Source organism: Arthrobacter sp. MYb214 (genome assembly GCF_002979865.1).
Classification (GTDB): Bacteria; Actinomycetota; Actinomycetes; order Actinomycetales; family Micrococcaceae; genus Glutamicibacter.
The window spans coordinates 972,423-1,085,225 of sequence record NZ_PCPZ01000001.1; the positions used below are offsets into that span (position 1 = coordinate 972,423).

The 112,803-nt window shown below is 60.5% G+C and carries 111 protein-coding genes, 4 tRNA genes and 1 riboswitch (1 of these 116 cut by a window edge); of the genes, 52 read left to right on the plus strand and 63 right to left on the minus strand.

What is annotated here, in order from left to right; all coding sequences use genetic code 11:
- On the minus strand, positions 1-391 hold the 5' portion of the coding sequence (locus CQ012_RS04475) for a hypothetical protein (RefSeq protein WP_105656833.1). Its footprint begins 419 nt before the window's first position; only the first 391 of its 810 coding nucleotides appear in the window; its start codon is at positions 389-391; the stop codon falls past the left edge of the window.
- A gap of 112 nt (positions 392-503) precedes the next feature.
- Between CQ012_RS04475 and folP the strand changes: the two genes are divergently transcribed.
- Both folP and CQ012_RS04485 read left to right on the plus strand, forming a co-directional pair.
- Entirely contained in the window at positions 504-1,430 is a 927-nt protein-coding gene (gene folP, locus CQ012_RS04480; RefSeq protein WP_105656834.1) for a dihydropteroate synthase, read from the plus strand.
- A gap of 12 nt (positions 1,431-1,442) precedes the next feature.
- The gene (locus CQ012_RS04485; protein WP_105661497.1) at positions 1,443-2,201 is read left to right on the plus strand and encodes a pyrimidine reductase family protein; all 759 of its coding nucleotides are present in this window, start codon (positions 1,443-1,445) and stop codon (positions 2,199-2,201) included.
- Here CQ012_RS04485 and CQ012_RS04490 read toward each other — a convergent pair.
- Positions 2,170-3,069 (minus strand): diacylglycerol/lipid kinase family protein, encoded by a 900-nt coding sequence (locus CQ012_RS04490; protein ID WP_166650798.1) that lies wholly within the window; start codon positions 3,067-3,069, stop codon positions 2,170-2,172. The genes CQ012_RS04485 and CQ012_RS04490 overlap by 32 nt on opposite strands.
- A 51-nt stretch (positions 3,070-3,120) precedes the next feature.
- Here CQ012_RS04490 and CQ012_RS04495 point away from each other — a divergent pair, with 51 nt between their 5' ends.
- The 3 genes from CQ012_RS04495 (at position 3,121) to CQ012_RS04505 (ending at position 5,273) form a co-directional block, all read left to right on the plus strand.
- Positions 3,121-4,086, plus strand: coding sequence for a J domain-containing protein (locus CQ012_RS04495; RefSeq protein WP_146112240.1), 966 nt, complete (start codon positions 3,121-3,123; stop codon positions 4,084-4,086).
- Positions 4,087-4,130: 44 nt separating this feature from the next.
- A complete protein-coding gene (locus tag CQ012_RS04500; protein ID WP_105656838.1) occupies positions 4,131-4,592 on the plus strand; it encodes a tRNA (cytidine(34)-2'-O)-methyltransferase in 462 nt (153 codons plus the stop codon).
- A 123-nt stretch (positions 4,593-4,715) separates the two neighbouring features.
- Positions 4,716-5,273 carry an anti-sigma factor domain-containing protein gene (locus tag CQ012_RS04505; RefSeq protein ID WP_105656839.1) on the plus strand — a complete coding sequence of 186 codons (558 nt, stop codon included), beginning with the start codon at positions 4,716-4,718 and terminating at the stop codon, positions 5,271-5,273.
- 91 nt (positions 5,274-5,364) lie between these two features.
- On the opposite strand, the gene CQ012_RS04510 is transcribed toward CQ012_RS04505, so the two are convergent.
- The 4 genes from CQ012_RS04510 to CQ012_RS04525 form a co-directional block, all read right to left on the minus strand.
- A complete protein-coding gene (locus CQ012_RS04510; protein WP_105661499.1) occupies positions 5,365-6,126 on the minus strand; it encodes a PIG-L deacetylase family protein in 762 nt (253 codons plus the stop codon).
- A complete protein-coding gene (locus CQ012_RS04515; RefSeq protein ID WP_105661500.1) occupies positions 6,123-7,067 on the minus strand; it encodes an electron transfer flavoprotein subunit alpha/FixB family protein in 945 nt (314 codons plus the stop codon). The genes CQ012_RS04510 and CQ012_RS04515 overlap by 4 nt, the downstream gene beginning before the upstream one ends.
- 12 nt (positions 7,068-7,079) lie before the next feature.
- Positions 7,080-7,901: an electron transfer flavoprotein subunit beta/FixA family protein gene (locus CQ012_RS04520; protein ID WP_181149011.1), complete on the minus strand. Its 822-nt coding sequence runs from the start codon at positions 7,899-7,901 to the stop codon at positions 7,080-7,082.
- Between the two features lie 190 nt (positions 7,902-8,091).
- Positions 8,092-9,615 (minus strand): S1C family serine protease, encoded by a 1,524-nt coding sequence (locus CQ012_RS04525; RefSeq protein ID WP_105661501.1) that lies wholly within the window; start codon positions 9,613-9,615, stop codon positions 8,092-8,094.
- A gap of 319 nt (positions 9,616-9,934) precedes the next feature.
- Between CQ012_RS04525 and CQ012_RS04530 the strand changes: the two genes are divergently transcribed.
- On the plus strand, positions 9,935-11,920 hold the full coding sequence (locus CQ012_RS04530) for a TPM domain-containing protein (protein ID WP_181148806.1): 1,986 nt from the start codon (positions 9,935-9,937) through the stop codon (positions 11,918-11,920).
- 70 nt (positions 11,921-11,990) lie between these two features.
- Positions 11,991-12,722, plus strand: a complete 732-nt coding sequence (locus CQ012_RS04535; protein WP_105656844.1) for a PspA/IM30 family protein — start codon at positions 11,991-11,993, stop codon at positions 12,720-12,722.
- A 116-nt stretch (positions 12,723-12,838) separates the two neighbouring features.
- Here CQ012_RS04535 and CQ012_RS04540 read toward each other — a convergent pair.
- Positions 12,839-12,912, minus strand: a tRNA-Met gene (locus CQ012_RS04540).
- Between the two features lie 358 nt (positions 12,913-13,270).
- Positions 13,271-13,344 (minus strand) — tRNA-Met (locus tag CQ012_RS04545).
- Positions 13,345-13,594: 250 nt separating this feature from the next.
- Between CQ012_RS04545 and CQ012_RS04550 the strand changes: the two genes are divergently transcribed.
- On the plus strand, positions 13,595-14,794 hold the full coding sequence (locus tag CQ012_RS04550; protein ID WP_105661502.1) for an IS1249 family transposase: 1,200 nt from the start codon (positions 13,595-13,597) through the stop codon (positions 14,792-14,794).
- 161 nt (positions 14,795-14,955) lie between these two features.
- Here CQ012_RS04550 and CQ012_RS04555 read toward each other — a convergent pair.
- From CQ012_RS04555 to CQ012_RS04570, 4 genes are all read right to left on the minus strand, one after another.
- Positions 14,956-15,029: transfer RNA gene (locus tag CQ012_RS04555), tRNA-Met, on the minus strand.
- 465 nt (positions 15,030-15,494) lie between these two features.
- Positions 15,495-15,568: transfer RNA gene (locus CQ012_RS04560), tRNA-Met, on the minus strand.
- A 62-nt stretch (positions 15,569-15,630) separates the two neighbouring features.
- Positions 15,631-18,666 (minus strand): UPF0182 family membrane protein, encoded by a 3,036-nt coding sequence (locus tag CQ012_RS04565; RefSeq protein ID WP_105657496.1) that lies wholly within the window; start codon positions 18,664-18,666, stop codon positions 15,631-15,633.
- Between the two features lie 130 nt (positions 18,667-18,796).
- Entirely contained in the window at positions 18,797-19,744 is a 948-nt protein-coding gene (locus CQ012_RS04570) for a YlbL family protein (protein WP_181149012.1), read from the minus strand.
- Positions 19,745-20,093: 349 nt separating this feature from the next.
- Here CQ012_RS04570 and CQ012_RS04575 point away from each other — a divergent pair, with 349 nt between their 5' ends.
- Positions 20,094-21,521 carry a zinc-dependent metalloprotease gene (locus CQ012_RS04575; protein ID WP_105661504.1) on the plus strand — a complete coding sequence of 476 codons (1,428 nt, stop codon included), beginning with the start codon at positions 20,094-20,096 and terminating at the stop codon, positions 21,519-21,521.
- Positions 21,522-21,582: 61 nt separating this feature from the next.
- Here the strand turns inward: CQ012_RS04575 and CQ012_RS04580 are convergent, their stop codons facing one another.
- The 3 genes from CQ012_RS04580 to nudC form a co-directional block, all read right to left on the minus strand.
- Positions 21,583-22,194: a M48 family metallopeptidase gene (locus CQ012_RS04580; protein WP_105661505.1), complete on the minus strand. Its 612-nt coding sequence runs from the start codon at positions 22,192-22,194 to the stop codon at positions 21,583-21,585.
- A gap of 125 nt (positions 22,195-22,319) precedes the next feature.
- Positions 22,320-24,443 carry an ATP-dependent DNA helicase UvrD2 gene (locus tag CQ012_RS04585; protein ID WP_105661506.1) on the minus strand — a complete coding sequence of 708 codons (2,124 nt, stop codon included), beginning with the start codon at positions 24,441-24,443 and terminating at the stop codon, positions 22,320-22,322.
- Positions 24,440-25,276 (minus strand): NAD(+) diphosphatase, encoded by an 837-nt coding sequence (gene nudC / locus CQ012_RS04590; RefSeq protein WP_286134575.1) that lies wholly within the window; start codon positions 25,274-25,276, stop codon positions 24,440-24,442. Before nudC ends, CQ012_RS04585 begins: the two co-directional genes overlap by 4 nt.
- A 259-nt stretch (positions 25,277-25,535) precedes the next feature.
- On the opposite strand from nudC, the gene CQ012_RS04595 reads away from it, so the two are divergent.
- A complete protein-coding gene (locus CQ012_RS04595) occupies positions 25,536-26,846 on the plus strand; it encodes a phosphotransferase (RefSeq protein WP_105657502.1) in 1,311 nt (436 codons plus the stop codon).
- A gap of 23 nt (positions 26,847-26,869) precedes the next feature.
- Here CQ012_RS04595 and CQ012_RS04600 read toward each other — a convergent pair whose 3' ends face one another.
- From CQ012_RS04600 to CQ012_RS04610, 3 genes are read right to left on the minus strand one after another with little or no spacing between them, the layout of a single operon-like run.
- The gene (locus tag CQ012_RS04600; RefSeq protein ID WP_105661508.1) at positions 26,870-30,187 is read right to left on the minus strand and encodes an ATP-dependent helicase; all 3,318 of its coding nucleotides are present in this window, start codon (positions 30,185-30,187) and stop codon (positions 26,870-26,872) included.
- The gene (locus CQ012_RS04605) at positions 30,184-33,396 is read right to left on the minus strand and encodes an ATP-dependent helicase (protein ID WP_105661509.1); all 3,213 of its coding nucleotides are present in this window, start codon (positions 33,394-33,396) and stop codon (positions 30,184-30,186) included. Before CQ012_RS04605 ends, CQ012_RS04600 begins: the two co-directional genes overlap by 4 nt.
- Positions 33,393-33,782, minus strand: coding sequence for an MGMT family protein (locus CQ012_RS04610; RefSeq protein WP_166650728.1), 390 nt, complete (start codon positions 33,780-33,782; stop codon positions 33,393-33,395). The genes CQ012_RS04605 and CQ012_RS04610 overlap by 4 nt, the downstream gene beginning before the upstream one ends.
- An 88-nt stretch (positions 33,783-33,870) precedes the next feature.
- Between CQ012_RS04610 and CQ012_RS04615 the strand changes: the two genes are divergently transcribed.
- The 4 genes from CQ012_RS04615 (at position 33,871) to CQ012_RS04630 (ending at position 37,414) form a co-directional block, all read left to right on the plus strand.
- The gene (locus tag CQ012_RS04615; RefSeq protein ID WP_105657505.1) at positions 33,871-34,554 is read left to right on the plus strand and encodes a 3'-5' exonuclease; all 684 of its coding nucleotides are present in this window, start codon (positions 33,871-33,873) and stop codon (positions 34,552-34,554) included.
- Between the two features lie 246 nt (positions 34,555-34,800).
- Positions 34,801-35,793: a methionine ABC transporter ATP-binding protein gene (locus CQ012_RS04620; protein WP_105657506.1), complete on the plus strand. Its 993-nt coding sequence runs from the start codon at positions 34,801-34,803 to the stop codon at positions 35,791-35,793.
- 3 nt (positions 35,794-35,796) lie between these two features.
- Positions 35,797-36,462, plus strand: a complete 666-nt coding sequence (locus CQ012_RS04625) for a methionine ABC transporter permease (protein WP_105657507.1) — start codon at positions 35,797-35,799, stop codon at positions 36,460-36,462.
- Between the two features lie 103 nt (positions 36,463-36,565).
- Positions 36,566-37,414, plus strand: a complete 849-nt coding sequence (locus CQ012_RS04630) for a MetQ/NlpA family ABC transporter substrate-binding protein (RefSeq protein ID WP_105657508.1) — start codon at positions 36,566-36,568, stop codon at positions 37,412-37,414.
- Between the two features lie 176 nt (positions 37,415-37,590).
- On the opposite strand, the gene hemL is transcribed toward CQ012_RS04630, so the two are convergent.
- The 8 genes from hemL to hemE form a co-directional block, all read right to left on the minus strand.
- The gene (gene hemL, locus CQ012_RS04635) at positions 37,591-38,898 is read right to left on the minus strand and encodes a glutamate-1-semialdehyde 2,1-aminomutase (protein ID WP_400288341.1); all 1,308 of its coding nucleotides are present in this window, start codon (positions 38,896-38,898) and stop codon (positions 37,591-37,593) included.
- 4 nt (positions 38,899-38,902) lie between these two features.
- Complete coding sequence (hemB, locus tag CQ012_RS04640) at positions 38,903-39,886, minus strand: porphobilinogen synthase (protein ID WP_105657510.1); 984 nt, start codon at positions 39,884-39,886, stop codon at positions 38,903-38,905.
- A gap of 62 nt (positions 39,887-39,948) precedes the next feature.
- A complete protein-coding gene (locus CQ012_RS04645; protein WP_105657511.1) occupies positions 39,949-40,740 on the minus strand; it encodes a uroporphyrinogen-III synthase in 792 nt (263 codons plus the stop codon).
- Between the two features lie 9 nt (positions 40,741-40,749).
- Positions 40,750-41,724 (minus strand): hydroxymethylbilane synthase, encoded by a 975-nt coding sequence (hemC, locus tag CQ012_RS04650; RefSeq protein WP_105657512.1) that lies wholly within the window; start codon positions 41,722-41,724, stop codon positions 40,750-40,752.
- Positions 41,721-42,926 (minus strand): ferrochelatase, encoded by a 1,206-nt coding sequence (locus CQ012_RS04655; RefSeq protein WP_105657513.1) that lies wholly within the window; start codon positions 42,924-42,926, stop codon positions 41,721-41,723. Before CQ012_RS04655 ends, hemC begins: the two co-directional genes overlap by 4 nt.
- A complete protein-coding gene (gene hemQ / locus CQ012_RS04660) occupies positions 42,923-43,609 on the minus strand; it encodes a hydrogen peroxide-dependent heme synthase (RefSeq protein ID WP_105657676.1) in 687 nt (228 codons plus the stop codon). The genes CQ012_RS04655 and hemQ overlap by 4 nt, the downstream gene beginning before the upstream one ends.
- A 92-nt stretch (positions 43,610-43,701) precedes the next feature.
- Positions 43,702-45,294 carry a protoporphyrinogen oxidase gene (hemG, locus tag CQ012_RS04665; protein WP_181149013.1) on the minus strand — a complete coding sequence of 531 codons (1,593 nt, stop codon included), beginning with the start codon at positions 45,292-45,294 and terminating at the stop codon, positions 43,702-43,704.
- A gap of 106 nt (positions 45,295-45,400) precedes the next feature.
- Positions 45,401-46,456: a uroporphyrinogen decarboxylase gene (hemE, locus tag CQ012_RS04670; protein WP_105657515.1), complete on the minus strand. Its 1,056-nt coding sequence runs from the start codon at positions 46,454-46,456 to the stop codon at positions 45,401-45,403.
- Positions 46,457-46,604: 148 nt separating this feature from the next.
- Between hemE and CQ012_RS04675 the strand changes: the two genes are divergently transcribed.
- The 6 genes from CQ012_RS04675 (at position 46,605) to CQ012_RS04700 (ending at position 53,392) form a co-directional block, all read left to right on the plus strand.
- Positions 46,605-47,924 (plus strand): glutamyl-tRNA reductase, encoded by a 1,320-nt coding sequence (locus tag CQ012_RS04675; protein ID WP_105657516.1) that lies wholly within the window; start codon positions 46,605-46,607, stop codon positions 47,922-47,924.
- A 138-nt stretch (positions 47,925-48,062) separates the two neighbouring features.
- Entirely contained in the window at positions 48,063-48,686 is a 624-nt protein-coding gene (locus tag CQ012_RS04680; RefSeq protein WP_105657677.1) for a TetR/AcrR family transcriptional regulator, read from the plus strand.
- 64 nt (positions 48,687-48,750) lie between these two features.
- Positions 48,751-48,972, plus strand: a complete 222-nt coding sequence (locus tag CQ012_RS04685; RefSeq protein WP_105657517.1) for a DUF3107 domain-containing protein — start codon at positions 48,751-48,753, stop codon at positions 48,970-48,972.
- Positions 48,973-49,093: 121 nt separating this feature from the next.
- The gene (locus CQ012_RS04690) at positions 49,094-50,539 is read left to right on the plus strand and encodes an RNB domain-containing ribonuclease (protein ID WP_105661511.1); all 1,446 of its coding nucleotides are present in this window, start codon (positions 49,094-49,096) and stop codon (positions 50,537-50,539) included.
- A gap of 264 nt (positions 50,540-50,803) precedes the next feature.
- Positions 50,804-52,429: a DEAD/DEAH box helicase gene (locus CQ012_RS04695; RefSeq protein ID WP_105657519.1), complete on the plus strand. Its 1,626-nt coding sequence runs from the start codon at positions 50,804-50,806 to the stop codon at positions 52,427-52,429.
- Between the two features lie 78 nt (positions 52,430-52,507).
- Entirely contained in the window at positions 52,508-53,392 is an 885-nt protein-coding gene (locus tag CQ012_RS04700) for a DNA-methyltransferase (RefSeq protein WP_105657678.1), read from the plus strand.
- Here the strand turns inward: CQ012_RS04700 and CQ012_RS04705 are convergent.
- On the minus strand, positions 53,377-54,222 hold the full coding sequence (locus tag CQ012_RS04705; RefSeq protein WP_105661512.1) for a PHP domain-containing protein: 846 nt from the start codon (positions 54,220-54,222) through the stop codon (positions 53,377-53,379). The two genes, CQ012_RS04700 and CQ012_RS04705, sit on opposite strands and share 16 nt — an antisense overlap.
- 65 nt (positions 54,223-54,287) lie before the next feature.
- On the opposite strand from CQ012_RS04705, the gene CQ012_RS04710 reads away from it, so the two are divergent.
- Positions 54,288-55,835: an aminopeptidase P family protein gene (locus CQ012_RS04710; protein ID WP_105661513.1), complete on the plus strand. Its 1,548-nt coding sequence runs from the start codon at positions 54,288-54,290 to the stop codon at positions 55,833-55,835.
- A gap of 86 nt (positions 55,836-55,921) precedes the next feature.
- Here the strand turns inward: CQ012_RS04710 and CQ012_RS04715 are convergent, their stop codons facing one another.
- Positions 55,922-56,779, minus strand: coding sequence for a YflT domain-containing protein (locus tag CQ012_RS04715; RefSeq protein ID WP_181148842.1), 858 nt, complete (start codon positions 56,777-56,779; stop codon positions 55,922-55,924).
- A gap of 132 nt (positions 56,780-56,911) precedes the next feature.
- Here CQ012_RS04715 and CQ012_RS04720 point away from each other — a divergent pair, with 132 nt between their 5' ends.
- The 3 genes from CQ012_RS04720 to CQ012_RS04730 are packed head-to-tail and all read left to right on the plus strand — an operon-like array spanning position 56,912 to position 59,920.
- A complete protein-coding gene (locus CQ012_RS04720; protein WP_105657522.1) occupies positions 56,912-58,162 on the plus strand; it encodes a magnesium transporter MgtE N-terminal domain-containing protein in 1,251 nt (416 codons plus the stop codon).
- A gap of 42 nt (positions 58,163-58,204) precedes the next feature.
- Positions 58,205-58,813: a DUF1003 domain-containing protein gene (locus tag CQ012_RS04725; RefSeq protein WP_105657523.1), complete on the plus strand. Its 609-nt coding sequence runs from the start codon at positions 58,205-58,207 to the stop codon at positions 58,811-58,813.
- A 3-nt stretch (positions 58,814-58,816) separates the two neighbouring features.
- Entirely contained in the window at positions 58,817-59,920 is a 1,104-nt protein-coding gene (locus tag CQ012_RS04730) for an Mrp/NBP35 family ATP-binding protein (RefSeq protein ID WP_105661514.1), read from the plus strand.
- 12 nt (positions 59,921-59,932) lie between these two features.
- Here CQ012_RS04730 and CQ012_RS04735 read toward each other — a convergent pair whose 3' ends face one another.
- Positions 59,933-60,337: a sec-independent translocase gene (locus CQ012_RS04735; protein WP_105661515.1), complete on the minus strand. Its 405-nt coding sequence runs from the start codon at positions 60,335-60,337 to the stop codon at positions 59,933-59,935.
- Positions 60,338-60,414: 77 nt separating this feature from the next.
- Positions 60,415-61,032 carry an RNA polymerase sigma factor SigE gene (sigE, locus tag CQ012_RS04740; RefSeq protein ID WP_105657526.1) on the minus strand — a complete coding sequence of 206 codons (618 nt, stop codon included), beginning with the start codon at positions 61,030-61,032 and terminating at the stop codon, positions 60,415-60,417.
- Between the two features lie 138 nt (positions 61,033-61,170).
- On the opposite strand from sigE, the gene CQ012_RS04745 reads away from it, so the two are divergent.
- Positions 61,171-61,836 carry an O-methyltransferase gene (locus CQ012_RS04745; protein WP_105657527.1) on the plus strand — a complete coding sequence of 222 codons (666 nt, stop codon included), beginning with the start codon at positions 61,171-61,173 and terminating at the stop codon, positions 61,834-61,836.
- A gap of 96 nt (positions 61,837-61,932) precedes the next feature.
- Here CQ012_RS04745 and CQ012_RS04750 read toward each other — a convergent pair whose 3' ends face one another.
- From CQ012_RS04750 to CQ012_RS04760, 3 genes are all read right to left on the minus strand, one after another.
- Positions 61,933-62,100: a DUF3117 domain-containing protein gene (locus tag CQ012_RS04750; RefSeq protein WP_013349509.1), complete on the minus strand. Its 168-nt coding sequence runs from the start codon at positions 62,098-62,100 to the stop codon at positions 61,933-61,935.
- 123 nt (positions 62,101-62,223) lie between these two features.
- Complete coding sequence (locus CQ012_RS04755) at positions 62,224-62,568, minus strand: DivIVA domain-containing protein (protein WP_105657528.1); 345 nt, start codon at positions 62,566-62,568, stop codon at positions 62,224-62,226.
- A gap of 3 nt (positions 62,569-62,571) precedes the next feature.
- A complete protein-coding gene (locus CQ012_RS04760; protein WP_105661516.1) occupies positions 62,572-63,357 on the minus strand; it encodes an LOG family protein in 786 nt (261 codons plus the stop codon).
- A 177-nt stretch (positions 63,358-63,534) separates the two neighbouring features.
- On the opposite strand from CQ012_RS04760, the gene CQ012_RS04765 reads away from it, so the two are divergent.
- From CQ012_RS04765 to CQ012_RS04780, 4 genes are all read left to right on the plus strand, one after another.
- The gene (locus CQ012_RS04765; protein WP_181148852.1) at positions 63,535-64,266 is read left to right on the plus strand and encodes an amino acid ABC transporter ATP-binding protein; all 732 of its coding nucleotides are present in this window, start codon (positions 63,535-63,537) and stop codon (positions 64,264-64,266) included.
- A 31-nt stretch (positions 64,267-64,297) separates the two neighbouring features.
- A complete protein-coding gene (locus tag CQ012_RS04770; RefSeq protein WP_105657531.1) occupies positions 64,298-65,128 on the plus strand; it encodes a glutamate ABC transporter substrate-binding protein in 831 nt (276 codons plus the stop codon).
- A gap of 139 nt (positions 65,129-65,267) precedes the next feature.
- A complete protein-coding gene (locus CQ012_RS04775) occupies positions 65,268-65,945 on the plus strand; it encodes an amino acid ABC transporter permease (protein WP_105657532.1) in 678 nt (225 codons plus the stop codon).
- The gene (locus tag CQ012_RS04780) at positions 65,942-66,853 is read left to right on the plus strand and encodes an amino acid ABC transporter permease (protein WP_105661517.1); all 912 of its coding nucleotides are present in this window, start codon (positions 65,942-65,944) and stop codon (positions 66,851-66,853) included. The genes CQ012_RS04775 and CQ012_RS04780 overlap by 4 nt, the downstream gene beginning before the upstream one ends.
- 87 nt (positions 66,854-66,940) lie before the next feature.
- Here the strand turns inward: CQ012_RS04780 and dapE are convergent, their stop codons facing one another.
- A complete protein-coding gene (gene dapE, locus CQ012_RS04785) occupies positions 66,941-68,017 on the minus strand; it encodes a succinyl-diaminopimelate desuccinylase (protein ID WP_105661518.1) in 1,077 nt (358 codons plus the stop codon).
- Between the two features lie 82 nt (positions 68,018-68,099).
- Between dapE and dapD the strand changes: the two genes are divergently transcribed.
- On the plus strand, positions 68,100-69,053 hold the full coding sequence (gene dapD, locus CQ012_RS04790) for a 2,3,4,5-tetrahydropyridine-2,6-dicarboxylate N-succinyltransferase (protein WP_105657535.1): 954 nt from the start codon (positions 68,100-68,102) through the stop codon (positions 69,051-69,053).
- 62 nt (positions 69,054-69,115) lie between these two features.
- Here the strand turns inward: dapD and CQ012_RS04795 are convergent, their stop codons facing one another.
- The 4 genes from CQ012_RS04795 to fdxA form a co-directional block, all read right to left on the minus strand.
- On the minus strand, positions 69,116-69,664 hold the full coding sequence (locus CQ012_RS04795; RefSeq protein WP_133833694.1) for a hypothetical protein: 549 nt from the start codon (positions 69,662-69,664) through the stop codon (positions 69,116-69,118).
- Positions 69,665-69,866: 202 nt separating this feature from the next.
- On the minus strand, positions 69,867-71,153 hold the full coding sequence (locus CQ012_RS04800) for a citrate synthase (protein WP_105657537.1): 1,287 nt from the start codon (positions 71,151-71,153) through the stop codon (positions 69,867-69,869).
- A gap of 98 nt (positions 71,154-71,251) precedes the next feature.
- Complete coding sequence (gene dapC / locus CQ012_RS04805) at positions 71,252-72,367, minus strand: succinyldiaminopimelate transaminase (RefSeq protein WP_105661519.1); 1,116 nt, start codon at positions 72,365-72,367, stop codon at positions 71,252-71,254.
- A 12-nt stretch (positions 72,368-72,379) separates the two neighbouring features.
- Positions 72,380-72,703, minus strand: a complete 324-nt coding sequence (gene fdxA / locus CQ012_RS04810) for a ferredoxin (RefSeq protein ID WP_013349521.1) — start codon at positions 72,701-72,703, stop codon at positions 72,380-72,382.
- Positions 72,704-72,918: 215 nt separating this feature from the next.
- On the opposite strand from fdxA, the gene CQ012_RS04815 reads away from it, so the two are divergent.
- Together CQ012_RS04815 and CQ012_RS04820 are read left to right on the plus strand one after the other, a co-directional pair.
- Entirely contained in the window at positions 72,919-73,161 is a 243-nt protein-coding gene (locus CQ012_RS04815; RefSeq protein WP_105661520.1) for a putative acetyltransferase, read from the plus strand.
- A 125-nt stretch (positions 73,162-73,286) separates the two neighbouring features.
- A complete protein-coding gene (locus CQ012_RS04820) occupies positions 73,287-73,796 on the plus strand; it encodes a helix-turn-helix domain-containing protein (RefSeq protein WP_105657540.1) in 510 nt (169 codons plus the stop codon).
- A gap of 63 nt (positions 73,797-73,859) precedes the next feature.
- Here CQ012_RS04820 and CQ012_RS04825 read toward each other — a convergent pair whose 3' ends face one another.
- The 7 genes from CQ012_RS04825 to thiO form a co-directional block, all read right to left on the minus strand.
- On the minus strand, positions 73,860-74,297 hold the full coding sequence (locus tag CQ012_RS04825) for a hypothetical protein (RefSeq protein ID WP_105657541.1): 438 nt from the start codon (positions 74,295-74,297) through the stop codon (positions 73,860-73,862).
- On the minus strand, positions 74,278-76,185 hold the full coding sequence (gene typA / locus CQ012_RS04830; RefSeq protein ID WP_105657542.1) for a translational GTPase TypA: 1,908 nt from the start codon (positions 76,183-76,185) through the stop codon (positions 74,278-74,280). Before typA ends, CQ012_RS04825 begins: the two co-directional genes overlap by 20 nt.
- Before the next feature lie 147 nt (positions 76,186-76,332).
- A complete protein-coding gene (locus tag CQ012_RS04835) occupies positions 76,333-76,875 on the minus strand; it encodes a GNAT family N-acetyltransferase (protein ID WP_181148843.1) in 543 nt (180 codons plus the stop codon).
- A gap of 67 nt (positions 76,876-76,942) precedes the next feature.
- Entirely contained in the window at positions 76,943-78,088 is a 1,146-nt protein-coding gene (gene moeB / locus CQ012_RS04840; RefSeq protein WP_105661521.1) for a molybdopterin-synthase adenylyltransferase MoeB, read from the minus strand.
- Positions 78,085-78,906, minus strand: coding sequence for a thiazole synthase (locus CQ012_RS04845; protein WP_105661522.1), 822 nt, complete (start codon positions 78,904-78,906; stop codon positions 78,085-78,087). The genes moeB and CQ012_RS04845 overlap by 4 nt, the downstream gene beginning before the upstream one ends.
- A 2-nt stretch (positions 78,907-78,908) precedes the next feature.
- Positions 78,909-79,154, minus strand: a complete 246-nt coding sequence (thiS, locus tag CQ012_RS04850) for a sulfur carrier protein ThiS (RefSeq protein ID WP_105657546.1) — start codon at positions 79,152-79,154, stop codon at positions 78,909-78,911.
- 26 nt (positions 79,155-79,180) lie between these two features.
- Complete coding sequence (thiO, locus tag CQ012_RS04855; protein WP_105661579.1) at positions 79,181-80,278, minus strand: glycine oxidase ThiO; 1,098 nt, start codon at positions 80,276-80,278, stop codon at positions 79,181-79,183.
- A riboswitch (TPP riboswitch) is annotated at positions 80,276-80,380 on the minus strand. (Overlaps the previous gene by 3 nt.)
- Positions 80,381-80,390: 10 nt before the next feature.
- On the opposite strand from thiO, the gene CQ012_RS04860 reads away from it, so the two are divergent.
- On the plus strand, positions 80,391-81,419 hold the full coding sequence (locus CQ012_RS04860; RefSeq protein ID WP_105661523.1) for a GNAT family N-acetyltransferase: 1,029 nt from the start codon (positions 80,391-80,393) through the stop codon (positions 81,417-81,419).
- Between the two features lie 83 nt (positions 81,420-81,502).
- Here the strand turns inward: CQ012_RS04860 and CQ012_RS04865 are convergent, their stop codons facing one another.
- The 6 genes from CQ012_RS04865 to CQ012_RS04890 form a co-directional block, all read right to left on the minus strand.
- Positions 81,503-82,723, minus strand: coding sequence for a mechanosensitive ion channel (locus tag CQ012_RS04865; protein ID WP_105661524.1), 1,221 nt, complete (start codon positions 82,721-82,723; stop codon positions 81,503-81,505).
- A gap of 294 nt (positions 82,724-83,017) precedes the next feature.
- Complete coding sequence (locus CQ012_RS04870; RefSeq protein WP_105661525.1) at positions 83,018-83,449, minus strand: OsmC family protein; 432 nt, start codon at positions 83,447-83,449, stop codon at positions 83,018-83,020.
- Between the two features lie 31 nt (positions 83,450-83,480).
- Positions 83,481-83,915 carry a GNAT family N-acetyltransferase gene (locus tag CQ012_RS04875; protein WP_181149015.1) on the minus strand — a complete coding sequence of 145 codons (435 nt, stop codon included), beginning with the start codon at positions 83,913-83,915 and terminating at the stop codon, positions 83,481-83,483.
- A 121-nt stretch (positions 83,916-84,036) separates the two neighbouring features.
- Positions 84,037-84,831, minus strand: coding sequence for an alpha/beta fold hydrolase (locus tag CQ012_RS04880; protein ID WP_181149016.1), 795 nt, complete (start codon positions 84,829-84,831; stop codon positions 84,037-84,039).
- Positions 84,822-85,541, minus strand: coding sequence for a lysoplasmalogenase (locus tag CQ012_RS04885; RefSeq protein ID WP_219844348.1), 720 nt, complete (start codon positions 85,539-85,541; stop codon positions 84,822-84,824). Before CQ012_RS04885 ends, CQ012_RS04880 begins: the two co-directional genes overlap by 10 nt.
- 60 nt (positions 85,542-85,601) lie before the next feature.
- The gene (locus CQ012_RS04890; protein WP_105661528.1) at positions 85,602-86,288 is read right to left on the minus strand and encodes a VOC family protein; all 687 of its coding nucleotides are present in this window, start codon (positions 86,286-86,288) and stop codon (positions 85,602-85,604) included.
- Between the two features lie 275 nt (positions 86,289-86,563).
- On the opposite strand from CQ012_RS04890, the gene CQ012_RS04895 reads away from it, so the two are divergent.
- The 3 genes from CQ012_RS04895 (at position 86,564) to CQ012_RS04905 (ending at position 90,182) form a co-directional block, all read left to right on the plus strand.
- Positions 86,564-88,675: an NAD(P)/FAD-dependent oxidoreductase gene (locus tag CQ012_RS04895; protein WP_219844349.1), complete on the plus strand. Its 2,112-nt coding sequence runs from the start codon at positions 86,564-86,566 to the stop codon at positions 88,673-88,675.
- 116 nt (positions 88,676-88,791) lie between these two features.
- Complete coding sequence (locus tag CQ012_RS04900) at positions 88,792-89,691, plus strand: GNAT family N-acetyltransferase (protein ID WP_105657553.1); 900 nt, start codon at positions 88,792-88,794, stop codon at positions 89,689-89,691.
- Complete coding sequence (locus CQ012_RS04905) at positions 89,688-90,182, plus strand: DinB family protein (protein ID WP_105661530.1); 495 nt, start codon at positions 89,688-89,690, stop codon at positions 90,180-90,182. Before CQ012_RS04900 ends, CQ012_RS04905 begins: the two co-directional genes overlap by 4 nt.
- On the opposite strand, the gene CQ012_RS04910 is transcribed toward CQ012_RS04905, so the two are convergent.
- Positions 90,179-90,916, minus strand: coding sequence for a hypothetical protein (locus CQ012_RS04910; protein WP_146112272.1), 738 nt, complete (start codon positions 90,914-90,916; stop codon positions 90,179-90,181). The genes CQ012_RS04905 and CQ012_RS04910 overlap by 4 nt on opposite strands.
- Before the next feature lie 150 nt (positions 90,917-91,066).
- Between CQ012_RS04910 and CQ012_RS04915 the strand changes: the two genes are divergently transcribed.
- Genes CQ012_RS04915 through CQ012_RS04925 form a run of 3 tightly spaced genes read left to right on the plus strand, consistent with a single transcriptional unit; the run spans position 91,067 to position 92,450 of the window.
- On the plus strand, positions 91,067-91,498 hold the full coding sequence (locus tag CQ012_RS04915) for a hypothetical protein (RefSeq protein WP_105661531.1): 432 nt from the start codon (positions 91,067-91,069) through the stop codon (positions 91,496-91,498).
- Between the two features lie 5 nt (positions 91,499-91,503).
- On the plus strand, positions 91,504-91,791 hold the full coding sequence (locus CQ012_RS04920; protein ID WP_105657557.1) for a transcriptional regulator: 288 nt from the start codon (positions 91,504-91,506) through the stop codon (positions 91,789-91,791).
- Positions 91,792-91,832: 41 nt separating this feature from the next.
- Complete coding sequence (locus CQ012_RS04925; RefSeq protein ID WP_105661532.1) at positions 91,833-92,450, plus strand: NAD(P)-dependent oxidoreductase; 618 nt, start codon at positions 91,833-91,835, stop codon at positions 92,448-92,450.
- A 227-nt stretch (positions 92,451-92,677) separates the two neighbouring features.
- Here the strand turns inward: CQ012_RS04925 and CQ012_RS04930 are convergent, their stop codons facing one another.
- From CQ012_RS04930 to CQ012_RS04945, 4 genes are all read right to left on the minus strand, one after another.
- Positions 92,678-93,439, minus strand: a complete 762-nt coding sequence (locus CQ012_RS04930) for an isocitrate lyase/PEP mutase family protein (RefSeq protein ID WP_105657559.1) — start codon at positions 93,437-93,439, stop codon at positions 92,678-92,680.
- Between the two features lie 129 nt (positions 93,440-93,568).
- On the minus strand, positions 93,569-94,045 hold the full coding sequence (locus tag CQ012_RS04935; protein WP_105657560.1) for a GNAT family N-acetyltransferase: 477 nt from the start codon (positions 94,043-94,045) through the stop codon (positions 93,569-93,571).
- A 28-nt stretch (positions 94,046-94,073) separates the two neighbouring features.
- On the minus strand, positions 94,074-94,460 hold the full coding sequence (locus CQ012_RS04940) for a VOC family protein (RefSeq protein ID WP_105657561.1): 387 nt from the start codon (positions 94,458-94,460) through the stop codon (positions 94,074-94,076).
- Between the two features lie 56 nt (positions 94,461-94,516).
- On the minus strand, positions 94,517-94,996 hold the full coding sequence (locus CQ012_RS04945; protein ID WP_286134189.1) for a GNAT family N-acetyltransferase: 480 nt from the start codon (positions 94,994-94,996) through the stop codon (positions 94,517-94,519).
- Between the two features lie 235 nt (positions 94,997-95,231).
- On the opposite strand from CQ012_RS04945, the gene CQ012_RS04950 reads away from it, so the two are divergent.
- Both CQ012_RS04950 and CQ012_RS04955 read left to right on the plus strand, forming a co-directional pair.
- Positions 95,232-95,525 (plus strand): Fe-S cluster assembly protein HesB, encoded by a 294-nt coding sequence (locus tag CQ012_RS04950; protein ID WP_105657563.1) that lies wholly within the window; start codon positions 95,232-95,234, stop codon positions 95,523-95,525.
- 181 nt (positions 95,526-95,706) lie between these two features.
- Entirely contained in the window at positions 95,707-96,285 is a 579-nt protein-coding gene (locus CQ012_RS04955) for a CDP-alcohol phosphatidyltransferase family protein (RefSeq protein ID WP_181148846.1), read from the plus strand.
- Here CQ012_RS04955 and CQ012_RS04960 read toward each other — a convergent pair.
- From CQ012_RS04960 to CQ012_RS04970, 3 genes are read right to left on the minus strand one after another with little or no spacing between them, the layout of a single operon-like run.
- Positions 96,282-96,809, minus strand: a complete 528-nt coding sequence (locus CQ012_RS04960) for a 2'-5' RNA ligase (RefSeq protein ID WP_105657565.1) — start codon at positions 96,807-96,809, stop codon at positions 96,282-96,284. The genes CQ012_RS04955 and CQ012_RS04960 overlap by 4 nt on opposite strands.
- A complete protein-coding gene (locus tag CQ012_RS04965) occupies positions 96,802-97,347 on the minus strand; it encodes a GNAT family N-acetyltransferase (protein WP_105657566.1) in 546 nt (181 codons plus the stop codon). The genes CQ012_RS04960 and CQ012_RS04965 overlap by 8 nt, the downstream gene beginning before the upstream one ends.
- On the minus strand, positions 97,340-98,098 hold the full coding sequence (locus CQ012_RS04970; RefSeq protein WP_105657567.1) for a class I SAM-dependent methyltransferase: 759 nt from the start codon (positions 98,096-98,098) through the stop codon (positions 97,340-97,342). The genes CQ012_RS04965 and CQ012_RS04970 overlap by 8 nt, the downstream gene beginning before the upstream one ends.
- A gap of 648 nt (positions 98,099-98,746) precedes the next feature.
- Here CQ012_RS04970 and CQ012_RS04975 point away from each other — a divergent pair.
- From CQ012_RS04975 to CQ012_RS04990, 4 genes are all read left to right on the plus strand, one after another.
- Entirely contained in the window at positions 98,747-99,895 is a 1,149-nt protein-coding gene (locus CQ012_RS04975) for an acetyl-CoA C-acetyltransferase (protein ID WP_105657568.1), read from the plus strand.
- Positions 99,896-99,925: 30 nt separating this feature from the next.
- The gene (locus tag CQ012_RS04980) at positions 99,926-101,512 is read left to right on the plus strand and encodes a fatty acyl-CoA synthetase (protein WP_219844350.1); all 1,587 of its coding nucleotides are present in this window, start codon (positions 99,926-99,928) and stop codon (positions 101,510-101,512) included.
- Complete coding sequence (locus tag CQ012_RS04985) at positions 101,509-102,708, plus strand: acyl-CoA dehydrogenase family protein (RefSeq protein ID WP_105657569.1); 1,200 nt, start codon at positions 101,509-101,511, stop codon at positions 102,706-102,708. Before CQ012_RS04980 ends, CQ012_RS04985 begins: the two co-directional genes overlap by 4 nt.
- Before the next feature lie 63 nt (positions 102,709-102,771).
- Entirely contained in the window at positions 102,772-103,236 is a 465-nt protein-coding gene (locus CQ012_RS04990; RefSeq protein ID WP_105661581.1) for a DUF8821 family protein, read from the plus strand.
- Positions 103,237-103,302: 66 nt separating this feature from the next.
- On the opposite strand, the gene CQ012_RS04995 is transcribed toward CQ012_RS04990, so the two are convergent.
- A complete protein-coding gene (locus CQ012_RS04995) occupies positions 103,303-104,166 on the minus strand; it encodes an MBL fold metallo-hydrolase (protein WP_105657570.1) in 864 nt (287 codons plus the stop codon).
- A gap of 29 nt (positions 104,167-104,195) precedes the next feature.
- Positions 104,196-105,161: an RluA family pseudouridine synthase gene (locus CQ012_RS05000; protein WP_105657571.1), complete on the minus strand. Its 966-nt coding sequence runs from the start codon at positions 105,159-105,161 to the stop codon at positions 104,196-104,198.
- 368 nt (positions 105,162-105,529) lie between these two features.
- On the opposite strand from CQ012_RS05000, the gene CQ012_RS05005 reads away from it, so the two are divergent.
- The 6 genes from CQ012_RS05005 to CQ012_RS05030 all read left to right on the plus strand — a co-directional run bounded on the left by CQ012_RS05005 (position 105,530) and on the right by CQ012_RS05030 (position 109,439).
- Positions 105,530-106,213 (plus strand): MSMEG_4193 family putative phosphomutase, encoded by a 684-nt coding sequence (locus tag CQ012_RS05005; protein WP_105657572.1) that lies wholly within the window; start codon positions 105,530-105,532, stop codon positions 106,211-106,213.
- A gap of 10 nt (positions 106,214-106,223) precedes the next feature.
- On the plus strand, positions 106,224-106,763 hold the full coding sequence (locus CQ012_RS05010; protein ID WP_105657573.1) for a DUF3090 domain-containing protein: 540 nt from the start codon (positions 106,224-106,226) through the stop codon (positions 106,761-106,763).
- On the plus strand, positions 106,760-107,527 hold the full coding sequence (locus CQ012_RS05015; protein WP_105657574.1) for an SCO1664 family protein: 768 nt from the start codon (positions 106,760-106,762) through the stop codon (positions 107,525-107,527). The genes CQ012_RS05010 and CQ012_RS05015 overlap by 4 nt, the downstream gene beginning before the upstream one ends.
- Positions 107,528-107,600: 73 nt before the next feature.
- Positions 107,601-108,329, plus strand: coding sequence for an alpha/beta fold hydrolase (locus CQ012_RS05020; RefSeq protein WP_286134191.1), 729 nt, complete (start codon positions 107,601-107,603; stop codon positions 108,327-108,329).
- A 158-nt stretch (positions 108,330-108,487) separates the two neighbouring features.
- On the plus strand, positions 108,488-108,874 hold the full coding sequence (locus CQ012_RS05025) for a hypothetical protein (protein WP_133833660.1): 387 nt from the start codon (positions 108,488-108,490) through the stop codon (positions 108,872-108,874).
- Between the two features lie 271 nt (positions 108,875-109,145).
- Positions 109,146-109,439 carry a DUF4287 domain-containing protein gene (locus tag CQ012_RS05030; RefSeq protein WP_105657576.1) on the plus strand — a complete coding sequence of 98 codons (294 nt, stop codon included), beginning with the start codon at positions 109,146-109,148 and terminating at the stop codon, positions 109,437-109,439.
- Between the two features lie 397 nt (positions 109,440-109,836).
- Here the strand turns inward: CQ012_RS05030 and CQ012_RS05040 are convergent, their stop codons facing one another.
- On the minus strand, positions 109,837-110,424 hold the full coding sequence (locus CQ012_RS05040) for a GNAT family N-acetyltransferase (RefSeq protein WP_105657578.1): 588 nt from the start codon (positions 110,422-110,424) through the stop codon (positions 109,837-109,839).
- 349 nt (positions 110,425-110,773) lie between these two features.
- Positions 110,774-112,105, minus strand: coding sequence for an NtaA/DmoA family FMN-dependent monooxygenase (locus tag CQ012_RS05045; RefSeq protein WP_105661582.1), 1,332 nt, complete (start codon positions 112,103-112,105; stop codon positions 110,774-110,776).
- 177 nt (positions 112,106-112,282) lie between these two features.
- On the opposite strand from CQ012_RS05045, the gene CQ012_RS05050 reads away from it, so the two are divergent.
- Positions 112,283-112,642 carry a MerR family transcriptional regulator gene (locus tag CQ012_RS05050; RefSeq protein ID WP_105657579.1) on the plus strand — a complete coding sequence of 120 codons (360 nt, stop codon included), beginning with the start codon at positions 112,283-112,285 and terminating at the stop codon, positions 112,640-112,642.
- Positions 112,643-112,803: the final 161 nt, after the last annotated feature.

The following is a 112,803-nucleotide window of genomic DNA, read 5'->3' on the forward strand; positions in this document are numbered from 1 at the left end:
ATGCGTAACCGGCCCACAAGCCCACCACGAACTTCTGGTCTTTGGCAGAAACCCGGACCATTTCGGCGGCTAGTGCTTGCCATTGCGATTCCGGGAGCTGGTCCAGCGGCAGGTCGGTATCTACCCAGGCGTCTTCGGTCGCAGGATTGCCTTGCGCGTCCAGTCCGGCCACGGTTTCAAAAAGATCCGCGGCGGTGATGATGTGCTTGCGGCTCTGTGCCACCGTCTCCCAGCGCACCAACTGGTCATCTTCATCCAGTGCTGGGTGAAGGATGCGGACGTAGCGTTCGTAGCCATGCGGGATCTGGGCTACTACCGTGCTGGGGTCGGCTGATGCACAAGCTGCGGCGATCCATTGCCCGTGGGCTGCGGAGAGGTGTGAAAACTGCATGGTCCAAGCCTAGCGAGAGCAGCGGGCGGATTCCTCCTCCGAACCGTGGTCGGTGGTATGAATAGAGGAACAACTGATGACGTGTCGATTCCAGCTAAGGGAGCCTTCCTGCATGTTCAAGCCTGATTTCTTGGTTCCAGTCCATGATTTCTCCCAGCGCTCCCTGGATTTCTCACAGCGGATCGCGGTGATGGCAGTGATCAACCGCACTCCGGATTCTTTCTACGATGCCGGGTCGACCTTTGGCTTGGATGATGCTGTGGCCGCTGCCATGCGTGCGGTCGAGGCAGGTGCTGACTGGGTGGATATCGGCGGAGTCCCCTTCTCTCCGGGCCCGGAGCTCCCGTGGCAGGAGGAAGCAGAGCGAATTGTGCCGGTTATCCATCAAGTGCGTAGCCGCAGTTCGGTGATTATTTCTGCAGACACTTTCCATCCACAGGTGGCGCAGGCTGCCATTGATGCCGGCGCTGATGTCATCAATGACACCACAGGCTTTTCCTATCCCGGTTTGGCCCGGGTGGTAGCCAAGAACAACGTGCATGTGGTGATCACCCATTCGCTAGCCAAGCCCCGCACCGTTTACCCGCGCCCTAGCTACGACGATGTGGTGGCCGAGATCCGCCAGTATCTGCTGGAGAAAATCCAGATTGCGTTGGACGCTGGTGTTTCTCCGGCAAAGATCATTGTTGATCCAGGGCACGACCTGAACAAGAACACCCGCCACACTCTGGATTTGACCGCTGGGTTCCAGGCCTTTGCCGATTTGGGCTATCCGGCCTTGGCAGCGGTCTCGAACAAGGACTTCATCGGTGAAACCTTGAACTTGCCGAAGGCTGAGCGCATGGTTGGTTCTATGGTGGCAGCAACGATCTGTGCCATGAACGGTGCCCGCATATTGCGGATGCACAATATTCCTGAATCGGTGCAGACAGTACGCCTGCTCGAAGCAGCACAAGGGTGGCGGGAGCCTGCCTACCAGATACACAACATGGGGGATGTCAATCCTCCTGCTCACCCAGAACCCGAAGTCAGCAAGTAAGGATTTTCCCAGATGCGTGCCCTGCTTCCCCAACCAGCAGATCAGGTTGATGACCAGTTCCTGCTTGAGCGCTATTCCAGCGAGCATCGCCCATTCGTGCGTTTCAACTTCGTCAGCAGCATCGACGGAAGTGCCCAGGTTGATGGGCTCTCCAAAGCATTGGGCTCTCCTGGCGATCAGAGGGTTTTCGCACTCTTGCGCCGGCTTGCCGACGTGATCATGGTGGGTGCTGGAACGGTTCGTGCCGAGGGCTACGAAGGCCAGCTCCTGTCCGCGGAGGACATGGCGTGGCGTATCGAACATGGCCTGCCGCCACAGCCCGTGCTGGCGCTCATCTCACGAGGATTGCATCTGGAGCCAACGGCCCCGGTGTTTGCCCAATCCCCGGTTCCGGTTCTGCTTTTCACCAGCGTTCAGGTCACCGACGAACAGCGTCGGTCCTTTGGACCCAATGCCACTCTCGTGCAGGTTTCCGAAACCGAGGGCGGGTGTGATCCGACCGAAATCATCGCATATCTGCATTCCAAGGGATACGGCTTCATCCACGCTGAAGGCGGTCCTCACGTTTTTGGGCAGTTCGCCTCGGCTGGCGCGGTGGATTCGGTTTGCATCAGCTACTCTCCTGTCCTTGTGGCAGGTGATGGCATGAGAATAGCGGTTCACGATCGTCAGGGGTTCCACGCCTTCGAGCTGCATTCCTTGTTTGAAGAGGACAGCATGCTCTTCTGCGACTATCGACTTAGGAAATCAGCTGGATCCCCGCGGGAATAACAGCTAGCTCAAAGGACCCGGCCCCCATGCATTCCCCGTCAGCATAGCTGTCCCGGGATGTCTCGATGCGGGCCCGCGTGAGGTTTGCGCTGACCTTCCATGGATGCGGCGCTCCGGTGAGGATCCTTGCCAGATACGGAAGGACCCGCAGAATATTTGGTCCGCGTACGATAGCCAATTCCGCGGTACCGTCGGTGAAATCAGCATGCGGGAAGAGCTTGATGCCGCCACCAAGGGACTTGATATTCGCGACGCTGGCGGCCAGGACGCTTCCGCTGAATCGCAGCCCGTCGGCCCTCACCCCACTGGGGCATCCGCGCAGCTGGGGAAGGCACAGGATCAAACCGGCGATATACCGCAGTGCTCCCAGCTGCCGCGGCAACGCGTTGGCTTTCGCGTTGACGGTGGCTTCAAATCCCCAGGACACGGCACCCAGTGCATAGCGCGGTGTTCTGCCGGCCTGGTCAAACCGCAGCTCCAGCACGTCAATGGGCATAGTTGCTCCCGGCTGCTTGCAAAACGCAATCACCTTGGCCAAGGATTCTTCTGCATTCGCGTCCCCTGTCATGCGCCAGAAGTCGTTGCCGCTGCCTGCGGGGATGACACCGATGGGAATCGAAGTTCCCGCAACGTGCTGGATGCAGTGGTGGATCAGCCCATCACCGCCAATGATGACGATCGCCCGCGAAGCTCTGAGCTGGTCCCCCACCAGTTCCACGCTCGTCCTTGAAGTATCAACTAGCCCATGTTCCAGCCCGAGCTTGCCAAGCGCGTGGGCAAGCTGCTGGGCAAGGCGCATCCCCCGGCCTCGGCCTGAGGCGGGGTGGAAGATGATGCGGATTTCTGCGGTGCGACCAAACGAGCTCATGACCATAGAGATTACCCAGCAACTTGACGCTTCTACAAAGAATTTGCTGGGTTGGATTCGCTAAACTGGGGAACACTGGCCATCCGGTCTTTTTCACCGAGAGGATTCCTCCGTTCAATGAGTACACCAAGCCCATACGAAATTCTTGGTGTCGCGCCTACTGCGAGCATGGAAGATATCAAGGTCGCTTACCGAAGGGCCGCTCGCGCGACCCATCCCGATCTCGGTGGCAGCGAAGAAAAGTTCAAAGAAGTACAGCGCGCTTTCCAGCAGCTCAGCGAGATGGCGTCTCCGCTGGGTTATGAGCAGACCTTCCAGTCTCCGGGCAACGCTCCACGCGCCGGGTTCAGCGCCCGTCCTTTTGACGAGCGCCTGCGCAAGAGCCCTCAGCAGCCCAAGGCGCAGTTGCCCACCGAATATGTTCCACCGTTCTCGGATACGTCTCCTACATTGCTGGACAGAAAAGTCTGTGAGCAGCGCGTTCATGGAGAACCCCGAAAACGCGGTCTGTTCTCCAACCGTGCACGGCTGATCCGCGAGGCGCAGACCATCAACCTGCTTTCCAAGAACGTCCTGAATATCTTGCCAGCTGCCCGTTTGGTCAACGGCCTGCGTTCGCCCGCGTCGGGGCACTACGATCATGTGCTGATTGCCGGTTACCGCATGGCGGTGATCAATACGATGACTCTGCCCGATGGCTACTATTCATTTGATGGCAATGTCTTGCGCCACGGCAATAAGCTGACGCAGCCTCCGCAGTTCTCCATCTCCGGTTTGCAACGGCAATTCATGCAGATGAACGTAGTTGCGTTCACCTTGGTGCTTTCTGCCAACGGCAATCACCACGAACCGGTCATTGAGTACCGGCGCAATGCCGATCCAACACTTGCATCGACTCCGAATGTGCTCAATGCAGCGGGATTGATTCGCGAGTTGAAACTCTTCTTGGGCTCTGGCCCATCGCCGAATGTCGTCGATCGCCTAGCCCTGGCGCAGTTACGTGAAGCGATGTACTAAGGTCAATGGCCTATTTCTTGTTGGTGAGAGCTTAAACTGGTTGAGTGTTTCGTATCGTTTTCAATGCCCCAGAGATCCCGGGTAATTCCGGCAACGCTATCCGACTAGCCGCCATCACCGGCGCAGAACTGCATTTGGTCAAGCCATTAGGCTTCAACTTCGAGGATGCCAACCTGCGTCGCGCAGGATTGGACTACCACGACCTGGCTTACGTCACGGTGCATGAAAATCTTGACGCAGCCTTTGAAGCACTGGGAGAAGGCCGGGTCTTTGCCTTCACATCCGAAGGAACTACTGTCTATTCGGATATCAGCTACGAGGCCAGCGACATCCTGCTCTTCGGCCGTGAATCGGTTGGCTTGAGCGCAGAAGACAAGAAGCATCCGCGCATCAACGACCTGGTCCGCTTGCCGATGCTTCCAGGCCGCCGATCGATGAATCTGGCCAATACCGCTTCGGTGGTAGCCTTCGAAGCTTGGCGCCAGCACGGCTTCGCTGGCGCATAAAGTACCAGCCAGCCCGCGCCACGCATACAGCTTTACCTAATCTTTATAAAGTAGGCTCGAGTCTGTACCCGCAGTTTTCGGGTATTGAACTGTGCCGACTACATTTCGGGAGAATCCAAGACAATGAACGGTAGCCATTCTCAGCACCGCGACGAGCCCCAGGACGAGAACCTGGGTCTAGATCTGGTGAGCCAAGTGGCCAGCAGTTCACGTGCAGCCAAGAAAAAGCCTAAGCGCTGGATCTTCGCTGTCACGGGACTTGCCATCATCGTTGTCCTAGCGGTGGTCATTTTCTCCCTGCTCAATGGAGGCACCAAGGCGTCCAAAGCATCCAAGGCCGATGATGCAGTCACCGAGACCGTCGAATTGAAGAGCGGAGGCCAAGCGGTGCTCAGCTCGTCGAAGTCCGAAAGCGCTGTGGGTGTCGAGCTCTCCGAGCTGCCTGCCCTGGACGGTTCGGAACAGTACGTTGCATGGGCCGTGCATGAGTCCGGCAGCGTCTCCGTGATCGTTTCCAGCACCGGTGAAGATGCCGCGGCTGGGCTGTCTCCAGCTGAAGACGTGATTGCCCTCCACATCACCATTGAGGGATCCAAGATCCCTGACGCTCCATCTGAAGATGCTGAAGCATCGGTCGACCTGCCACTGGCTCAAGACAAGGCAACGGAAGACGAGAGCTAGCAGCTCACCTCTGGCCAGCCAAAAAGTTCGGGGCGAAGATCAATTCTTGATCTTCGCCCCGAACTTTTTCCGGTCTGCTTTGCCTGGATACTCAGAACCCGGCTATCGTGTCGCGGGCGTTCACGGCAACTGCGTGGAATGCTTCGGCAAGCTTGCCCTTTCCCAGCTGGCCACGCTCGGCGTTTTCCTCGCACTGCTGCAAAACGTAGTTTTCCATGGCGGCAACATCCGGGTGCTGGGTGAAGTGCGAACGCAAGGCGTCCATCTTCTTCTCGAAGAATTCGGTGATGTCCACATAGGCGTTCTCGCGTTCCTGCGGAGCCCCGCACAACCAGAGCCAAGGCACCTTGTAGGCTTCCAGTCCTTCGCCATGCAGCAGCTCCGGGTAGGAGAACGGATTCTCCACCGCCGGGTAGATCGCACGGGTGACCGCTTCACCGCAGGCCAGATGGTCTGGGTGCGAGGCCTGTATCCGATCCCACTTGCGCTCCGGGTGCATTGCAATCACGATGGTTGGCTTCACCTGGCGCATCAGCCGGACCACCTTGCGCATGACATCGTGGTTGGCTTCCAGGAAGCCATCGCGTTCGCCAAGGAAGTGGACCGTTTTCACACCCACCTTGGCGGCGGCCTGTTTCTGCTCTTCGTGGCGCAGCTTAGCCGTTTCCTCAGGATCCCGGTCATCAAAACCGCCGGCGTCGCCGTCAGTCATGATGCAATACTGAACCTCTGCCCCCGCCGCGGTCAGGGCCGCTACCGTCCCGGCTGCCCCAAAGTCCAGATCATCGGGATGGGCGCCGAAGGCCAGGACCCGTTGGGCGCCTGCACCAATGAATTGCGCTGTATCGATCATGCCTTGCGACGTCGAATCTCTTCGGCGGCCTGCGGCAGGACCTTGGCCAGGTCACCAACGATACCCAGGTCTGCGATCTCGAACACTGGGGCGTCGACATCCTTGTTGATCGCGATGATGAACTTGCTGGTCTGCATTCCGGCCTTCTGCTGTATCGCTCCCGAGATGCCGGCAGAGATGTACAGCTGCGGTGCGACGGTGGCACCGGTCTGGCCGATCTGCGCATCGTGCGAGATCCAGCCGGCATCGGTAGCTGCACGAGAAGCGCCCACGGCAGCTCCCAGGGCATCGGCAAGGTCTTCAACCGGGCCAAAGTCTCCGTTGACACCACGACCACCAGCAACCACGACGCGCGCTTCGGTCAGGGCAGGTCGATCACTTGCGCCTTTCGCCTCCGCCGCAGCAATCCGGACCTTGGCATCGTTGGAGTTCTCCAAAGCCAATTCCTCAACTGCCAAGGCGGTGCTGGAGGCCGCTGGCGCGTCTTCGATGCTGTTCGGCTTCAAGGTGGCAAACAGGGTGCCGTTGGTTGCCCTGGCCTGAACGCTGTAGCTTCCTGCCAGTTCATCCTTGGTAGCTACAAGATCCCCGCTGATGCCAATGACGTCGGTGATAATCGCACCGTTGCGGCGCACAGCCAAACGGGCACCGAGCTCACGGCTGAAATTGTCATTAGCAAGCAAGACCAATTTGGCGGCAGTAGCCTGCACGGCTGCGTCAAGCACGGAAATTTCGTGCTGGCCGAAAACTGGGGCATCGCCGGAAGCAGTGAATAGCTTCACCACGCCATAGGAAGCGAGAACCTGCTGGGCTTCGTCGCTGACTTGGTTGGCAACGGCCACGGCCGGGTTCTCGAAACCAGAGACCAGGGTCAGCAGTTCGCGCTGGCCTTTGGAGGGAGCCGCGGAAAGCTCAGTGAAAAATACTAGTGCTGAAGGCATGTTCAATATTCCTTAGATCAGCTTCTGTTCGGCCAAGAAATCAACCAAGGCGATACCTGCCTGGCCGCTGTCGTTGATGACCGTTCCGGCTTGGCGCGCAGGGCGGGCTTCAGCTGCGATAACTTCGGTGTTCGAGCCGAGGGCGCCGACCGCGGCTGCATCCAGGCCGATAGCGGCCAGGTCCAGCTCGGTGACAGTCTTCTTCTTGGCAGCCATGATTGCCTTGAAATTCGGGTAGCGCGGCTCGTTGGCCTGGTCGGTGACCGAGAGCACTGCCGGCAGGTTCGCCTTCAGGGTCAAAGTGCGGTCCAGGTGATCGCGCTTAATGGCCAGTTCACGCTGTGCGGCATCGAACTCAACGGCCAGCGCGTGAGTCAGCTGCGCAAAGCCCAGCCGTTCTGCGAGCTGGGCTGGAACAACCGAGGTTTCAGCGTCGGTCGAGGACATCCCGGTAATAACCAGGTCCACGTTGCCGGCATGCTCAACCAGCGCCGCAAGCGCTTTCGACGTGGCGATGGTGTCGGAACCGGCCAAGGCGTCATCGTTCAGATGCAGCCCTGAGCTGGCACCCATCTGCAGGGCCTTCTTGACGGAGTTGCCCGATCCCTTGCCGCCCATGGTCGCGGCGATGACTTCATGCCCGGCGGCGAATCCGCCGTTGGCTTCCACGATGGAAACAGCAGCTTCCACGGCGTATTCGTCAAGTTCGGAGAGTACTGATTCTGCACGGTCAAGGCGCAGCGTTCCCGAATCGATATGACGGTCAAATTGAACATCTGGGACGTGTTTGACCAGGACCACTATTTTCAGTGGAGTGGTGCTTTCCTCGCTCATTCGCGCCTTCCTACGAGCTTCGATGCCCGCACCGGTGCGGGGCACCGGGGCAGGCTAATTCCTTCAGTGTCTATCGTATCGACACAATGCAGTTCACTGGGTGTTTATCGCTCTCAGATCAACAAGTGACGCGGGCTAGTCGATCACCAGCCCGCGTTACTTGTTTCACAGCGTCATCATGACGATTTGTTTAGTTATTTGACAGCGCTCCGACAGTTGCTGTTGCGGTCTGTTCCTTGCCATTGCGAAGGTAGCTGATTTCCACTTCTCCCCCGGCTGGAATCTCGCGGATGGCCGCGGTCACGGTCTGCGAGTCCTGGACTGCACGGCCGTTGACGCCGGTGATCACGTCACCGGACTTCAGACCGGCCTTATCAGCTGCCGAGTCAGGGCTAATTTCAACAACGCGGGCACCCACCGAGAACGCCGAAGCGTTCTGCTGGTTCGATCCAGCTGCGCCCTGCGGGGTCACCGTGGCTCCGAGCAGACCGTGGGTAGCCACGCCGTTATCGATCAGTTCCTGGGCAACACGCTTTGCGTAGTCGATAGGGATCGCGAAGCCAACGCCAATCGATCCGCCTTCTTCACTGTTGCCTGCCGAGGCAATAGCAACGTTGACACCAATGATTTCACCATTGGCGTTGACCAATGCGCCGCCGGAATTGCCGTGGTTGATCGCCGCGTCAGTCTGGATGACGTTTACGTAGATCGAACCGCTTGAACGCTGCTGCTCTTGTTCCTGTCCCGGGAATTGGAAGTTGAATTGGTTGCCATCCCCGCCCTCGCTCTGGTCGCTTTCCTTCGGAACGGCCGAAGAAGCGATGGAGATGGTGCGGTTCAAGGTGGAAATGATGCCGTCGGTGACGGTGCCGCTTAGACCCAGCGGTGCGCCGATGGCGACAGCGGTATCCCCGACATTCAGCTCGGCCGAGGAACCCACGGCGGCAGGCACCAGGCCGTCGGCCGGGATATTGATGACTGCCAGGTCCGATAGAGGATCTGTGCCTACCACGGTGGCACTATGCACCGAACCGTCGTTCATCTGGACCGAAATTTTGGGATTGGCAACTTCGCCACCCAGGGTAACCACGTGGGTGTTGGTCAGAATATTGCCCTTGTCGTCCATGACGATGCCCGATCCGGAACCGCCAGAACCGTTGCCGGAAACCTCGATGGTCACCACGCTTGGGCTTGCCTTGGCGGCAGCGGCGGTGACTTCGGTGACCTTGTCCGGGTTGTTGATCACCACGCCCTCACGCGGCGAACTGCTCACCGAGGAAGACCCCGCGTCGTCATTCATCAGGTAGGTCGTGCCAGCGGCAGTGACGCCACCTACCAAGGCCGCGGCAATCATTCCGGCGATGAGCGTGCTGCCAGAGAAGGACTTCTTGTCCTTGGAAGGCTTCTCGGGCGGGATCGGGTAATTCGCAGGCTCGTTGGACGGAGGGCCGTAAGGGGAACCGTAGGGAGAGCCGTTCTGGACTTGCTGGGCGTCGGAATGCTGTCCGTGGGAGTGGGCCGCGTTCTGCGTTCTTTCAACGGACGGCGCGGGGTAAACGCTGGTTGGATTCTCGCTGGCGCTTGGAGCCTGATTCACTCGCGGGTAGCGCACCGTAGGTTCGGCCGAAGCAATTGGGTCGTTATTGGTGTCGTTAATTGGCTCTGCTGAATCGCCCGCATCGTTCCCACGTGGCTCATTCGGTGTCTGGCTCATGGCTTGCCTCTTTCGAACTGTCGAATCTCTTGAGTTCTATTATCCAACTCTGGTCTGTGGCATCGAATTGTGGTGTCTGAGCACCGGCTGTGAGTTAACTATTCTGCCAGCTGAATGTCGTAGACGTTGTTCATTAGGGCAAATAGAATCAATCATAAGTGTGAACCCAATCTCGGGGATCACCAGATCGGGATTCTCCCGATTTTAGATTGACTGATGCATTTCAGGTGGGGAACAAGACATGCGTATGAAAGCTCGACGGCTGATTGCTGGAGCAATATTGGCAACGGTAGCCTCTTTCGGCTTATCGGCACCTGCGATGGCTGAATCGCCTGTAACGATTCCACCTGGCGACTTCGTCGTCGATTCTTCAGGCGTGCTCGGCTCCGACGAAACGCGTTTGGAATCCGAAATTAAGGAACTTCGCAGCAATACCGGACTAAACCTGTTTGCGATATTCGTCGACGAGTTCTCCAACCCAGACCAGGCAGATCAATGGGCCGCCGAAGTTGCCAACCAAAAGGGTTTGGGCAGCGCTGACTCCATCCTGGTGGTGGCAACCGAGACCCGCCAAGCATATTTTGCTGGCGCCGAAGGCGGTCCGATTGCCAAAGCCGATACTGAAATCTACAGCAGCCAAATCAGCCCGGCACTCAGTGAGAAAAACTGGGCCGGTGCAGTCGAGGGGGCCATCGCTGGCATGCGCAGCGTTGAAGGTGGAGGCAGCCCAGATGGTTCATCCTCTGGCGGTGGTTTCCTAACCGTCGTACTGGCCATTGGTGCCGTTGCTGTGGTTGGGTTCCTTTTCCTTTCACGGCGCAGCAAGAAGAAGACCGCGCAACTCGGCCAGAGCCAAGGCCAACACCCAGGACAGTACGGCGCCCCTGCTCCGCAGCAGCAACTGGTCCCCCTGGACAAGCTCCGTTTGCAGGCAGACCAATTGCTGGTGGCTGCAGATGACTCGATCCGTTCTTCGCAGCAAGAATTGGGCTTCGCCGAAGCACAATACGGCAAGCAGGCTGTCCAGGTCTATGTGGAGGATATTGAACAAGCCAAGAACCACCTGACTGAATCTTTCCGCCTGCAGCAGCAGTTGGATGACGATATCCCCGATACCGAGCAAGATCAGCGTTCATGGTTGAATGAAATCATCGACCGTTGCAAGAAGGTCAACAGTTCCCTGCAGGCCCATGCTGACGAGTTCAAGCAATTGCGCCAGCTGGAGCAGAATGCCGAGGATCGCATTACTGAGGTATCGGCGAACCAGGAACCGCTCAACCAGAGGCTGTCGGCCCGCGTGGCAGACTTGGAACGCCTTGCCGGCCAATATGACGCCAGCGCAGTATCGCAGATCAAGGACAACGCCGACCAGGCCGCCGAGCGCCTGACCTTTGCTTCTTCCGCCTTGAAGCAGGCATCAGAGAAACTGGCCACTGACCGATCCAATGCCGCGATCTTGATCCAGAATGCGGAAGAAGCCCACGACCAGGCCGATGTGCTGCTCAAGGCCATCAACAAGGCTGGCGAAGCCTTGGGGCAGGCCCAGCAAGACTTGAAGTCCGCAATCGCGCTGGCCGAACGCGACCTGGCTCAAGCGAACGCCTTCGTTGGCAACGGAGCAAATCCCCGCCTTTCCAGCGCCGCGGCCGGTGTCGAAAGCACTCTGGCGAATACCAAGCAAGCACTGAGCAGCGGCAAATACAACCCGCTGGCTTTGATCACCCAGCTCGATGAGTCCGTTCGCCCGCTTTCAGAAGCTCTTTCAAGTACGCGTAACCAGGCTCAGCAGGAACAATCAGCCCGTGCACAACTGGATTCGTTGCTGCACACCGCAGCGTCGCGCATCAGCGGTACCGACGATTACATCCGTGCCCGTCGCGGCGGCGTCCGCTCTTCAGCTCGAACCCGCCTTGCTGAGGCGCAGCGCACCTTCGATGAGGCGCGCTCGCTTTCTGGCAGCGATCCGCTGCGTGCTGTAGGTTCCGCACAGCGTGCCATTCAGCTAGCTGACCAAGCTGCGCAGATGGCCGAAAGCGACGTCAGCGGATTCGACGGCTTCGGCGACTCGCGCGGTTACGGGAACTACGGCCGTGGCCGCGGGGGCGGGATGTTTGATGGCATCGGTGGCGCGATGCTCGGAGGCATCCTGATCAATACCATCCTCGGCGGCGGAGGCCATGGCGGTCATTCCGATGGCGGCGACGGTGGAGGTTTCTTTGGCGGGGGCGGCTTCGGTGGCTTCGGCGGCGGCGGAGGCGGCTTTGGAGGAGGTGACTTCGGAGGCGGAGGAGGCGGCAACTTCTAGCTTGCCGGACCAGTTTCACCAGAAGGTTTCAAGTTCATAGTGTTTTCTTGACGGACAGAAAGGTCCAACCATGATCAAGCAGTCAATCTTCGGACGCATTTCCCAGTTGGCCAAGGCCAATATCAATGCAATGCTCGACTCAGCTGAAGATCCCCAGAAAATGATGGATCAGATGGTGCGCGACTACAACGACAATATTGCTGAAGCAGAGCAGGCGATTGCCCAGACCATCGGCAACTTGCGCATGCTGGAAGACGACTTCCGCGAAGACGAGCAGGCAGCTTCCGAGTGGGGCAACAAGGCTCTGGCAGCATCCAACAAGGCAGAAGAGTTCCGTGTTGCAGGCAATGCCGATGATGCCTCGAAGTTCGACAACTTGGCTAAGGTCGCCATCCAGCGCCAGATGCAGGCCGAGTCCGAGATGAAGACCGCCGAGCCGACGATCGCTTCGCAACGCGAGATCGTGGACAAGCTCAAAAGCGGCTTGAACATGATGAAGGAAAAGCGTACCGAACTGGCAAGCAAGCGCGACGAGCTGGTCGCCCGTTCCAAGTCGGCACACGCTCAAAACCAGGTCAATGAAGCCATCAAGTCCGTGAACATCATGGATCCGTCCAGCGAAATTGGTCGCTTCGAAGAAAAGGTTCGTCGCGAAGAAGCCCGCGTTCGCGGTGCTGCAGAATTGCAGGCATCAAGCCTGGACTCCCAGTTCGAGTCTCTGGAAGATCTGGGTGAGCAGACCGAGGTGGAAGCCCGTCTGGCCGCTCTGAAGGCCAAACAAACCGATGCTTTGGAGAGCTAAACTTTCTGCTCTCTGAACTGTGTCAATTGGCTGGCAGTGCGAAAGCATTGCCAGCCAACTTCTTTAATGCTTAAACCAAAAGCGGAGACCCTTCCGGATCTCCGCTTCCACTTTCGTGGCGGGGAGAGGATTTGAACCTCTGACCTCCGGGTTATGAGCCCGGCGAGCTACCGAACTGCTCCACCCCGCGTCGGTAAATACAACATTACCAATCAGTGAATGACTTGGCCAATCCTGGGATAGTGCATTGCGTCACCAAGAGACCCCTGGCTCATGAAGCGGGGAAATCGCCCCACTCCCCACGGCATCTCCACAGGGTCAAGGGAAAGCTTTTCAGGACCATCCGGCGGGCTCGAAACAAAATCAACGCCATGGGTCCGCTGCCTGTCCGCCTCGGCCCAGTGAATGCGGACATATTAGTTGCTCCCCCATCGGGAAGTCGATCATGTGCCTACTGGCGCTTGGCCACGCTCACCCGTTGGCGCCGTCCTGAGAAATCCAATTAAACCAAAAACGGAGACCCTTCCGGATCTCCGTTTCCACTTTCGTGGCGGGGAGAGGATTTGAACCTCTGACCTCCGGGTTATGAGCCCGGCGAGCTACCGAACTGCTCCACCCCGCGTCGGTAAATACAACATTACCAATCAGTGAATGACTTGGCCAATCCTGGGATAGTGCATTGCATCACCAGGACACCCCCGGCTCGCGAAGCGGGGGCAACCGCCCAACTCTGCACAGGCTCTCCCCCGGATGAAGGGAAAGCTTTTCAGACCCATCCGGCGAGCTTGAATAAAAATAAAGGGCTATAGGCAATAAAGTGTGTCTGAAAACCTGATCCTGCCCCGGACAGCCGGGGCAGGATCAAGGTTCACATGGGTATTGAATCCATAAGTGTGAAGCTTACTGGACAATCCCATACTTGTATTATCTGTCATTCCCGACTGAAGAAAAACGGAACCACCTCCAAAGGAACCCAGCGCTGGCGCTGCATCACCTGCAATGCCAGCACCGTTTTCAAACGCGAAGACACCACCGCCCGCAACCAACTCACCGGCTTCGTCACCTGGCTGATGAGCAAACATTCCCAAGCCGAATTCGGCGGCGGAACCGGCCGCACCTTCCGGCATCAGACCGCTTGGTGCTGGAACGTGCACCCCTACCTGCATCACACCGGCGAAGTCTTCGACGAGATCCAAGTCGACGGCATCTATCTGCGCCACGGCTGGTGCCTGCTGATCGCCATCGCTCACGGACGTGTCATCGGATGGCAGTGGTGCGACCGCGAAAAAGCCGAGGCCTGGACCGTGTTGCTGCAGCATTTCCCCGGACCGAAAGTCGTGGTGACCGACGGCGGATCAGGCCTGATGAAAGCGCTCAAAGAGTTCTGGCCGAACGTGAAAATTCAACGCTGCTTGGTGCATATCCAGCGCAACGTGCGCACCTACCTGACCCTGAATCCGCGTTTGCCTGCAGGGAAGTCATTACGTCGATTGAGCCTGAAACTCACGAAAATCCGGACGCAGGAAGCCGCAGCAGAATGGATTGCCGCCTTCGCTGCGTGGCATGCCGAAAACCACGAGCTGATCAATGAACGCACCTACGCTGCTGACTGGTCCGGTGCCTGGCCGCGGGGCCTGCGACGCAACCGCAAGTGGTGGTACACCCACGATCGGCTACGCAGCGCCTACGAGTCCATGAATAACGCCCTGCGACGCGGGCACCTGTTCACCTACCTGGATACAGATCTGAACGGCTTGGGGATCAACGCGACGACGAACATGATTGAAGGTGCGGTGAACTCCGGCATCCGGGCCATGATTTTCTATCACCGAGGGATGCCCATTGAGCATCGCCGGCGGGCGTGCGAGTGGTTCTGCTGGACGCATGCGGATGACGGGAACCACCCGGCCTTGCGGACACTGTTGCGCCCGGAGCATTACACTCCCGAAGCGAAGAAGAAGGCGCAGCACATAGTTGATGAAGCACCAATCGGCCCGGAGCTTTATGGCACTGGCGCCAGCACTGAGGATGGGCAATTCATTCGCAGTGAGTGGATGAGGAATATCTACTAGAGCAGGGTTTTAAGGTTGTCTGGCCCGGGAACACGCCCGGGTCAGACACACTTTATTGCCTATAGCCCAAAATAAACGCCACGGTCGCCCATTGGCGCAGGCCTGAGAAGTCCGGTTAAACCAAAAACGGAGACCCTTCCGGATCTCCGTTTCCACTTTCGTGGCGGGGAGAGGATTTGAACCTCTGACCTCCGGGTTATGAGCCCGGCGAGCTACCGAACTGCTCCACCCCGCGTCGGTAAATACAACATTACCAACTGGTGAACTCAATAGCGAATCGAAAAGAGTGTCCTTAATCGCACTACGCCTAAATGTCCGACCTGATCCGAATTATCCTTTGGTTATATCCAGATGCCTCGGCCCGGCGTTACCCGGGTTTCAAAGACCCCAGGGGTCTTCCGCCGCATGATTGCACACTCCGGCGGGTAGCCCGTCGCCACAAGGTGCCTGAGAGTCTGCTGCGATCACCCTAGCCCGCTCAGGGGAAGATTCTCGGGCCTTCCAGCGCCCGGGGCCCTGCGGTAGGCCTGGAACTGCGTCAGCCTTCGGCCCCAACTTACACATATGCCGGCGACCGCCCCCTTCCCGTACATGGGTTGACGGCAGTTCCCGCATCAATTCACGGGTACTGATCCGGCAACGGGCAACTTGCAGATTAACGCAAAATGGAGATCCGTTAGGATCTCCATTTTGCCATTCGTGGCGGGGGCAAGATTTGAACTTGCGACCTCCGGGTTATGAGCCCGGCGAGCTACCGAACTGCTCCACCCCGCGATGACTAGACAATTCTTGCATCATCGCGGAGTGAAAGCAAATCGGTCAGCTGATGCTAGTGCTTAGCCTTCAGCACCGTCCTGGGGTGCTGGCGATTGGGCTGCGTCCTGATTTTGTCCGTCGTCCAGTTTCACATCCCCGTCAACCTCGGTGCCGTTGATGGCCGCATCTGCGTCCATCGCGCGGGTCAAGGCATCCTCCAACTGCTTCTGCGATTCGCCGTAGGCTCCGAAGTCACTCTTGGCCAGCGCTTCCTGGCCATTCTTGATGGCTTCATTCGCATCAGCCAGAGCTTCGGAGAGCTTCTGGGTATCAGTCTTGGTTGGTTCCTTCTCGCCCTTTGGATCATCCTCTGGCGTAACGCCTTCGGTCTCACCAGTCACTGCACCGGACTCACCGCCGAAGACCTCATCCAGTGCTTCAGCCAAGGTATCGGCGAAGCCAACCTTGTCGCCGAAGGAAACCAGGACCTTACGCAAGGTCGGGTAGCTGGTCTGTCCCGAGGACTGAACGTAGACCGGCTGAACGTAGAGGATACCGCCGCCAACTGGCAGCGACAGCAGGTTGCCGTTCTTGACCTCCGAAGCACCCTGACGCAGCAGGTTCAATTCAGTGGTCACGCGTGTGTTGGTATCGAAGTTCTGCTGTGCTTGGCCTGGGCCAGGAACCGCAGTATCTCGTGGCAGCTCGAGCAGGCGCAGCTTGCCGTAGTCTTCGGCCTTCGCCCCAGGTTCGGAGCCGGCATCGGCGTTGGCCGAAAGGAAGCCGAAGAGCACGTTGCGCTGCTGGCCGTTGGCCGCGGCAGCAGGGATAAACGTCGAGGTCAGCGAGAACGACGCTTCATCCTGGGTCGGCATCTTCAAGGACATGAAGTATGGCGGCTGCTTCACGCCAGCGGCGGATGAGGTCGGATCATCCGGCACAGCCCACGCGTCGTTGGACTCGTAGAACGCGTCCGGGTTGTCCACGTGGTAGGTGGTTAGCACTTCGCGCTGCACCTTGAACATGTCCTCAGGGTAACGTACGTGCTCCATCAACTCAGCCGACATGTCATCCAACGGGTTCAATGCCGTAGGGAAGACCTTCTGCCAGGACTGCAGGATCGGGTCTTCGGTGTCCCAGGCGTAAAGCTTGACCGTTCCGTCATAGGCGTCGACGGTGGCCTTCACCGAGTTGCGCAGGTAGTTCACGCGGCCGGTCAAAGACAGGTCCTGCGCATTAGTCAGCGAGTCGGTCACTGCCGAGTCCAATTGCTGCTGCTGCGAATACGGGAAGTCGTTGGAGGTGGTGTAGCCATCGATGATCCACTGCACGCGGCCATCAATGATGGCAGGGTACGCCTGGGAATCCAGCGTCAGGTACGGAGCAACCTTGCTCACGCGATCGCGAGGATCACGATCGTAGAGGATCTGCGATTCGCTATTGACGTTCTGTGAGAGCAAGAGGTCAGTGGAGGCGAACTTCAGTGCGTAGACCAAGCGGTTGAACATGTTGCCAACGTTCGGACCGCCATCGCCCTGGAAGGTATAGCGGGTGTCTTGGTTCTCGCCACCGGTACCTGGACGGTCAAGTTCCTGGTCGGTCCATCCCTCATCCGGCCCGCCGACAATGGAGTAGGACGGAGAATTCTCACCGAAGTAGATCCGCGGCTCGTAATCCTCGTCGGTAATCAAATCACCGGAGGTCGGGATGCCACCGAGCATGAAGTCCGGACGACCACCGGCAGCCACGCGGTTACCGTAGGCAGCCACCAGGCCGTAGCCATGGGTGTAGTTGATGTGCTGGTTCACCCACGTGTCGGTTGGGTCCACGTTCACTTCACGGGCGGCAATAACGGTATCTTCCACCTTGCCGTCGATCTCGTAACGGTCGACGTTAAGGGTCTCGGCGAAGGTGTAGTAGCCGCGGAACTGCTGCAGCTGCGCGAAAGCAGCCGAAACCAGGTTTGGATCCAGCAGGCGGATATTCGCGGTGGTTGAGGTTTCCTCGGCCAGCGCATTCTTCTCAGTCGAGATCTTCGCATCGTAGTCAGTAACTTCGACATCGTCGAGACCGAAAGCCAAGCGCGTCATTTCGATGTTGCGCTCAATATAGTCGCTCTCCAACGCCCTTTGGGAAGGGACCACCTTGTACTGCTGGATCAGGAACGGGTAGACGCCGCTGGCAACGATCATCGTTGCTACCAGCATGGCGGTGCCGATCAATGGCAAACGCCAGCGACCGTTGATTGCCGCAATCACGAAGGTGATGGCGATAAGGACTGCCACAATGGCCAGAATCATCTGTGCAGGGATGACAGCGTGGACATCCTTGTACAGTGCACCGGCGACACGGCCGGACTGGTCGGTGAGGGTCTCGTACTGGCCGATCCAGAAGTTCACAGCCTGGAAGATCAAGAAGACTCCGACAACAACTGCGGTGTGCACCCGAGCGGCCTTGCCAACGGTTATGCCGCCACGCTCTTCAACGCGGATTCCGCCGTAGAGGTAGTGGGTCAGCAGACCAGCCACGCCGCTGAGCAGCACGACCGAGATCAGGAAGCCGTTGACCAGTGCGATGAATGGAAGGGAGAAAACGAAGAAGCCCAGATCCATGTTGAACTGGGGGTCAGTGCTACCGAAACCGACCTGGTTGAAGAACAGCAAGATGGTCTGCCACTGTCCGGCCACGGCAACGGCAGCGAAAATGCCGATCACCAATGGAATGCCAACCATCAGGAATCGGCGGACTGGTTCCAGCTGGGCCTGGTAGCGCGACATGGAATCAGGTCGGGTCGAGTTTGGCGCATAGACAGGGCGGTGCTTGTAGGCACTGCGCATCGAGAACCACATTGGAACCGCCATCAGCACCAAAGCGATCAGGAAGATCACTAATTTGGAGATCCGCTCAGTCCAGTAGACCTCGGAGAAACCCAGCTGGTTGAACCAGAGGATATCAGCGTAGAAATTCGACAAGAAAACGAAGACTGCGACGAGAATGACCACCGCGAAGATGGTCAGGGTCAGCGGCGAGGCTTTCTTGCCCGAAGGGTTGGAAGGTCGTTGTGGTTCTTGGGGCCGCGGCGGACCCCCGAACGGACTATCCGATCCGAAAGACACTATCTATTCCTTACTTTGGGTTCTTCCCGTTGTTCCCAACAAGAGAACTCGTGTACCTAATTCTTGTACGGGCGTTGTGTACGAGACTGGTTTCCTTGCATCACATTCTTCCCTTGATGCCCGGCTAAATCTATTCGCATGTCGTGAAAGTCGCCGGGTCTTCACCTGCGGCGATCTTCTCCAATGCCTGGCGAGCTTCTGACAGGGTTGCAACCTTGATGACATCCAGTCCGGCAGGAATACGCCCTATGGCTTCAGCGCAGTTGTCGGCTGGGGCCAAGAAGACGGTTGCTCCGGCATTCTTCGCCGCCACCATCTTCTGGGCGATTCCACCGATTGGACCGACCTTGCCATCGGCTGAAATCTCACCGGTACCTGCGATGTGGTGGTCTCCCGCCAATGAGCCTTCCGTCAGGCGGTCAATGATCGCCAAGGCAAACATCATGCCGGCGCTGGGACCGCCAACATTTTCCAACCCGAAGCTCACATCGATAGGGAACTCGTATTCGTTGCCCAGGAAGACACCCAACTGGCGTTCGCCATTCTCGGCTTCCTTGGTGTTCACAGTGACATCTACGTCGCTGTAGACGCCATGCTTATCCGGTCTGCCAACGGTCAAGATTGCTGGTTCTGCACCGCGGGAATTCAGTTCTTCCTTCAGCTGTTCCAGCGAAGTGATCTGCTCTCCTTCGAATTTCAGAAGGCGATCCTTGGGCTCAAGCACTTTTTCATTCGTGCCGGTGGAGAACTCAGCGACCGTAAGCCACTCGGTAAAGCCCTGATCCAGCTCGGCCAAAGCCGCTGCCACAGCCAAGTCCTGCGATGAAGTCATCATGAAATCATTTTGTTCATTCTTCTCTTCCGAAGAGACACCACGAGAAATGATGGTTTCTTCAGGAACTAGATCCTTGGCCGAATTGACCAATGCTTCAAGTACGACAGGTATGGTGATTCGGTTCTGCCCGCCACCCTGGACGTAAATGGTCAACAGATCCAAGACGCTCTCCGAAGGGTATGACTGGGCTCCCTTGATGGAGACCACATCGTGCCCGTTGTCCTCGCCAAGAGTGTTAAACACTGGGCCAGGCGACCGGATCATGAAATTCGTCGGGAGAAACATCATGACGCCGATCAGGAGGAGCGCAACGACGCCGGAGCTGGTGCGTTTCATGGTTTTGGAACCTCGCGGAGTGCGGCTGGAATCGCCTGGCTCCAAAGTCGAGTCTTGTGGTTCCTGTACGTGCACTGATCCTGCTCCCGCCAACTGTCAAAAAATACGCGGATCCGTCCTTGCAGACATCCCCACCCTTAGCCTACTGAAGCCCTGGGTTTAAAAGCATCAGCATCAAGGCGTATTCGATGTGCCGAAAGCGAACTGAAGCCCAGATTCATGGGAACTATCAGCTACTCGCGGTAGTTTTAAAGGCATGGCACAGAACCCCCCGAATAACCGCCCTAACGGCGATGACGACGAAAACAATCCGCAGGACCCATTTTCTGCAATGTTTGGTCAGCTCTTCGGTGGCGGATTCGACCCGAATGACCTCCCGCCGCAGCTTCGTGATGCCCTTGGTGCTCAAGGCGATCCGGCTGCGATGCAGAAAATGATGCAGCAGGCCCAGGCCATGATGTCCGCGATGATGAGCAATAACGCGTCTTCCGGTCCGGTGAACTGGAAGCTTGCATCCGACACCGCTTTGCAGGCATATGCCAGCGATGATCCGGCGGTATCGGACGCGCGCAACAACGCCATCAGCGATGCGTCAAACCTTTCTGAACTGTGGCTGAACAACGCTACGGTGTTCGAGTCGAACGGCCGCTCGACCGAGGCATGGACTCGTAAACGATGGTATGACAAGACCCTGGCCACCTGGAAGCAGGTCACCGAGCCTGTTGCCGAGTCGGTAGCTAACGCAATCACCACCGCGATGAAGGATCAGATCCCCGAAGAGATGAAGGGCATGCTCGGCAATTCCGATGGCATGTTCCGCAATCTCGGAGCCAGCATGTTCGGCATGCAGCTGGGCACTGCACTGGGCGGCTTGGCAACCGATGTGCTTGGCGGCACCGATATCGGCCTGCCTTTGGCAGGAACCACTCCAGGCATTATCGCGGCCAACGTCAGCAAGTTCGGCGATGGCCTTGAAATCCCAGAGCAGGAAGTCCTGCTGTATGTGATTCTGCGGGAGAACGCACACGCACGATTGTTCAACCGGGTCCCTTGGCTAAGCTCCAAGTTGATTGGTGCCGTGGAATCCTATGCTCGGGGCATCCATATCGACATGTCGCGCATTGAAGAAGCAGTACGCGGTATCGATCCGTCCAACCCTGAAGCGCTGCAGTCGATGCTGGGTGAAGGATTGTTCACCCCGCAGCGCACCCCCGCTCAGGAGAAGGCTCTAGAAAACCTAGAACTGACGTTGGCATTGATCGAGGGCTGGGTTGATCATGTGGTCTCCTTGGCCGCCCAGAACCTTCCATTTGCTGGTCACCTGCGCGAGACGATGCGTCGCCGCCGAGCTTCGGGTGGCCCAGCTGAGACTGCCTTCGCATCTCTGGTTGGCCTTGAATTGCGCCCACGCAAGCTGCGCGAAGCGGCTGCCCTGTGGGAGCACTTGTACGACGAACGTGGAATCGAGGGCCGTGATGCCGTATGGGATCACCCAGATCTGATGCCTACCGCGGAAGACCTCACCGATCCCAAGGGCTTCACGCATCGCCGTGAAGTTGCCGCGACCGAGTTCGACGACTTTGACGCAGCACTGGGTAAGCTTCTGGACGGCGGCTTCGACAACGCTGAACCCGAAGCCGAAGGCGATGACGGTTCAGGGAATCCAGAGGATCCGAAGAACTGATTAGATCGAAACCTCGAAGGAGGGATGTGCACGAGCGCACATCCCTCCTTCGTGCATTGAGCTACTGTTCCTCGTCATGGCCGAAACCCGAAAGTTCATCCTGGGCCCGGCCCAATTCCTTGGCGTGAGCGTTGTAGCCTGCGTGGAATGCCTCCAAGAAAATATCCGCCTGCGCTCGGCGTTCGAACCGGTTCAGCAAAGCCTGGAACCTAGGTCCGTGGCCGGCCCGCGGGACCACCAGATGCGCAAGCTCGTGGACTAGAACATAGTCCTGCACCCAGCTGGGCATATGCTGCAACGTGACCGATAAGCGGATGCTGCGCTGCCGATATGAAGCCGAACCCCAACGCTTATTTTGGTTGGCTACCCAACGCACGGATTGCGGCGCGGCTTCGCCGGCGAAGTACTGCTGGTCAAGAGATGCCGCTCGGCGCTCCAGCGCATCATCGGTATGACCCGCGGTACGCGCTTGGCGTCCCTTGCGATACTTCGAGATCATCTCATCAACGAAAGCGCGTTCCGTTTTTTCGTCCAGCGCTGCAGGGACTTGGATAATCAGCCGGTTATCGCGCCACTGGGAGGAAATGGTCTTCTTGCGCTTGGCCGAGCGGAGAACCCGCACTGGAATCTCATCCGGCGCGACGAAGTCGACGGTGTTTGGAAAAGCTGGCATTGCATTGCGCCTCTTTCCTCATCTATGGCAGCGGCCGGGGACCTTCCTGTCCGCTCACTACGTGATCTCTAAGCTACGTCCTAGCCTGAACAGCTTCGGACCAATTCGCCAACTTGTGGAGAACCCTATGCGCGGCGCTCGTCAACGACCGCAAGCACCGCCTCGCCATATCGTTCAAGCTTGCTACGTCCCACCCCGGGAATCTTCGACAATCCCTGGATTGAATCCGGCTGGTGCTCCGCGATGGACATGAGGGTTGCATCGGTGAATATGACGAATGCCGGGACCGCGTTGGATTGGGCAACCTCCGATCGCCATTCACGCAAAGTCTCAAACAACGCTTCATCATAGGCAGCAGGGCACGAGGCGCAACGTTTGAGCTTTCGCTCTTTTGCACTGGTCAAGAAGGATCCACAGGTCATGCAAACTGCGGGCGTGATTTTCTGTTCGCGTTTGCGGTAGGTGGTCTGCTGCCTGCTGCTGGCTTGGCGTACCGATTTAATTCCATCGAGGAATCGTGATGGGTATCGGTGCGCGCGTCCGCCCGGGGTCCTTGCCAGCGACCAGGACAGGTACAGGTGCTTCCGTGCGCGGGTAATACCCACGTACAGCAGCCGCCGTTCTTCATCGAAGCCCGCTTGGTCCTTGGCATAGGAGATCGGGACCAGGCCTTCGTTCAATCCAACCAGGAATACAGCATCCCATTCCAGCCCCTTGGCTGCGTGGAATGATGCCAAGGTGACGCCATCCAGAGTTGGCGCGTGCTGGATCGCTGCGCGGTCTTCCAATTCCTTGACCACATCGTGCAATGTGGCATCAATGTCTTGTTCTTTTTTAAGCGCAACGACTTCGTCGGCCAGGCGAACCAGTGCCGACATCGATTCCCAACGCTGGCGCACCGCACCAGTGCCGCCGCTTGGGGCATTCGCCGAGTAGCCGTGCGAGGAGAGCACATCGCGCACCATCTGCGCAACCGGAGTATCTGCGGCGACGCTCAAGCCGGCCCGCAAGGCCAGCATCCCTTCCTTGACTTCGCGACGGGAGAAGAACCGCTCGGCACCACGCATTACGTAGGGGATGGAATACGCCGTCAGTGCTTGCTCAAAAGCCTGGGACTGCCCGTTAGTGCGGTACAAGATGGCAATCTCGGAGATGTCCTGGCCGTTTTTGAGCAGCTGCTTGATGCGCTGGGCGACTTCCTCGGCTTCATTTTCGTCATCCGTCGCTTCAAAGAATTCAGGGGCCGGACCGTGATCGCGTTGCGCGATGAGTTCTAGTGGTTCGGGCCAGGTCACGTTACGGTCAGGGACTTGGGATTCAATGCGCCGATTAGCAAGCACCTTATTCGCCAGGTTCACGACTTCAGGAGTGGAGCGGTAATCGCGTACCAGCTTCACGACCTTTGCTTCCGGAAACCGTGTGCCGAAGTTCAGCAAGAAGTCTGGGCGTGCACCGGTGAAAGAATAGATGGTCTGGGAGGCATCGCCCACCACGCACAGTTCGTTGCGCTGGCCAAGCCAGAGATCCAGGAGCCGTTGCTGCAACGGCGAAACGTCCTGGTACTCGTCGACGACGAAGTGGCGGTACTGCTGGCGTACACTGGCTGCGACTTTTTCATTGTCTTCAAGAATTGCAATGGTCAGCAGCAGTACGTCTTCAAAGTCGATAACTCCGCGGTCATCTTTGAGCTCTTCGTAGGTTTGGAAGATGCGGGCCATGCTCACTGCTTCGAGACCGTTGGGCAGTTCTCGGGAAGACGCAATCTTGGCGTAGCTTTCCGGGGTATGCATGGAGACCTTGGCCCATTCGATTTCCGCAGCCAGATCACGGACCATGGCGCGGTCGCTGGAAATGCGCAGGCGACGCGCCGCCTCCGCAATGAGCGGGGCCTTGTGTTCTACCAAGTTCGGCAGGGTACCGCCAACGGCCTGCGGCCAGAAGTACTGCAGCTGGCGCAAGGCAGCTGCGTGGAAGGTACGCGTCTGCACGCCGGGTGCGCCGAGCTGACGCAAGCGGGTACGCATCTCCGCAGCTGCACGCGTGGTGAAAGTCAGCGCGAGAACACTGGTCGGGTTGTAGATGCCAGTATGCACGCCGTGGGCGATCCGGTGGGTAATTGCTCTGGTCTTGCCGGTTCCTGCGCCCGCCAGAATACACAGTGGACCGCTGAGGGTTTCAGCTGCTTGCCGCTGTTCAGCATCCAGTCCCGCCAGCAAATTGTCTGCTGGCGGATTGTCGTATTCGGTCACTTGCTCAGGGCCTCCGGAAGGGGTTCGCCGTACCAGGTACGGATCAATGCGTGGGCTATCGAGACTCCGCGCGGTATATCTATTGTTCCTGATTCCAGAGCTTCACGCAGTTCGGCTCGTGTGAACCAGCGAAGGTCCATGATTTCTGCACCATCCGGAACCAGCTCTTCGCTCAAGGCTTCAGCAGCGAAACCGAGCATCAGCGATCGCGGCATTGGCCAGGGCTGGGAACCGCGGTAGGCGACCTCTCCAATACGCACACCGGATTCTTCAAAGATCTCGCGGCGCACAGCAGACTCTAGGGACTCCCCTGCTTCGACGAATCCTGCAAGCACCGAGTACATCCGGTGCTTGAAGGTGGCGTTGTATCCGAGCAGCAATCGATCTTGGCTGTCGATCACCGAGGCAATGATTGCCGGGTCGGTACGTGGAAAAAGCTCGTGGTCATTGTTCACGCAACGCTGGCCCCACCCGAAGGTGGCAGCCCTAACGGGTGAACCGCAGCGTGGGCAGAATTTCTCTGAACGGATCCAATTGGCGATCGCCTGCGCTTCAACGAAGAGTTCTGCATGCAGTTCATTGAGCAGGTTGAAGCCTTCACGTAGCGTCGTCCAGCGCTCGATGCCGCTGGAGGCATAGTCCTCGGCATCAACGAGAGCCAGAACGTATTCCGTGCCTGATGCACGCCCCAGGTACACCTGGCGCTCGGAGTCTTTTGCGAGGTAGTCCGTGCCGTTGAGAAAGAAGAGATCAGAGCCGATAGTTGCCGCGCCACCACCACTGATCAGCAGCACCTTGGTGCTGCGCTGCTTAAATAGGCCAGGCAAAAGCATCGGGTCTTGCTTTTCGGTCAGTGGGCGCTCAATCAGAGACTGTCCGAAGTGAAGTCCGGTAAGTGGGGTTCGATAAGTTTCTGCCAGAGCCATACCTCTAACCTAATGCACATAGCGCTCCAGAATCTTGATGCTTGCTCAATGTGGATAGCTGTTGATCAATGAGATTCGTCGCAACTCTGAATGTTGCCGGTGAATCCCGCCATATTCCGTGCGTCATTCAACGATAGAAAAGGGAATCTCGCATACGGTGGAACTTGTGAAACGCACTGCCATGGAACTCGCCGCAATTGCCACCGCCGCCGTCCCCGGATTGACTCCGGTAGGCTTCGCGGCGCTGTCCGACGATGCAGAAGATTTTGACTCAGCATTGATCGTCGACGCACTCAAGCATCGCTGGCGCGTTCGTTCACCTCGGCATGACGAGGCAAGCATGCGTCTGGAAGCAGAGCTTTCGGCCTTGCGCGCTTTCTCCGCCAAGGTCCGCGCTTCACTGCCGTTTTCCTTGCCTGCCGTAGCCGGCACCGTGCGCCAGGGCCCACTGCGCACCTTTGTCTACAAGGATATGCCCGGACACGTTCCGACCCTCGATGAATTGGTTGATGTCGGCAGCAACCTGGCCAAGTCGCTGGGCCAATGCATGGCTGCCATCCACCAGATCCCAGATGAAGCTGTTGAAGTGGCAGGCCTGCCGACCTACACTGCCGACGAGATTCGACAGCGCAAACTCAACGAACTGGATACGGCCGCGGCTACGGGCAAGGTGCCAAGCGGTTTACTGCGCCGTTGGGAACACGCCATGGAGGACGTGGCGCTGTGGCGTTTCAACGCTGCCGTAGTTCACGGCGACTTCGATGAAGAGCAGCTGCAGATTTCCCATTCCAGCATCACTGCAGTCAAGGGCTGGACAGATTTGCACGTCGGTGATCCCGCTGATGACTTCGCTTGGCTTTCGGCCATAGAAGACCAGAGCTTCAGCGAGCGCGTTTTCACCGCCTATGTCGAAGCCCGCGGCAAGGCTGCGGATCCGCACATCATGCGTCGCGCCGCGCTGGCCGCCGAATTCGCGCTGGCGCAGTGGCTGGTGAAGTCTTTGGATTCCAAGGACTACGAGCGCATCGCCGAGGCCGAAGAGATGCTACGCGAATTGGACCAGAACATCGCGGAGTACGGTGGCCAGCCATTGTCGGTCGTGGAAGCTCCGCGCCCTTTGGCTCCCCAGCCAGAAGCACCGGCCCAGAAGGCTCCGGAAAAGCCGGCCGCCGTCGCCGCGCCAAGCATTAACACCGACAAGGTCACTCCCCTGGCAGCGGAATCGCCGAACTCCGCAACACCCCGAAGCACAGCGTCCAATGTCCAGGCCGCGCCAGAGGAGTCTGGTGACCAGCCAAAATCTGATGCTGTTCAGGCTGATGCCAAGAACAGTTCGCCTGCGAAGGATGAACCCGCCTCCAAGGCCGCCGAACACGATAGTGATGCAGCGGAGGCCGAGTCAGCTGCCGCACGGCCAATGAGCACGGCTGAGCCTGCTGAAAAGAACAACAAGCCTGTTGAGGACGCCGAGAAGTAAAGACTTCCCAGCGTCCTGAGCGGCTAGCCTTCGAGCTGTTCAAACGCGCTGCTGATCATCTGTTCCAGTTCTTGCTCATCGGAGAGATACTCCGCGTGGATCGTAATGCCCGCCGCCACATAGTAGAAGGCGGCCTTGATCTCCTCTAGCGGGATTCCGTGCAGGCGTGACCAGCCCAGACGATACACCGCGAGCTGGACCAGCTTGCTCTTCAGATCCTTGCCGCTAGGAACTCGACCGGTTTTCCAGTCCAGCATCAGCCACGTACCGTCGTCCATCCGGAAGACGGCATCAATGCGGCCACGCACAGCCACCGGACCCACACGGGTCTCCAATGGAACCTCGACATAGGCCGGCTGCAGCTTGGACCATTCGCTGCATAGGAACGCTTCCTTCATGGATTCAAGGTCCAGCGCCTCATCAAGATAGCCATCTGCCGGATCCTGCAGGTCTCCCAGATCAAGCATTGACGTCTTCTCGTAGAACTCTTCAATCCAGGCATGGAACGCGGTACCGCGCCGTGCAGCGAGCCCCGGTCGACGCGGCACCGGGCGTCGAAGGTTTTCCAGTACCCCAACCGGGTCCTCGGCCAGCTCGACAAACAATGAAGCACGCACATGCTCTGGTGCCTCGATGCTGCGCTCACGGCCAGCCAAGAACTCGCGCTGGCCTAGAAGTTTCTCGGCTTCTTCAGCCCACTGCCTCCCGAAGCTGGTCAGCGGCTCATGATCTGTTGGAACGGATTCGAGATCCTTCGCCACTTCCGCAATGACATTGCGCCGTGAATACGGGTATGGAGTCTTTTGCACTCCCCCCGTGACGACGGGGCCTTCCAATGGATCGTACGGCCACAGCGCTTCAAGGGGCGTCAAAGTGCTCGGGTTTTGTTCCGGCGCTTCTTCGTCCTTCACCCAGACCCCGATCTCCGCCTGGGGTTCCTCGCCTTCGGCCAGCGGAAGCAAACAGGTGAAGAATTCTGATGGCTCGGTTGGCTTGGTACGGGTGCTCGTCCAGACGCTGCTACTGCAAATCAGCAATGACTTGGCGCGGGTCACCGCAACATAGGCCAGGCGACGCTCTTCGGCAATGTGGTGGTCCTCTACCTGGTCCTTGAAGACCGATTCGGCTTCCAGCAGTTCCTTCAAGGCCGGCTGTTCGGTGTCCCATTGGGGCAGGTCGCGGGCGTCGCCACGGATTTCCCAGGGCAGCGCTTTGTCACCGCTGGTCCACCGGTCGGATTTGGAACCCGGGAACACCCCGTCGTTCAAGGTCATCACCGCCACGATGTCCCATTCCAATCCCTTGGACGCGTGAACCGTCAGCAATTGGACTGCCGCGGGGTCAGCATCTTCGCTTGGCAGCGGTAGTCCCTTTTCCTTTTCGGCGGCCTGTTCCAGCCACATCAAGAAGCCGGACAGTTCAACGCGTGGCGCATTGCGGCAGTATTCGCGTACCACATCGGCGAAGGCATCGAGGTTGGCTCGCGCCTTGTCTCGAGATATCCACGGACGGGCAGCCACCTCGATGTCCAGGTTCATGGCGCGTTCGGTCTCGCGAATCAGCGTTTCAAGGTCGTCATTGGCCAGCAGCCGCAGGCCGGCGAGTTCATCGCGCAGGGCCGCCAAGCGCTCGTAGCCCGCTGCGCTAATGGTCCTGCCGTCATTGCTGGTCCACCCTTCCCTGGGCAGGAAGTCCAGTGCTTCGACGAGGCTGGCCGCATCATTGAGTTCGGCGCGGGCCGCCTCGGTCACTGCTTCTTCGGGGCTCTGCGCCTCTTCGCTTTCTGCCGGGTCTGGCTGCAGCCCGCGGGCTCGCCGCCGTTCCAGCTGGCGGGACCAATCGGCGAAGGCCATCAGGTCTGCGGCACCCAGCCGCCAGCGCGCTCCAGCCAATAAGCGCATGAGCTTGTCGGAGCGCAGCGGGTCAACCAGCACGTGCAGGTACGAGACCAGGTCGGTGAGCTCAGGGGTGCTCAGCAATCCGGATAGTCCCACGAGCTGGTATTTGATGCCCCGCTCAGCGAGCACCTCGCCCATGATGCTCAACTGGGTACGATTTCGCGAGAGCACCGCACTGGTCTTCGGCTCGGAAGATGCCCTATTCTCGGCAACAATCATGTCGGCTATGGCGTCTGCCTCGTCGCGAACCGTTGCGCAACGGTTGAGCACCACACGACCTGGCTTGGCATGCGCCGAGGAATCCAAGGGCTTGACCGAGACCGGGCCTTGATGCTGCGGCCCGCCGGCAGTGATGCTATTCGCTGCCGCGAGCACGTTGACGGTATTGCGCCATGCGATGGTCAGGTGCTTCACGTGGGCGACGTCCCGGCCTGTGTCCCGAACAATCGGGAAGACTTCTGGGAATCGGAACAGCTGACCGGCACTAGCCCCGCGGAATCCGTAGATGGATTGGTTAGGGTCACCCACCGCGGTGACCGGATGGCCTTCGCCATAGAGTTGAGAGAAGAGCACCATCTGCGCGTGCGAGGTGTCCTGGAATTCATCCAGCAGCACCACCTTGTGGCTAGCCCGTTCGGCGAGCGCAGCTGCCGGCACCTCCTGGGCGATACGCGCTGCGTGGGCCACCAAGTCGCCGTAGTCCATCACCCCGAGGCGCTTCTTTTCCCGGGCGTACTCTTCAGCCAACTCAGCGATGGTGGCACGTGAAGCCAGCTTGTCGATGAGCTTGAGGGCTGCTTGGGTAGTTTTCTTGGGCTTCTCTGCGTCCATCGGCAAGGTGCGCAGGCGTGCCACCAGGTCATCAATCCACTGATGGGCCTCAGGTGCGGTGACCAAGTGCTCGGATGCTTCCGAACTGAAGGAAACGATGGCATCAATCAGTGTGCTGGTGGCACTGTTCAGGTGCTCGTAGTTGCCGGTGTATCTTTCCAGCACCGAGTGGGCCACCTGCCATGATTGGGCCGCGCCCAACAAGGCACTGTCTTCTTCAAGGCCAAGCCGCAGCCCATGGTCTTGGACCAGGGTGTTGGCGTAGGAGTGGTAGGTGGATACCGCAGGGTCAAGGAAGTCCCGGGTTTCTTCTGGGCTGAGCAGACCGGTGGCCACAAGCTGCGCGATCTTGGCACGGATACGCACGGAAAGCTCTCCCGCTGCCTTGCGGGTAAAGGTCACCCCGAGAATCTCTTCCGGCCGGACCAGCTGGTTGGCTACCAGCCAGACGACTTTATCCGCCATGGTTTTGGTCTTGCCCGAGCCGGCGCCGGCGATGACCAGCATCGGTTCCAATGGCGCAGCGACTATCTCAGCCTGCTGCGCGGTGGGCGGAAACTGCTCGCCCAGGGCTGCGGAGAGTTCTTCTGGAGTGAATCTGATATTGCTCATGGTTCGGTGACCTGTCGTCCTTGGGCGCACAAAGGGCAGATTTCAGGCAGCGTGCAGTTGCCGAGGATCCCTGCGGCTCCCGAAACGTGCCGGGTGATGAATTCACTGTTTCCCATCAGCGAGGCAGCTTCGAAGATGAGCGCGCGGGCCCAGTCCCCTTCACCAATTGATGGTTGTTCACGGACCGAGGCGCCCTTGGTGCTGGTACCGACGTAGACCAAGGATGCGCCGGCTGGCTCATCCGGGAGTCCTGCAGTTTCCTCGTGATCTTGCAACGCGCCGAGCTGGATTGCGGTTTGGTAGACGCCTAGCTGCGGGTGTTCCAAGGTTGCGTCCTTGGATGGCGCAGTGGAACCGGTTTTCAGGTCAACGACCCTCACCTTGCCGTTGGCGTCAGCTTCGACGCGGTCGATAATTCCGCGAAGCTGGATATGCGTGCCGTCAGGGGCCGGGACCTCGATCTGGAACGGCATCTCGCGAGCCACCAGTTCGCGTCCTTCTTGGCGCATGGTGACGCAGTAGGCGGCGAACTTCTTGAGCATGCTATTGGCACGGTCGAAGTCCCTTTGACCTTCCCAGTTCTCCAGTTTTTCCAGCTCTGGCCAGCGTTGCTCCAGGATCTGCTGGTATTCGCTTCCGCTTGCATCGGGATGCTCTTCGGCGATGGAGTGGATCAGCGTACCCAAGGAGGCCGCGAAATCGCGGGCAGCGGTTCCACCAGCGCTTTGCACAAACCAGTTCAGCGGCGATTTCACCAGGGTTTCCACCTTCGACGGTGACACCCGCCGAGGCTGGTCTTCCGGGATAACCGGTTCATGGGTAGTCAGTTCGCGCAACCCCCACCAGGAACTTGGATGCGCTCCTCGCACCGGGCGCTCTGCCTGAGCCAGGCGTCCAAGCACGTGGGTGGCGTCCTGGTACAGGTTAGCTGCTTCCACATCGTCCGGCGCTGGCGCTGCCCCAAGGCCGGCGGCCCTGGCTCTCTCGGCGGTGCTGCGCAGCTCTGCCACCAAGGTTGGAAGCGAACGGATGCGCGGAACCGCGGTTGGTTCCCTGCCTTCTGGCCCCGGTGGCTCGACCAGATCCAGGAAAGAGGAAGGCTGGCTGTCTTCGTTATCGACCGCCGTGCAAATCAGCTGGTCTCCAGCACGGGAGACGGCATTGCTGAAGCTGCGCAATTCGTCGTTGCGGATTTGGCGTACCAGATGCGTTGGCGTTCGGGTGGCCAGGAATTCAATGCCATGCTCCGCGGCGTCGGCGAGCGCATTGGAACCGAGCAGCTCGCCACGGAGCCGGAGGTTGGGCCAGGACCCTTCTTGCAGCCCGGGGATAAAGACCACTGGCCATTGCTTTCCGGCAGCGGCAGCGGTAGTGAGAACCGTGACGGTTTGCCCACCGGCAGCACGGGTTGCCAAGGAGTCCATGGGCAATTCCTGCTGCAAGATGTGCTCGATGAACTGCTGGACGCTGGCGCCGGGAAGCTGATCCACAAAACGTTCTGCGGCTTGGAAAAGCGACAGGACAGCATCCAGGTCATGATCTGCGCGGCGGGCGGCAGTGCCGGTGCCCAGGGCCTCTTCGCGCCAGGCCTTTGCCCGGCCCGAGGCCTCCCACATCACCCAGAGCGCTGTTTCCGGTGTAGCGGTTCCGCTGGCCAGTTCGTCTTGCAGCGCGGAGTACATCTTCAGCAGCCGGTTCAATCCGTAACCCGGCTTGCCCAATTTCTCGGCCATTGCCGGTTCACGCAGGCAGGATTCAAGCAACTCCTGGCTGGAGCGGCGTCCGCCGGCTGCGGCTTCCTGCTGGCGCAAGAGCTGGCGGATCCGGCGGATTTCCAAGGCAGTGCTCATCCCATAACGCGACAGCAGCAGGTTCTGCATCAGGAGCGGGTCATCGGTGACAGAATCGCTGAACGCCAAATTCAACAGGTCAAGCAGCGGACGGACCGCACCTTCATCCTTCAATGGAATTTCGGCCGGCGGCACCTGCACGCCGATTCCCTGGCCTTCAAGAAAACGGCTGAAGGAGCGCACCTGTGAACCGTTGCGCACCACAATCGCAATTTCAGCGAGGCTGCGGTTCTCGTAGAGGTTCAGATGCACTATCCGCTGGGCAATGAAACGTTCTTCCAAGGTGGAATTCTCGAATACCTGTGCCTGGCATAGTTCGTGTTCCGGCACGTTCAACGGCTCAATAGCTCGTCCGCGCAAGCCTGCAGCCAGCGGCACGCGGCTGACGATCCGTTTCCATGCCTCGGTGATCTGTCCAGACATTCGATAGCCGTGGGTCAGTTCGAGGCAGGTCGCTTCGCCAGCACTCGCGTAATTCTGTGCGAAACGATGCAATTCATCGGTGCGGGCACCGCGGAATCCCTGAACTACGCTGTCGGGTGCAGCGAAAGCGACCATGGCGCGGTCCTTGCCGAGCAGAGCCAGGAGGCGGTGCTGCGACAGGGTGGCTTCTTGCAGGTCATCCACGAGGATCAGGGCCAACCGGTCCTGTTCTGCGTGCAGGAACGCTTCATTGTCTTCCAGAATTTGTGCCGCCCGGGTAATCAGCCCTGCCGGGTCGAAGGCTTCGGCGCTGCCCAAGTCCAGCAGGTCGCGGTATTCCTGGTAGAACAGCGCAGCAGCGTGCCATTCGGGGCGGTTGGCTTGCTGGCCGAGGTCAGCGATGTCTGCAGGTTCCAATCCCAGCTCTGAAACACGGTCGAAGAACTCGCGGATTTCCTTGCGGAAGCCGCGAGTCCCTACTGCCAGCGCCAGTTCGCTTGGCCACTGCGGTCCTTCGGTGAGGCCTTCGGCATGGCCTTCCAGCAGGTGGCCGATGAGGGTGTCCTGTTCCGGACCGGAGAGCAAGCGGGGAATGCGTTCGAGCTGGGGCAAGAGTCCTTCAACGCGGGCACGGCGGATCAAGTCAAAGGCATAAGCCGACCAGGTGCGAACCACCGGTTCGGTGAAAGTCCGTTCTGCTCGGCGGCTGAGCTCATCACGGATCGAGGCAGCGGTCAGTCGAGTTGGCCCGATGATCAAGAGGGCCTGCGGATCGAGCCCGGCGTCAAGGTGCGCCACCGCGGTGTCGATGAGCAGATGGGTCTTGCCGGTACCCGGAGCCCCAGTGACCAGGACCGGGCTTTCCACCGAATGCAAGTGGCCAAGGACCGAGGTGGCTTCTTCGCGGGGCTGGCTTCGGGTCTCTTCCATACTCATAGTTGATCATCCATCTCGGACATTTTGGGGTTGCCCAGCGCCGTACGCAGCGCGTCAATTTTTTCCCACGCCCAGTCGTTGGGGTTCCAGCGGTATCTATTCATGTTCACGTGACGGCCAGGTGCTGCCAGTTCTTCTGCGATCCAGTGCCGTTCTGCTGCTTCGGCAAGCGCATCGGCCATGGAACCGTTGGAGCGGATAATCCGCCACCATGGTGTCCCTTCCGGCGCGCTTGCCATCGCCTTGCCCGTTTGGCGTGCTCCCCCGCTTCCGAGAAGTTCTGCCACGTCCTTGTAGCTGAGCACCGCCCCTGCCGGGACGAGTGCTGCGAGGCGATGCACCGCCTCTGAATAGTCCAGGGGCTTTTCGGCTGCGTCAGATGTCATAGCCCTATTCTGCCAATTAGCTTGCAGGACTCCACAACACGCAATTCGCAGGGCCGTCCTGTCCCGCCTTGGCTGTAGCGTTATATCCATGACTGAATGGCACAAGGGCCTGGCAATTGGCTTTGATTTGGAAACCACTGGTGTTGATACCAATACTGCACGCATCGTTACGGCATCGGTTGTCTTGCTGGATGCCGATGGCAAAGTGGTGAACAACCGCGAGTGGCTGGTAAACCCCGGGGTCGAGATTCCAGAGGCCGCGGCCGCAGTTCACGGAATCTCCACCGAGAAAGCCCGCGCCGACGGTGCCCCGGCGAAACAGTCCGTTCAGGAGATCTTGAATTTGCTGAAGTTCGCCTCGGAGCAAGCGCCAATCGTTGCTTTTAATGCTTCGTACGATTTCTCAGTGCTCTACAGCGAAGCCGTTCGCTACGACCTTGAGCCGTTTTTCCCGGGCAATGTGATCGATCCGTTCATCATCGACAAGCAGGTTGACAAGTTCCGCAAGGGGAAGCGCACCCTTGCGGCGGCTTGCGAGTTCTACGGTGTAGTCCTCGAAAATGCGCACACCTCGTTGGCCGATGCAGTTGCCTGCGTCGAGGTCGCTCGCCAGCTGGGCGAACGCTATCCGCAGTTGCAAGTAGATCCGATGGTGCTGCACGGCTGGCAGATCGGTTGGGCGAAAGAACAGGCAGAAAGTTTCCAGAAATACTTGCGCAAGACGAAGCCTGAAGCTGTTGTCGACGGCGCTTGGCCTATCACCGAGTCGTAAAGATTGAAATAATCAGCTTCTTGTGCCCCGTTTCACATGGGGTCAACAGGCCTCGCGACCACCATGCGGAAGCCAATCGTTCATTTTCTGTCACAAATCAACAAATTATATTCGAAGGCTCCCCCATTAAGGCCTCATACTAAGAATCTTGACTGTAATTTCCCCTTGATTCGGGCGATTTTGTTCGATGATGATTCAATGGAGGGTACTCTCTACACCCTTTGAGAATCTGAAGGAACACGCCTAGTGATCACAGTCAGTGACCTGCGCAAGGTCTACCAGCAAGACGGCAAGGATGTTGTTGCCCTTGATGGTGTCAGCCTTGAAGTCCCTACCGGGAAAATTCATGGCATCGTCGGACATTCCGGAGCGGGTAAATCCACTCTCGTCCGTTGCTTGACCTTGCTCGACCAGCCCACATCCGGAACCGTTGCCGTTAACGGCAAGGAGCTGACCAACGTCAGCACCGACGAGTTACGGAATGCGCGACGTCGAATTGGCATGGTTTTCCAGCACGCGAACCTCTTCGACTCGCGCACCACCGAGCAGAATGTGGCATACCCGCTGGAGCTTGGTGGCATGCCCAAAGCCGAAATTGATGCCAAGGTCGCTGAACTCCTGGAGCTCGTGGGCCTGACCAGGTTCGCCAAAGGGTACCCATCCCAGCTTTCCGGTGGCCAGCGCCAGCGCGTTGGTATCGCCCGGGCGCTGGCCACCGATCCGGATGTCCTGCTCTGTGATGAGCCGACCAGTGCCTTGGATCCGAAGACCACCGATGAAATCCTCGATTTGGTCAAGAAGCTGCGCGATCGGTTGAACATCACCGTGCTGATCATTACCCACGAAATGCACGTCGTGAAGCAAGCCTGCGATTCCGTTTCGCTGCTGGAAGGCGGCAAGATCGTGGAGCACGGCAATATCGAACAGGTCATCACCAACGCCGAAGGCACTTTGGCTTCCACGTTGCTCCCGCTTCCGGGCGACGCACCACGCATCGAGGGCGAAGGACCGATCCTGGACCTGCTCTACACCGGCGGCCAGGCGACCCAGCCTGTCATCTCTTCCATTGCCCGCTTGTTCAATACCGATGTCAATGTCTTGGCTGGTTCGGTCGAGCAGCTTGGCAACCAGCAGTACGCGCACTTGCGCCTGCAGCTGGCTCCCGACGCGGATCTGGATGCAATCGTGAACCACCTGAAGTCCACCGGCATCGCCGTAACCGTGAAGGGAGCCAAGTAAGCAATGGATTTCTTCACCCCCACCGTACTCAAGGCCGTAGGCCAAGCGACCGTCGAAACCCTGCAGATGGTCTTGATCTCAGGTGTGATCACCGTGATCATCGGACTGCTGCTGGGTATCTTGCTGCATGTCACTGGCAAAGGCGGACTGGCGCCGGTCCGCTGGCTAAACGCGATTCTCTCCACGGTGATCGTGAACATCACCCGTTCCGTCCCGTTCGCCATCTTAATGGTCGCCCTGATTCCGTTCGCCGCGATGCTCATCGGCACCGCGCTGGGCCCGATCGCTGCCTCGGTCTCTTTGACCATCGGCACGGTCCCATTTTTCGCCCGCCTGGTGGAAACCGCCTTGCGCGATGTTTCCGCTGGCAAGGTCGATGCCGCGCTGGTGATGGGTTCCACCAAGCTGCAAACCATTCGCAAGGTCCTGGTGCCTGAAGCCATGCCCGGCATCATTTCGGCCGTCACCACCACTCTGGTGACCTTGATCGGCTACTCCGCGATGGCTGGCTTGGTAGGCGGTGGCGGTTTGGGTCGTCTGGCCTACAACTACGGCTACGTCCGCTACAACATGCCCATCATGCTTGCGACCATCGTGATTATCGTGATCATGGTCCAGCTGGTGCAGGTCATCGGTGATGCGATCGCCCGCAAGGTCGATCACCGCTAGTCAAAACTTCCGCCGGTCTATCCGGCGGAGCCGTGGAACCGCTGAGGACACGGCAAATCCACTCGCATCGTGCCTCACGGCTCTACCTAAGGAAAGACAAGTTATGCGCAAGAAACTCGCACTCGCCATCACCGGTGTTGCCACCGCATTCGCCCTGACTGCTTGCGGCAGCAGCGAACCAACTGCTGATGCTGCAGCGACCCTGGATCCGGCAAACCCTACGGTTATCAAGGTAGGCGCCAGCCCGGTCCCACAGGCAGACATCCTGAACTTCATCGATGAGAACTTGGCGAAGGAAGCCGGCATCGACTTGGAAGTCATGGAGATCGATGACTACGTCACCCCGAACACCGGACTTGCCGACGGCTCGCTGGATGCCAACTACTTCCAGACCGAGGCCTACCTGGCTACCGAGATGAAGGAAAAGGGCTACGAGTTCGCGCACGGCGCTGGCGTTCATGTGGAGCCAATGACCGTCTTCTCGAAGAAGTTCAAGGACGCCAAGGACGTCGCAGAAGGCACCAAGGTACTGCTGAACAACGACCCGGTGAATCAGATCCGCGGCATGCGCGTCCTGGAAGAAGCAGGGCTGCTGCAGAACCTCAGCGATGATGATTCCCTGCTGACCGTCAACGGCAACGCGGACAAGAACCCGCTGAACCTCGAAATCACTGACGCCAACGCCGAGCAGGTCGTCCAGTACTACAAGTCCGATGATTCCATCGGCTTGGCGGTCATCAACGGCAACTACATCGTCCAGGCCAAGCTGGACAAAGCAGAGATGCTTGCCCAGGAGTCGGGCGCGAACAACCCCAACGCCAACTTCCTGACCTGGCGCGACGGCGAAGAGACCCCGGCTGTTGCGAAGCTTGAAGAGCTGTTGCACTCCGATGAGGTCCGCGATTACATCGAGAAGACCTGGACCGACGGCAGCGTTATCGCCGCTTTCTAATCCGGTTTCCAGCCACGGGGCATTCCCGAACGCTTGAACCTTGACTGCCCGAGTTCCGTATACGGAACTCGGGCAGTTCCGTTTCCCACCGTCTTTCCAGGCTTAAATGAGCCAGGGCCAGGCAAGCACCTCACGGTGCCTGCCTGGCCCTGGCTGTTGCCCTCGGGAGCCTGCAATTAGGCCGTGGCGGCCGCAGCGGCCCGGGCAGCTGCTGGGAGGGCCGCGAAGATCTTCTCCATTGCGGCATCATCATGGGCCGCCGAGACGAACCATGCTTCGAAGACGCTTGGCGGCAGGTACACCCCGGAGTCCAGCATCGAGTGGAAGAACGGTGCATAGCGGAAGGCTTCCTGCCCCTGCGCGTCAGCGTAGTTGCGCACTCCCCTTTCGGAGGTGCCGAATGCTACCGAGAACAAGGTACCGGCGCGCTGGATCGAGTGGTCCAGGCCAGCAGCATTGAAGGATTCGGTGATGGCACCCTGCAGCGCCTCGGACTGCTTGGCCAGGTGCGCGTAGACGTCCTCGGTCGCGTGGGTCAGCTGGGCGATGCCGGCAGCCATCGCTACCGGGTTGCCCGACAGCGTGCCTGCCTGGTAGACCGGACCCAATGGTGCCAGGTAGTCCATGACCTCAGCGCGTCCGCCCAGGGCCGCGGTGGGCAAACCGCCGCCGATGACCTTGCCGAAGGTGTAGAGGTCTGCGTTCCAGCCCTCTTCCTTGCCGGTCAGGCCCCAGTAGCCCGATGAGGAAGCGCGGAAGCCGGTGAGGACCTCGTCGAGGATCAGCAGCGCGCCGTGCTTGGCGGTAGTTTCCTTCAGGAACTTGTTGAATCCGTCCTCTGGAACTACGACACCCATGTTGCACGGAGCAGATTCGGTAATCACCGCAGCGATATTCGCACCGTGCTCGGCGAAGGCCGCCTCGATGGCGGCGCGGTCGTTATAGGGCAGCACCAAGGTCTCTGCTGCCGTGGCAGCGGTCACGCCGGCGGAACCTGGCAAGGCCAGGGTGGCAACACCCGAGCCGGCGTCGGCCAGCAGGCCATCGAGGTGGCCGTGGTAGCAGCCGGAGAACTTGATGACAAGGTCACGGCCGGTGTAGCCGCGGGCCAGGCGGACGGCGGTCATGGTGGCTTCGGTGCCGGTGGAGACCATGCGCACGCGTTCCACCCCGCCCATGCGGGACTTGATCAGCGCGCCGAGCTTGGCCTCATCCGGAGTGGATGCGCCGAAGGACAAACCGCGGTCCACGGCCGCGTGCACGGCAGCCTGGATCTCCGGGTGGGCGTGGCCCAGCAGTGCCGGACCCCATGAGCACACCAGGTCGACATACTCCTTGCCGTCGGCGTCGGTCAGGTATGCGCCCTTGGCACCGACCATGAATGGAGGAACACCGCCGACCGAACCGAAGGCGCGCACCGGGGAGTTCACGCCACCTGGCATGACTTCGCGGGCTTCGGCGAAAAGCTTTTCAGAGTTCGACATGTTATTACTTGCCTTCCTTGAGCCAGCCGGCAACTTCGGCTGCATAGTAGGTGAGGATCTGCTGGGCACCGGAGCGCTTGATCGACAGCAGCGATTCAAGCACGGACGCCTTGCGGTCAATCCAGCCGTTGGCGGCGGCGGCCTCGATCATCGAGTACTCGCCGGAAATCTGGTAGGCGGAGACTGGAACTGGGGAAATATCGGCAATATCGCGCACGATATCCAGGTAGCTCATGGCCGGCTTGACCATGATCATGTCCGCGCCTTCGGCAATATCCAGTTCAGCTTCCAGCACCGCTTCGCTGCGGTTGGCCGAATCCATCTGGTAGGTGCGGCGGTCCCCCACCAGCTGGGAGTCCACTGCCTCGCGGAACGGGCCGTAGAAGGCGCTGGCGTACTTGGCGCTGTAGGCGAGGATGGAGACATCCTGGCGCCCGGCAGCATCCAGTGCCTGGCGGATGACGCCGATCTGGCCGTCCATCATGCCCGACGGGCCCAGCATGTGGGCGCCGGCCTCGGCCTGGGCCACTGCCATCTGGCCGTAGATTTCCAAGGTGGCATCGTTATCCACGTTGCCCTGGGCATCGAGCACGCCGCAATGGCCGTGCGAGGTGAATTCATCCAGGCAGACATCGGACATGACTACCAGTTCATCGCCTACCTCGGCGCGCACCGCGGCAATGCCGCGGTTCAAGATGCCCTGCGGGTCCAGACCGGCCGAGCCGTTCTCGTCGCGTACTTCCGGGATGCCAAAGAGCATGATGCCACCCAGCCCCAGCTCGGCCGCGTACGCCGCGGCAGCCTTCAGCGAGTCCATGGTGTGCTGGTAGACCCCCGGCATGGAGGTGATCTCGTTGGGTTCGACCAGTCCCTCGCGCACGAAGGCAGGCAAGATCAGTTGGCGTGCCGAAAGCTCATTTTCTGCCACCAGGCGGCGGATGGCAGGATTCTGCCGCAACCGGCGCGGGCGATGCTGAGGGAAACCCATGGCTCCTCTTTCTCCAGTTCTCATAACTTCTTATTCCGTTGTGCACACTTCCGGTCCCGGAGTTACCGGTGCCGGAGCAAATCTTGGGCCGCACGGGCCAGGCCCTGCGGGGTGGGAGCGGAGGCCACGGCATGCACCGGCAGCCCGGCACGCTCCATAGCCCGGGCCGTTGGATGGCCAATCGCGATGGTCTGCAGCTTCCCGGGCAGCTGCGTCCCTGCCAGCTGCACGAAGCGGCGGACCACGCTGGGCGCCGAGAAGACCACCAAATCCTGTTCTTCCAGTCTGTCACCGATCCGGTTCGCCGGTAGGACGTTGAGTCCGGCTGCCGCTTCCGGCTCAGAGACCGGGGTGCCGGGCGCCGGGGCATCCACGGTTTCATAGGCAATGAATTCGTTGACCTGCACCGGGTATTTGCCCAGCCCATCAGCCAGCGTGGAGCTGGCCAGATCGCCGTGCGGATAGCAGATCCTGGCACCCGGCTCAGGGATCCATGCCGCAAGCATGCCGGCAGCCGATTGCTCTTCAGCTTCGAAGTCCACGCTGCGGCCCAAGTGCCGCTTGATGGCCTCGGTGGTCTTCTCTCCAACCGAGGCCAGACGCAGCTGCTCCGGCAGGAGCGCTCCAGCCAGCACCTGCTGCACCACCTTGACGGTATTCACCGAGGTGAAGACCAGCCAGGAGTAGTCTCCGGCGACCAGATCGCTGGCCATGCGCTGCAATGCGCTGCGGTCGGCGGGCCAAACAGTTTCGATCAGCTGGGCGCACCACGAGGTGATGCCCAGCCGATCGAATTCCTGCACGGTGGCCGCGGCACGTGCCGGGTTGCGCAGGATCAGTACTTGATAAGCCATGGTCCGGAACTAGGCCAGCCCGGCAACTACGGCAGCGCCATCAGCGATCATCGACTGCGCCAGCGAACGGCCCAGCTGCTGTGCTGCATCCGCCGTGCTGCAGGAGATCCGCGCACTGCGGCGCATGGTCTGCGAGCCATCGGGGTTGCAGGCGACCGCATCGAGGACCAGCTCATCGCCCTCGATATGGGCCAAGGCGCCAATCGGGGCAGCACAGCCGGCTTCCAATTCGGAGAGCAGCGCACGTTCGGCCTCCACCTGCATGCGGGTAGCGGCATCATCGAACTGCGCCAGAGCCGCATCCAATGCGCCGTGGCCGGTGCCCGCGGTACGGGTTTCCAGCGCCAAGGCGCCCTGGCCCGGGGCGGGCAGCATGATGGAGGGATCCAGGTACTCGGTGATGTGCTTGTCCAAGCCCAGGCGGCGCATCCCGGCAGCTGCCAGGATCACCGCGTCCAGGTCACCCTGGGTGCCGCGGCCCACGCTGCCATCATCCAGCGTCTTCCCGACACCCTTGACCCGGCCCAAGCGGGTGGGGACGTTGCCGCGGATATCGACAATCTCGAAGTCGCTGCGGTAGGCCAGCAGCTGGGCTGCACGGCGCGGCGAACCGGTACCGATCTTCGCACCCTGGGGCAGCTGGTCCAAGCCCAGCGAGTCGCGCGAGCACAGGGCATCGCGGACATCCTCGCGCGGCGGGATCGAGGCCAGGACCAGGCCCTCGGGCTGCGCAGTGGGCAGGTCCTTGAGCGAGTGCACGGCCAGGTCGCAGCCGGAATCGAGCAGGTGCTGGCGCAGCGCGGCGGCGAAGACGCCGGTGCCTCCGAGGGTGGCCAGCGAGCCGGTCACCACATCGCCTTCGGTCTTGACCAGCACGGTCTGCGCGGCCAACCCGGAAATCCCGGCCAGCTTCTGCGCGGCCCATCCGGTCTGGGTGGTCGCCAGCGCGCTGCCGCGCGTTCCTACGCGAAATGCTTCGGTCATGGCTGGGGTACACCAACTTCTGAATCGACTGCGCCGATGGTCGGGCGCAAGGTTCCGTCCAGGGCGCGCTTCTCGCAGCAGCCCGGACGGCAGACATCAAACCATGGGCCGCATTCGAGAACCGAGGTGCGGCCGGCGCGCAGGGCCTTGCCATCGGGGCCGGCCAGGCGTTCTTCGACCAAGTCCACCAGTCCGGAGATGAACGCCTGGTGGGTGCCCGGGGTGGCGACGCGGTCAAAGGCCAGGCCCAGTTGGGCGCAGCTGTCCTTGGCTTCGGTATCCAGATCCCACATGACTTCCATGTGGTCCGAGATGAAGCCGATGGGCACGACCACGACGCCGGCGACACCGGCTGCGGCATCCTCTTCCAGCGCGTCGTTGATATCCGGTTCCAGCCATGGCACATGCGGTGCCCCGGAGCGGGACTGGTAGACCAGGCTGTGGTCCAGGCCCTTGGCCTCCTCCACCTGGGACAGGATGTAGTTGGCCACCGCCTGGTGCTGGCTGGTGTAGAGATTCCCGTAGCCTGCGGCCCGGATACCTTCGGGTCCTGCGGCCTCGGCGTCGGCCATCGGAATGGAGTGTGTGACGAAGACGATCTTGATCGCCCCGTCTTCCTTGCCCGCTTCGGCCAGCTGCGCACGCACATTGGCCAGCGAGGAACGCAAGGACTGCGCAAAGGGCGTCACGAAGGCAGGAGTGTCGAAGAACTGGCGCAGCTTGTCCACTTCCACCACACCGTCCAGCCCGGTGTTGACTAGGCCCATGCCCGCATCCTCGCGGTACTGGCGGCAGGCCGAGTAGCCGGAGTAGGCGCCGGTGCCCATAAGCAGCACCTTGCGGTGGCCGTCGGCAGCCAGCTGCTTGAGGGTGTCGTCGATAAACGGGTGCCAGTTGCGGTTGCCCCAGTAGATGGGCAGGTCGATGCCGCGGGTAGCCAGCTCTGCCTCCAGCGCGGCCTTCAGTGCACGGTTCTGCGCGTTGATTGGCGAGACGCCGCCGTTCTTGCGGTAGTGCACCGCAACTTCTTCCAGGCGCTCGTCAGGGATGCCGCGGCCCTCGGTGACCTTGCGCAGGAACGGGATGACATCATCCTGCCCTTCCGGTCCGCCGAAGGATGCCAGCAAGATGGCATCGTAGGACTTGGGAATCATCTGGCCGTTGCGGTCATATCCCTCGCGGGGGTCAAAGGCCTGGCTCACTTCAGTACCTCTAGCGCTTCAGCTGCCGAGATGCGGCGGCCGGTGTAGAACGGAGTCTCCTCACGCACATGGTGGCGGGCTTCGGTGTAGCGCAGGTGGCGCATCATGTCGACGAGATCGATCATGTCGTCGGCTTCGAGGCAGATCTGCCATTCGTAGTCGCCGAAGGAGAAGGCCGCTACGGTGTTGGCCAGCACGTTCGGGAATTCGCGGCCCAGGATGCCGTGGTCGCGCAGCATCTTGCCGCGGGCCGCCGGATCCAGGGTGTACCACTCGGTGGAGCGGACGAATGGGTAAACGGTCATCCATTCCTTCGGATCCAGGCCGCGCGCGAACGCTGGCGAGTGGTCCTTGGCGAATTCCGCTTCACGGTGCACGGCCATGGTGGAGTAAACGATTTCGGTGCCGGCCAGCAGGGCCGAACGGCGGATCTTGCGCATCGATGCCTGCAGCAGCTGGGCCGATGGCCCGTGCACCCAGAACATCACGTCAGCGTCCTCGCGCATGGCCGAAACGTCGTAGATGCCGCGCACGGTGGCGCCTTCGGCGGCCAGCTCGGCGACCAGCGCATCGAATTCAGCGGCAGCAGCCTCGGAACGCTCGACAATTTCCGAACGCTTGAAAATGGTCCAGAGAGTGTAGAAGAACGTCGGGTTTTCTCCTGCATTTTCGCGTTCACGAATTACTGGGGAATTATGCTCCGGTGCGTTGCTCACTTGATATTCTCCTTGATCTGGTTTCGGACAAAAGTCCAGGATAGTTGGCCCGGGTGCGGTTAGCGGGCGCTGATCGCGACGGCACTGCGGGCTTGGGCGATAACTCGCGCCAGTCCGGTGCCGGCAATCCATGCGCCAACCACATCGAGCCCTTCGAAGCCCGACAGGCTGCGCTGCAGTTGCGCGCGGCGCGCGGTAGCGGCCTGGCCCTGCAGCGGAACCATGTCGCTGAAGCGTGAAACGGTGCTGCCCAAGACATCATCAAGATGCAATTGAACACCGAGAATCTTTGAAGCATCTTTGATTGCCTGGTCGATGAGAGCTGAATCATCTCCGGATTCGACAAGTTGCTCATGTTCGCCGATTCGTCCAAAGGACAGGCGCAGTATGTGGGTGCCAGGGCCGGCCTCTGCGGCGAGCCAGGGCCACTTGGCCGTGGAATGGGTCAGCGCCTTGGCCGTCAGCGGGGCGTTCCTGGAGACCAGCACACCCGATCCGCGCGGGGCATCATCGAGTTCCGGCTTATCGACCACCAGGATCGCCAAGGCAATGGCATTGGCACCGCTTTCGCCGGCGATCCGCTCTTCTGGTGCCAGCAGGGGGTTCAGCAGGTCCAGTGCCGGCTCGGCCGGCGTCGCGAGAACTACCCGGTCAGCGAGCAGTTCATGGCCCAAGGTCGTGACTGCATACGGAGTTGGCGACTGCGCATCGTGGCGCAAGGAGGTCACCGGCGAATTGCGCACCAGCGCAACGCCAGCCTGCTCCAGCTGGGACACCAGGGCTTCGACCATGCTGTACATGCCGCCGTTGAGGCCAGCCACACGGGAACCAGCCGGAGCCGAAGCCTGCAGCCGGGTGACGGCGCGGGCCAGCGAACCGGTCTCCTGCATGGCTTGGCGCAGGCCAGGCGCGGCGGCGTCAATGGAAATCTTGGCAGGGTCGGTGGAATAGACGCCGTTGATGACCGGGGCCACCAGCTGGTCCAGTACCGCCTGTCCCATGCGGGAACGGACCACTTCAGCGATGGTCAGGTTCTCCGTGGCCCACTTCTTGTTCATTGGCGTGATCAGATCCGCTGCGGCACGCACGGTGGCCGGTCGGCCAATGATGCCGCGCACCTCGTCGGTGCGCACATTGCCCGGGATGCCCAGCATTGCGGTGGCAGGCATCTGGTGAGCATGAATTTCCTGCTCTTCCCCCTGGATGAGCCAGGCCCGCTCTCCGGAGGTCCTGGCGATCTGCCCGCCTAGATCCAGCTCGTCGAGGTAGGAGGAAACAATGCCGCCACGCAGGGCGAAGGATTCCGCGCCAGCATCAATCTCCATGCCGGCAACTTCGGTGGTGCGCACGCAGCCACCGAAGTTCGCGGTTGCTTCCAGCACGGTCACTTCGTGTCCGGTCTGGCGAAGTTCACGGGCAGCGACCAGGCCGGCGATGCCGCCACCGATCACCACCGCATGCGGGGCCAATGGCTTCTGGGCCTGATCGGCCGATTCGCTCTTCGCTAGGCGTGCTTCGCTGGCGCTGCGCACCTTTTCCAGCAGGCGCAAGGCATGCGCTGCGGCATCGTTGGCAATATCGCGTCGCGGTTTGGACGCCCCGGTGGCTTCAGCTGAATCCCCTGCGCGCAGATTGCGCTGTTCCTTGCTCACGTGCCTAGCACCTTCTACCTTCACAATATGCCGATGCCCTGTTCCCTGCCCATGGCCTCGAGGGCCAGTTGGAACACAGCGTTAAACCTAGCTTAGACCTGTTGAATTACAGCGAGTGAATGAGCTCCACCACACGGGTCAACACGGTTGGGTCGGTGGTTGGCGGAACGCCATGGCCCAGGTTCACCACATGTCCGCGGGCCTTCTTGCCTGCTGCAACCACTTCGCGCACGTGCGCCTCGAGGACTTCCCACGGGGCATCGAGCAACGCCGGGTCGATGTTGCCCTGGACCGAAACGTCCTGGCCCAAGCGTTCAATCGCGGTTTCCAGCGGGATGCGGTAATCCACGCCCACGGTATCCACGCCAGCATCGCGCATGGCGGTGAGCAGTTCGCCGGTGCCGGTTCCGAAGTGGATCAACGGCACGCCCAGGTCGCGGACGTAGTCCAGGGACTTCACCGAGTACGGGGCGACGTGCTTCTGGTAGTCCGGAAGCGAGAGCGAACCAGCCCAGGAGTCGAAGAGCTGCGCGGCCGAGGCGCCGGCTTCAACCTGCGCCCGCAGGAACTTGCCCGAGGCGTCGGCAGCCCAGGTCATCAGTCCGTCCCAGACGTCCGGGTCGGTGTGCATCATGGTGCGCGGGCCCAGGTGGTCGCGGCTTGGCTTGCCCTCGACCATGTAGGCGGCCACGGTGAATGGCGCACCGGCGAAACCGATCAGCGGGGTCTTGCCCAGCTCGGCCACGGTCAAGCGCACGGCTTCGCGGATGGGTTCCAGCGACTCGTCCGTCAGCTCCGGAAGGGCAGCTACCTGTTCCCTGGTGCGAATCGGGGTGTCCAGCACCGGGCCAACGCCTGGCACGATGTCCACGCCAATGCCTGCAAGGCGCAGCGGGATGACGATGTCCGAGAAGAAGATGCCGGCGTCCACCTTGTGGCGGCGCACCGGCTGCAAGGTGATCTCGCTGGCCATGGCAGGGTCAAGGCAGGAGTCGAGCATGCTCACCCCTTCACGCAGCTTCAGGTATTCAGGCAGCGAACGGCCAGCCTGGCGCATGAACCACACCGGGTGATGCGACGGCTTCTTGCCGGTCAAAGCTTGGATCAAAGCGGAATCTTGGGTACGTCCATCAATCAACGGATGGTTCTGCGACAGGGTCATGCCCCAATTCTGCCAACTCTTCAGATTAAAAGCCCATTTACTGCGTTCGCCCGCAGGGGAAGGTGAGCAAACTAACCCCTTGGAACCATGCGGATTTAGGCACACCTGCGTTGTCTGCCGGTATTTTCCGGCCTATTCTGGGGTCACTGTGGTTTTCTTATCTCTTGTCGCATCGCATTCCCAGCTCGATCTGGAGACCGTCGCACAAATCAGTGCTTCGGCCGACGGGCTGGCAGCTGCCTCCGTTAACGGTTCGGCGGCTATCAATGGCGCCGTCGTGCTGGCCACCTGCAACCGCTTCGAAGTCTACGCAGACGTGGACCACGTGGAGGACGCAGCAGAACATCTGGTCAACGAGCTGGCAGCAAGCACCGACCTCTCCCCCGAATTCCTGGCCCGCCGTCTCACCACGCTGGAAGGCGACCCGGTAGTTGAGCACCTCTTCTCCGTAGGCGCCGGACTGGACTCGGCCGTTGTCGGCGAACGCGAAATCGCTGGCCAGGTGCGTCGAGCACTGACCCAGGCGCAGCAAGAGAAGACCACAACCAGCAACCTCACCCGCCTGTTCCAGAACGCCACCCGCGCGGCTAAGGATGTCGGTTCGAATACCGACCTTGGCACCCAGGGCAAGTCCGTGGTTTCGGTGGCCCTCGATCTGGCCGAAGAACTGGCCACTGAAGGCCGCGACTGGTCCGAGCAGGATGTTGTGCTCTTTGGCACCGGTTCCTACGCTGGCGCCACCATGGCGTTGCTCAAGGAACGCGGCGTCCAGCGCATTTCGGTTTACTCGCATTCCGGGCGCGCCGCAGATTTCACCGCGAAGCGCGGCGGTTTCCCGCTCAGCGACGAATTGCTGCCGCAGGCCCTGCGCGAAGCTGACATCATCGTTGGCTGCTCCGGCGGCGGTCACCAGTTGGCCCGTGCAGAGCTTGAAGCGCTGCGCGTGAAGAAGCACCCGCTGATCGCCATCGACATGGCGCTCACCCACGACTTCGATCCGACCATGGTCGAACTGCCCGATGTTGAACTGATTACCTTGGAATCGGTGCGCATGGCCGCCCCGACCGAGCAGGCCATGGCCGTTCACGCGGCTAGCCGCATCGTCAAGAACGCCACCGCAGAATTTGCCGCCGCTCAGCGTGAACGCGAGGCCGACTTCGCGATTGTCGCGCTGCGCCAGCACACCAAAGCCGTTCTGGATGCCGAGATCGCGAAGGTCCGTGCCCAGCACGGCTGCAGCGCCGCAGCCGAGGAAGTCGAGCTGGCCATGCGCCGCATGGTGCGCCAGCTTTTGCATGTGCCTACCGTGCGTGCCCGCGAACTGGCAGGCGAAGGCCGCACCGGCGAATACGTCTCGGCCCTGGAAACCCTCTACGGCTTGGAACTCTCGCAGCCGGAGCCCGGGAAATCGGAGACTACGCAGGCCCTGGGCAACTGTCCAGCCGCCCCGGAAGCCAAATCAGCGTAGAAAACCTGATTTCCCCCAGCATATTTCCACTTTCCGCACAGAAGCATGGAATACTACTTCCAAGTAGATTATCCACCCGAGAATTCCTTTGATGACTTGGGAGCTGATCACTCTGCAGCTGGAAAGGCCCCATTCGACATGACGGAACTCGAAAATATCAAAGGCACCCGCCCGCAACGGATGCCCCGTGAAGCGCGTCGTCGCCAGCTGCTGCAGGCAGCGCACCAGGTTTTCGTGGCCCATGGGTACCATGGTGCGTCCATGGACGAAATCGCTGAAGTCGCCCTGGTTTCCAAACCGGTGCTCTACCAGCATTTCCCCGGCAAACGCGAACTCTACCTCGCCTTGCTGGATTCGCACCTGGCCGACTTCAGCCGTCAGCTGGATGAAGCGATCCGCTCCACCAGCGACAATCGCGAGCGCGTCTTCGCCACCATCAACACCTACTACAGCTACATCAAGGGCGAATCCCAGGCGTACCGCCTGATCTTCGAATCCGATGTGCTCTCGGACCCGCTGATCGCCCATCGCATCGAGCAGTTCAACAGTTCGCTGGCTTCCTCCATCGCCCGCGTCGTGGTCGAAGATACCGACATGAGCGAGGAGGAAGGCCTGCTGGCAGGCCGTGCCCTGGCAGGCCTCTCCCAGGTTTCGGCGCGTTACTGGGCCACCAGCAGCTCCTCGGTGGACCAGAATGCCGCCGTGGATCTCATCTCCCGTTTAGCTTGGCGCGGAATTTCGCAGTTCCCGAAAGAAAACTAGCTAAATTAGTGTTCAGAGGCCCCATACGGGACACCTATTTCGTTCGAGAGGATCTGCGACAATCATGGAAATCCGCATTGGCATTCAGAATGTAGCCCGCGAAGTTGTACTTGAATCCGAGCTCAGCAACGCCGAAGTCAATGAGCTGGTCTCGAAGGCGATCGCCGACGGCACCGTTCTGGCACTGAAGGATCCAAAGGGCCGCGAGGTCCTGGTGCCTGCTGCTGGCATCGCTTACGTTGAGGTTGGCCCGGAAGAAGTCCGCCGCGTCGGCTTCGCACAGTAGAGCTTGTTGCGCGCCGAGGCATCGCCTTGGCAGCTGGTGGCCGGTTTCGCTTAGAAGCGAAACCGGCTATTTCTTCGCCCAAATGGTGATTTGACTCACCGAGTCATGGTATTGCTAAGGGGTGACTGAACGAAGAATCCGCAGCCCCCGCCCGGTTCCCGCCAACTCGCTGGCCCAGCTACTGCTCGGCCTTGAAGCAGAGTTCGAGGTACCGGCACCCTTCGACGAGCAAACCCTGAAAGCCGCGGAACTGGCGGTAGCCCAGGTCCAGCACCCCGAAGAAGACGCCACCGGCATCCCGTTCTTCACCATTGACCCGCTCGGCGCCACCGATCTCGACCAGGCGATGTTCCTTGAACGAAACGGCCAGGGCTATACCGTGCACTATGCGATCGCGGACGTTCCCGCGTTCGTGACCTTGGGCAGCCAGCTGGACCAGGTGGCCCGCCAACGCGGTCAGACCTATTACCTGCCGCACCGCAAGATCACCTTGCACCCGCCCCTGATTTCCGAAGACCAGGGCTCGCTGCTGCCAGACCAGGACCGGCCGGCCTTCCACTGGAAAATTTCCCTGGATGCCGATGGCGCCCTGGGCGAGGTCCAGCTGAACCGCGCGCGCATCCGTTCCCGCGCCCAGCTCGACTACGCCTCCGCCCAGGCCCGGCTGGATTCGGGGGAACCCGATGAGCAGCTGGAATTGCTCGCCGAAATCGGTGCTGCGCGCCTGCTGCAGGAGCAACTGCGCGGCGGCGCCTCATTGAACCTGCCGGACCAGGAAATTGAAGAAGCAGGCGACGGCTACAAGCTGGTCAGCCGCACCCCGCTGCCCCTGGAAGGGCACAACGCGCAGATTTCCCTGCTCACCGGCATAGCCGCAGCCCGCATCATGCTCGAGGCCGGTGTGGGCATCCTGCGCACCATGCCCGCACCGGATGAAGCGGACCAGCAGGAATTCCGCACCCAGACCCAGTTGCTGGGCACGCCGTGGGACGCAACGCAAAGCTATGGGCAGTACCTGCATGCATTGGATGTCAGCGACCCGAAGCAACTGGTGATCATGCATCGTGCCGCTGCGCTGTTCCGCGGTGCGGACTATCGGGTCATAGCCGGGCAGCCCGAAGAGGAACTGATCCAAGCGGCACTGGCGGCACCCTACGCGCACACCACCGCGCCGCTGCGCCGGCTCGTGGACCGCTTCGTGCTGCTCACCTGCCACCTGCTTTCCACCGGCCAACCGATCCCCGAGCAGCTCGCCTCGGCCCTGGAAGAGCTGCCCGGGCTGATGCGTACCAGCAGCATTGCCGCCAACCGGGTGAACAATGCTGCCGTCGACCTGCTCGAAGCCTATGTGCTCAAAACACGTGTCGGGGGAGAATTCCAAGCCATCGTGCTGAAGTCAGCCGAGCAAAAGGAAGATGGAAAGATTCGTCCCGGAGTGCTGCAGCTGGCCGATGAACCGGTCACCGGAGAGTTTTCCGGTTCCGCCCAGCCGGGCGCCTTGGTGCGCGTAAAGCTGGTCCAAGCTGATCCCGTGGCCCGCAAGATCAGCTTCGAAATCGTGGCCTGAGACTCCTAAACCCGGGTTTCCGGGCAAAACCGGCTATGCTTGGCCTATTAGTAAATAGGATGCCCGATCGCAATGGGCTGATAGATGAAACAGTTTTATGGCGTCTTCCCAGCGGCCGCCATCCCGCAGGTGCTTGACCAAGCCACCTAACGTGAAAGTAGCGATCGGCTCCGCTGGATTCGTGCGGTATCCGCATGCTCCTGGCTTGTTGCAAGCCGGAATGGAGCAGGTACCGTGCCCACATGAAACGAGAACAAAGACATCGTGACTGACACGACGCTTTCGGCCCCAGTGGCCGAACCACAAGACAATGAGCCAACCATCGCAGAGCCGATCAAGCAGAGCTTTGCCGATTTGAAGGTTCGCGAAGACATCGTTGCTTCGCTTTCGGAAGCCGGGATCGAGTACCCGTTCCCCATCCAGGCCCTGACCCTGCCAGTTGCCCTGGGCGGCAACGACATCATCGGCCAGGCCAAGACCGGCACCGGCAAGACCCTGGGCTTTGGCATCCCTGCCCTGCAGCGCGTGATCCGCGAAGGCGACAAGGGCTACGGGGATCTTGAATTCCCCGGTGCCCCGCAGGCACTGATCGTGGCCCCGACCCGCGAGCTGGCCATCCAGGTCGGCGCCGACCTGGCCCAGGCATCGAAGCACTCGAACATCTCGATCACCACCATCTACGGCGGCCGTCCCTACGAAGAGCAGATCAATGCCCTGAAGGCCGGCACCGACGTGATTGTCGGCACCCCGGGCCGCTTGATCGACCTGAACCGCCAGCGCGTGCTGAACCTCAAGCAGGTTCGCACCGTGGTACTGGACGAGGCCGACGAGATGCTGGACCTGGGCTTCCTGCCCGATGTCGAGCGCATTCTGGCCGCCTTGCCGCCGGTACGCCAGGCGATGCTGTTCTCGGCCACCATGCCCGGCGCCGTGATCACCATGGCCCGCCGCTACATGACCCGTCCCACCCACATCCGCGCCCAGGATCCCGGTGATGATGACTCGCTGACCAAGCGCAACATCCGCCAGCTGGTCTACCGCGCGCACAACATGGACAAGGACGAGATGGTGGCCCGCCTGCTGCAGGCAGAAGGCCGCGGCAAAACCATCATCTTCACCCAGACCAAGCGCTCGGCTGCCAAGCTGTCCGATGAGCTGGTGGACCGCGGCTTCAACGCCGGTTCGCTGCACGGCGATCTGGGCCAGGGCGCCCGCGAGCAGGCCTTGAAGGCCTTCCGCGCCGGCAAGGTCGACATCCTGGTAGCTACCGATGTCGCGGCCCGCGGCATCGACGTGGATGACGTCACCCACGTGGTCAACCTGCAGTGCCCGGATGATGAGAACACCTATCTGCACCGCGTAGGCCGTACCGGTCGTGCCGGCAACACCGGTATTGCGGTCACCTTCGTGGATTGGGATTCGGTGCCCCGCTGGTCGCTGATCAACAAGGCGCTGGGCCTGAACGTTCCCGAGCCGGTAGAGACCTACTCGTCCTCGCCGCATTTCTTCGCCGACTTGGGAATCCCCAAGGGCACCAAGGGCCGCTTGCAGCGTGCCAAGAAGACCGCGGCAGCTGAGGGCGATGGCTCGCCACGCCGCGAGGATTCGGCGCGCACCCCGCGCCGCCGCAGCAATTCGCGTACCCGCACCCGCACCGTGAACGGCGAGCAGACCCAGCAGCGCGGTGCGCAGGACTCCGGCGCCGAACAGGAGGGCGCACGCCACGGCCACTCCAAGGGCAAACAGGACCGTCCGGCACGCGAAAACGAGCGCCACCGCGAAACCCATGCTTCCGGCGGGGAGCAGGAGGCGACCGAGGGCGCATCCGCTGCCCGCCGACGCCGTCCGCGCCGTCGCACCCGCAGCACCGAAGCAGGCGGCCAGGACTAATCCCCAGTCCAACCGGTCAGCCAACTTTTCCGAAAGGAACCCACACCAGCGGTGCTCGCTCTACCCGAAGAACCAGCTTTGCCCGACGCTGGAACGCAGGATGCCCCGGCGTCCGTCGTTCCAGCCTCGGGTAATACCGTGTATCACGGTGATAACCTCTCCATCCTTGGCACCCTGCCCGATCAAAGCTTCACCTTGATCTATGTGGACCCGCCGTTCAACACCGGGCGCAAGCAGACCCGTGCCCAGCGCACCATGGTTCGCGCTGCCGAAGGCGAAGGCGACCGCACCGGATTCAAGGGACGCGAGTACAACACCGAGCTGGGGATCGCCCGTTCGTATCACGATACCTTCGACGACTACCTCAGCTTCATCGAGCCGCGGCTACGCGAGGCCCACCGCCTGCTGGCCGAGGACGGCACGCTCTATGTGCACCTCGATTACCGCGAGGTGCACTACGTGAAGGTGCTGCTCGATGGGATTTTCGGCCGGGACTGCTTCCTGAACGAACTGATCTGGGCCTACGACTATGGTGCCCGCGCCAAGAGCCGCTGGCCGGCCAAGCACGACACCATCCTGGTCTACGTGAAGGATCCGAAGAAGTACCACTTCGATTCGGCCGAGGTGGACCGCGAGCCGTATATGGCTCCCGGCCTGGTCACCCCGGAGAAGCGCGCCCTGGGCAAGTTGCCGACCGATGTCTGGTGGCACACCATCGTCTCGCCGACCGGCAAGGAAAAGACCGGCTACCCGACGCAGAAGCCCGAAGGCGTGCTGCGCCGGATTGTGGCCGCGTCGTCGCGCCCCGGCGATTGGGTGCTGGACTTCTTTGCCGGCTCAGGCACCACCGGTGCGGTGTCCGCGAAGCTGGGACGCCAGTATGTGCTGATTGACCAGAACCCCGAGGCCATCGAGGTGATGAAGGCTCGTTTGCCTGGAAGCACCAGCTATATCGAGGCCTGAGTTCCGTTCCCCTGGGCAATAATCCTATGCAGCATTTCCGGCTCGGTGAGATTCTCGCCGAGCCGGTTCAGCTTTCCGGTGCCGTGGTAGTCGGAGGATCCGGTGACAATCAGATCGCGATCTGCGGCCAGCTGGAGCAACCAGGCCTTTCCCTCGGCGGTATTGTCCCGGTGGTGCACTTCGACCCCCGCTAGCCCGGCATCGATCATCTCGTAGAAGGTGGAATCGGGAACTACCCGTCCGCGTGCAGAGGCCTTGGGATGCGCGAACACCGGAACGCCACCGGCTTCCCGCACCAATTGCACCGCAGTGGCAGGATTCACCGCTGGATGCGAAACGTAGTAGCGCGAACGCGAGGAGAGGATGTTGGCGAACGCTTCATTGCGGTTATCCACCACCCCCGCGGTCACCAGCGCATCGGCAATATGCGGGCGGCCCACGGTTGAACCCGGCAGGCAATGCTCCCCCACCAGATCCCAGCTGATCGGATAGTCCTCGGCCAGCAGGTCGACAATGCGGCGGGCACGAACGATCCGCGAGTTCAGCGCAATATCCAGCTCATCGAGCAGCGGCTGGTAGGTGGGGTCATGCAGGTAGCTGAGCAGATGCACGCTGATGCCGTGGGTATCCTGGCAGGTGATCTCCATGCCCGGTATGAATCCCAGTCCCAGCTTCCCGGCTTGCGCCGCGGCTTCGGCCCAACCGGTGGTCTGGTCATGATCTGTCAACGCCACGACATCCAGGCCCGCAACCGAAGCGGCGCGCATGAGCTCGGCCGGAGTTTCAGTTCCGTCGGACACATTGGAGTGGGTGTGCAGGTCGATTCGCATATGCCTAGGTTATCCCCTGCGCTGATTCTTTGCTGGGATACAGCTGATGGTGACACACTTGGAACATGACCAATCAAGATTCATCTGCACCAAGCACTGATCAGCCGTTGGAAGACCGCGTGAACAACCGTTCCCAGCGTCCAACGTCCAAGGCATTCCAGGACTTCATGGCCTCCTCGTGGGCGCAAGACACTTCTGATCTGCCAGAACAAGATGCCGCTGCCAGCTACGCAGCCGCTCGCCGTGCCAAGCTCTCGGAGAATTTCCCCGGTGAGCGCATCGTCATTCCGGCAGGCCCGCTCAAGGTCCGCTCCAACGATACGGACTACCGTTTCCGCCCGCATTCGGCGTTCGCCCACCTGACCGGCCTGGGCGTCGACCACGAGCCCGACGCCGTACTGGTCATGGAACCGACCGATGACGGCGTGGGCGAGCACGGCTCCAACCACGTTTCCACCCTGCATTTCGCGCCGATGGCCGGCCGCGACACCACCGATTTCTATTTGAATTCGCGTTCCGGCGAATTCTGGGTGGGCCCGCGCCCAACCCTGTCCTCGCTGTCGGCGCGCACCGGGATGCCCACCGATTCGTTGGAACAGCTGGAAATCGCGATCACCAAGAATTCCGGCCCGCAGGCCCTGGGCGGCATCCGCATCCGTCTGGTGCGCGAGGTGGATCTGAACATCGAGGCGCTGGTGGATACCTCGCGCATCAACACCGGCCAGGACCTGGAAGCCAGCGATGCCCTGGATACCGAGCTGGCCGAGTTCGTTTCCGAGCTTCGCCTGGTCAAGGACGCGTACGAAATCGCCGAACTGCGCAAGTCGGTTGCCGCGACCATCAACGGCTTCGAAGACGTGGTGCGCAACCTGGACAAGGCCGTCGCGCACGAACGCGGCGAACGCGTTGTCGAAGGCGCGTTCTTCGCCCGCGCCCGGCTTGAAGGCAACGAGCTGGGCTACGACACCATCGCCGCCTCGGGCAACAACGCCACCATCTTGCACTGGATCCGCAACACCGGAACCGTCAAGCAGGGCGAGGTGCTGCTGCTGGATGCAGGTGTCGAGGCCGAATCCCTGTACACCGCAGACATCACCCGCTCGCTGCCGGTGTCCGGCAAGTACACCGAGGTGCAGCGCAAGGTCTACCAGGCCGTGCTGGATGCCGCCGATGCCGCCTTCGCTGCGGCCAAGCCGGGCCTGAAGTTCCGCGACCTGCATCTGGTGGCTACCCGCGTTTTGGCTGAGCGGCTCTCCGAGTGGGGCATCTTGCCGGTATCTGTGGAAGAAGCCATGGATCCAGAGGGGCAGCATCACCGCCGCTGGATGCCGCATGGCACCAGCCACCATCTCGGTCTGGACGTGCACGACTGCGCCCAGGCACGCGCCGAGCTGTACCTGGATGCCGAGCTGGAGGAGGGCATGGTCTTCACCATCGAGCCCGGACTCTACTTCAAGGACGAGGATCTGGCGATCCCCGAGGAGTACCGCGGCCTGGGCGTGCGCATCGAGGATGACATCCTGGTCACCGCCGATGGCGCCGAGAACTTGAGCGTTGCCCTGCCACGCAAGCCTGAGGAAGTTGAAGCGTGGATGGCTAAATTGCGCGGCTAATTCGTCCTGCAGCGTTAACCAGCGAAAGGCATGGGCGCAGTTACCGAGGTAACTGCGCCCATGCCTTTCTTTGGCCTAGCTGGTCCCTATGCTTCAGGATCCTTGCGAGGCGCTGGTTCCTGGACCGGGGCCTGAGGCTGCTGCGAAGTATCCACTCGCGGCTCTACCTGCGACAGGTCCTGCGTGTCCTTGGCCTCGGCGGCCGGTGCTTGCGCTTCGTCCTTGGCTGGCTGCTCGACCGGCGCAACTGGCGCAGCTGGCTTGGCTTCGTTGACGCGCACGCCATAGCGGGGACGCCCATCGGGCAGGTCGGGGAACTGCGAGCTGCGCTCTTCCTCGGAGGCCGGCTGCGCAGGCGTGGCCGGTACTGCGGCGGCTGCCTGGGCCGACGGTGCGGCAGCTGCGGCAGGCTGCTGCTGCGGGGCTTGGGCAACTGGTTGCGCAGGTGCCTGCTGCGGACGCATGGGCAGCTTGGAGGCCAGGATGCGGGCCGACTGCGCATGCTCGAAATCCACCACCACGTCAAAGCTGGTGGCCACGAACTGGCTGGAGGACGCGAAATCGCGCTTGCCGCGACGCGTCGAATAGCTGATCACGCCGGCGATCATCCAAATAGCCATGCCCAGGCCGATGGCGGAGAGAATCTGGTACAGCCCGTTGCCGCCACCGCCGAAGAGGGTCAGGAGCAGGCCGACAAACAGGCCCATCATGCCGCCCTGGGCCGCGCCAGCCAGCGCCACGCGCGGGTAGGAAAGTTTCGCGGTGACTCGCTCCACGGTGCGTACGTCATTGCCGACGATGCTTACCGCGGCGACCGGGAAATCATTATCGGCCAGGTAATCCACGAGCTTCTGCGCGTCGAGATAGCTGGTGTAACGTCCAAGCAGTTCTCCGCGCGGCAGGCCGCTGGTGCTAATCGAATTTACTCCATGAGGCGAGGTCATAACTATATTGTGCACAGGTTTACTGTGAGCCTGCCTAGTTGTGAAGCAACTATCGCTGAGGGTGAAAGAAACAGCACTGGCCCTGTGGCTTTGCACACCGGGAACGGGGCTGAAACGCGATAGTCTAGGAGGGTGAGCGCACAAGTGTCTAAAATCTTCGTCGCCCGGCTGCTCGGGCTTGATGTCTTTGACCCCTTGGGCGACCGCTTAGGCCGCTTGCGCGATGTCGTGGTGGTCTCCCGCGGCCCCAAGAAACCCGCCGCCTGCGTGGGCTTGGTCGTCGAGGTCCCCGGCAAACGGCGGGTGTTCGTTCCGATGACCCGCATCCAGTCTATGGAAGCCAACCAGGTGATCTGCAACGGCCTGGTGAACATGCGCCGCTTCCAGCAGCGCGGCCAGGAAATTCTGGTTGTCGCCGAAATGTTCGACCGCACCATCACCTTCGTTGATGGTTCCGGTCGCGGTGTCATCGAGGACATCGGTTTGGCGCAGACCCGTCGCGGGGACTGGGAAATCAACGAATACTATGTCCAGCGTGGAGAACCGACGGCCAATTTGCTGGGACTGCGTTCGCGCCGCCGCAACAAGGTGCTGGTCTCCTGGGACGAGGTCAGCCACGGTTCGAAGAATGAACCGCAGTCCGCTGACACCTTCGTGGCCGCCCACGATGAGATGAAGCCTGCCGACTTTGCTGACGCCCTGCATGAAATGAATGAGAAGCGCCGCCTGGAAATCGCGGCCCATCTGCAAGATGAGCGCCTGGCCGACGTGCTCCAGGAACTTCCGGACCGCGAGCAGGTGGAGATCCTTTCCGCCCTGGGCCTGGAACGTGCCGCGGACGTGCTTGAGGAAATGGACCCGGATGACGCGGCCGACCTTCTGGCTGAAGTCAGCGAAGAGACCAAGCACCAGCTGCTGGATCTGATGAACGAGGAAGAGGCCAAGGATGTCCGCCGCTTGCTCGCCTACCCGGAAGGTACCGCCGGGTCGATCATGACCCCGGTTCCGGTGATTCTCACCCCTGAATCCACGGTCGCTGAAGCCCTGGCTTCGGTGCGCCTGGAGGAATTGAGCCCGGCGCTTGCTTCGACCGTATATGTGGTGCGCCCGCCGCTGGAGACGCCCACGGGACGCTACCTGGGCCAAGTCCACATCCAGGCGCTGCTGCGTGCCGCTCCCCCGGAGCCGCTGGGCGATATCCTTGATACGGAGCTGGAGCCCATGTCGGATCTGGCCAATATCACCGAAGTGGTTCGCCATTTGGCCACCTACAACCTCACCAGCGTAGGCGTGACCAACAAGGAAGGCCGGCTTGTAGGGGCCATCACCGTGGATGACGTGCTGGACCACATCCTCCCGGATGACTGGCGTTCCCAAGACTAGCCAACGCCCCACCCACCCATCAGCAGCAAAGGAGTTCCAGCTATGGCTGAGCAGCGCAAGAGTAACGGCCTGGATACCCCGCTTGCAGCACGACAACGCTTCTGGCCCCGGTTCTCCCCGAACCCCGACCTCTTTGGTTCGGCCACGGAGAAGTTCGCCCGCTTCATGGGCACCCCGACCTTCCTGCTGTACATGACGGTGTTCTGCGCCTTCTGGCTGATCTGGAACTCGGTCGCCCCGATCAATTGGCGTTTTGACGATGCCACCATCGGCTTCACCGCGCTGACCTTGATGCTCTCCTTGCAGGCCTCCTACGCGGCTCCGCTGCTCCTGCTGGCGCAGAACCGCCAGGATGACCGCGACCGCGTCTCGCTGACCGAGGACCGCGCCCGTGCTGAACGCAATCTGTACGACACCGAGTACCTGACCCGCGAGCTGGCTTCCCTGCGCTTGGCACTGCGCGATGTTGCCACCCGCGACTACGTGCGTTCCGAACTGCGCAATGTGCTTGAAGAGCTGCTGGAAACCTCTGATGGCGAAGAGCTGCACCTGCGCGCGAAGAAAAAGGGCGGCAATAAGAATTCACACCCGCAAACCGGGATGATCGAAACCGTCAAGCCCCAGCAGGGCCAGCACCGGAAGAGCAAATAAGCATTGAGCACCACGCCAGAACTCCTAGCCGCCCTCGCAAAGGTCAACGACCCGGAGCTTCGCCGGCCGATCACCGAATTGGGCATGGTGGAATCAGCTGTCCTGGCCGATGGCACCGCCAAGGTCAAGATCTTGCTGACCATCGCCGGTTGCCCGATGCGCTCCACCATCGAGGAAGAGGCCACCGCGGCCCTGCTGACCGTAGCAGCGGTGCAGCGCGTTGAGGTGAGCCTGGGCGTCATGGATCCGCAGCAGCGCGCGGAGCTGCGCGAGTCACTGGCCAGCCGCCGCACCCCGTTCTCCGATCCTGCTTCCCTGACCCGGGTGATCGCTGTGGCCAGCGGCAAGGGCGGCGTGGGCAAGTCGTCGATTACCGCGAATCTGGCCTGCCAGCTAGCCTCCCAGGGCTTGAAGGTCGGCCTGATCGACGCCGATGTCCATGGTTTCTCCATTCCCTCGCTGATGGGTATTTCGCAGAACCCCACCCGGGTTGATGACATGATCCTGCCGCCGGTGGCGCACGGAGTGAAGGTCATTTCCATTGGCATGTTCCTGGATTCCAACCAGCCGGTGATCTGGCGCGGCCCGATGCTGCACCGGGCCCTGGAGCAGTTCCTCTCGGATGTCTACTTCGGGGACCTGGACTACTTGTTGCTGGACCTGCCGCCAGGCACCGGGGACATGGCCATCTCCGTGTCCCAGCTGCTGCCCAATAGCGAGCTGCTGGTGGTCACGACTCCGCAGTCCACGGCTACCGAGGTTGCCGAACGCGCCGGCACCATCGCCTTGCAGACCCATCAGAAGGTGATCGGGGTGGTTGAGAACATGAGCTTCCTGCAGCTGCCCGACGGGTCGCGCATGGAGGTCTTCGGTTCCGGTGGCGGTGCCAAGCTCAGCGAATCGCTGAGCCAGCAGCTGGGCTACCCTGTTGGGATGCTGGCCCAGATTCCGCTGGAAGAGTCCGTACGCGTGGGTTCGGATCAGGGCCAGCCGGTAGTGCTCAGCACCCCGGGGGCACCGGCCGCGGCAGCGATGCGTGAATTGGCCGGGAAATTGGAACAGCGACCGCGCGGGCTTGCCGGGCGATCGCTGCCGATGTCTTTCTGAGGACTTCTGGGCCTAGGTGGCTTCTGAGTCGAAGGGGGCCGATTCGTTGGCGCCCAGCTGCAGCTGCTGCGCGGTAGCCGAAGGGACCGCGGTGCGCACCGGTGCTGGGGCCACGGTCTTGGCTGGAGAACCCTTTGCGGCATTCACGGCGTCGTCGAATTCATCGACAAGCGCCTCCTTGATGATTCGACGTGGATCATACTGGCGCGGGTCCAGCTTCTTCCAGTCGATGTCGGCAACCTCGTCGCCTACTTCCTCGCGCAGCTGCTCCTTGGCGCCATTGGCCATGCGCCGCACTTCCTTGACCAGGTTCGCTAGCTTTTTGGCGTACTCAGGAAGCTTTTCGGGGCCCAGAATAACGACCGCCAGCACGGCGAGAACGATAAACTCGCCACCATTAATACCAAAAAGATCCACGTAAGAAGATTACCTTGTTCCAGTGCCACTAACGAAGTCACCGCGCCACGCCAACGGTGAACACGCGATGAACGGGGTTAGCTGGCGGCGCGCAAGCCTCGCGGGATGCGCGGCAACGACATGGTCTTTGCAGGGCGGTTGGCTGGATTGCGGTGAGCGAGCGCATCACGAAGCATGGCGCGGCCACGGTGGATGCGAGAACGCACGGTCCCGAGCTTGACATCCAGGATGCGTGAGACTTCCTCGTAGGAGAAGCCTTCCATATCGCACAGGACAATAGCGGCACGGAACTCCGGCGACAACGCACGCAGGGCTTCTTGCACGTCGACATCCAAGTTGTTGAATTCGAAATAGCGTTCCGGGGTTACCGCGGTACCGGGCATCCGGTCTTCGGATCCCTCGGCGAAACGGTCGAAGCGGATCTTGCTCTTGCGCCGAGCCTGGTCCAGGAACAGGTTGGTGGTAATGCGGTGCAGCCACCCGCCCATGGTTCCGGGGGTGTAATTTTCCAAGGCTTTGAATGCGCGAACGAATGCCTCCTGCGAGAGGTCCTCGGCATCTTGACGGTTACCAGTCAAACGGTAGGACAAACGGAAGACCCGTTGCCCATGTTCTTGGACCATCTGATCCCATGTCGGAGTCGTGGTTTCGGCAGTCACCGTAGAAGAAACTGTTTCACTTCGTGCATTGTTCACACTCCAAGTATGAAATGGGAAGCTGAGCTGAAGCTAAGAATACCCTGCGCGAGAACCTCCAAGTTCAACAACTTCAGGTAACGACGTAGGTACGATGGGAACTGGCCCCGCCAATTCAACCCTTGAGGACCTCCGCCGATGCCATCGATGAATCCAGAACTCTTCGCGAGCTGGACCTATACCCAGAACCACGTCAACGAACCAGAGCATGTCGCCCCGGTTCGCGAACGTGCGGAAGACCTGGGCGTGCGTTGCATCGATCAGGCCGGCCGCTCGATGCTGCAGATGCTCTGCACCCTGCGCCAGCCGCGCAATATCGTGGAGATCGGATCCGGTGTGGGTGTCGCATCGCTGGCGATGCTCGAGGTCATGGGCAACGCCATGACGTTGACCGCGATTGAATCGGATCTGGAGCACGCCAACGCGATGCGCCAGGGCCTGCGCGATTCAGGCATCCCGACGGCCCGCGCCCGCATTATCAACGAGCGCGCAGAGAACGTGCTCTCGCGCTTGGCCGACCACGCCTACGACCTGGTACTCATCGACGCCGGCGCTGAGCTGCTGCTCGAGTACGTGGCCGAGGCCAAGCGGCTGGTCGGAACCGGCGGAGTGATCATAGTGAACAACGCCTACGACGAGCACCGCCTAGCCAAGCCCGCGGTTCGCCGCCCCTCCACCGTCACGACCCGAGATGCGCTGCGCATGCTGCGCGAGGACCCGCGCTTGCAGACCCACCTGTTCCCTACCGAGCAGGGCCTGTTTGTGGCCACTGTCCTTCCCGCCAAGGCCGCGACCCGCCTCTAGCGGCTGATTTCGGGAAAAACAAAGGACCGACATTTCTGTCGGTCCTCGATTGCCGCACCAGCAACCCGTGCGGCCAAAGCTAGAACTTGGGCAAGCTTACTCAGTTACCTTGAGCAGGCACTCACGCAATTCGGTTGCCTCGTCGTTGTTCAACTCGACTACCAGTCGTCCGCCTCCGTCGATTGGCAGGCGCAAGATGAGGCTGCGGCCTTCCTTAGCGACTTCCATTGGTCCATCACCGGTGCGTGGCTTCATAGCAGCCATTAAGCTGTTCCCTTCGTCTGTGGCTAACGCATGCACTGGCGCTTGCCGTGCATACAACCGAATGCCTAGTCCATCCTCAGCAAGGATTCCCTGCTGAGTTGGGACACTTATCTTTTATTATTACTAATTTTCGCCCGTGTCGCTAATCACACGCCGTGACTCAAGGTCACGAACCGTATTCTCCAGCTCGGTAATTTCTGCCGCGAGGACATCGAGCACCTCATCCACCTGGTCGCAGCGGTAACCGCGCAAGCCCAAGGAGAAGCGAACTTTCTCCACATCTTCAGCGCGCGGATTCTTGGCCAGCAGCACCGGCGGCAACGAAGCCTGGTGCTCTACCAATCCCGTGATGGGCTCCCCAGTGGATTCGAAGTGGCGACCTGCCGGTACATTCTTCCGCTGGCTGGACAGCAGCAGCGCAACAGCACCCACCAGCAATACTGCGATGGCAACAAGGAGGAACGGCATCGCCTACTGCCCCTTCGCCAGGTCGCCGACCTTCAGGTTTTCTTTATGCGCACGCAGCACCAGATCCACCGCTTCATCAGGATCATCGGTGATAGTGAACAAGTCCAGATCACCGGGCGAAATGGTGCCTTCAGCAACGAGCGTCTTGGTCATCCAGTCCACCAGGCCGCCCCAGTATTCGGTGCCCACAAGCACAATCGGGAAGCTGGTGATCTTCTTGGTCTGGACCAAGGTCAATGCTTCGAACAGTTCGTCCAGGGTGCCAAAACCCCCGGGGAGCACGATGAAGCCCTGCGAGTACTTCACGAACATCGTCTTGCGCACGAAGAAGTAGCGGAAGTTCAGGCCCTTGTTGACCCAGGCATTCAGTCCGGTTTCAAAAGGCAGCTCAATGCCCAGGCCTACGGAAACGCCGTCCTTGTCAGCAGCTCCCTTGTTGGCCGCTTCCATGGCGCCGGGGCCGCCACCGGTGATGGTAGTGATGCCTTCCTCGGCCAAGCGGCTGCCGACACGCTGGGCCATCGCATAGTACGGGCTGCCTGGATCCGTGCGCGCGGAACCGAAAACCGCGATGGCAGGACCGGTGCCGGCCATATTTCCAAAGCCGGAGACGAATTCCGATTGGATTCGCAACACGCGCCACACGTCGCTATGCGTGACATCGACCTGCGGGCTTTCCAGAAGATGGTGGTCAAGCTGATCTTCCGGTTGCTTTCCTGGCCAGCTCGCTTCGATGTGGCGCTTTTGCCCGACCCGGGCATTTTCTTCACTCTTACGCTGATGAACCATAGCTTCACTCTATCGGTTACTCCTGCGCATCTTCGGATGTGACCTACCGCGGATTGGAGAACAGTTTGATAACAACTAGGTGTGACATGGTCGACGGGTCGCGTAGTCGCCGTCACATCAAGTAATGTCTACAACATGAAAAGCGATCATCAGGCTCAAGCTTCTTCTGAAGGCCCTATCGTCCAGCTGACTGGGGTCAATAAGCACTACGGTGCGCTGCATGTGCTCAACGGCATCAATCTCGAAGTGACCAAGGGCGAGGTCGTTGTGATCCTCGGCCCGTCGGGCTCGGGCAAGTCCACGCTGTGCCGCGCCATCAACCGACTGGAAACCATCGACGAAGGCACCATCAAGATTGATGGCAAGACCCTTCCCGAAGAGGGCAAGGCACTGGCCAATCTCCGGGCCGATGTCGGCATGGTCTTCCAGTCCTTCAACCTCTTTGCCCACAAGTCGATCTTGGAGAACGTGACCCTCGGTCCGATGAAGGTCAAGGGCATGAAGAAGGATGAGGCCAAGAAATTGGCGATGCAGCTGCTGGAGCGTGTGGGCGTGGCCAATCAGGCCGGCAAACTGCCCGCACAGCTTTCTGGCGGCCAGCAGCAGCGTGTGGCGATCGCCCGCGCACTGGCCATGAAGCCGAAGGTGATGCTTTTCGACGAGCCAACCAGTGCCCTGGACCCGGAAATGATCAACGAGGTCCTGGACACCATGGTGGGTCTTGCCAAGGAAGGCATGACCATGCTCGTGGTCACCCACGAGATGGGCTTCGCCCGCAAGGCGGCGGACCGCGTGATCTTCATGGCCGACGGCCAGATCGTCGAGCAGGCCACTCCTGAGGAATTCTTCACCAATCCCAAATCCGACCGTGCCAAGGATTTCCTTGGCAAGTTGATCACCAACCACTAATTTCATCATCACGCATCCAATAGGAGGAACAATGCGCAAGACTCGTTTCGGCACTGTAGCCGCAATGGCCGCCGTCGCAGCCCTGGCCCTGACTTCATGTGGCGGCTCCGGCGACAGCGAAGCCGACGGCGACAAGATCCGCATCGGCATCAAGTACGACCAGCCGGGACTCGGCTTCAAGGACGGCGATAACTACACCGGTTTCGACGTTGACGTCGCCAAGTACGTAGCCAGCGAACTGGGCTACACCGAGGACAAGATCGAATTCATTTCGGCACCGTCGGCCAACCGCGAGACCATGCTGCAGAACAACCAGGTTGACATGATCTTCGCAACCTACTCGATCACCGATGAGCGCAACAAGGTTGTCGACTTCGCTGGTCCATACTTTGTCGCCGGCCAGGACCTGCTGGTTCCATCCGACTCGGATATCGCCGGCCCAGAAGACCTCGATGGCAAGAACCTGTGCTCGGTCACCGGTTCCACCTCGGCCCAGAAGGTCAAGGACAACTACGCCCAGAACACCAACCTGCAGGAACTTCCGGGCTATGCAGAGTGCACCACCCAGATGAGTGGCGGCACCATTGACGCGGTTACCACCGATGACATCATCCTTGCCGGCCTGGCTGCGCAGCCTGCCTACAAGGGCAAGTTCAAGGTTGTCGGCGCGCCATTCACCGAAGAGAACTACGGCGTGGGCCTGCCTGATGGCACCGACAAGTGCGGCGACATCAATGCGGCAATCACCAAGATGATCGAGTCCGGCGAGTGGCAGAAGGCCCTGGACAAGAACACCGAAGGCACCGGTTACAAGCCGAACGCTGAAACCAACCCGCCAACCCTTTCGGATTCCTGCGCCTAGCAGCATCTGATGCGATGGGGGCCAAACGCAGCGTGTTTGGCCCCCATCTGCAATCTGCGTTTCCCAGGTACCAGCTAATGCAGGTACCGGACCCATAGCCGCTTGGCCGGTTTTCCGGCCATCGAGACAGAGGCTTGCAGTGGAGAATTACTTATCCATATTCACTGAGTACGACATTCCCGGAGCTTTCTGGGTCAATATCCAACTAACTTTCTGGGCTGCCATTGGCGCCCTCGTGCTGGGCACCATCTTGGCCTTGCTGCGCATCTCCCCCGTGGGGAGCTTCCAGGCCCTGGGCACCAGCTACGTTAACCTGATTCGCAATACCCCGCTGACCATCATCATCCTGTTCTGCGTGCTGGCCCTCTACGGCCAGCTCGGATTCGTGCTCAGCAGCGATTTCCAGGGAAACTTCTTCCGCCTCGCCGTCCTTGGCCTTGCGGTTTACCACGCGGCGTTCGTGTGCGAAGCGATCCGCTCGGGCGTGAACACGGTTCCCCTGGGACAGGCAGAAGCTGCTCGTGCCATCGGCCTGAGCTTCTTGCCCGCAGCGCGCTTGGTGATTCTGCCGCAGGCCTTCCGCGGCGCGATTGTCCCCTTGGGCAACACCTTGATCGCCTTGATCAAGAACTCCACCGTCGCAGCGGTCGGTTCGGTTGCCACGGAATCCTCCTCGGTCATGAAGACCATGATTGAGTTCCGCGCAGATATCGTGATCCCGATCTTCTTGACCTTCGCAGTGGGCTTCGTGATCATCGTCATTCCGGTGGGCCTGTTGACTACTTGGGCTTCTAAGAAACTGGCGGTGGCACGATGAGCGCGTCGATTCTTTTTGATACTCCCGGGCCAAAGGCCCGCCGCCGCATCTTGGCGGTAAACATAGTCGGCGCCTTGATTGCCTTGGGCATCGTGGCGTGGATCGTCCTCGGCCTGGCCGCCAAGGACCAGATGCAGCCTTCGCAATGGGATGACTTCATCGAAGGCAGCACCTGGAAGAACTACCTGCTTCCGGGCTTGTGGAACACCACCAAGGCAGCAGTCCTGGGCATCATCGGCTCGGTGATCTTCGGCCTGATCTTCGGTGTCGGCCGCTTGGCGCAGAATAAGCTGATCAACGGAATCTCCACCGTGATTGTCGAATTCTTCCGCGCGGTACCAGTGCTGCTGATGATCGTGTTCTTCAACGTCTTCTTCTCCCGTTCCCTGCAGCTGTCAGGTGATACGGCGATGTGGGCCGTGGTCGCGGCGCTGATCTTCTACAACGGCTCGGTCGTTGCGGAGCTGGTCCGTTCCGGCGTTCACAATCTGCCCAAGGGACAGCGCGAGGCAGGCATAGCGATCGGCCTGACCCGTGGCATGTCGCTGCGCCACATCGAGATTCCGCAGGCGCTGGTCGCCATGCTGCCGGCGTTGATCGGCCAGTTCGTTGTGATCTTGAAGGACTCGGCTTTGGGCTACATCATCAGCTTCAACGAGTTGCTGTTCTTCGCCCGCACCTACTCCTCGCCTAACGGCAACGTCCTGCAGGCGCTGATTGTGGCGGCAGCCATCTTCATCATCATCAACTTCACCTTGAGCAAGATTGCCGTGATTGTCTCGCGCCGGCTGAGCAGCCGGGTGAAGAAGGAGAAGAATGCCCCGGCCGGCCCGGCCGCAGCCATAGTCGGCGCCCCAGCCGGCCTCGACGTGCCAGCGCCACAGGATCCTTCCGATCCCAAGGCCTAGCAGCTGAAACAAAAAAATCTCCGTACCGCATGATTCGCGCGGTACGGAGATTTTTTGTCTCTTCAAAGGCTGATCATCCCAGCCTCGCTAGCCCAACCAAGTACGCAGGGTCTGCAGGCAATCGCGGATGGCCTGCTGCGGCACATGCTCATCATCGCTGTGCGCCAGCAGCGCATCGCCCGGGCCGAAGTTCACGGCAGAGATGCCCAGGGCGGAGAAGCGGGAAACATCGGTCCATCCGTACTTCGGCTTCGGTTCCTGGCCCAGTACCTTGATCAGGTCTGCGGCGATCTCCTGGTCCAAACCGGGTTTGGCGCCATCAGCGCCATCGGTGCGTTCAATGTCGAAGCCGTCGAAAAGCTCAAGGACCACGGCTTCAGCTTGGGCCAGTGTCTTGTCCGGAGCGAAGCGGTAGTTCACTTCCACCTCGCAGTAATCGGGAATCACGTTGCCGGCAATGCCGCCGGCAACACGGACCGCGTTCATGCCTTCACGGTAGTCCAAGCCCTCAACGGTGATGGTCCGGGGCTGGTAGGCAGCCAAGCGCTGCAGGATCTCCCCCGCATCGTGGATCGCGTTATGCCCCATCCATGCACGTCCCGAGTGGGCTGCCTTGCCGCGGGTGCGGATGACGAAGCGGCTGGTTCCGTTGCAGCCGCCTTCGACGGTGCCGTCGGTCGGTTCCAGCAGGATCGCGAAGTCGGCCTCCAAGAGTTCCGGGCTGTTCTTGGCCAGGCGGCCCAGACCGGATTTGGCTGCTTCTACTTCCTCGTGGTCGTAGAAGACGTAGGTGATATCGTATTTGGCCTCGGTCAGTTCTGCAGCCAGCGCAAGCTGCACGGCGACCCCGCCTTTCATGTCCGTGGCACCACGGCCATAGAGCACCCCGTCGATGACTTCTGCGGGCACGGTGCCCTTGGCGCCCTCGGTGCGCGGCAAAGGCACGGTATCGAGGTGCCCGGCCAGCACGACGCGGCGTTCGCGGCCGAAGTTGGTGCGCGCTACGATGGCGTCCTGGTCCCGGTGCACATCAAGGTGCGCCTGCTTCCGCAGCGCCTGGTGCACCTTGTCGGCCAGCTCTTGCTCGTTGCCGGAAACGGATTCAATGTTCATGATCTGCTCGGTAAGCAGGGCAACGTCTTGCTGCAGGTCCAATTCGTTCACGGCTGGCTACGTCCTGAGTCTCTAGCTTCACTTTTTTGTCATTTATCAACGTTACCCCGGGCAACAAAGATACGATCAGTGTATGACTTCAGAATCTGTGACATCCAGCGAATCATCTGTCCGTTTAGCCTCAGCCCATGGCCTGGCAACGGTCGCATCCGATGGAACGATCCTTGATGTTTGGTACCCGGCTCCAGTCTTGGGCGAACTCGCCAAGGCTGAAGGGCTCTCCGGTGAACTCGCTGCCGCCGCGCAGGACGATGCAGCCCGCGGCACCACCCAGAAGGTCGTTTCACTGACCATTAATCTTGATGTAGCACCAGCTGACACCGCCGATGTGTGGCTGCGCCTGCACCTGCTCTCGCACCGTCTGGTCCAGCCGAACAGCATCAACCTCGACGGCATCTTCGGCCACCTCGCCAATGTCGTGTGGACCAACTTCGGGCCTTGCCAGGTAGAGGGCTTCGAGGTGACGCGCTTGAAGCTGCGCGCCCGTGGAGCGGTCACCGTGTACGGCGTGGACAAGTTCCCGCGCATGGTCGACTACGTGGTCCCAGCCGGCGTACGCATTGCCGACGCTGGCCGCGTGCGCCTCGGCGCACACCTGGCCGAAGGCACCACCGTCATGCATGAAGGATTCGTCAATTTCAACGCCGGCACCTTGGGCACTTCGATGGTGGAAGGCCGCGTGTCCGCTTCGGTCGTTGTCGGCGATGGTTCGGATGTCGGTGGCGGCGCCTCGATCATGGGCACCCTCTCCGGTGGCGGCAAGGAGCGCATTGTCATTGGCGAACGCGTACTGCTGGGCGCCAACGCCGGTGTAGGCATTTCCATCGGTGACGACTCGGTAGTGGAAGCTGGCCTGTACGTGACTGCCGGCACCCGAGTGGTTCTGGGCGAGAAGCAGGTCAAGGCGCTGGAGCTTTCCGGCGTGCCGAACCTGCTCTTCCGCCGCAATTCGATCACCGGCGCCGTTGAGGCATTGCCGCGCGCCGGCCAGACCGTAGAGCTGAACAGCGCACTGCACGCCAACTAGTTCTTGCCCTGCAATCCAACTGGCAGATCACGGAAGTGATCTGCCAGTTTTTTATTGCTCGGCTATCCGCCGGGGAAGATGATGGTCACCATCGGCTGGATGAAGCCGTGGAAGGCCTTGGAGTCGCGTAGCAGCGACGTACTGGCAACGATGGTAGCCGTGCCGGTCAGCCATGCCCTGGGCTCGTCCAGGGGCACGTCAATGAGCTGGATTTCCTGGCGGGTGGATTGCATGCCGTGCTCCACCCCGTGGTCGATGAGGATTCTTTCCAGCTCATCCATGCGGTGCGGCACGTACTTGCCACTGTTTTCTGCAAAGTCCTGGGCATGCTGCTGGGCAAAAACCGTGGCCTGGCCGTAGTGCGCGCGGGCCAGCCGGGCCAGGGCCGGGTAGCCGTCGTCTTGAAGCCGTTCAATCAGTGCATCGCTGGCCGCCGGCTCCTTGGCCGGCGCTATTGCGGTCAGCGAATCCCACCAGGAGCTCCATTCCTGCTTGAGCTGTCCATGCGAGTCGTCGATCTTGTTGCGGTTCTTGATATTGGAAGCCAGCCGGCTATTGGGTCCGGCCTCCGCGGGGTGGACGCCTGACAGTTCGCGCAGGTACAACGCCATCAGCATATTCTGATTGGTATTTATGGCTAGCGACCAATTATTTCCACGACGTTGGTACATGCATACCACCTGACTCTTCGGCACACTTGTCGTTCCCTCTGCCTCATAGGATACTCCCGAAGTACCGCTTAAAACAGGGAAGGACCTGTCGCCCCACTTGTGTGGGAAGACAGGTCCTGCCGCCGGGATCCGGAAACTCGCCCTAGGCCTGGTAGCCGGGATAGTCGCGAGCGGTTTCACCCATGTACAGCTGGCGTGGGCGGCCGATCTTCAGCTCTGGGTCCTTGATCATTTCGCGCCACTGTGCGATCCAGCCTGGCAGACGGCCGATGGCGAACAGCACGGTGAACATCTTTTCCGGGAAGCCCATGGCGGTGTAGATCAAGCCGGTGTAGAAGTCCACGTTCGGGTAGAGCTTGCGCGAGATGAAGTACTCATCATTCAGCGCAGTTTCTTCCAGCTTCATCGCGATCTCAAGCAGCTCGTTCTTGCCCTGCTTTGCCAGCAGGTCGTGAGCGGTCTTCTTGATGATCTTGGCGCGTGGATCGTAGTTCTTGTACACACGGTGGCCGAAGCCCATCAGGCGTACGCCGTCTTCCTTGTTCTTGACCTTCTGCATGAAGTCTTCTGGGGAGATGCCGGAGGACTGGATCTCGCGCAGCATCTTCAGCACGGCTTCGTTGGCGCCGCCATGGGCTGGGCCGGACAGTGCATGGATACCTGCAGAAACCGAAGCGAACATGTTGGCTTCGGAGGAACCGACCAGGCGCACGGTGGAGGTGGAGCAGTTCTGCTCGTGGTCAGCGTGCAGGATCAGCAGCAAGTCGAGGGCCTTGACCACATCCGGATCCGCAAGGTAAGGCTCGGCAGCGGTGCCGAAGCACAGGCGCAGGAAGTTCTCGACCATGTTCATCGAGTTGTCCGGGTACAGCAATGCCTGGCCGATGGACTTCTTGTGCGCGTACGCAGCCAATACCGGCAGCTTTGCCAGCAGGCGCAGGGTCGAACGCTCAACCTGTGCGTCATCCTTCGGATCCAGCGAATCCTGGTACCAGGTCGACAGGGCCGAAACAGCCGAGGACAATACCGGCATCGGGTGCGCGTCGCGCGGGAAGCCGCCGAAGAAGCCCTTGAGCTCTTCGTGCAGCAGGGTATGGCGGCGCAGCGAATTGTCGAACTCGGCCAGCTGATCAGCAGTCGGCAGTTCGCCGTAGATCAGCAGGTAGGTTACCTCGATGAAGCTGGACTTCTCGGCCAGCTGCTCGATTGGGTAACCGCGGTAGCGCAGGATGCCCGCGTCGCCGTCGATGTAGGTAATCGCGGACTTGGTAGCCGCGGTGTTCATGAAGCCGGGATCGTAGGTCACGTTCCCGGTAGTCTTCAAAAGTGGGGCTACGCCAAATCCGTCATTGCCCTCTGCTGCCTGAATTACTGGCAGCTCGAGGTTGGATTCTCCAAAGTGTAGCTGTGCAGATGTGGTATCTGTCATTGCATCTCCTAACCGGAAAGCGTGTAGTTCCGAAAGGTCAGTCGTCACCGTAGAACATACCGCGATTTGACCCATTCAAGCTAATTAGGGTGTCATCTTCACCGGTTGGCGGAAGAATTCAACCGTTCAACGGCAGCCGCGATCCGCTCATCGGAGGCGGTCAAGGCCACGCGTACATGGCGTTCCCCCGCGGTGCCGTAGAAGACGCCAGGACCGGCAACGATGCCCAGTTCCGCCAGCGCCCCGATGGTTTCGAAGCTTGGCCGCCCAGCGGTGCACCACAGGTACAGTCCTGCCACCGAATCATCGATGGCCAAGCCGAAGTTCTCCAGCGCTGGCCGCAGCATGGCCCGGCGTGCCCGGTACAGCTCGCGCTGCGCCGCAACATGCTCGTCGTCATTCAATGCCACCACCATGGCGTGCTGGATTGGACCGGGCACGATCATGCCCGCATGCTTTCGACTGTTGACCAGAGTTGGCATCAGGTTCGGGGCGCCGGCAACGAAAGCGGCGCGGTATCCGGCGAGGTTCGACTGCTTGGACAGCGAGTACAGGGCGAACAGGTCATCGAGGTTTCCTCCGTTGACCGCCGGGTCCAGGATGCTTGGCACCTGGCCCTCGTATTCATCCCATCCCAGTTCGGCGTAGCACTCATCGGAGGCCACTACGGCACCCATCTCACGCGCCTGGGCCACGATGCTTGCCAGCTCGGCGGTAGCACGGACCTTGCCGGTCGGGTTGCCTGGCGAGTTGACCCAGATGAGCTTCACGCGTTCACGCTGCTCAGCAGTCAAATCCGAAAGGTCGTCGGTGGCGATGGGGGTCGCGCCAACCAGCTGGGCGCCGATGTCATAGGTGGGGTAGGCGATCTCTGGACGTACCACGATGTCGCCGGCACCCAGGCCCAGGAACAGCGGCAGCCATGCCACCATTTCCTTGGAACCGACCGTTGGCATGACATCATCGGTGCTCAAACCGGTGACATTGCGGCGACGGGCGAACCAGTCGACGATGGCCTCGCGAACTTCAATGGTGCCGTGCGTGGTCGGGTATCCGTGCGAGTTCGCCGCCTCGGCCAGCGCCTGCTGGATCAGTTGCGGCGTGCCATCGATCGGCGTGCCGATCGACAGGTCCACGACTCCCCCCGGATGCGTGGATGCTTGCTCGCGGTATGGGGCAAGCTGGTTCCAGGGGTAATCGGGGAGCTCAAGCATAAAAGTGAAAACCTAGCCTTGGTTCTGTGGTGGCAAGGCGCTGATCAGTGGGTGGTCAGTGCCGGTGTTACCAATTTTAGCGGCGCCGCCCGGGGATCCAAGTTCATCGAAAAAGTCGACGTTTGCCTTGTAATAGTCGGCCCATTCATCCGGCACGTCATCTTCGTAGTAGATGGCTTCAACGGGGCAGACAGGTTCGCAGGCGCCGCAGTCAACGCATTCATCCGGGTGAATGTAGAGCGAGCGCTCACCTTCATAGATACAATCTACCGGGCACTCTTCGACGCACGCCTTGTCTTTAACGTCGACGCACGGCTGAGCGATGATGTAAGTCACGAGGGCCGAGACCTTTCCTTGCACTGGGTGGTTTCAACAGGAGCTAGTGGTCTTCCTCAGATGCTCTTTGAATCCTTTACCAGCTCAAACTACAGTCTAGTCCTGATACCCATGCATCGGACCGCCCATTGGCTCGCTGTGACGTAATCGACCATTCACATTTCAGCTTCCCGGGGTCCAGATGAATTCTTCTTACGAAAAGATGACGTTTCCAAATGCTTAATTTCAGTGATGTGACGCCCGGTGAACGGCTTGTTGTCCGCTACCGCTTGGCCGACGGCCGGGCCGGTGAGCATTTTTCCGATGCACTGGGCGAGTTGCAGGAAGTGACGGAGGAATCGGTGAGCATCCAAACCCGGGCTGAACTGGTATGCATCCCCCGCGCGGCGATCACTCACGCCAAGCGGGTACCGCCGGCTCCGGCGCGCCGCAGGCCCCGTGCCCCTCGCGCCGAGTAGCAGCCTGCAAGCCGCGCAATTTTCCTGCTTCCATGGGTTGCTGCCGCGGGCACACCCATACCGCTTGGGACGACATGTGATTTGAAACTGCCAATCACTCAGCGCTTTTCGCGTATGCTGTTTCCATGCCCTCCGATAAACTTGTCCAATCGCGAGCACGAGCCCTCAGCTCCCCGCTGAGGCTTCGCATCTTGCGCTTGTGCCTGCATGAGTCACGAACGAACAAGGAAATTGCGGACATTCTCGATTTGAATCCCGCCACCTCCTTGCATCACGTGCGAACCCTGGTCAGCAACGGTTACCTCGCGGCAGAAGAATCGCGCCGAGGCAACCGTGGCGCCAAAGAAGTGCCCTACCGCAGCACCAAGCAGTCCTGGGGCACGCGCATTCCCGACGCGGCCCCCATGCTGGTGGACACCTTCCTGCAGGAAATCGAGGGACTTGATCCCCAGGAGATACAGGTAATCCGCTTGGGCCTGAAGCTCAATGAAGAAAGCCAGAAGGATCTCATGAGCCGGCTGCGCGCTGTGATCGAGGACTACGCGATGCGAGATCCGGATCCAGATGGCGTTGCCACCTCGTTGTTCTTGGCCCACCACCTGGATATCACCGGCAATGCGCGCAAAGACCAGTAGCCTGCTTTTCGCCTAATTAAACACAGAAGGAGCTCTTCCCGTTGGGAAGAGCTCCTTCTGTTTTCAGTTCTGGCGTTGTTGCTTGCGCAGCACTCGCAAGGAGCACAGCAGGGCAATCACCGATGGAATAACCATTCCATACATCCACAAGGCCGAGGCCAGCGTTGGCCCGGGCAGGTACTTGTAGTACTCCATGCCCAAGATCAGCTGGTCATCGCCCACATAGGAAATCAGGCCAACGGTCACATAGCAACCGATGAACCCCAGCGCACCGGCCCACAGCTTCGATGAAGAAACCGCAGCCCAGTACACCAGAACCCCGAGCAGGAGCCAGGCCAGACCCACACCCCAAACCAGCGGGATGTCGTTTCCGACATAGCTGATGGAGGCGTGGATTGCGGTCCCGAATAATCCTGCTGCCACGGCGGCAACAACACCGCGCCAGAGCGCGGAGAAGTTGCTGCCGAGGGATTTGCGCTTATTAGGAGCGAGCGCGTGCACGGGTAGCCTTGGCACGGTCGTTGGCGTTCAGCAGAACCTTGCGGATGCGGATGGCTTCCGGGGTAACCTCAACGCACTCGTCTTCGCGAGCGAATTCGAGCGACTCTTCCAAGGTCAAGTTACGTGGTGGGGTCAGGTTCTCGAACGAGTCCGAGGAAGCAGCACGCATGTTGGTGAGCTTCTTTTCCTTGGTGATGTTCACGTCCATGTCGTCGGCGCGGGAGTTCTCGCCGACGATCATGCCCTCGTAAACCTCTTCGGTTGGCTTCACGAAGAAGTTCATGCGCTCCTGCAGGTTGATCATCGCGAATGGAGTCACAACGCCTGAACGGTCGGCAACGATCGAACCGTTGATGCGGTATTCGATTGGGCCTGCCCATGGCTCGTAGCCTTCAGCCAGCGAAGCAGCAATGCCGGCGCCGCGGGTTTCGGTCATGAAGCGGGTACGGAAGCCGATCAGGCCACGTGCTGGAACCATGAATTCCATGCGAACCCAGCCGGTGCCGTGGTTAGCCATGTCGGTCATGCGGCCCTTGCGCGATGCCATCAGCTGGGTGATAGCACCCAGGTACTCTTCAGGTACGTCGATGGTCATGCGTTCCATTGGCTCGTGAACCTTGCCGTCAACCATCTTGGTAACAACCTGTGGCTTGCCAACGGTCAGCTCGAAGCCTTCACGGCGCATCTGCTCAACGAGGATGGCCAGTGCCAATTCGCCACGGCCCTGGACTTCCCAAGCATCTGGACGCTCGGTAGGCAGGATGTTCAGCGAAACGTTGCCGATCAGTTCCTTGTCCAGGCGATCCTTGACCTGTCGTGCGGTGACCTTGGCGCCCTTGACCTTGCCAGCCAGTGGCGAGGTGTTGATACCGATGGTCATCGAGATCGCAGGTGGATCAACGGTGATCAGTGGCAGCGGCTTAGGGTTCTCAAGGTCGGTGAGGGTCTCGCCGATCATGATGTCTTCGATACCGGCAACTGCAACGATCTCGCCTGGACCAGCTTCGTCAGCTGGAACGCGGGTCAGGCCCTGGGTGGCCAGCAGTTCGGTGATCTTGACCTGCTTCATGGTGCCATCCTGGCGGGCCCAGTTAACCTGCTGGCCCTTGCGCAAGGTGCCGTTGATCATGCGCAGCAGCGCCAGGCGGCCAAGGAATGGCGAAGCGTCAAGGTTGGTGACGTGGGCCTGCAGGACTTCACCTTCGGTGTAGGTCGGTGCAGGAACGTGCTTGATGATGGTCTCGAACAGTGGCTCAAGATCTTCGTTGTCCGGCAGGGTGCCATCGCCAGGCTGGTTCATCGAAGCGTAGCCGGCCTTGCCCGAGGCGAAGACGACAGGAACGTTCAAGATTGCGTCCAGATCCAGATCCGGAGCTTCGTCAGCCAAGTCCGAAGCCAAGCCCAGCAGCAGGTCCATGGAGTCGGAGATGACGCCATCGATGCGGGAGTCGGGACGGTCGGTCTTGTTGACCACGATGATCACTGGCAGGTTGGCGCTCAATGCCTTGCGCAGCACGAAGCGGGTCTGCGGGAGCGGGCCCTCGGATGCGTCAACGAGCAGAACCACGCCGTCAACCATGGACAGGCCGCGTTCCACCTCGCCACCGAAGTCGGCGTGGCCTGGGGTGTCAATGACGTTGATGGTCATCTTCTTGCCCTCGGCTGCTGGGCCGTTGTAGAACACGGTGGTGTTCTTAGCAAGAATGGTGATGCCCTTCTCGCGTTCCAGCTCACCTGAGTCCATCACGCGATCTTCGGTTTCACCATGGCTGTCGAATGCGCCAGTCTGCTGGAGCATGGCGTTGACGAGGGTGGTCTTGCCGTGGTCAACGTGCGCAACGATGGCTACATTGCGAAGTTCATCGCGAGTAATGGTGTTTGCTGACATGCGTGAAGGCTCACTTCCGCTCGAAAATTTGGGTCTGTGGAGTCGGGGCCAAAGTCGACCCAACAATCCAGTTTACGCGCTCGAGACTCATAGTCTGTTGATCTGTGTCAGAACATACAGGAATTTCATGTATCTGTCGCAAAGAATTCAGCGGATTAACCGCGTTGGCATCCAAAAACGCAGCTTGCTAGGCCCAAAGTTGACTTCAATTTCCGGGAGTTCAGCGTCTAGCAAGCCGCCGCATTTTTCTATGGTGGATTTTGAACCGATGTTATCGGAATCACAGGTAACCAGCGCATGTTCAATTCCTGATTCGCGAAGTTCCTGCAACCCGAATTTGCACAGTTCCTGTGCCACACCACGGCGACGATACTCGGGAACTACACCATAGCCGATATGTCCGCCGACCTGAAAAAGGCTCTCGTTGATTTCATATCTGACGGAAACCCGGCCCACCAGGTCCCCCTCGTCAAAGGCGGCGAACAGCGCCGAGCGAACCCAGCCTTCTGGAATGTGCTCGCCTCGGCGCCCTGCCTTCATCCGGTAGATATAGTCCTCCCAGTCCTCGGCTGCAGACCAAGTCGGCAAGAACTCGAAGTCTTCGCGAAGCATCAAGTGGTGGGCGTCGATTGCCTGCTGTTCGTCCTGGCTTTCCAATTCACGGATCTCCAGCGTCTTTCCCAACGTCATAGCGCCAGTATGCCAGAGCGCCTCCACTTCCCACCGGTGAATTGCGCGCCAAAGATGCGCCTGAGCCCTAGTAGGCCACCTGCTGGCCCCGCACTTGCCTGGCCCATTCCACGGTTCCGCCGCTGAGGCTGTAGACGGCAATGCCTGCATCCCGACCGGACATGGTGATCCGCGCTGCCTGCTGCGAACGGGCACCGGTTTTGCACACGAATACGACCGCCGAAGCGCTGTGCGCGAGCTTTCCCAGTCCCCGTTCTTTGAGCTGCGCGAGCGGAAGGTGCTGGCTGTGCGGGATCGCTATGATGTCGCGTTCCCAGGATTCGCGCACATCCACCAGCAATACCGGTTCTTCCGTTTCCAGCTCCGCTAGCTGCTGAACCGTGAGCTCCGGGACATGCCCTTCGGCAGCGCAGGAAACCGGCTGGTACTCCCCCAGCCCGGTCACCGGCTCACGTTGCGGATCCCTGGCGAATTCGAGGGTCCGCACAGTGGCTTCCAGCGCATCATAGAGCCAGAGCTTGCCGCTCAGGGTGGTCCCGATTCCGGTAATGAGCTTCAGGGCTTCGGCGCACATCACCGAACCGATAACGCCGCACAGTGCGCCGAAGACTCCTCCTTCGGCGCAGCTGGGCACGGAGTCCGCGTCGGGGATTTCCGGAAAAAGATCACGCAGCATCGGGCCGGTGCGCGGATCGAAGACGGACACCTGCCCGGAGAACTGGAAGAGGGTTCCCCACACCAGCGGGGTGCCGGTGATTTCCGCGGCATCATTGGACAGGTACCGCGTGGCAAAGTTGTCGCTGCCGTCGATGACCAAGTCATATTCACTGAAAAGTGCCACGGCGTTGGATTCATCCAGCTTTTCATCCACGGTGATGATCTGGACGTTCCGGTTCTGCTCGTGGGCCATCCGCCGCACCGAATCCACTTTCAAGCGCCCTGCATCCTGTTGCCGGTGCATGGTTTGTCGTTGCAGATTGGACAGCTCGACGGTGTCATCGTCGATGACCCCGAGGGTGCCGATTCCCGCAGCGACCAGGTAGCTGGCAATGGGACTGCCCAGGCCCCCGGCTCCGATAACCAGCACCTTGGCGTTGGCGATGCGGCGTTGCCCTTCTTCTCCCACCCCGGGCAGGGACAAGTGCCGGGAGTAGCGCGCCAGCTCTTCCGGTTCCAGCTCCGCGCCGGGTGCGACCAGGGCTTCCCGGCTCACGAGAAGTCACCGACCAGGGTTTGCATCATGCCTTCGGCCGGCGATGAGGCCAGTGCGGTATCGCGGCGCGGGATCCGGCCAGCGAGCCGCGCGGCGCGCCCGGCACGCACAGCATCCTTCATGGCCCTGGCCATGAGCGGCGCGTTGTGCGCCCGGGTCACCGCACTGGCCAGCAGCACCGCGTCGCAGCCGAGCTCCATGGCCAGGGCCGCATCCGAGGCGGTGCCCACCCCGGCGTCAAGGATCACCGGTACCTGCGCGCGGGAGGCGATGGTGGAAATATTGTGCGGATTCAGGATCCCCAGGCCCGAGCCGATCGGCGCTCCGGCCGGCATGATTGCCGCAACCCCGGCGTCTTGCAGGCGTTGGGCAAGTGCCGGATCATCATTGGTGTAGGCGAAGACCTGGAACCCGTCGGCCACTAGTTGCTCGGTGGCCGCATGCAGTTCCAGCGGGTCCGGCAGCAGCGTGTGCTCATCGGCAATTACTTCGAGCTTGATCCAATTGGTTTCCAGAGCTTCACGGGCCAGGTGCGCGGTGAGGATCGCATCGCGGGCGGTGAAGCATCCAGCAGTGTTGGGCAGCGCAATCACGTTGTTGCGCTGCAGCAGTTCATACACGTTGCCTGCGCCGGCCGCCGAAAAGTGGCGGATGGCCACGGTGGTCAGTTCCGTTCCGGAGGCCCGCAGGGCGCTTTCCAGGGTGGTCAGCGAACTCGCTCCCCCGGTGCCGAGGATCAAGCGCGAGGACAAGGTGCGTCCGGCGATTTGGAATGGGTCGCTGTGGATGTCCAGCTCGGTGATGTTGCGCGTTTCCATGCCTAGCCTCCCTGGGCCGCGGTAACGAGTTCAATGCTGTGCCCTTCGGCCAGCAGGTAGCTATTCCAGGCGCTGCGTGGAACGACAGCGCCATTGACGGCGGCGGCAACTCCGAGCTTGCTGCCGTCAGCGGCCACCGAGTTGGCGTCCAGTTCCTTGCCGATTTGCGTGCTGATGAATTCGCGAAGGGTGGTTCCTTCGTCCAGGTTCAGTTGCCGTGAATTGAAATTGATGCCGATGCTTGTCATGGTTGCTGCTCCGTTCGGTGAGCGGTCTAGGTTGCGTTGGCAAAGCGGTGGGGATCCACAGCCTGGTGCAAGGGGTGGGATTGGTGGCCGTGGGCGAGATCCGCAGTGAGCGTTGCGCCCAGCGGAGCCAGCAGCACGCCGTGCCGGGAGTACCCGGTGCAGAGCAGCAGCCCTGGATCAAGGCGTCCAAGCAGCGGCCGGTCATCTGGCGTGGCGGGACGTGCCCGGGCCGTTGCCTCGTTCAGCGTGCAGTCGCTGATGCCGGGGACCAGCTTTCTCGCGTTGTCCAGCAGCAGGTGCATCGCGCCAATGTTCACCGCTTGTTGCCGGTCTTCACGGACGCTGGCGCCAAGGACGAGGCTGCCGTCCCTTCTCGGCACCAGATACACCTGTTCCCGGTGCACGATGCCGCGGATGGTGCGGGTGATGAGCGGCGGGCCTGCTGGTCCCTGGATCCGGAGGATGTCCCCGTAGACCGGGCGCAGCGGAAGTTCGTTCAAGCCATCGAGGGTGCCAAGACCGGTGGCCACGATGGTCTGCTCCGCTTCGAGGATTCGGCCCGATGCGGTCCGCACAGCGGTGGTCCGCTTCCCGTCGGTCACCAGTGCCTGCGCCCGTTCCTCGACCAGGTGCGGACGCAGATGCTCCAACAGGATCTTGACGATGGATCGAGGGTCGACCTGGTGGTCATCTTGGCACAGGACCGCGCCGGCAATATTGGCGGCCAAGGCTGGTTCGAGCTTGCGGGCTTGGCTGGGCAGCAGCTTTTGCGCTGACAGGCCGAGGGATATCTGCAGTTCGGCCAGCTCGTGCAGGGCTTCGCGGTCCGCAGGCTCTGCGGCGACAACGAGCGTGGAGTTCTGCAAGTAGTCCGGGCGTTGCCCGGTGGCCGATTCGATGCGCTCGATGAACTGCGGATAGGCGGCATTCGAGGCGGCAAGCAGCTGGTGCAGCGGGCCATTGCCCCAGACCGTTTCAGCTGCCGGGGCCAGCATTCCTGCTGCCGCGTAGCTTGCACCTTGGCCGGGTGCCGGATCGATGAGGGTGACGGTGTGTGCGCGTGATTCCAGCTCGAACGCGACGGCCAGGCCGATTATCCCGGCGCCAACAATGTTGACATGCACAAGGGCACGCTTCCTTCCTACGGCGGCATGACCCGCATCAGGTGTAGCGGTCGGCTCGGTGCCCTCTCAGCCTGGTCGATTCAGGCTCCCGCGGATTACAGCGATTATAAGCATGATGCAGCTCATAAAGTCGAACTTCATTGAACGCAGTTCCGTCATCTTCTGTGATGTACTTGCTGACATGGCATTCCATGACTTCCCTATCGTGCTTCCCCAAGGTTCTGCGCTATCCAGCACCATCATCTCGTTGGAGCAAGAACTCTTGGAATCCAGCCAACGCCATAGCCAGGAGCAATTGCAGCGGCGCTTGCATCCTCGGTTCGCCGAGGTGGGAGCCAGCGGGCGAGTCTATGATCGCGAGGCCATCATTGCCCAGCTGGCCCGGGAGCCGGCACGGGATGCCGGGGCGTTGAAAGTCGAAAGCCCGGTGGCTCTCCAGCTTTCAGACCAGCTGGTGCTGCTGCGCTGGAAGCTGCTCGCCGGTTCCCCCAGCGAACGCAGTTCACTGTGGATCCATGAGCAGGGCCGCTGGCAGCTGCTCTTCCACCAGGGCACGGCCGCCGCTCATCCGCAGCCATCCGCAGGACCGGAGGAAGCCGTGCATGCCGACGGTGAATTCTCGGTGCGCCGGCTGCGCCTTTCGGATGCCGAAGCGGTCTACGAGGCATTTTCCTCGAACCCCGACATGTTGCGCCAAGGCGACGCCGATTCCCCGCAAAAGGCTGAGTCGTATGTGCGCGCACTGCTGGAGGCCGGGGAACGCCAGCAGGCGTTGGCCGTCGCATATCGGGATCGGCTGGTGGGACTGGTGTGCGGTACGGTAGACCCGGCCAATCGGAACGCGTGGATTTGGTATTGGATGAACCAGAATTACCGGGGCCGGTCGCTGGCCACCCGCGCCGTGGCAACCTTAGTGGATTACCTGTTCGACGAGCTGGGACTGTACCGCTTGGAGCTGGGCTTGCGGGCAAATAATCCCGGGTCGAAGCATGTGGCAGAAAGCAACGCCTTCCTGCACGAAGGTGTCGAACGGGGCAAATTCCTGGTTGCCGGAGAACGCATCGATGTGCACACCTACGCACGGTTGCGTACCGATGGCGGCTCTGCGGTCATGCCCTTGCCGTGGGGCACGCAGCAGTAGCTTGGCGGGCATCAAAAAAGTCGCGGAATCCGGTCTTGGATTCCGCGACTTCTTATCTGTCCCTCAGGTTTTGTGATGCGTGGTTAGATGCCTGGGCTCGATGCCGGTGGCGTCGAGTCCGGGCCATTGGTGGTCTGTTGGGCCTCCATCTTTTTCAGCGTGCGGGCCGCAGCATCACGACCGCCGAGGCCAAAGGCCAGAGCCGCTGCCAATGCTGCGCCAATGACGATTGCGCCGAAGGCCATGTTGATGATCGAATCGGCGATACCCATGTACTTCAGGCCCATCGCCACGAACAGCGCAATTGCCGTGTAGCGGATGATCTTCGAAGCAGTAGTGTCACCCAAGAAGCGGCCAATGACGTTGGCGATGACGAAACCTGCGGCGATAATTGCTGCGCCGAAGAGGATCTTGCCGCCCAAGGCCAGGATCTCATTGAGGATATTGGTGATCGCTGGGAAGTTCAGCATCTGGGCCGCCATCACACCGAAGAACAGCACGATAGCAATCTTGACGATGCCAGCGATGATTCCCGAAGCGCTCTTGCCCTCGGGAACTACGCCCCACTGGGCAACAACAGTGTCGGTACCCACGCCGTGGAGGGAGGATTCAAGTAGCTGCCCGACGAACTTGGCAATCAGGATACCCACGGCCAAGAGCACCAAGGCCATGATGACCTGCGGGATTGCGGTGAAGACCAGCTGCAGCATCTGCTGAGCAGGTACCGAAATTGCCGCGATGCCCAGAACCTGTAGGGCTGATATTGCGACGACTAGCAGGATCAAGGCGAAGACGATGTTGGCAATGATGTCAACGATCTTCGCTTGGGATTCGCGAGACTGAACTTCATCTACTGGTTCGTTGCCTGGGGTGACCTTGCGGACCAGTCCGCTAAAATCGACAGTTCCCAAACCGGTCCTCAGCAGCTGGCGAACAATATTCGCGATGACGTAGCCAATGAAGAAGATGAAGCCCGCACCGATGAGGTTGGGGATGAAGGCCATGACGCCGCCGAGCATGCCCTGCACCGGCGATAGCACTTCGGATAGAGCGAAGACTTGCAGGATTGCCACGAGGCCGAAGAGCCAGACAATCAACCCCGCGACCTTGCCCAGGGATTGGCCTATTTGTTCTCCGTCATTGCCCTGCCTTTGCAGGAACTTCACCCTGTTCACCAGTTTGGCGGCAGCCCAACGAACTATGCGTGCAACTAGCCACGTAATGATGAGGATGATTAGCGCGATGCCAACCTTTTGTAGCATCGACGCCCAGTCGATATTGCCTAAAACGTTCTCAGACTGCATTGCTGCTCCTTCAACGTAGGGACAATCCGACCCTACGATGAAGGTTCTCCGCTGACTAGGGCAAAGACCCATGCTCCCAGCTTGAATCATTGGACTTTCACAGCTCGAATTGCGAAAAGCTGACTATATCCCGATGGATTCAACGAATTCCGAACAATAAGGCCCTACCGACAACCGATCCACGCAATATTAGAAAGTTCGCGGCTGCGTCCAAACCCGTGAATTGCCATGGAAGCTATTGCGGATTCAGCCATTGATCTTTATCAATCCGGCAATTACCGGAAGTCCCGCTACCTAGTTGATGACTTCGCTCCGCACGGAAGCACCCAGTTCAACGGTGCGGGAGACGGTGCAGTATTTGTCATGCGAAAGCTTGACGATGCGCTCCACCATGCTGGCTGCCTTGCGGCCTTCCTCGGTGTCGGGGAACTTCAAATCGAAACCAAGATGAATGTCCTCCATCCGGCTCGCCGAGTTCTCAGAGACCTTGTAGCCGCCCGCTTTGACTTCGAATTTCTCAGGCTCGCTTCTCCTGGTGGTCGCCACATCAACATCAATTGCGGAACACCCTGCGATGGCAGCAAGCAGCAACTCCACCGGGGTTAGCAACCCTTCGCCCTGGCCGAATTCTAGGCTGGCTCCCGATTCGAGGCTGGTGGCCTTGTACTTGCGTGCCTCGACGCGTTCGATGCTGACTTCACGGATCTCACGGCTATTTTCACTCATGAAACTATCGTGCCACGATCCAGGCTGAAGACTACACGTGGCGCAATACGACTCGTTGCGGCGACGATGCAGTTTCCCCGGGCACAGGCACGAATCCGCAGTCGCCAAAGAACGCAATGGCAGGCTGGCGCTGGCAATCGAGATGAACGCTGATCCCGGGAATGCTGGCGATGATTTCATCCAGCAGTATGCGGCCCACACCCTTCTGGCGATCAGTGTGCCTCACCCAGAGCAGTTCGATGCGTGTACTGCTCCATGCCGCAAAGCCAACAATGCGTCGACCATGCTGGGCAATCCTGACTGAGACCGATTGGCTATAGACAGCTTCCAGGGCGACGGCCACCGCATCAATATCAGCAGCCGAGAGGAAGTCTCCCCGGCGTTCCACCGAACTGCGCCAAATGTCGAGCAGGTCAGGCACTTCATCCACGCTCGACAGCTCGCGCAGCAGGAGAGTCTCTTCCATGCCATATTCCTTCATGCTCAAGCGAATCCGTACTTGCTGATTCGAAATGTAGCCGGGTGCCAGCGATTCCTCAAGTTTTCATGGATCGTTGCGGCACACCAGCATGCGGTTTTTCCCCGGCTTAAGCCGGCTCGTTCATGCGGCCCGTGCGGTGGGCCCAGTCCCGCAATTCGGCCGCGGCCTGCTCGGGCTGCTCAAGGTGCACGTTATGCCCTGCAGAATCAAGCACGCGGATCCTCATCGAGGGGTACCGGCGCGATAGCTGCTCGGGATCCCGGTATCCGGTGATGTGGTCTTGTTTCCCGCACAGGATGGTTACCGGAATATCCAGCTGGCGTTTACGCTCCACGGGCAGAGGATCCAGGAAGTAGCGCTTGGATAGCTTGGCCATAGAGCGCAAGTTCGCGCAGTCCAGCCCGGGCAGCACCCACTGCGCGAAGCTCTGCCACGCCTGCTGCGATTGCACCACGGCAATATCGGAGAATTGCTGTGCTTGGCGGGGATCTATCCGGGCCAACAGCCCGGGATCCTCTACGACTACCTGCGCTTCGGGCACAGTGCGCCGCGAGGCATCGGGAAAGACCACTGGGGCCAGGAGGAATAGTCCTTGGGTCTGGCCGGGAAACCTGTCGGCCATCTCCTGGCAGAGCAAGGCGCCAAGAGAGTTGCCCAGCAGTGCGAACGGCCCCTCTCCCGCGGTTTGCCTGATCAGTTCCTCCAACCAGTTTGCAAGTTCTGGCAGTCCCCCGGGGTTCCCTAGCGGTGGACAGGTTCCGAAGCCGGGCAAGTCGACGTAGTGCAAGTCGAAGATCTGCGCGTTGGCCAGCTCTGCTTCCAGCGGCTTGAGGATACGGTGGTCTACCCCGTTGCCATGCACCATGAACAACGGGATCCTGCTCTTTGGCGCTACTCGCATTTCACCGTGCTCTTCTCCTGTGCCTCGCGCTGGCTCGCAGCGTAGCTGATCATCCATTGGCCAGCTACGTAGGTGAGCATAATCCAGAATCCCATTCCGGGGACATCGATATCCGCAAATGAGCGCAGTGCGATCAAGGAATCGGAGAGGAAGAATATTGCGCCGCCGAAGCCTGCGATCGGACCCAGCCCGGTACTGAGGATGGCCATCATCATCAATGCCAAGCCATAGATGATCACCGGGGCGAGCAGCACTCCCGCACCGGGTAAGCAGAGGACCAGCAGCAGGGCAAATGCGGCAAGATAAGGAAGCGGCATCCACCAATGGCGCAGTATCGAAGATTTCCAGTATCTTGCCAGAGCGGCGATGTAGAAGAACTGCGCAACCAGGAATGCGCTAACCATGGCCAGGAATGCAGAATCGCCGTCCATGAACCGGGGCAAGGTGTCACCGACCCAGGAGAAGAAAAGGGCTATGAGCACCAGCCGGATCAGTGTGCCACGCGGCGAGGTGGTGAGGGCGAGAACCGTTCCTGCCAACAGCGGCATCAGCAGGATCTGCGTGGCGTCCGCCAGCAACCCCGAAGGCCAGAACAGTTGTGCCAGCAAATGGGTGGCAGTTGCGAGCAGGAGCGCCAGAGCCGCGATCCCGCGGCGTGACTGCCCCGGGATCACCGCAACGGTGTGCTCATTGCCTAGGTGTGGTTGCACTTTCTTCCTTGGGTAGTGCCGATAATTGCGTTTAGCGGCCTCGGGGCGTTGCCGGATCCGTCACCGGTTGGAAGCCGACGGGGCCAGGACGCAGAATTCATTGCCCGAGCGGTCCTGGAATACCCGCCATGGCAGCGTACCCCACGGACGGTCCAGTTCCTTGCCGCCCAATGCGCAGATGATTCCCAACGCGTCCTCCATGCTCTCGGCCTGTTCGAGACGCAGGTCCAGATGGATCGCATTCTTCCCCGCAGTCTTGGGTGAAGCTTCCCGGACAAGGACCAGCCGCGGGCCCGCGCCTGATGGATGAGCCAGAACCACTGGAGACCGCGCAACGATGTCCCATCCCAGCAGCTGCTTCCAGAATTCTGCATCTCCGGCCGGGTCAACGCAGGCCAGTTGCAGGGCTTCAAGCACCAAGCCGCTTGCGTCCTGGTCGTGGGCACGGAGCAGAAATTCGTTGCCTGCGGCATCGAGCCTGGACTCCATGGCATCCCGGTGCCGATCGCCAAGGCGTTCGCTGAAATGGGTGCCGGATCCGAGGATCAGGTGCACGCGCTGTTGAGCACGGTCCGGGTTCCGGACAGCGGGGAAGCACAAATCCAGGTATCGCGGTCCGGCCAGCTGCAGTCGGGTTTCATAGCCGTCGGCGTTATCGGTCAGCATCTGGCACTTGAGCAGGACCTCCCAGAATTCCCCTTGCTGTTTCGGGCTTTCGGCATCGAAGACGATATTTTCCCAGTACATGCTTCCAGCTTACCGCTGGGGTGATTCCGGTCACTTCGCGCATTCGTTGAACCGGCCAATAATATCCACATATGGAAATTGATTATCGTTGACTTAGGCAATGGAAACAAGAATTCTTTTCGCAGGATTTCCATAAGAATTAGTTGCAATGCTAATTTCTAACACCATGATGACATGCTTGAATTTGAGCAAGTTGTTTATCTTAGTGCCATTAATTCCAATTCCAAGATTCTCCTGGCGGAAATTGGAGCATTTTCCGCCGGTATTATGTTGCCATGAGCAACACGGATTTTCCCCACCTGATGTCAGAAGGCCGGATCGGGCCTATGAGCACCGCCAACCGCATTGTCCTTCCCGCTATGGACATGAACGTTTCCGAAGGCGGTGAAATAGAGCAGTCGGAAATCGACCACTATGTCGCGCGTACCGCCGGCGGAGCCGGACTTGTCATCACCGGCGCATGCGCTATCGCCTTCCCTTACGGAGCGGCCTCGATGAAAGAACCGGGACTGTCAGAGGACAAATACATCCCGGGCATCAAGGCACTGGCCGACGCCATCCACGCTGCAGGCTCCAAGCTGTGCATCCAGTCCACCCACCATGGCAAGGTAGCGCGCGTAGACACCGCCAACGGACGTCCAGTCATGGCGCCGAACAAGCCGGACTACAGCTACTCCATGAGCGCGCTGGCCGACTGCACCCCCGAGGAACTCGCGAAGATGGGTGCTGCCACCAAGGGCAAGCAAGCCAGCTACCACGAGATGGCCCAAGAGGACATCGACTGGCTGATCGCCGCATGGGCCGACGCGGCAGAACGCGTAGCCAAGGGCGGAGCAGACGCCATCGAGATCCACGCGGCGCACGGATACATCCTTGGCGTCTTCTTGAACCAGCGCGATAATCTGCGCACCGACCAGTACGGCGGCTCGCTGGAGAACCGTGCCCGCCTGGCCTGCCAGGTCATCGCCGCCGTCAAGGAACGTGTGGGAGATTCCTTGGCGATCCTGGTGCGCGTAGCCGGAGAGGAATACGGCCAGGAAGGCGCGTTGAACCTTGCCGAATCCATCGAGGCGTCCAAGATGTTCGAAGCCGCAGGCGCTGACGGCATCCACGTGACCGGTTGGGGACGCAACCCCTTCGACAACTTCACCGACGGGCCGCTGCCGAACAAGGTCGGGGCCTACCTGGAGAATGCCGCAGAGATCAAGAAGCATGTTTCCATTCCGGTGATCGCCGTGGGCCGCATGCTCCCGGACATTTCCGAGAAGGCGATCGCCCAGAACAAGGTGGACTTCGCTGCCATGGGACGCCAGCTGCTGGCCGACCCGGAGCTTCCCAACAAGCTGCGCGACGGAAAGCTTGACCAGGTGCGCCCATGCATCAATTGCTACCTGTGCGTGGCGGAGAACTTCTTCGATGACACCCCGTTCTGCGCAGTGAACCCGGCACTGGGTAACGAGAAGCTGCTGCCGTTGAAGCCGGCAAGCGCCTCGAAGCATGTGGTTGTCGTTGGCGCGGGCCCTGCGGGCATGGAGAGCGCACGCGTGCTCACCGAGCGCGGGCACCGGGTGACCATCGTCGACAAGGCCGACCGCTTGGGCGGAACCATGTGGTTCTCCACCATGACCACCCCGGATAACGAGCGCCTGCTGCGCTGGTTGAAATCCGAGCTCAAGCGCCTGCGGGTTGCGGTGAAGCTCAATACCCCAGCCACCGCGGAAACCATCCGCGGGCTGAACCCCGACCACGTCATTGTCGCTACCGGCGCCGTGCGCCCGAAGCCGGACATGCCAGGCGGCGACCTGCCCAACGTGCAGACCGGCGACACCCTGCGCGCCATGATGCTGGGTACCGCTACAGCCGAGGAAGCCGGACTGGTGCTGAACACCATGGGCAAGCTCGGACGGCTCTCGGGCTTGACCAAGTCCCCGGAATTCGTCCGCCAGTTCACCAAGTTCTGGCTGCCGATGGGCAAGGACGTTGTAGTCATCGGCGGCTCGCTGGTGGGACTGGAACTGGCCGAGTTCCTGGCCGAGCGCGGCCGCAACGTCACTCTGGTCCATGAGAGCCGGCAGCTGGGCTTGCCGCTGGCCATGCCGCGCCGCTGGACCGCCGTCAAGGAGAATCTCGCGCATGGCGTCAAGATCCACCGCAATGTCTCGGTCACCCGCATCACCGAGAAGACCGTGGAATGGACCGAAGGCGAAGAGCAGTTCAGCGCCCCGGCCGACATGGTCATCTACGCCGATGGCACCACCAGTGCCGCGCCGGTAGCCGATCAACTGCGCGGTGCCGGATTCAGCGTCGATGTCATCGGCGATGCCAGTGCGGTCAACTACATCCACGGTGCCGTGTATTCTGCGTGGAAGGCCACCGCCAACCTGTAGTCCGATGCAACTTGCACGCCCATAGGCAGCGGGCCAGCAGCATCCGGCGGATGCTACTGGCCCGCTGCCTGTCGCGAATTCTTGTCCCATGGCAGGCCCAGTGATTGAATGGGGCAATGGGCCTTAGAATGCTTACCCCCGCCGCGGCGCAGGTTGCCGACCTCGTCGATGAGCTCGCCAGCTGGCAACGCGATGGCCTGCCCCTGCAGCTGCATCCCGGGGATGTGGGCTGGTACGCAATGCGGGGTCTGGAAATCACTGCGCAAAGCCTGCGGGTCTGGGCGGATCGCGAATCGATTTATGCCATTGGCCTGCTCGATGGCCCGGATCTCATGCGAATGGCCCTGCATCCGGACTACGTCGGCATCCAGCCGCTGGCCGAGCAGATCCACACCGACCTCCTCTCGCCGCAACAGCGGATCTTCCCTTCCTCATCCGCCAGCATCGAAGCCCGCGGCGCGACGGCCTTGGGCCAGGTCCTGCAGGCCAACGGGTGGGTTCCGGGCGAAGCATGGACTCCCTTGCGCCGTTCGCTGGACACTCCGGTGCATCTGCCGGAGCTTACCTTTCGGCGGGTCGATTCCGCCCAAGCCAGCCAATGGATGGAAGTCCACCTCAATGCCTTTCGCGGCGCCGATTTCTCAGCAGAAGACTTGGCGCGTGCGGTGCAGCGCTGGCATACCATGGCCAGTACTCCCATCTATGCCCAGGGGCAATGCCTGACCGCCTATGACAGCGACATGAACCCGCTGGCTGTCGCAGCGGTCTGGTCTGCTGGTCCCGGACGGCCAGGGCTGCTGGAGCCCATCGCGGTGCATCCGGCATCCCGCGGCCAGGGGTACGGCACGGCGATCAGCCTGGCGGCCGCTGCAGAACTGCGATCCATGGGAGCATCCAGCGCCTTGGTATGCACTGCCAGCGACAACACTGCCGCCGTTGCCACCTATCTCGCCGCCGAATTCATTGCCGATAACGAATCCTGCGACTGGCATCGCGGGAAGAACGAGGAATCATGAAAGTCTCCGAGCTCCTGTCAGACTTGGCCCAGCGGACAATTGACGCGGCACGCGCGCTTCCGCAGCTGGGCAATGAACAGCTCAACGCGCACCCGGGCAACCACCCCAACTCCATTGCATGGCTTCTCTGGCATTCAGGGCGCGAAGCAGATATCCAGCTCTCGGCGCTGAGCGGTCAGCCTGAACTCTGGGAGCAGTTCCGGGACCGCTTCAATTTGGGCGAGCTCGGCGATTCGATGGGCTTCGGGCACAGCGCCGAGCAGGCTCGCTCGATCATCGTCAACGACCAGCAGCTGCTCCTGGACTATTTGGAGGCGTGCTTTTCCGCGCTCGGCGGCTACGCCTCAAGACTGCGCGAGGACGAACTCGACGAAATCATTGATCGAAGCTGGGACCCGGCGGTTACCCGTGGGGTGCGCTTGGTATCGATCATTGACGACGCCTCGGTCCATGTCGGGCAGGCTGCCTATGCCGCTGGCGCCTTGGGCTAGGCTGCAGGCAGGCTTTTGGCCCTCTTGGCGATCCACCAGAAGATCACCAGCTGGAGCACCAGTACGATAGCCGAGATGCCGGCATCGCCCCATCCCATCGAATACCCAGCCTGCAAGGTCCCGATTCCACTGGCTACTGGGTAGAACAGCGGCCACAACACCGCGAGGTTGCGCATCATGGCAAAGGCAATCGCGAACAAGATCGCGAAAACACCGAATCCTGCTGCAGCTGCCACCGGAACCGAACCGAGGTGCTGAACCATGAAGCCGAGGCCAGTCAGCGCAATAGCTGGCAACCATCCGAAAGCGCGTTCCCACCGCAGATACAACCATCCAAAGACAAAGAACGGTTCCCACAAGACCAAGAAGTTCGCCGCCAGATGGCTTGCGATATCGGCGCCACTGGCGTTGGCCAAGGTGACCAGCTGGTAGGCGGACCCGGCACCCAGCACCAGGGAAATAGCGAGGGATGCCAGCAGGAGTTTTCTCGTGATCCCCACCCCTGCAAGAGTCTCTCGGCGCCGGTGCAGCACCGTCCAGAGAGGGACAAAGGTTCCGAAGACCAAAATGCCGAGCCAGAGAAAAAGGCTATCAATCGCGGTCCCCGCGTAGTAGCACAGGGAAAACGCCAGCAACGTGGCCAAGGCAATGAGCGTATCGGCTTCAGGTCGCCACGCGAATGCACTCCGACGGTGATCCATGGCTGTTTCAGATCGAGCAGAAAAAGCATTCATGTTGACGTGCCTCGGTGCCGTGGGTGGTTTAGCTGGCTCCGTCCGAGAATAGCAGTTCCTCAACCGTCCGATCATAAAAAGCATGAACAGATACGGAATTGAAACAAAATACTACTTGCAAATATTGCAACTAGTTGCAAAGATTGAGGCATGAGCCAAGATTCCAGTTCATCCACCCCGCTATCGCCCGGCAAGGCGCAGCAACTGCTGGGCTCGGTCCCCCACCGCCCCCGCCGAGAACTCAAGGCCGTCGATCATGCGATAGCGATCTTGGTCGTTGCCGCATCATTGGCGGCAGGACTGCTGGCGCTGTCCGGATACGGATGGATCGCCGTAGCGCCAGCAATCATTGCCTTATTGTCAGCGAATCACTGGTTCGCTGCGCGGCAGCGCCGCATCAATGAACCGCGTTATCCCGGTGCCCGCACGATCCTGGCCATTTTTGCCACCTGGTTGCTCCTGCCTATTTGGCGAAGCATCGTCCATCATGAAACCGCACCTTGGCCTGAAGCGCTGCTGCTGGGAGGCTTCGCACCGATGCTGTGGCTTGGCTACTATCTCTTCCTGTTAATTCGGCGCTGAGCTCCATGAATTACCAAGAACTTGATCCCTTGCTTCTGGCGCCCAAAAGATTCGTTACGCTGGCGCATCTGAGCCAAGTAGAACAGGCGGATTTCGCTGGACTCCAAGCAGCCACGGGGCTGTCCACCGCCGACCTTTCAAAGATCCTCAAGGATCTGGAAAATCGTGAACTAATCCACCTGTCAAAGGAACGCAAAGACCGCTACGGCATCACCCTCGTGTGCCTGTCGGAGAGTGGCCAGCGCACCTTCAAGAAACTGATGAAAACTCTCAACCGTATTGCGGGAGAATAGTGCGGGGCACCTGATGCCTTCACGCTTCAAGGAAAGAACTCATGAAACTCGTTATTATCGGTGGCAACAGCGGAACCGGCGCTGCGCTGGCTAAACTCGCTCGCCAGGCATCCCATGAAGTTACCGTCGTCTCGCGAAGCGGTTCCCGCACCGCGCATGGGCAAATAAATCAGCTCAACGGCGATGCCTCTGATCCTGAATTCGCGGTGCAGGCGATTGCCGGCGCCGACGCCGTAGCTATCACCGTGGGTGGCAGCAAGGGAAGGAAAAATGCCCGCACCAGCGTGACACGCAGTGTTATCCACGCGATGCAGGCGAACGGTCCCCAGCGCCTGCTGATCCAGTCTTCCCTGGGCGCCGGAAACTCCGGTTCGCAACTTCCCGGCGTCATCGGTCTCATCTCCAAAATGCTATTGGCCAAGCCTTTGGCCGACCACACCGAGCAGGAAAAGCTAGTGGAAGATTCTGGCTTGGATTGGAGCATTGTGCGCCCCACCGGATTGGGCAGCAAGCCTGCCCTCGGCAAGTGGACCGCACTGCAAGTTGGTGAACCAGGCCGGCTGGGTGGAAGCATCACGCGTGATGATCTTGCCGCGTTCATGCTCGAAACACTTCAAAGCAACCAGAGCATCAGCAAGGCCTACGGCATCAGCAACTAATTCGGCTGCGGAAAGCCAGGGGCCCTTGACACCCGTTTGGTGCGGGCCAGTCCCGGCAATGCCGGAGCCTGCCGCCAAGGCTAAATACCCTGACGGCAGATTTTCCAACTATTCACAGAACACAAATGTCCTGAGAGGTGCCGGGCTGTGCCCGGGTTGCCGTTCCTCGATGCAACCAGCGTGCGGCCGTCGCCCGCCTGGCGCGCACTGCCTGATCCGGGGAAGGCCTAGAGCCAAGCTCCGAGCTGCTTGCCGGACATCTCCGCCAACCACATTTGCCACAGCGGTCCGAAGCTCACGCGACGAACCCCTAGCTCACGCAAGGCTGCGAGGTCACCGGCCGGGTGCGCGTTGACTGGGTGGGCCGTCACGTTCACCGGAATGCTGACTGCTTGCACGACCTGAGCAACCTGATCGGCATTGGCCAGGGCCACCGGATACACGCTACGCGCACCAGCCTGCTCCATCAGCTTGATGCGCTCGATTGCCTCGCCCAGCGGGTCTGCGAACTTATCGGCCAGCTTCACTGCATCGGTGCGTCCGTTGATCACGAATTCGATGCCTGCTGCATCTGCTGCTTGGCGGACGCCGTTAATGTAGTCCGCATGCTCATGGCGTTCACGGACACGGCCGCCTTCACGGTGGAGAACATCTTCGATATTCACGCCGACAGCGCCCGCTGCCGCAACGCGTTCGAAGAGTTCCTTCGGATCCAGGCCGTAGCCGGATTCAACGTCAGCGCTGACCGGCACATCGACACTGCTGGTGATTCGCTGAACCGCGGCCAGATAGTCTGCGAAGTCCATCTTCTCGCCATCTTCACTGCCCAAGGCATCGGCGACGGGGTGGCTTCCGACAGTCAGCGAGGCGAAGCCAGCGGATGCCGCGATGTTGGCGCTGAAGGCATCCCACACGGTTGGCATGACCAGCAGTTCACCTGAGGCGTGCTGCTTGGCGAGGTTCTGGGCGAGAGCTGAAATTTCAGTCAAGGATATCTCCTAGAGTCGTGACGGAATCCACCCAGTCTACGGCTCGGAGTCCACGATGGAAACAACTGGAAGATGAACTCCCAGGATTCGGCATGAGCGCTGGAACCAGGCATCATTTCAATCCTATTGCTACTTGCCAGGTAGCGGTTTAACCATGGTCAAGCAGGGCGTCCCAGCTCCCCAGAGGCTAGTTTCCTCCAGGGGAAGGAAGCCCTGCTTTTCATAGAATCGCCGAGTTTTCGCGTAGCCGGCATCCGGGTGCGAAGGACCCAGGGTCTTGACCTGCAAGAGCTGCACTCCGCCGGCGAGCGCCTCGGCTTCAATGGCTGCGCACAAAGCCGAACCGATTCCACCGCCGTGGTATCCACGGTCGACCACCATCAGATGGATCTCAACGGAGTGGTGGTAGTGCCGTTCTGCCAAGAGCACACCGAGCACTGCGCCTTGGGCATTGCGAACGGTCCAGGTTTCCTTGGTCCGCGCGGACTGGATGTACTCTGCGTTTGATTCAGGTTGGCCAAACCATTCAGGAACGGTGGCAAGCAACCGCGCAACGTCGTCTGGCACGGGATGGTCCCTGGTTGCTGCAAAGCTGGATTGTTCCACGATGGCTCCTGACCGGATAGTACTTGCGCTAGCTAGATGGGGTCATGATTTCCAGACGATTCCCGAAACCGTCGCGGGCATGGAACCGCAGATATCCTTCAAAGGTTTCGCGCTCTGCCCAAGACAGTTCATAGCCCATGGAATCGATACGGCCAGCGAGGGTTTCCCACTCCTCTACCGAGTCGCAGACCATTCCAGGATGCGCTTTCTTGGCTGGAATGAATGGATCGTCTATGCCCAGATGGATTTCCGCCACAACGGCATCTGCGTTGAAAGCGCGGAACCAGCAACCTCCCCTGCCGGCAAGGGAAGGCGGCTTGGGGACTTCGCCTAGGCCCAGGGCTTCACCGTAGAACCGGCGGGCTTCAGCTTCCTGGCCGCGTGGCATCGGCAACTGAACGTGATGGAGTCTCATCTGGGCCTTCCTCGTCACTGTTGCTGCCAATATACCTGCAAGGAGACTGCCCAGGGCTAGGTTCGGCCAATATTGAAGATCAGGGTTTCAGCCCGTGCGGCGTCACTGTCTGGATCTTCAACCCGGCGTCCTTCCAGCTTGAATCCGGTCTTTTCAAGGACTCGGATGGAAGCTGCGTTTCTCGCATCGCAGGTTGCACTGATCCGTTCCAAACCAAGATCCTCGAATCCCCGACGGAGCAGGAGTCCAGCGGTTTCGGCGGCGTATCCGTTTCCCCAGTATTCTCGATTCAGGGTGTAGCCGATCTCCCCTGCCTTGGCTTTCCGGTCGGTGACCCACACCGACGCTGAACCGATGAGAACATCACCGAGCATGACCGCCTGCAGGACCCTATGCGGTTGCTCGAGCAGTGCATCGGCGAGAAATTCCCGGGTGTCGGCCAGTTGGTTGGGTCCCCATGTCGAGTACTGGCACACCACTGGGTCAGCGGCAAAGGCATGGATTGCAGGCAAGTCCTGCGGTTGAAAATCAGCCAAGCGTATTCCGTGCCCAGCGGTACTCCTGCCGCTGGCTGCCTGAGCATCGCGCATTATTTCTCCTTTGCAGGGTAACGCCAGTCTATGTGTTGGGGCGAACCCTATCGGGCTGGCGGGGTTCAAGTCCAAGCATGTTGCGCAGCTGTTAAGCGGTGTTGAGATTCGTTGCGTTTTTTGGAATCGTGGCACCCACATGCCCTGAACTTGGTATGTCCTCAACCGGAAGGAGAGCCTCGTGCTCGCACTGACCGACCAAGCAGCATCGATCGTGACCGCGATCGTCACCAACCAGGCCGAGGAAGAAACCGCTGGTCTGCGCATCATGCAGGCAGACAGCACCCACCCGGAAGATGCCGCTTTCGGCCTGCAGATTGTCCCCGCTCCCGAAAGCACCGACGGCGTCGTGGCTTCCGAAGGCAGCCCAGTCTACGTGGATGAAGCGATTGCCGACGCTTTGGAGGGCAAAGTACTCGACGCGGCGGTGGATGAGCAGGGTGGCGTAAGCTTCCAGCTCCTTGAGCAGGGCTAATTCTGCACCCTGCCCTTTAGCTTTGGCTGCGGGGGTCGTCCTTCGGGACGGCCCCCGCAGTTCGTTAACAATCTCACTGCACCGGTACGCTGGACGGATCATATTTGCAGGCCAGATGCCCCGCACCCTTGTATATTGCGACGCAGTGCGTCATCGTTCAACTAAGGGAAAGGGGAAAGCAGTGGAAACGCGCGCGGTACGCAAACATGAGTGGGCGACGATTCCGAACGCCATCACGATTATTCGCTTTCTCCTGGTGGTTCCCATCGTCGGCTATTTGCTGGCCGATACCGAACCGGCACTGACAGCGGTTCTGCTTCTTGCCTTCGGCCTGAGCGACTGGGTTGACGGGTTTATTGCCCGCAAGTTCAATCAGGTTTCGCATCTGGGCGTCCTGCTGGATCCCATAGCTGATCGTTTGGGCATCGTGGCTATCGCGATCGCCCTGGTGGCCAATGGGGCGATCCCCTTATGGGTTGGCCTGGCCATTTTCATCACCGACCTGATCCTGCTGTGCACCTATTTCTTCTTGCGCCTGGGCTCCCCGCCGGCTTCCACGTGGCTGGGAAAGATCCGCACCGCCATCATGATGCTGGGGCTGGCCTGCGTGGCGTGTGGCAGGATCCCCGATTTTTCGGTGCTGGCAACCCCGGGCGTAGCCATTTTGACTGCCGGTACGGTGCTGCATTTATTTGTCGGCTTCGGCTATCTGCGCATCATGCGCGCTTCTGCCAAAGAGCAACGGACTACGGCCAGCTAGTCGCGGTTTTCCTGCTGCATTGCTCCGGCAAGGAGCGTCAGTTCGGGAATTCGCGGCTTCCACAAGGCTGCCCGGCAGGCAATCAGTTCCCTGAGCTGTGTTGAGGCCAGCTCATCAAGTGCCCGGATATAGTCGGGAACAATTTCGCGTGGCAGCCGCAACCCCATGGTCAGGTGCGGCGTCCACCGCGGTCCCCGCCCATCGGGATTCAGCGCGCTGATTTCCCGGGCTGCCATTTCCAAGGCATCCGTGGTTTCCAGCAGCCACGCAACCGTCTGCTTGCGCTTCGTGCCAAAGACAATAGTGCCCACCCGTTGGAAGCTCGCGGGGATGAGCGCAGGCAGTAATTCTGCCGCCCGCTGCGTCACGACCTCGCTCATGCTGGGCGAAAAGGTAATGGTGATATGCGGAGTCTGGTGTTGGGTGGGGAAGCCGCGCATCTCCAACTGGGCAAAGACCTCCTGCACTTGCTGCTCCTGCCCTGCTGGAAGGTGCAGCAAAATGTTGTCCGGGGACCTACTCATCAAGGTTCTCCTTCCTCATGCTGGTGATCGGGCGCGACCACGTGCGCGCCCATGACTGCTTGTCCCCCACCGCGTAGGTGCTGATTTCTCCGGTCGGCGCATAACCAAGGCTCTTCCAGAACGGTTCAACTTCAGCAGCATTTGCATCGACTGTCGAAATCCGGCAGGCGGTGATCAACGGATGATCCTGGATCACATCGAGCACCGCTTCATGGATCTGCTTCCCCAGGCCCCGTCCGTGCCTGGCACCATCGACCATGAGCAATCCGATGTAGACCGTATCTGGTCTGGGCCAGCCGACGATCAGATCCGCGAATCCGGCCAGTTCTTCGCCTTCCCATAGGCCAAGATCAATTTTCTGCTCGGATTGCGCCTTCGGTGGCAGGGCGCTCAATGCCTGAACTGCGGCGTCGGATGCGGGGCCGGCGCCGGTGACACGTTGGGAATATCCCGGGTTGCTTTCCATCAGCCGTTGCAGGCACGCTGAATGCTTGATGGAAAGCAGGGTAACCGGCAACTTGGAAGGTTGCCTATCCATGAGCAGTTTCCCCGTCCACTCCCCTGATCGCTTCAGCTTCGAAGATCATCAGTGGTTGCTCTCCGTTGAAGCGGTTCTTCTGCCAGTCACCCCAAATTGCGCGAATATTGAACCCTGCGGCAACTAGATCTGCACTGATCTGCTCGGCGCTGCGGAAAGCCAGGTCCAGCTTTTCGACCAGTACTTCCTGCGAGTGCTCAATCTTGGCATAGGACGTCAAGCGCACGAGTCCCACGCTGGTTTCTTCCGCATCGCACCATTCGGTCAGCGGACCGAATTGCGTGTCCCGGGTTACTGCTTCTTCGTCATTCCATGTCTCCCAGGCGCGAGTCGATGGGTTCCTGCTTTCAAAGGCCAGCACGGCCCCGGTCGCCGCGGCAGCGCGTAGTTGTTCTAGGGTTTGCGCCCACTGCGGATCCGGGATGTGCTGGGCTACGTTGCCGGTCATCACCATCAGGTCAAAGGGTCCGCCGTCGATTGCCGAAGCGTCGCCGTCAATCCACGTGACTTGCTCAGCGTTGGGCCGTTGTCTGGCGTAGTCCATCATTACCGGTGAGGGGTCAACTCCAACGACAGTTCTTTGCGCAATGGCAAGCGTAATCGTCAAAAGGCCGGTGCCGGAGCCGAGATCCAGAATCCGGTTCGCTTTGGTTCCAGCCGCTAAGGCACGGTAATAGTCATGATCCGGTCCGTCGGGATTATCCGTATCGTAGAGCGCAATGAGTCGTGGATCGTAGTCAGCGAAGCTCACTTGGGCCTATTCCGTTCTCAGAGTTTTCCGTCAAGGTACAGCATGCTCCATCAATTCTTGCATTGCCTAGGTACAGCCCGCCCATTGGCAGCTACTTCCATCAGGCGTGTTCAATTCGCCGGATACCACGCCGAGTACTCGCGCCAACACCGAGGGCACCACGCTCCTGCTTTGACCTTCCAGGACTCCAGCCTTGGCAAAACGCGGAACCGAATTGCCTGACTTCCATGCCCTGTCTCCACCTGGCAGTCCCCGGAATCGCGCCACGAGTTGACCGCGGCCTTGGGCACCGCAGGTCCAGCGGAGGCCGGATGAGTCCCGGCATCGACTGCAGGCTTCCCGAAGCAAAAACGATCAGACGGTCTTGTGCCCGTGACTCGGCAACGTTTAGCAGGTCCGGGTTGGGGTCGCTGAACCTGGACTGGGCGCTATTCCGGTCGCAGGCAATTTCCCGGCTCGCTTCGCCCGCGCATCCATTTTTCGTTCCGCATCATATTCCCCAGCCAAACCCTACTTGTCGGGAGCGGCTCCGGCGCAAGTGGCATTTTCCCAAGCCAAGCGTGGCAATTGTGACCTAGACAACCATTGCTGAATTGGGCATTGTTGGTTCAGCAGACGTTTCCTGTCAAAAACTTCCTGGAGGAGCCCATGCCCGAGGCCTACATCATCGATGCGCTGCGTACACCTGTCGGACGCCGGGGAAAGTCTCTGGCGCAGACGCATCCGCTGGATCTCGCCGCCGCGCCGCTGGCCGAACTGGTGAACCGCAACAACATTGATTCCGAGCAATACGACGAGATCATCCTCGGCTGCATCGACCAGCTGGGACCCCAGGCCATGGACATCGCCCGCAACGCATGGTTGGCCGCCGGCCTTTCCGAACACGTCCCCGGGACAACGGTAGAACGCCAGTGCGGCTCCGGGCAGCAGGCGATCTCCTACGCGGCCCAAGCAGTCATGAGCGGAAGCAGCGACCTCGTGGTTGCCGGTGGCGTCCAGTCCATGTCGAGCATTCCCCTGTCCTATTCCAACTCCGCTGCCAAGGACTTCGGCTTCCCCGATCCCTACACCGGCTCCACGCTGTGGGCGTCCCGCTACGGCGAGCAGGAAATCTCGCAGTTCCGCGGCGCAGAGATGATGGCAGAACGCTGGAGCCTCACCCGCACCCAGTTGGAGGATTTCGCTGTGGCCTCCCATCAGCGGGCATTGAACGCCCAGGCGCAAGGATACTTCGACCGCGAGATCCTTGCTTTGGATTCCCTGGCTGCAGATGAGGGGCCACGCCCCGTGGACCGCGCCAAGATGCAGTCGCTGGCACCGATTGCCGAAGGCGGCGCGCATACGGCAGCCACCGCATCGCAGATGTCTGACGGTGCCGCGATGCTGCTCATTGCCTCCGAAGCCGCGGTCAAACGCTATGGGCTCAAGCCCCGTGCCCGCATCCACCACATCTCGGCCCGAGGCGATGACCCGGTCATGATGCTATCGGCCCCGATCCGCGCCACCAAGCATGCCCTGGCACGCGCCGGGATGGGCATCGAAGACATGGACCGCATTGAAATCAACGAGGCCTTCGCCGCGGTAGTGCTTGCCTGGCAGCAGGAAACCGGCGCCGACATGTCCAAGGTCAACGTCAATGGCGGCGCCATCGCCCTGGGCCACCCCATCGGTGCCACCGGCGCACGGCTGATGACCTCCTTGCTCCATGAGCTGGAACGCAGCGATACCCGCTTCGGCCTGCAGACCATGTGCGAGGGCGGCGGCCAAGCCAACGTCACCATCATCGAACGCCTCTAGCTACCCGCACCCGCCGCAAAGGAAACTACCATGTGTGCATTGCGCGCCACTTCGGCGATGAATTCCGATGACCAGAACACCATTGGCGCGCTGCTGCGCCGCTCGGTGGCCCGCTGCCCCGCGGACAATGCCCTGGCCTTCGGGGAACGGAACTGGACCTACAGCCAGCTGGCCGACGGGGTGAATCGGGTGACTGCCCGGTTGCGGCAGGCAGGCCTGCCGGACGGTTCGCGCGTTGCTGCCTATGCAGCGAACAGCGACGCCTATGCCATCTTGTTCCTCGCCTGCGCCAGTGCCGGGCTGGTCCACGTGCCGGTGAACTTCGCGCTCAGGGGCGACGAGTTGCGCTACCTGCTGCACGATTCCGGGGCCGCACTGGTCATCGCCGATGAGTCCCGCCTCGAACTGGTCCAGGAACTGCGTGATGCCGGCGGCCTGCAGGCAGTCAAGGATGTTTGGCCGCTGCTGCCCGGAACCGGAACCAGCGTGCTGGAAACGGCGATGGATGAAAGCGTGGAGGCTACGCCGCCTGGAGCTGCGGTGGCCGGCACGGATCTGGCCCAGCTGCTCTATACCTCCGGAACCACCTCGGCACCCAAGGGCGCAATGATGACCCATTCGGCGCTGGTGGCCCAGTACGTCTCAGCCATTATTGCTTTGGATCTGGAGGGCACGGACCGGCCGCTGATCGCGATGCCGCTCTACCACTCGGCGGCCATGCATGTGTTCCTGCTTCCCTATCTGTCATTGGGTGCCAGCATCCGCTTGCTCGCCAAACCCGATATCGGCGAAATTCTGGACCGTGTGGAAGCCGAACGTATCGGCTCGCTGTTCTTGGCCCCCACCGTCTGGGTGCCTCTGAGCAATCACCCGGATCTGGACACCCGCGATCTGGGCTCGTTGGCCAAGGCGCAGTACGGTGCCTCGATCATGCCGGTGACCGTGCTGGCCCGCTTGCGCGACCGCTATCCGCAGATCGGGTTCTACAACTGCTTTGGCCAGTCCGAGCTCGGCCCGTTGTGCACGGTGCTGCGCCCCGAGGAGCACGATGCACGCCCCGCGTCCTGCGGCCGCCCGGTGTTCTTCATCGAGGCGCGCGTGATGACCGCCGAGGGGAAGCTCGTCGGTGCCGGTGAGCCCGGCGAGATCCAATACCGTTCTGCACAGGTCATGAGCGGCTACTGGAACAAGCCGGCGGAAACCGAGCAGGCATTTGCCGACGGCTGGTTCCGCTCCGGCGACCAAGTGGTCATGGACCAGGGCGGCTACATCCAGGTGGTGGATCGCATCAAGGACGTCATCAATACCGGCGGGGTGCTGGTGGCCCCGCGCGAAGTGGAGGACTGCATCTACGAATTGCCCGAAGTTGCGGAAGTCGCGGTGGTGGGCATCGATGATGAACGCTGGATCGAGGCGGTGACCGCGGTCATTGTGCTCAAGGCCGGCGCCACGCTCACCGCCGAAGAGGTGCGCGAGCACGTCAAGTCCAAGCTGGCGCACTACAAGGTTCCCAAGCGGGTGGACTTTGCCGCACAGCTGCCCCGCAACCAATCGGGCAAATTGCTCAAGCGCCAGCTGCGTGCCGAACGCAACAAGACTTCGGGCGGCACCCATTGACCCGGGACCCATGGGCACCCTACGACCTGGCCTCGGCTTTGGACATCGATTATCTATCCGCTTTCGATGCTGCCACCGACGAGGATCGCAAGCATTGGGCCCGCGCCCGGCACTACGGAGTAGAGATCCTGCCCAGCATCAACCAGCATTGGGAGAACGCGCATTATCCGCTGGATCTGGTTCGCCGCATGGGCGAACTCGATTTGTTCACCGACGGTCTTCGGATTCCAGGCCACGCCCACTTCTCCCCGCTGGCCGCGGGCCTAGTGGCCATGGAGCTTTCGCGCGCAGACGGTTCGATGGCCGCGGCCGCCGCGGTGCAGGGCGGCCTGGTGCTGCGCAGCCTGAAATTCTTCGGCAGCCCCGAACAGCAGGAGAAGTATCTGGAACCCGTGGCCTCCGGTGAGCTGCTCGGTGGTTTCGCCCTCAGCGAGCCGCATCATGGCTCGGACTCTGTTGGCCTGGATTCCAGTGCCCGGCGCGATGGGGATCACTGGATCATCAATGGACACAAGAAATGGATCGGCAATGGAGCCGCCGGCGGCATCACCATTGTGTGGGCACGCGACGTCGCCGACTCCCGGGTCAAGGGGTTCATTCTCGACCAGCAGGCCCCTGGCTACGAGGCTTCCCCGGTGCGCGGCAAGGGCGTGCTTCGCGCGATCGAACAGGCAGAGATCCGGCTCACGGACGTTCGCGTTCCAGAATCCGCCAGGCTCACCGGGGCCGGCGCATTCAAGGATGTCTCGCGGGCACTGGTTGAAACCCGGGTGAATGTTGGCTGGTCGGCGCTAGGCCATGCCCAGTTCGTCTTCGAAGCGGCCCTGCAGTACGCCAAGCAGCGCACGCAGTTCGGCAAACCCCTGGGCGCGCACCAGATGGTGCAGGAACGATTGGCGCAGATGCTCGCCGAAATCACCAATATGCAGTTGCAGTGCGTGGCCGTGGCCGGTGCCCAGGCTGCCGGCAGGTTGAAAGACACGCAAGCTTCGCTGCTGAAGTACCACAACACCCGGGCTGCCCGCCGGGTGGCAGCCACCGCCCGCGACCTGCTCGGCGGCAATGGAATCTTGCTGGAAAATCACGTGATTCGCCATTTCGGCGATATCGAGGCATTGCATACCTATGAGGGAACCGAGTCTGTGCAGGCATTGATCCTCGGCAGGGACCTGACCGGATTCAGTGCCTTCGGCTAGTTTCGCGGAGTACGATAACAACGAATTACCGAATCCACGGGGCCACCGCCCGAAGGGATGCCCTTGCCATACCTTGTTGATTTCAAAGATGTATCCACCCAGGGTCTTGAGACTTCGCCTGTTGCTGACGCGCTGGCAGGCTTGCGCGCCAACGAAGCGCGCTATCTGAAGAACAAGTTCAACCACGACTTTGCCGTGGAGCAAGCAGACGACGCTAGGGAAGCCATAGCTTGGGTGCACACGATTCTGGCGCAGGAACGCGACTTGCACATCGCATCGAAGCCATTGCAGGCAGCTGTGTTCGAGGCGGATGGCGCCAAGCGCGCCTATGTCTTCTACGAGTCCGGCTTATCCATCAATGTTCTCTACGGCCTGGGTCCCGGCGAGAAGCGCGCCGTGGGCTTCAAGCTTTCCGATGGCATGGCTGTGCCCAGCGAGCTGGAAGGGAAATTCAAGTTCGCCCGCCAGAAGTCCAAGCTTGCAGGGACCATCCGCGGCTCGTACTTCGTGATCAAGAACGAATACTGACATTTCGCCCATTCCGCCGCTGCCCTCAGTCACGTGCCGGCCATGAGGTCATTTAATGCTCTGGCTTCAATCGCCGCGCTTTCCTGGTTCCTTCGCGTTATCCGGCAGCTGCGCGTAGGCATCCTTGGCAGCTTCGAGAAGGAAATCGGCAGGCCACAGTTCTTGCAGTTCTGCAGGGAACGCAATGTCCTTGATTGCCGCACCGTTCCCATGAGCCGAACCCAGGGTCGTGGCGAGCAGCTCGAAGCAGTGCATTTGCCGAACGACGAATTCCCGGTCGACGGGCTCTCCATGGCCTGGAACAATCACGTCTCCCGGCTGGATGCGCGCTAGCAGGGATTGGAGCACCACAGGCCACTTCATCGGATAGGCGCCCGAGCCGAACATCGGTGGACCAGACTGCTCGATGATGTCGCCAAGGAACCATGCCTTGGCATCAGGAATATGGATCGCAAGGTCGGTGTCGGTATGCCCAGCACCCAGCGGGATCAGTTCAACTTCCCGTCCGCCTAGATTTGCCGTGCAGGGTTCGGCCAGCAAGTGGCTAGGCGGCGTCAGCGTTACACCGCCCCAATTCGTTTCAGGCTCGATTTCCGGCGAGCGCTGCACCATTTCAAGCCAGGGCTTCTCGAACTGCTCGAAGTGCGCGGGGATCCGGTGATGGCCGTAAATCGGGATTCCCCGCTGGGCAAAGAGCTGGTTGCCGAAGGTGTGGTCATAATGCGCGTGGGTGTTGATCACGGCAACGATCGGCAGTCCGAATTGCGTTGTGGCTTCGTCAAGGATTTCTTGTGCTTCGGGTGCATTGTTGCGGGTATCGATGATCGTCACCCCATGCCCGCCGAGCACCGCGCCCACGGTAATATCCAACGGATCATATCTGCGCTGGAATACTCCCTCGGCAACGTGCTTCCAGGGTCCTTCAGCCATCTTTTCCCCTCGTGCCAGCCTTGCTCGGGCTATAGCCCCGCCTTCAGCAGCTGCTTCCAGCGCTGCGGCATGGGTGCCTCGACCACCAGTTCCTGGCCATCGGGCTTGGGAATCACCAGCTTAGTCGCATGCAGGAACAGCCCGCGACCCCCAAGCTGTTCGACGCGGCGGTTGAACTTCGCGAAGCCATACCGGTCATCTCCGGCAATCGGATGGCCTTCGCTTTGCAGGTGGACCCGGATCTGGTGCTTGCGTCCGGTCATCAGCTGCACATCCAGAATGGTGGCTCGCTGGCCTACGCGCTGCTTCACGGTGACATGGGTTTCGGCTCGCTGCCCGTTCGGATCAACTACGACCTTGTCGGCACGGCGCAGCAGCGGCGAGTGGATCGATTCGGTCTTTTCGCTCCAATGCCCTGCAACGAGCGCAAGGTAATGGCGTTCTATCTCCTCTTCGCTCTCCCGAAGCATCTCATGCAGGTAGCGCAGCATGCTCGGGGTCTTCGCCAACACCAGCAGCCCGGAAGTATCGCGATCCAGCCGGTGGCTCAATTCCAGGTCCGGCAGCTCGGGGCGCAACTGGCGGAAAGCTTCGATAACCCCCGCAGGAACATCGGTTCCCCGGTGCACGGCGACGCCGGCAGGCTTGTCAATCACCAGGACGTCCTGGTCTTCGTGCAGGACGCAGTTGCGTAGCCGCTTGAGCAAGGGTGCCGGGACATCGAAGGCTGGTGCCACGTCCTGTTCTGCATATAGCGCCGGCAGCGTGATCTGGTCGTTTACGGCTAGCCGGTAGCCCTCCTGGACTTTCTTGCCGTTGACACGCAGTTGCCCTTTGCGCATCAGCCGGAAAAGCTGCCCGGCGGGCACCGTCTCGAGCTGGACCCGGAGGAACTTCTCGATCCGACGGCCAGCATGCTCGCCGTCGACAAGGATGGTGCGTGTCTTGGAATCAGACCGCTGCTCTGACGCTAGCTGCTGGAGGACTCCAGACAAGAATTATCACTCCGTTTATAAGGCCACATCCAGTGGTGGATCATGGCGTCGCCGCTTTCGACGAGTCATTTGCAAGGGACTTCCGGGAGCTGCCGCCCCCGAATTGGCCAACTTTCATGGTACCCCGATACCGTGAGCCGGTACGAGCAAAGGCGCTGTTATGAGGACTGAACTCACACCTCGACCGGCGCTCATCGAGCCATAGCGTTCGCTCGGCGAACCAATGATCAGCCCTGGCCCTCGCGTTGCAGCAAGGGTGCAACGGGTGAAGGTACCGCACCTCCAGAACCTGCCGGGCTCTTCGAAGCCCCGGACCTGTTTTCAGCCCAGGAGTCGCTTGCCACCATCTCCATGACTAGGCTGGGTTCATGGCCACAGTAATCCTTGTGCGGCACGGACGCACTACCGCCAACGCCACCGGCGTACTGGCCGGACGCACCCCCTCAGTATTCCTCGACCAAACCGGCGAAGAACAGGCGATTCGTACCGCCGAACGCCTAGCAGCGCTCCCCTTGGCTGGCGTTGTCTCAAGCCCGCTGGAACGCTGTGTGCAGACGGCGGAGTTCGCCATGCAACGGCAAAGCCCAGCGGCGCAATTGCTGATTGAACCCGAACTCTCGGAATGCGACTACGGCCAGTGGCAAGGCCGCACGCTGCAGGACTTGGCCACCGAAGACCTATGGAAAGCAGTGCAGTCAGCTCCGTCCTCGGTGACCTTCCCGGATGGCGAATCCATGGCCGGAATGCAATCCCGGGCAGTAGCAGCCATCAGGCGCCATGACGCGGCCATCGAGGCCGAGCATGGTGCCGGAGCGGTATGGGCGGCCTTCAGCCATGGCGATATCATCAAGTCGGTACTGGCTGACGCGCTGGGAATGCATTTGGATCTGTTCCAGCGACTGAATGTGGGCCCGGCTTCCGCATCAATTGTGCACTACGGGACCGGTGCGCCTCGCGTGTATTCCATCAACACCGACGCCGGAGACCTCTCCTGGCTAGCCCCAGGAATCAAGACAACCGATGCCCCAGTCGGCGGCGGAGCAGGACACTAAGGAGAGCGAAATGACGGCAACAGTCAACGAATTCAATTGGCCAGACCGCATTGTCATTGGCACCATCGGCGAGCCCGGGTCCCGCACCTTCTACCTCCAGGCAAGAGCCGGCAAGGAACTGTCCAGCATCGCCTTGGAAAAACAGCAAGCCGCGGTGGTTGCCGAGATGATTGACGAGATTCTCGATCAGCTCTCCACCGTCAAGGGCAACCCCTTCAGCGTTCCCGAACATACTCCGGTGGAACTGGTTGACAACGATCCGCTGGAAGAAGTCAACGAGTCCTTCCGGGTGGGTTCCATGAATCTCGGATGGGATGCCACCGTAGCGCAGGTAGTTCTGGAAGCCTTCTCCTTGAACGAAGAAGATGAAGCCGACTTTGATCCAGATGGACCGGGCGCGCTGCTGCGCGTGCGCATGCCCGTAGGCACTGCACGCGCTTTCGCCATGCGCACCCATGAGATCGTGGCTGCTGGGCGGCCTATGTGCGCCAACTGCGGTTATCCGATTGATCCGGATTGGCATACTTGCAAAGATGAGAATGGCGAATGAGCTCGCCCGATCTGCTGACCGCGCAGCTGGAACTCACCGGCCGCATCACCACCGCCTCCAATGCAACTTTCCTGGGCAGCATCGGCGAGAACAGCGTGGTCTACAAGCCCATTGCTGGCGAGAAACCCCTCTGGGATTTTCCCCATGGCACCCTCGCATACCGCGAAGTTGCCGCCTTCCTCGTATCTGAAGCCCTGGGCTGGAACCTCGTCCCGCGCACTTGGCTGCGCGAAGGGCAGTTTGGCGAAGGCATGGTGCAGCTATGGCAAGAAGTTGATCGAGGACAGCGCCCAGTAGACATCGTAGCCGCGGACATGGTGCCAGCTGGCGGTTGGAAGACCATTCTGCATGGGCAGGATGAATCGGGGCAGCAGATGACGTTGATCCACGAGGATACACCTGTGCTGCGGCGCATGGCGGTCTTCGATGCACTGGTCAACAACGCAGACCGCAAGGGCGACCACATTCTAGCCATGCCAGGTAGCCACCGCTACGGAGTCGATCATGGGCTCTGCTTCAACGCAGAGCACAAGCTGCGCACCGTGCTTTGGGGTTGGGTTGGCCAACCGCTGGGTGAAGAAGAACTGGCCGGCCTCCGGACGGTCAGCGATGCCCTGGACGCAGAACTTGGCCAAGAACTGTCCCAGCTGCTAGCCGATGAAGAAATCGCGGCGCTCGCCGAGCGCTGCGCTACCCTGCGCAGCGAAGGGCACTTCCCTGCTCATAGGGGGCAGATGCCCGCCGTGCCCTGGCCGCTCTTCTAGAACTCCGATTCCTATTGACCCCAGGACGGCAGGCAAGCCATCCTTGGATTCTGATAGCAAAGGCAGGTCGCGCATGGGAACGGTTGAAGCCAACGGTGTTGAGCTCGGTGCCGAATCCTTCGGCAGCAAAAGTGATCCATTGGTTCTCCTCATCGGCGGAACCACTATGCTTGCTTGGCCAGATACCCTGTGCCAGGCTCTGGCCGCTGGCGGGCGCCATGTGGTTCGCTACGACCTGCGGGATTGCGGTGAATCAACGGCCGGGAACCCGATGAAACCCGATTACAACCTGCGCGATCTGGCCTCGGATGCCGCAGCGCTGGCCAGATTACTGGATAACCGTCCAGCGCATGTAGCCGGTATCGGAGTCAGCGGCATGATCGCGCAGATTGCGGCGCTGGATCATCCCAAATCATTTGGCGCCCTGACGCTGATAGGCACACGACCAGTAGCTCCCGGTCCGGTAGACAAAGATTTGCCAGATCATGACCAGGCAACCATGGGCAAGCTGTTTTCCCGCCCTATGCCGGATTGGGCAGACCGCGCGGCCGTTGCCCAATTCTCCGCCGAGGGTTCGCAAATTCTAGGCAATGATCCAGAAGTTGCCATGGACTTGGCCTCCCGCATCTGGGACCGTACGGCCAGCGCAGAGCCCGAAGCCCATCTGGCAAACCAGATCGGGATCGTCTTTTCCAAGCTGGACTGCACTCCGCGCTGGCGCGAGCGGCTGTCCGAGCTCGATATCCCCACCTTGGTGGTTCACGGTGCAAAGGATCCGTTTTCCCCGTCGGCAACGGTATAGTGCTAGCCGAAGAAATCCCGAACGCTTCCTTGCTCGTCCTTGAAAACGCTTCAACTGCCATTCCGTCTTCGGCGATCTCCGAGGTAGCTTCTTCGATGCTGCTGCTCTAGGAACGTAGCGATGCAATTCCTAGTCACAGGGCAATATAGGCTGTCCCCATGGATAACCGACCTAAGCGAGTCCCAGGCGGAGAACTTCGACCTGCTGAATTAGAGCTGCTGGCCTTGCTCTGCAGCGGCACAGATGCTGAATCAGCAAAGGCTCGACAGCAACTGAAGTTTGCGCGTTGGGGCGGCTACCAGTTCAAAGAATGCGAGTGCTTCTCGATTTCCTTCACAAGCAAACTCGATTGCCAAAGCGTCCGGCATGGTGGTGGCCCATTCTCCACTGTTCTCGTTTCAAAAGATGGCAAGGAGCTGGGGCATCTGGATCTCTGGGTTGTTGCCGGATACCTGCATTCAGTCGATTACATGCCGTTTGAAGACGATCCCGGGCACCTGCCAACGGCGGAGAATTACACGTTGGAATTCAGCGAACGGAACTAGGCTTCAGCACTTGCGGGCAGCTGTTCTCCACTGTCCCGAGGCATGCGTCTTTACTTGCCTGCGGGTCATTTCAACCAGCCTGGTTGCTGCCGATCAGGGCGCCATCACTGGTGGCGATTAGACGCGGAAGGCCGCAAGGATGCCAGTCGTGGAGCACACCGTGGTTCTCGTGCGCTGGCCGCGTGGCATCCTCCGGCTACTACTTCTATGCGCGGCGTGGGATTAGGTCTAGTATTCGAGGCACCTATTCATGCCTTCGAGAGGTTTCTCCATGTCATTTCAAGCCTATCTGGACACCATAGAAATGAAGACCGGGCTCACTGCTCGCCAGCTGATCGAGATCGCCCGTGAGAAAGGCCTTGGCCAAGAAGGGGTCAAAGCAGCAGAGATCCTGGCATGGCTCAAGGAGGACTACCAGCTGGGCCGGGGCCACGGCATGGCGATGGTCCATGTCATTCAAAAGGGACCGAATATCTCCAGCAAGCACGTTGGATCCGGAGGCAAGCACAATGACGAATCAGATGTTCTGTGGCTCGACGGCATCGCAACTAAGCCTTCCAACTGAACCAGCCGAAAGGCAGGGGCTATAGTTCCGGCTCGGAGTACTCGGTTCCAGTGTCTTGCCGTTGGTCGCGTACCGCAGTGATAGCGGATGTAGCAAGAGCAATTGCTATCGCGATCCAGAAGCTGCCAAGAGCCTCGGCGAGCGACCGGCCGGAAATCATGCAATAGCACGCAAGGAACAAGGCCAGCCCCAAAATCGAGATGCCAAGGTACACCGAGACTCGTAGCCAGGCTACCTTGGGAAGTTTCCTCATTCGATCTGCCTCCACTTCCCTAGCGCTCGATCCTTTTTCTTCCAACGGTATGTTGAGCTGTGGGGATATACAACATCGACCGTGAAAAATAGCCCGGGCTATCGCCAAGCCCGGTCATATCCTGCGTAGGATATCGCTTGGGCGTCACCACGCCCGCCCGCGAAGGTCGACTTCCCCTTGTGGCCAGGAAGCAAGCTGGGACTCGATGGGCAAAATGAGCAGGGGTTGGCCCGCCGGGTCGTAAATTGCTTGTCCTCCACGGCTAATCGAACGCTCGGCAGCGGAAATCCGAGTCCATCCGCACGAGCTGTAGAAAGCGGCCACCTCCTCGCGACAACCGAGATAGCCGAACGCAATACCGCCGGCATCAACCATCGATGAAGCCACGAGATTCATCAGGATCCCTCCTAGGCCGCGGCCCCGCGCGCGCTCGGAAACCAACACTCCACCCACACCTGCAACGACAAGGTCGCGGCCTCCCACACCGATCGTGCGTCGCGCCCACCCGACATGGCCGACAACCTCGCCTTTGCACCGGGCCATGATGTGGAAATCATGCGGGGCATAGCCATATGGCAGATCCGGATCCCAGATGCCGGCATCCCGCAGGTACTCGGCATCGAACAGTCTGCGAAGCTCCGCGGCATCTTGCTCTGCCAGTTCTGCGTGCGCAACAATCTCCAGCGCAGTTTCAAGTATCGTGGCTTCGCTCGAATCGTCTGCTCGCGTCAACGACAGGCCTCCTTTTGGATTCCGGTAACTGCTTCAAGTATCAGGGGTATGCGTGGGATATGGATTACTGTCTCCTGCCATATTTCCCTTGCCAGTATCCCGCACCTTCCGAGCTTCCGGGATGGCTGAGTCCAACGAAAAAGAGCCGGACCCGCACCAACGTGCGGATCCTGCCCTCTGTCTGGCGCAGCTCATCCAGTAATCAGCGTGGAACGCGACTATGCATTATCCCTGGACTCCACGAGGTTCCGGCACAGGCCAGCCTCTGCTCTCGCGACCTGCAATCAGACGAGCGGCGCGACCAGCGGCACCCGCACGAGCGAGTTCGCAGGCATCCGATCAGGCGTGATCACTTCAGCCAGTCGCCGAGTCCGTACTGGCCGGGGACGCCGAGGTTCTCGCGCAACGTGGAGCCCACGTAGTCCTCGGGATAGAGGCCGCGTTCGCGCAGGATCGGCACGACCTCGTCGACGAACGCGTCAACGCCGTCCTCATAGACATCGGGCGACAGCCAGAAGCCGTCGGCAGCACCGGCCTCGAACCATTCCTGCAGGTGATCGGCGTGCACCGTTCCCGGCCCCACGGTCACGGGATGGTAGTCGATCACGCCGTGCGCGAGGATGTCGCGCGGCGACCACCCCTCGCGCGCCACCTTGAGCGCGATCCCGGAGCGCGGGTCCTGCGGCGAGGCGTGAGCGCTGGCCAGCTGTTCGGGCGTGAGCGGCTTGTCGATGCGCTCGGACAGGATCGGCACACCGATCATCGCGCTGAGGTGCGGCAGGCGCGCCTCCATGACCTCGCCTGACATCGACAGGCGCCGGTCGAGCCCTTCGCGCACCGTTGGGGACACTGTGGTCATGATGCCGACGATGAACTTCACGTCGTCGGGGTTGCGGCCAGCTTCCTCGGCGGCCCGGCGCAGCGCCCTGCGCGCAGCGCGAGCCTCGTCGATCGTCCACACCTCCGTGATGAAGCCGCTCGCATAGCGCCCCGCCAGCTCGAGCAGATGCGGGCTCGGTCCTCCCGAGGTGAAGACGACGGGCTGCCCTTGCTCCGACGGCGGCAACGCGAGCGGCCCACGGGATGCGACGTACTCGCCGCTGAGGTTGATCGGCTGCAGCTTCGCGGGGTCGATGAAGCGGCCCGATCCCTGGTCCTTGATCCAGGCATCCATCTCCCAGCTGCCCCAGAGCGACTGCACGATCTGGATCGATTCATGGGCGCGCTGGTATCGCTCGGCCCGGTCCGCGACGGGCTTGCCGTAGTTCGACGCGACGAGCTGGTCGCTCGTCGTGACGGCGTTCCAACCGGCGCGGCCACGGCTCATGATGTCCAGCGTCTTGAACTGCCGGGCCGTGTTGAACGGTTCCTGGAACGTTGTGGACCCCGTGAGCACGAAACCGATGTTGTTCGTCGCTTGCGAGATCGCGGCCGCCTCCATGAGCGGATCCATGATGTTGCTGACGGTCGAATGCTCCAGGCTGCCCCGCACGGCCGGGAAGTCGGGCGTGAATACGAACGAGAAGCCACCGCGCTCGGCGGCTTGGGCGTAGCGAATGTTCGCCTCGACCTTCGAGTAGTTTCCAGGGTCGACGTGCGGTGCCCGCCAGGCACCGGGCAGGGTGCCGTAGCCGTCAGTCAGCGCCAAGCCGAGAATCATCTTGCGTTGTTCCTTGTCCATGGAACCATCATCGAACATTGACATCCATGTAAAGGTCAAATTACCTTGCCTGCAGGCCCGCGGACTCTGGCACCATGGCCGATTGCGCGCAGCCTGCGGGCGGATTCGATGAGGGCTGCCGTGGCCGGGAGGCAGTTCCGACCCGTATCCTTGACATGGATGTGAAGGAGAACGGGAATGCGGATCGGCGAGCTGGCCAATCGAACTGGGGTGCCCACGCGCATGCTCCGGTACTACGAGGAGCAGGGACTCATCACGCCGCTGCGGCTGGAGAACGGGTACCGCGACTACGACGAGTATCTCGTGGAGCGCGTGCTGAAGATCCGCAGGCTGCTCGACTCAGGGGTCCCCACCCGGATCATCCGCGACATGCTGCCGTGCCTGAACGACATTGGCAGCACGATCGTTGCCGATCCCGATCCTGAACTGCGCGCGATGCTCGTCGATCAGCGCGACAAGCTGGCCGAGCGCATCGTCCTGCTCCAGCAGAACCGCGACGCGCTGACGCGATACATCGACGCGATGGATCACGCCTGACTTCCGCACGCACAAGGTGCCGGAGAATCCCGTCCTCTGCGGGGCCTGATCGGCAGGGCAGCTCCTTGCGCGCCGCGGGCAGTGGCCGCAGGGAGCTCAGGCCGATACTTGAGTGCCCATGAACTCAACAGGTCCCTAATCGCGCTTCGGGGCTCCACCCA

Excerpts from the sequence above, each read along its gene's own strand:
- CQ012_RS05010 (WP_105657573.1), top strand. The coding sequence starts at position 106,224 with ATGACGGCAACAGTCAACGAATTCAATTGGCCAGACCGCATTGTCATT.
- CQ012_RS04975 (WP_105657568.1), top strand. The coding sequence starts at position 98,747 with ATGCCCGAGGCCTACATCATCGATGCGCTGCGTACACCTGTCGGACGC.
- CQ012_RS04605 (WP_105661509.1), bottom strand. The coding sequence starts at position 33,396 with ATGAGTATGGAAGAGACCCGAAGCCAGCCCCGCGAAGAAGCCACCTCG.
- CQ012_RS04625 (WP_105657507.1), top strand. The coding sequence starts at position 35,797 with ATGGATTTCTTCACCCCCACCGTACTCAAGGCCGTAGGCCAAGCGACC.
- CQ012_RS04920 (WP_105657557.1), top strand. The coding sequence starts at position 91,504 with ATGAATTACCAAGAACTTGATCCCTTGCTTCTGGCGCCCAAAAGATTC.
- CQ012_RS04615 (WP_105657505.1), top strand. The coding sequence starts at position 33,871 with ATGACTGAATGGCACAAGGGCCTGGCAATTGGCTTTGATTTGGAAACC.
- CQ012_RS04515 (WP_105661500.1), bottom strand. The coding sequence starts at position 7,067 with ATGCCTTCAGCACTAGTATTTTTCACTGAGCTTTCCGCGGCTCCCTCC.
- CQ012_RS04905 (WP_105661530.1), top strand. The coding sequence starts at position 89,688 with ATGAAAGTCTCCGAGCTCCTGTCAGACTTGGCCCAGCGGACAATTGAC.
- CQ012_RS04960 (WP_105657565.1), bottom strand. The coding sequence starts at position 96,809 with ATGAGTAGGTCCCCGGACAACATTTTGCTGCACCTTCCAGCAGGGCAG.
- hemC (WP_105657512.1), bottom strand. The coding sequence starts at position 41,724 with ATGACCGAAGCATTTCGCGTAGGAACGCGCGGCAGCGCGCTGGCGACC.
- CQ012_RS04710 (WP_105661513.1), top strand. The coding sequence starts at position 54,288 with ATGACCAATCAAGATTCATCTGCACCAAGCACTGATCAGCCGTTGGAA.
- CQ012_RS05005 (WP_105657572.1), top strand. The coding sequence starts at position 105,530 with ATGGCCACAGTAATCCTTGTGCGGCACGGACGCACTACCGCCAACGCC.
- CQ012_RS04915 (WP_105661531.1), top strand. The coding sequence starts at position 91,067 with ATGAGCCAAGATTCCAGTTCATCCACCCCGCTATCGCCCGGCAAGGCG.
- CQ012_RS04530 (WP_181148806.1), top strand. The coding sequence starts at position 9,935 with ATGGCTGAATCGCCTGTAACGATTCCACCTGGCGACTTCGTCGTCGAT.
- CQ012_RS04760 (WP_105661516.1), bottom strand. The coding sequence starts at position 63,357 with ATGGTTCATCAGCGTAAGAGTGAAGAAAATGCCCGGGTCGGGCAAAAG.
- CQ012_RS04820 (WP_105657540.1), top strand. The coding sequence starts at position 73,287 with ATGCCCTCCGATAAACTTGTCCAATCGCGAGCACGAGCCCTCAGCTCC.
- CQ012_RS04745 (WP_105657527.1), top strand. The coding sequence starts at position 61,171 with ATGCCATCGATGAATCCAGAACTCTTCGCGAGCTGGACCTATACCCAG.
- CQ012_RS05025 (WP_133833660.1), top strand. The coding sequence starts at position 108,488 with ATGGATAACCGACCTAAGCGAGTCCCAGGCGGAGAACTTCGACCTGCT.
- CQ012_RS04645 (WP_105657511.1), bottom strand. The coding sequence starts at position 40,740 with ATGGCTTATCAAGTACTGATCCTGCGCAACCCGGCACGTGCCGCGGCC.
- CQ012_RS04505 (WP_105656839.1), top strand. The coding sequence starts at position 4,716 with ATGAACGGTAGCCATTCTCAGCACCGCGACGAGCCCCAGGACGAGAAC.
- CQ012_RS05020 (WP_286134191.1), top strand. The coding sequence starts at position 107,601 with ATGGGAACGGTTGAAGCCAACGGTGTTGAGCTCGGTGCCGAATCCTTC.
- CQ012_RS04860 (WP_105661523.1), top strand. The coding sequence starts at position 80,391 with ATGATGCAGCTCATAAAGTCGAACTTCATTGAACGCAGTTCCGTCATC.
- CQ012_RS04520 (WP_181149011.1), bottom strand. The coding sequence starts at position 7,901 with ATGAGCGAGGAAAGCACCACTCCACTGAAAATAGTGGTCCTGGTCAAA.
- CQ012_RS04900 (WP_105657553.1), top strand. The coding sequence starts at position 88,792 with ATGGGCCTTAGAATGCTTACCCCCGCCGCGGCGCAGGTTGCCGACCTC.
- dapD (WP_105657535.1), top strand. The coding sequence starts at position 68,100 with ATGACTTCAGAATCTGTGACATCCAGCGAATCATCTGTCCGTTTAGCC.
- CQ012_RS04800 (WP_105657537.1), bottom strand. The coding sequence starts at position 71,153 with ATGACAGATACCACATCTGCACAGCTACACTTTGGAGAATCCAACCTC.
- CQ012_RS04965 (WP_105657566.1), bottom strand. The coding sequence starts at position 97,347 with ATGGATAGGCAACCTTCCAAGTTGCCGGTTACCCTGCTTTCCATCAAG.
- CQ012_RS04980 (WP_219844350.1), top strand. The coding sequence starts at position 99,926 with ATGTGTGCATTGCGCGCCACTTCGGCGATGAATTCCGATGACCAGAAC.
- CQ012_RS04580 (WP_105661505.1), bottom strand. The coding sequence starts at position 22,194 with ATGCCAGCTTTTCCAAACACCGTCGACTTCGTCGCGCCGGATGAGATT.
- CQ012_RS04815 (WP_105661520.1), top strand. The coding sequence starts at position 72,919 with ATGCTTAATTTCAGTGATGTGACGCCCGGTGAACGGCTTGTTGTCCGC.
- hemB (WP_105657510.1), bottom strand. The coding sequence starts at position 39,886 with ATGGGTTTCCCTCAGCATCGCCCGCGCCGGTTGCGGCAGAATCCTGCC.
- CQ012_RS04895 (WP_219844349.1), top strand. The coding sequence starts at position 86,564 with ATGAGCAACACGGATTTTCCCCACCTGATGTCAGAAGGCCGGATCGGG.
- CQ012_RS05030 (WP_105657576.1), top strand. The coding sequence starts at position 109,146 with ATGTCATTTCAAGCCTATCTGGACACCATAGAAATGAAGACCGGGCTC.
- thiS (WP_105657546.1), bottom strand. The coding sequence starts at position 79,154 with ATGACAAGCATCGGCATCAATTTCAATTCACGGCAACTGAACCTGGAC.
- CQ012_RS04610 (WP_166650728.1), bottom strand. The coding sequence starts at position 33,782 with ATGACATCTGACGCAGCCGAAAAGCCCCTGGACTATTCAGAGGCGGTG.
- CQ012_RS04845 (WP_105661522.1), bottom strand. The coding sequence starts at position 78,906 with ATGGAAACGCGCAACATCACCGAGCTGGACATCCACAGCGACCCATTC.
- CQ012_RS04575 (WP_105661504.1), top strand. The coding sequence starts at position 20,094 with ATGGCACAGAACCCCCCGAATAACCGCCCTAACGGCGATGACGACGAA.
- CQ012_RS04880 (WP_181149016.1), bottom strand. The coding sequence starts at position 84,831 with ATGCGAGTAGCGCCAAAGAGCAGGATCCCGTTGTTCATGGTGCATGGC.
- dapC (WP_105661519.1), bottom strand. The coding sequence starts at position 72,367 with ATGCTTGAGCTCCCCGATTACCCCTGGAACCAGCTTGCCCCATACCGC.
- CQ012_RS04995 (WP_105657570.1), bottom strand. The coding sequence starts at position 104,166 with ATGGCTGAAGGACCCTGGAAGCACGTTGCCGAGGGAGTATTCCAGCGC.
- CQ012_RS04940 (WP_105657561.1), bottom strand. The coding sequence starts at position 94,460 with ATGAGACTCCATCACGTTCAGTTGCCGATGCCACGCGGCCAGGAAGCT.
- CQ012_RS04925 (WP_105661532.1), top strand. The coding sequence starts at position 91,833 with ATGAAACTCGTTATTATCGGTGGCAACAGCGGAACCGGCGCTGCGCTG.
- CQ012_RS05050 (WP_105657579.1), top strand. The coding sequence starts at position 112,283 with ATGCGGATCGGCGAGCTGGCCAATCGAACTGGGGTGCCCACGCGCATG.
- CQ012_RS05015 (WP_105657574.1), top strand. The coding sequence starts at position 106,760 with ATGAGCTCGCCCGATCTGCTGACCGCGCAGCTGGAACTCACCGGCCGC.
- CQ012_RS04875 (WP_181149015.1), bottom strand. The coding sequence starts at position 83,915 with ATGGAAGAGACTCTCCTGCTGCGCGAGCTGTCGAGCGTGGATGAAGTG.
- CQ012_RS04715 (WP_181148842.1), bottom strand. The coding sequence starts at position 56,779 with ATGACCTCGCCTCATGGAGTAAATTCGATTAGCACCAGCGGCCTGCCG.
- CQ012_RS04535 (WP_105656844.1), top strand. The coding sequence starts at position 11,991 with ATGATCAAGCAGTCAATCTTCGGACGCATTTCCCAGTTGGCCAAGGCC.
- folP (WP_105656834.1), top strand. The coding sequence starts at position 504 with ATGTTCAAGCCTGATTTCTTGGTTCCAGTCCATGATTTCTCCCAGCGC.
- CQ012_RS04685 (WP_105657517.1), top strand. The coding sequence starts at position 48,751 with ATGGAAATCCGCATTGGCATTCAGAATGTAGCCCGCGAAGTTGTACTT.
- CQ012_RS04910 (WP_146112272.1), bottom strand. The coding sequence starts at position 90,916 with ATGAATGCTTTTTCTGCTCGATCTGAAACAGCCATGGATCACCGTCGG.
- CQ012_RS04510 (WP_105661499.1), bottom strand. The coding sequence starts at position 6,126 with ATGATCGATACAGCGCAATTCATTGGTGCAGGCGCCCAACGGGTCCTG.
- CQ012_RS04705 (WP_105661512.1), bottom strand. The coding sequence starts at position 54,222 with ATGCGAATCGACCTGCACACCCACTCCAATGTGTCCGACGGAACTGAA.
- CQ012_RS04725 (WP_105657523.1), top strand. The coding sequence starts at position 58,205 with ATGGCTGAGCAGCGCAAGAGTAACGGCCTGGATACCCCGCTTGCAGCA.
- CQ012_RS04870 (WP_105661525.1), bottom strand. The coding sequence starts at position 83,449 with ATGAGTGAAAATAGCCGTGAGATCCGTGAAGTCAGCATCGAACGCGTC.
- CQ012_RS04755 (WP_105657528.1), bottom strand. The coding sequence starts at position 62,568 with ATGCCGTTCCTCCTTGTTGCCATCGCAGTATTGCTGGTGGGTGCTGTT.
- CQ012_RS04770 (WP_105657531.1), top strand. The coding sequence starts at position 64,298 with ATGCGCAAGACTCGTTTCGGCACTGTAGCCGCAATGGCCGCCGTCGCA.
- CQ012_RS04865 (WP_105661524.1), bottom strand. The coding sequence starts at position 82,723 with ATGCAGTCTGAGAACGTTTTAGGCAATATCGACTGGGCGTCGATGCTA.
- CQ012_RS04680 (WP_105657677.1), top strand. The coding sequence starts at position 48,063 with ATGACGGAACTCGAAAATATCAAAGGCACCCGCCCGCAACGGATGCCC.
- CQ012_RS04485 (WP_105661497.1), top strand. The coding sequence starts at position 1,443 with ATGCGTGCCCTGCTTCCCCAACCAGCAGATCAGGTTGATGACCAGTTC.
- CQ012_RS05045 (WP_105661582.1), bottom strand. The coding sequence starts at position 112,105 with ATGGACAAGGAACAACGCAAGATGATTCTCGGCTTGGCGCTGACTGAC.
- nudC (WP_286134575.1), bottom strand. The coding sequence starts at position 25,276 with ATGCTTTTGCCTGGCCTATTTAAGCAGCGCAGCACCAAGGTGCTGCTG.
- CQ012_RS04550 (WP_105661502.1), top strand. The coding sequence starts at position 13,595 with ATGGGTATTGAATCCATAAGTGTGAAGCTTACTGGACAATCCCATACT.
- CQ012_RS04795 (WP_133833694.1), bottom strand. The coding sequence starts at position 69,664 with ATGGCGTTGTACCTGCGCGAACTGTCAGGCGTCCACCCCGCGGAGGCC.
- hemL (WP_400288341.1), bottom strand. The coding sequence starts at position 38,898 with ATGTCGAACTCTGAAAAGCTTTTCGCCGAAGCCCGCGAAGTCATGCCA.
- typA (WP_105657542.1), bottom strand. The coding sequence starts at position 76,185 with ATGTCAGCAAACACCATTACTCGCGATGAACTTCGCAATGTAGCCATC.
- CQ012_RS04525 (WP_105661501.1), bottom strand. The coding sequence starts at position 9,615 with ATGAGCCAGACACCGAATGAGCCACGTGGGAACGATGCGGGCGATTCA.
- CQ012_RS04490 (WP_166650798.1), bottom strand. The coding sequence starts at position 3,069 with ATGAGCTCGTTTGGTCGCACCGCAGAAATCCGCATCATCTTCCACCCC.
- hemE (WP_105657515.1), bottom strand. The coding sequence starts at position 46,456 with ATGACCCTGTCGCAGAACCATCCGTTGATTGATGGACGTACCCAAGAT.
- CQ012_RS04835 (WP_181148843.1), bottom strand. The coding sequence starts at position 76,875 with ATGACGTTGGGAAAGACGCTGGAGATCCGTGAATTGGAAAGCCAGGAC.
- CQ012_RS04890 (WP_105661528.1), bottom strand. The coding sequence starts at position 86,288 with ATGTACTGGGAAAATATCGTCTTCGATGCCGAAAGCCCGAAACAGCAA.
- CQ012_RS04750 (WP_013349509.1), bottom strand. The coding sequence starts at position 62,100 with ATGGCTGCTATGAAGCCACGCACCGGTGATGGACCAATGGAAGTCGCT.
- CQ012_RS04780 (WP_105661517.1), top strand. The coding sequence starts at position 65,942 with ATGAGCGCGTCGATTCTTTTTGATACTCCCGGGCCAAAGGCCCGCCGC.
- CQ012_RS04600 (WP_105661508.1), bottom strand. The coding sequence starts at position 30,187 with ATGAGCAATATCAGATTCACTCCAGAAGAACTCTCCGCAGCCCTGGGC.
- CQ012_RS04630 (WP_105657508.1), top strand. The coding sequence starts at position 36,566 with ATGCGCAAGAAACTCGCACTCGCCATCACCGGTGTTGCCACCGCATTC.